Below are 113,089 nucleotides of genomic sequence, written 5' to 3'. Positions count from 1 at the left end.
GCCACCGGGCGACACTTGTCGAAAAGCTTCTCGACAGTGGCGGAGGCCTTGTCCGGTTTGCGGCCAGCGTTGCGCTCGGTGATCGAATCGGCGAGCTTGAGCTTGATGTCCTTAGACGTGAGATAGGGCGCGACCGTCTGGATACACCGCTCCCACGGACTGCTCACCACCCAGGACGGATGCCAGGCCTCGAGAAGCCGGCTCACCGCCACCGCCTGGCGGCGGCCGGTCGCGGCCAGGGGGCGTTCACCCTCGGCCCGGGTCCACGAGGACCGAGGCTTCGCCTTGGCATGGCGGACGACAATCAGGGGCCAGGTGGCCAGCTGATCGGCCTTGTACGCCGCTATCAGTGATTCGAGGGGTTCCCGGTCCGTGGGGTTGGTTAGGAGCTCGGACGCGCGGGCGGGGGAGACCCAGAGGAACTTGTCCACTTCCTTGCCATCCGGCCGCACCACCATGCGCTCGGTACGTGCTGCCCAGTAGTGCACCAGTTTCATGCCCGATCCGACGGGATAGCGGGTGGAGGCCAGAGGGATTCCCAGTGAAACCCTGATGCCAACCTCTTCCTCGACCTCTCTGATGGCGCACTCGGGGGTGGTCTCGCCGGGGTCGATCTTTCCCTTGGGCCAAGACCAGTCCGTGTAACGGGGGCGGTGGATGAGCAGCACCTCGAGCTGGCCCTGCTCCTTCCGCCAGCAGATGGCACCCGCGGCAACAACCGCGGGTTCCGTGTCCCGGGTTGCAGTGGAGACAACCTCGTCGGTCGTGGCCATCAGCGGCGAATCGCTGACCGGTTGCGCGCACGGGACGCCAGCAGGTAGCTCTGGACATCGCTCAGGGGGCCGCCCTCGGCGTCCTTGTGATGCCGGGTCCACCCGCCGTCGCGATCCAGGTGCCAGCTCGCGGTGCCCTCATCCATATAACGGTCGATCAGTGACATGAGGTAGCCAATGTCTTCCGGTGCGCTCAACTGGACGAGGGTTTCCACCCTGCGGTCGAGGTTCCGGTGCATCATGTCGGCCGAGCCGATGAAGACCGCCGGATCCCCGCCATTGGCGAAGGCAAAGACCCGGGAATGTTCGAGGAAGCGGCCCAGCACCGACCGGACGGTGATGTTCTCGCTGAGTCCCGGCACACCCGGCCTGACCGAGCAGATACCCCTGACGATCACGTCCACCTTCACACCAGCCTGTGATGCCCGGTAGAGAGCATCGATCACGGCTTCGTCGACGATCGAATTGACCTTCACCACCACGCGGGCCGCCAGGCCAGCCTTCTGGTTGGCAATCTCCCGTTCAACCCGGTCGATCAGGCCGGAGCGCACCGAACGCGGGGCAACCAGCAGGCGCTTGAACGTGGACTTCGGTGCGTACCCTGACAGCTGGTTGAACAACCGGGACAGGTCCTGGCCAACCTGCTCGTTGGCGGTCAGCAACCCGAAATCCTCGTAGTAGCGGGCGGTCCGCGGGTGGTAGTTTCCGGTGCCGATATGGCAGTACCGGCGGAGGCCGTCGATTTCTTGCCGGACCACGAGGGACAGCTTGCAGTGGGTTTTCAGTCCCACGATGCCGTACACCACGTGGACGCCCGCCTGTTCCAGCTTGCGGGCCCAGGAAATGTTGGCCTGCTCGTCGAAGCGTGCCTTGATCTCCACCAGGGCCAGCACCTGCTTGCCGGACTCGGCAGCGTCGATCAGTGCATCAACGATCGGTGAATCGCCGGACGTCCGGTACAGCGTCTGCTTGATTGCCTGCACCTTCGGGTCCGCGGCAGCCTGCTCGAGGAACGCCTGGACCGACGTGGAGAACGAGTCGTACGGGTGGTGCAGCAAAATGTCGCGGCGGCGCATGGCAGCGAAAACGTTGGCCGCCTTCGAGGTTTCGCTTTCCTTCAGGTCCCGGTTGGTGTGCGGGACGTGCTTGGGGTACCGGAGCTCGCCCCGGTCGATGCTGCCAATCACGCTGAGGCCCCGCAGGTCTAGAGGCGCGGGCAGTCCGTAGACCTCGTCCTCTTCCACACCAAGTTCGCGGGAAAGCAGGGCGCGGATGCTGGGATTGATGTCGGTGGTGACTTCCAGGCGGACAGGTGGGCCAAACCGGCGGCGCAGCAGTTCCTTCTCCAGGGCCTGCAGCAGGTTCTCGGCGTCGTCCTCCTCGACCTCCAGATCCTCGTTCCGGGTCACCCGGAAGGTGTGCTGCTCAAGTACTTCCATTCCCGGGAACAGCTGGTCCAGGTGCACCGCAATGACCTCTTCCAGCGGGATGAACCGGGCGGTCCGACCGGTGACATTCCCCGCGCGGGGCCCATCCACGGAGATCAGGCGGGGGAGCTGGTCGGGCACCTTGACGCGGGCGAAGAGCTCCTTCTCGCTGACCGGGTTGCGGACGACGACGGCGAGGTTCAGGGAGAGCCCCGAGATGTAGGGGAAGGGGTGCGCGGGATCCACCGCCAGGGGCGTCAGGATGGGGAAGACCTTCTCCGCGAACAGGGTCGTCAGTTCGGCGCGGGCGGTGTCGTCGAGTTCATCCCAGGTGGTCAGGTGAATGTTCTCTTCGGCCAGGGCTGGCCGGATGTTCTCGGCGAAGACCGCTGCGTGGCGCTGCTGCAGCTTGTAGCCGTCAGCCATGATCTGTTCGAGCTGCTCAATGGGGCTCAGCCCCGCAGCGGATGGGACGGCGAGCCCGGTCGCGATGCGGCGCTTCAGCCCGGCGACGCGCACCATGAAGAACTCGTCCAGGTTGGACGCGAAGATCGAGAGGAAGCTGACCCGTTCCAACAGGTACAGATCCGGGTCCTCGGCCAGTTCAAGGACACGGGCGTTGAAGTCGAGCCAGCTCGATTCCCGGTCAAGGAACCGGTCAGGGGTGATGGCACCCGAGGGAAGCAGGCTGGGTGCGAATTCCGGGATATCGATACGGTCCTGGGTGGCACGCGCTGGTGCCACCTCGGATGAGCCGTACCGCGCCGGAACGCGTGCTGCGATTTCGGATTCCATGGTGTCTCCTGACGGCGGGTGGGTTGCCGTTTTTCATCCCGGAAAGTGCGGGTATTACGGCATCAGGATCCACCTTACAAGCTTGCCCCGGCAACCTGCGGCGCGTACATGACGTCAACGTCCCACCGGGTGAAGCCCAACTTGCGGTAGAGGGCCACCGCGGCGGTATTGTCGGCGTCGACGTACAGCATGATTGCCTGCAATCCCAGGGCATGGAGGTGCTCGATGCCGGCGATGGTCAGAGCCTTCCCCAACCCCATGCCCTGTGCCTCGGGGGTCACGCCGACCACGTAGACCTCACCCATTGCGGGGTGGCTGCCTGACCGGGGATGCACCTTGGTCCAATGGAACCCGAGTAGTTGGCCGTCGGACTCCCGCACGGCCAGCAGGAACCCGGCGGGGTCGAACCAGTCCTCGGCCATCCTGGCCTGCAGGTCCTCGAGGGTGGTGGCTCCCTGCTCGGCGTGGTCGATGAACGCTGCCCGATTGGCGGCGAGCCAGGCCTGTTCGTCGACGCCCGGCTGGAAGGCACGCAGCACGACGCCGTCGGGCAGGGTGACCTGGTCGGACGCCGGAGCCAGCACGGAAGCCTCCAGTGCGGCACGGGTCTGACGCATCCGCCACAGTTCCCGGACCGGTTCAAAGCCGTTCTTCGCGGCCAGGCTGACCGCTGCCGCGTGGTTGCCGTGGGACCAGGCACGCAGGGCGGGGAGGCTGTGGGCGGTGACGGCACCGGCCAGCGCCGTCCCGACGCCCTGGCTGCGGTAGGTCGGCCGGACCACCAGTTCGAGGACCCCCGCATCGGATTCGCCCGCGGCTTCGTCGCGGGGCAGGCTGACCACCGCTACCCCCGCGAGCTCCTCGGCGTCGCCTGAGGCGCTAGCCGGGTCACCGGTGGACACAGCCGGGGAATCGCCGTCGACGGCGTAGGTCGCGAAGACCAGAAGAGAGTCCGGGTGGGCGTCGGCGGCCCTGAGGTTGACCAGGGTCTGCTCGGACAGGGGCGGGTTCCCGTCAGCCTCAGCGGCGGCTGCCGCCAGGTCGAGGATGTCCTGCAGGAGCCGGGGCTCGGGGGCGCCTGTGGTGCGGAGGATGGGCCAGGTGGGGACGTGGGCTGTGGTCATGGTGCCAGCCTAACCCTCCGGACCAGGCGAACGGGAGAAGATTCTGCCGGGCTCCGTTTTGGCACACTCCGGCGGGTGGGGTAGTGTAAAAGATCGTTCAGGGGGGATGCACCAGTGGGGTGCCCGCGATACGTTCGACCCGTATGTCCTCCACGAGTAAGACCCGAAAAGTCCCGAAACCACGACTGTGGCGGAGGGACTTTTCGCGGTTAACCGGAGGGTAGCCGACTACTGACGGACGGCAGGGTTACGCGTCGACCGCCGGGCGGTCCTCGGTGGCCCGGTTCAGTGTGAACCGGTAGCCCACGTTGCGCACCGTCCCGATCAGCTGCTCGTGGTCGGCGCCGAGCTTGGCCCGCAGGCGACGGACATGCACATCGACGGTGCGGGTTCCCCCGTAATAGTCGTAGCCCCAAACCTCGTGCAGCAACTGGTCCCGGGTGAACACCCTGCCCGGGTGCTGCGCCAGGTACTTCAGCAGCTCAAATTCCTTGTAAGTCAGGTTCAGGGGCTCCCCGCCGACCCGTGCCGTATAGCTGGTCTCGTCGATCACCACGCCCGACGCGCGGATCTCGTTGCTGGTTTCCGTTTCGGCGGCACTGGACCGCGCGATGACCAACCGCAACCGCGCTTCCACCTCGGCGGGCCCCGCCGAGTCGAGGACGACTTCGTCCGCCAGCCAGTTGGCAGCCACTGCAGCCATGCCGCCCTCGGTGAGCACCAGCATCAAAGGGGCGCTCAGGCCGGTGGCCTTGAGCAGCTGGGTCAGGGACCGTGCGCCGACCATATCCTTGCGCGCGTCCACCATCACCACGTCGCACGGTTCTGTCTCGAGGAGCGCCGTGGGCTCGGCGGGCAGAATATGGACCTTGTGGTTGAGCAATTCGAGCGCGGGAAGGACACCCACCGACGAACCGGGGCTATTGGTCAACATCAGGATGTGCGGCATGTGTCCTCCATAAATTTGGACGCGCATCATCGGGCGGCTGGGTCGGGCAACCAGGCCAGGTCAGAGGCCAGCTGATCCCGTCCGAAGCCCTTGCAGGTTTGATCCAGTATACCGGGTGTGATGCGCCGCACCCGGAGCGCCAAGTTTTCACATGCCGAACCGGTAGGGCAGTATTGCTGGGGTGAGAGTAAGGATTGTGGCCGTCGCGGCGGCAGCAGCCGTCAGCTCAGTAGTGGCCGCTTCCTACCTTTCTGTGACCGCCGTCGCGGCCGTTATCTCCGTCCTGATCCTGGTGGCCGCTATCGGCTGGCCCCACATGCTCGGTGTCCCCGCAAAGAAGAGTCAGTCCGCCGTGATCGCCCTCAGTGGCCTGGCCGCGACCGGCGCCGCTCTCACCGCGACCGATACCGATTTCATGACATGGATGCCGGTGACCACCGCCCTCGGCCTGGGCGCGGTGTTCCTCATCCAGCTGTTCCGGGGCACCGGCCAGAGCCACCGGCTGGAATCGACGCTCGGAGCGGGGGTGGGTGTGCTGCTGGCCTGTCTCGCGTCCGGCTGGGTGGCGGCCGACCGGCTGGCCATCAACGCGGGAAACACCTCGATGATGCTGGTCACCGGAATCAGCGTGCTGATCGCACTGGCGGCATCCCTGTTGCCCTGGCCAGACCGGTTCGTCGCGCCGCTGGGAATTGCACTCGCGACCACCGCCGGACCACTGGGCGCCATCCTCTTCACCGATGTCCCGGGGCTGGCGGCGGGCTTCATCGGCGCTGCAAGCGGCGCGGTGATCGTTGCCGCCCGGAGGTTGTTCCTGACCAGGGACGCACCCCTGAACGTGCCCGCTGCCCTATCCATCGGGGCAGCTCCCATCCTCGTCATCGGCTCACTCACCTACTTTCTGGGCAAACTGTTCACCGGTTAGCACGCCGGGTTGGCCGCGGCGGGGTTCAGAGCTACTGAGAGGTCGCGTTAGGATGGACGCATGTCGATTCTTGCGCTTGAAATCTTCTTCATCGGACTGCTGGTGCTCGCTTCGCTGGCCATGGCCGGAGTGGCGTGGCTGGTCATTAGCCGCCTCTACAAGGGCCAGCGGTAAGGCTTCACCTCACCATGTCTTTCGAAATTCCTACCGACCTCACGCCCGAGTTGGTCCCCCTGTCCTGGCTCCTCGGGGCCTGGAAGGGTTCCGGCAGACTGGGTGAGGGCTCAGCTGAGTCGGAACACTTCGAACAGCGAGTCACCTTCACCCAGAATGGGCTGCCTTACCTGCAGTACACGGCGGAGACCTGGCTGACCGACGAGCAGGGCACCCGGTTGCGCCCCCTCTCGGTCGAGACGGGCTTCTGGGCGCTGGACCGCAAACTTAACGACGCCGACGGCGGCCCGGGGCTTTCCCCAGCCGATATCGTGCCGGCGTTGAAGAGTGCCGACGAGGTGGAACAACTCCGCAACGCCGAGGACGGCTTCGATATCACCGCCACGATCGTGCACCCCGGGGGGATCGCAGAGCTGTATTACGGTGTCATCAAGGGGCCGCAGATACAGCTCAGCACCGACCTGGTGATGCGCGGGCAGAACTCGAAGGAGTACACCGCGGCCACGAGGCTGTACGGCCTGGTGGACGGCGACCTGTACTGGCGCTGGGACGTCGCCGCTGACGGCCGCTCGCTGGAGGCCCACGCGTCAGGGATTCTGAAGAAAGAGTCCTGACCCAAACCGGGGCCTGATCATAGGGTCAAGGAATACGCCTAGCCTCAGGAAGCGTTGATACCACCATGACCTATCTCAGCCCGCTGCTGTCCCTGCCCGGCGCCGTCGCCTCCGGTGCACCCGATTTGGGTACCGCTTCCCATTACGGTGACCCCTTCAAGGAACAGCGGGCCCTCGCGCGGGGAACCGCCGTCGTTGACCTGTCCCACCGGGGCGTGGTCACCGTGACCGGGCCCGACCGGTTGAGCTGGCTGAACACCCTTTCCTCCCAGCTGCTCCTCGGGCTGCAACCCGGCAGCAGCTCGGAAACCCTCCTGTTGACCGTGCAGGGCAGGATTGACTACAACGCCCGGGTGGTTGATGACGGAGTCACTACCTGGTTGATCGTTGAGGGCCGCGAAGCCGAAGGCTTGGCCGCCTGGCTGGACCGGATGAAGTTCATGCTCCGCGTGGAGGTCGCCGATGTATCCGATTCGTGGGCGGTCCTGGGCTCGGTCAAGCCCATCGAGTCTTTCGCCGACCGCACTGTGTGGGTCGATCCGTGGCCGCGGGTCGCCGAGGGGGGCTACGCCTATTCGGTGGTGACCGAGGACGATCACCCCGGGCTGGAGAGGCCCTGGTTCGAGTACCTGGTGCCGCAGGCTGACCTCGCCACCATCGTCGCTGACCTGGCGGAGCAGGGCCTCAGCCTTGCCGGTGCAATGGCCTCAGAAGCGCTGCGGGTGGCCGCGTGGCGCCCACGCTCCGGCGCGGAGACAGACGAGAAAACCATCCCCCACGAACTGGACCTCATGCGTACCGCGGTCCATCTGTCCAAGGGCTGCTACAAGGGCCAGGAAACCGTCGCGCGGGTCCACAACCTGGGCCATCCGCCACGTCGTCTCGTCTTTCTGCAGCTCGATGGCAGCCAGCACACCCTGCCTGCCGTGGGAAGCGCAGTCGTCGCCGGTGGACGCACGGTCGGCACTGTGACGTCAGTTGCGCAGCACTACGAAATGGGAGCGGTGGCGCTGGCCATCATCAAACGCTCCGTCGACCCGCTGGGTGAGCTGGTGGTGCAGGATGGCGACGAGATTTACGCCGCAGCCCAGGAAATCATTGTGGCGCCCGACGCGGGCCAGGTGGTGGGCCGGGCCACGGGCTTCCTGAAAGGACGCAGATAACCATGACCGACTCCACCGACGACAACCCGGGCATCACTGACGGGAAAGACGCCGAGCAGGCGGGCGCGGAGCAGGCTGTTGCGCTGGCGCACCAGCTGTTCGACGCAGCGCGTACCGGCGACGGCGCAACCCTGACCCGCTACCTCGATGCGGGAGTCCCCGCCACCCTGACCAACAGTGGTGGCGACAGCCTGCTGATGCTCGCCGCCTACCACGGGCACGCAGGCATCGTCGCTGACCTTGCAGGCCGTGGTGTCGACGTCAACGCCGTCAATGACAAGGGCCAGACGCCGCTGGCTGGCGTGGCCTTCAAGGGGTACGCCGAGGTGGCCGAGGTGCTGATCGGGGCCGGAGCCGATCCGGATCGGGGTCGGCCCACTGCGACGGAAACAGCTCAGATGTTCAAGCGCCAGGATCTGCTCGAGCTGTTCGGCGCGGCCTAGCCTCCACCCGCCGGAGGTTACTTCGACAGCAGGACGCTGGTCTGGCTCCCGCATTCAACGAAGCCGGCGCTGAGGGCCGTCCTGATGGACGCTGTGTTGTCGGTTCGTGCGCGCCACTGGGGAATCAGCCCCGCCGCCATCGCCTCCTCCACAGCCACTTTGGCAATGTAGGTGGCATGCCCCTGACCCCGGTGGTCCGGCGCTGTGAGGACTCCCATGTGCGCGAGGATACCGCTCCAGATGGCATAGCCGGCGCCGGCGAAGGGTGCTGGCGGAGCCTGTGCGTCGTCCACGAGGATGGCGCGGTGTTCGAGGTCGCTCAGCCCCACCTCGGCGGTATCGTCCGGTGGACAGAGCCGTTCCAGGGCGACGGCGAACGCGTGGTCATCGCTGACGGCCGCATCGTCACGCGGGTTGAGGGCGGGCAGGCTGTCGCAGAAGTACAGGTTCGCCGCGCCCAGACCGCGGCCGCCCTGGTCCCTGGTGAGCTGCAGCAGGGTCGAGTGGCGGGCAAGGTTGTCGCCGTCGAGCTCCGCTGCCGCGTCGAGGGCCCAGCCGGGACCCACAATCGCTTCCGCACCGAACAGCCGCACAAAGGTGACCAGCTCGGCGTCGTCGTCCCGGTGGTAAATCCGTTCGCCGGCAGCCTCGGCGAACGCGGTGTCGTCCAGCTTCAACAGCCGGGACCAGCCGAGTTGGATGATTGAGACGGTGCCTGAATCCAGTTCCATCCCGACAACGTTAGCCGAAGAGGATGGCCGCCTCGTCATACCGGTGCTGGGGGACCACCTTGAGATTGCCCAGGGCGGATTCAAAGCCGACCCGCGCAATTTCTGTTCCCTTGAGCGACACCATGGTGCCCCAGGCCTCGTCGATCGCCGAGTCCACGGCCGCCATGCCGAGGCGCGTCGCGAGGACCCGGTCAAAGGCCGAAGGAACTCCGCCACGCTGGATATGGCCCAGCACCGTGGCGCGGGTCTCGATGCCGGTGCGGGATTCAATCTCCGGTGCCAGCTGATCGGCGATCCCGCCGAGGCGTGGCCGTCCGAAGGTGTCGAGGCCCCGCTCGGAGTGGGCCTGGTCGAGATGGGCCGGGACGAAGCCCTCCGCCACCACCACGAGGGGGGCGCGGCCACGGTGATTGGCTTCGGTAACCCACTCGGAGATTTGTTCCAGGCTGGTCTGCTGTTCGGGGATGAGGATGGCGTGGGCGCCGGACGCCATCCCGGCGTGCAGGGCGATCCAGCCCACGTGGCGTCCCATCACCTCGGCGACCATGCAGCGGCTGTGGGATTCACCGGTGGTGCGGAGCCTGTCGATCGCTTCGGTGGCGATCTGGACGGCCGTGTCGAAGCCGAAGGTGTAGTCGGTGGCGTCGAGGTCATTGTCGACGGTCTTGGGGACGCCAACAATTTTCAGGCCAGCATCGGTGAGCCGCTTCGCCGCGGCGAGGGTTCCCTCGCCGCCGATCACGATCATCGCGTCGATGCCCAGCCGCTCCAGGACGGCCTTGATTGCATCGGGTCCGCCGTTGCCCTCGAACGGGTTGGTGCGCGAGGTGCCCAGAATGGTGCCACCCTGCTTGGAAATGCCGCGGACGGCACTGCGGGGAAGGTCGATGATGTCGCCGTCGACGACGCCGCGCCACCCGTCCCGGAAGCCCACGAATTCCAGGTCGTGGGTTTTGATGCCGTTGAGGACCGCTCCACGGATCACGGCGTTGAGCCCAGGGCAGTCGCCGCCGCTGGTGAGGATTCCGATTTTCATGTGGAACTGAGTCCTTGCATTGTGGGGAGTATTGATAGGTCAGAGCGCCCCATTGAGCCCAGCTATGATTCTAAACACACTTTTCCCGGGACTTCCTATCCTCAGCGACGGCCGTGACCAAACAGGTCCCCACTCCATGGCCACCACGACCGCCCGGGGGTTCGTGCTCATGCCAACACCCTACGGCTCCGGAGCTGCCGCGTCAGATGAGTCGTCACTTCCTTTTCCCCTATTTCTGGGGTGGCCACTTGAAGGTCAGCCGCGTCAGGATCAGGCCAGCGACCAGCCAGATCGCGATGACCATCGCCGACATTCCCAGTGCCCATGTTTGACCCGGTTCGGCCATTTCGAACTGTTCGGGCAGGAACACACTCCGCATGCCGCTGGCGGTCCAACGGAGGGGTGTCACGTTCGCGACCGACTGCAGCCATTCGGGCAGGCCGGTGAACTGGAAATAGACCCCTGAGATGAAGGAGAGGATGAGCACCGGAAGGACGGCCAGCGTCGTCGCACTTTCAGTCGATTTCGCGAGGCAGGCGAACGCGGTGCCGGCGACAGCCCAGGCCGCCGTCGCACCCAGCAACAGCCACGTGATGGTGAGCCAATCGCTCCAGGAAGTGGGAAGGTCGACGCCGAGGAACAGGGAACTACCCACCATCAGGATGGTGGTCTGTCCGACTATCAGGTACAGGGTGACGCCCATTTTGCCGATGAAGTAGGACAGCATGGGCAGCGGCGTACCGGCGAGCCGTTTGATGCCGCCATTGAACCGGTCAGCGGCGACGTAGCCGCTGAGATTCTGGAAACCGCTCAGGATGGTGCCCAGGGCCACCATGCCCGGGAAGTAGTACTGCGCCATGGTGACCTGGGAGCCCGGTGGTCCGACCGCCGGGTCGCTGCCAAACACCGTACCGAACAGGGCCATCATCACGATCGGGAAGAACAGAATGAGGATCAGGGAGAGCCCGTCCCGGTTGAACGCCTTGATCTCCGTGACCGCCCTGCGGGCTCCCAGGGCGAGGATGCTCGGACGCCAGGCAGCGTTCTGGGCTGGACCGGCCTGCCGGCCCGTCTCGATGGTGGTCATGCCTGGGCTCCTTCACGGGGTGTGACCGTGTCGGTCACGGGGTTCACTGTTGTGCCGTCGTCGTGACGTCGCAGGAGCTCGAGGTAGACGTCCTCGAGACTCGGCCGGATAACCTCCAGATTGACCGGCTCACGCGTGCCACCGTTTGTCAGCCTGTGGACGAGTGCGCCGGGGGACGTTGTTGCTTCCTCATGCCGACCGGCGTCGTCGGTCCACCGCACGCGGGGAATCCTCAGATCGGGCCCGCCGACGGTATCGGCTGTACCGGAGGCGATCAGCCGCCCGGACGCGATGATACCGAGCCGGTCCGACAGGTGCTGGGCCTCATCCAGGTAGTGGGTGGTCAGCACGATGGTGGTGCCGTCCTGCCCGAGGCCGCGGATCAGGTCCCAGAACCGGCGTCGGGCGGCCGGGTCGAAGCCCGTGGTGGGCTCGTCCAGGAAGAGGAGCTCCGGGTTACCGATCATTCCCAGGGCGACGTCGACCCGCCGGCGTTGCCCACCGGACAGCGACTTGATGAGCGATCCGGCCTTCTCCTCGATCCCCACAGCGCTCATGACCTCCTCGACGCTGCGCGGGTTGGGATAGAAAGCGGCGGCGTCCTTGAGTGCCTCGGAGACCTTGAGGGTGCCCATGTCGGTGGCTTCCTGCAGCACGATGCCGATGCGCGACCGGAAGTGGGCTGTCGCCTGGTACGGGTTCTGGCCCAGGACGGAAACGGTGCCCGAGCTTGGCTTGCGGTGTCCCTCCAGTATCTCGATGGTGGTGCTTTTCCCGGCACCGTTGGGACCCAGCAGGGCATAGGTTTCGCCGGCGCGGATGGTCAGGGACAAGTGGTCGACGGCGAGGAGGTCTTCCTTCTTCGGCTGCCGGTAGGACTTCGTCAGAGAATCGACGACGACGGCGTCCGGCCGTGGATCGCCCAGCGGCGACGCTGGTGCTGGAGCAGCGGATGCGGCGGGTGCTGCGGTGCTGTGGGTGGTGGCTGGCTGTTTCATACCCCTAGCGTGGCACCCATCGGGGCGGGGGAGAAGGTCCGGCAGATTGAGTGTGCCTGTACTGCTGAAGCAGGACAGGCACCCGAGGGTTTAACGAGCGCCGCCCCCGCCGAAGAATGACTCGGCGGGGGCGGGCGGTGGAACCACCGGCGCGGGTTAGTTGCTCGCGATCATTTTCTGCAGGGCGATGGTGCCATCGGTCTTGGGCAGGAGCAGCCACAGCACGAAGTACATGGGGATGCTGATGAACGGGAGGAGGAAGCTGAGGAGGATGCCAATCCGGACGTAGGCCACCGGCCAGTTGAACTGGGCGGCGATGCCCGAGGCAATCCCGCCGAGCCAGCCGCCCGGTGCGCGCTTGATAGGGGACTTGCGGAGGATTTCGAAGAATTTGTCCATGGTTTAGGTTAACCCGTTTCAGCGGTTGAGGAGTGAGAGGTTGAAAGCTGCTGGGGTGGTGCGGGGCTGGTATTCGGCCGGAGCTACTTACGGCCGGCCATCGAGACGAGGCCGCCGACCACCAGGGCGATGCCGGTGCCGACCAGGAGACCCATCAGCACCAGACCGGTGTCCAGGTTGATGTCGACGAGCTGCGCCAGCAGCACCAAGATGCCCACGGTGATCGCTATCAGCCCCCAGACCACGGTTCCGGCGCGGACTGGCCTGCCGCCGTCGTCGTTCTTTACGGTGTGCTCGGGTGTGCTCATCGCGAGATGCCTCCTACGTTTTCAAGTTCGGTCTGGCTGGCAGCAACGGTGGTGTGGCTCATCGCGCCGCGGATCTCGAGGATGATCGAGGGTCCTGAGGCGTTCTGGTTGAGGTCGATTTCAGCCGGGTGCCACATGCCGCCGGCCGTCGCCTCCTGGCCGTTGTCCACGGTGCTGAGGGCTCCCAGGGCGATCGAGGAGCGAACCTCGACCGGCACGTCGTCGGGAATCAGAATGCCGACGTTCCCCGCGAGCGAGTTCACCGGGACCACGATGTCCTCGTCGAGATCGGTGAGGTTGCTGAGATCGATCGTGCCCTGGCCAGCTACCACTGTGTACCCCTCGCTGGCCGGTCCCTGCGTGGCGGCGGTCCAGACGGCACTGCTGCCGATGGTGAGTGCTCCGGTAGCGAAGGTGGAACTGGTCACGACCGCCGCCACCACGCCAACCGCTGCCATGAACCCGAGGGAGCCCGAGGTGCGGCCACGCAGTCCCAGTACAACGATGCCTACCCCCAGGAGGATCAGGCCAGCGGCGATTGCCACGGGGATTGCGGCGTTGCCAAGGTTGAAGACTCCGGTGTAATCGAGGGCGAGGACCGCGCCAACGGCGATGAGCGCGCCACCCAGATAAAGGGCCAACTCGGCGCCGCTTGGTTTGGGGATGGGAGGTTTGCGCGGGACGGGTGGGCTGTTCCGTGGTGCAGGAAGCGGCGGAAGCTCGCTGTAGAGCGGAGGTGGGGTGAGTGTGCTCGCGCGAGGTACCTGTCCCGGTTTGTCGGTGGCTACTGTGTGAGCAGCGCCGGCGTGGGTGGCACTGGTGGGGGAGGAATCATCCGATTTCCTGTTCGACACCGCGACCACGACATAAATCCCGAAGACGATTGCTCCGACCCAGAAAAGGGTCCAGAAGAACGCGCCGTCGCCGACGAAGAACGGGAAGTTGGGGCGCCCGATCCCCGCAATGGTCAGGATCAGCGCGCCGGTCATTCCCGAGGTCCAGCTCCCCTGGGTCGCGGATTCAAGGTGGATCCGTCCGTCAGGTTCGGGGAGCAGCGCCCAGGCAAGGCCATACAGCAGGATCCCTACTCCGCCGAAAATGGCCAGCAGCACGAACCCGCCGCGGATCAGGACCGGGTCCAGTCCGGTCCTGGCGGCGACGCCGCTCGCGACCCCGCCGATCCAGCGGTCCTGGCCCCTGACCACGCCGAGGCCGCGGAGCCAGCCGAAGAAGTTGGTGCCAGCGGATGACGACGACGACGATGACTGCGCAGACGAAGACGACGGGGACGAGGATGAAGACGACGACGCACGGGCGCCCTGCGGTGGCAGTTGTTCGGTGGTCGGGGCCGGGGCCGGGGTCGGGGGCGGGGTCTGGTCAGCGGGGCGGGTCGGAGGAGCAGCGTCGTTCTCATTCCTCTCGGGCGAGGCCGGTGCTTCCCCGGAGGTGGACTCACCTGGGTCCTGCGGGGTTTCCGGCGCCGGCTCCGGCCGGGGGTCGTTCGGTTCCTGATGCGGGTTCATACCTCAATCCTGTCCACCGGGAAGGGAAGTCGCTATCGGGGCCTCCCCTGACCTACCCCTGAACGGTGCGGGTCTTTCCCTGAATCCCACCCCGACCCAGCCATGATCGTGTTTGGATGGGGGTATGCGACCAGCCCTGCTCCGTTCCAACGACGCGATGATCGCTGGTGTCTGCGCGGGCCTTGCCGCCCACCTCGGCATCACCGTGAACGTGGCACGGATCGGCATGGTGGGTCTGGCGCTCGCTGGCGGGGCCGGGATCTTCCTGTACGGGTGGTTGTGGGTGCTGGTTCCTACCCAGGAGGAACAGCTCCGCAAAGGGCCCACCCCGGTGGGTCCGCGCCTTGCCTTCCCCAAGTCCTCAGGACAGGCGGAAGGCATCAGCGGACGCCCGGACACCGGTGGGCGTTCCGCTGGCGGTCCGACGGCGGACCAGTGGGCTGGTCCCCGAAGCAGCGCCCAGTCCTGGATTGGCAAACGTGAGGTACTGCTGGGCACGGCGCTCCTGCTGGTGGCGGCGGTGGCGATTGCCCAGCAGCTGGGCGCCAACCTGCCACTGGATACGCTGCTCCCGGTCGGGGTGGTCGCGGCTGGCGCCGTCCTGGCCTGGACCCAGTTGGATGAGAGCCGCCGCGCCGGCCTGATGAACCGCGCCGGGGCCTCGCAGGCGGGTGGACTGGCCCGCCTCGTCGCGGGTCTGCTGCTGGTCACCGTTGGGGTGCTGATTCTGGTCTCCGGTTCCATTGCCTGGGAGATCACGTGGTCCACCTTGATTGCGACGGGGGCGGTCCTGGCCGGTGTCTTCCTGGTGCTGGCACCCTGGGGGCTGAAGTTCTGGCGGGATCTCGAAACCGAGCGGTCGGGGCGGGCCCGGGAGACCGAGCGGGCGGAGATAGCCGCCCATCTCCATGATTCGGTGCTGCAGACCCTCGCGCTGATCCAGAACCGGGCCGGCTCCGAACAGGACGTCATCCGGTTGGCCCGTGCTCAGGAGCGGGAGCTGCGGAGCTGGCTGTATGCCGACGCCACCCACCAGTCCGGGAACCTTGCCGCACGGATCCGTGCCCTGGCGGCCGAGATCGAGGACAGCTACGGTACCCCGATCAACGTGGTGGTGGTGGGTGATACGGAGTTGTCGGCGCAGCAGGAGGTTCTGGCCCAGGCGGCCCGGGAAGCCGTACTGAATGCCGCCAAGCACGCCGGCGGCAGCATTTCCGTCTACCTTGAGGCGAGCCCCACCGGTTCCACCATCTTCGTCAGGGACCGTGGACGTGGCTTCGACCCGGATGCGGTTCCTGCCGACCGGATGGGGATCCGCGTCTCCCTGTACAGCAGGATGCACCGTCACGGCGGCGACGTCTCCATCAGGAGCAACGCCGACGGCACCGAGGTTAAACTGTTCATGCCCGAAAGTCCCGCGGATGGAGCGCAGTGAATACTACTCAGGATCCAGTCACCGTGGTGGTGGTCGACGACCATGCCATCTTCCGTTCCGGGCTGCGTGCTGACCTGGACAGTCGAATCGCTGTGCTGGCCGAAGCCGCGGGGGTGGTCGAGGCGATAGCGATGATTCATGAGCACCGGCCACAGGTTGTCTTGCTCGACGTGCATCTACCCGGTGGCTCCGGCGGAGGTGGAGCCGAAGTGATCGCCGGGTGCACGGCGCTGCTGGCCGGAACGCAGTTCCTGGCGTTGAGCGTCTCGGACGCAGCCGAGGACGTGGTCACCGTGATCCGGGCTGGTGCCCGCGGTTATGTCACCAAGACCATCTCCGGCGCCGAAATCTCCGACGCCGTTCTCCGGGTTGCCTCAGGTGATGCTGTGTTCTCGCCACGCCTGGCCGGATTTGTGCTCGACGCCTTCGGCACCGCGGCGGTGGCGTCGGTCGACAGCGAACTCGACCGCCTCTCCGCCCGCGAGCTCGAGGTGATGCGCCTGATTGCCCGCGGGTACAGCTACAAGGAGGTGGCCAAGGAACTGTTCATCTCCATCAAGACGGTCGAGACCCATGTCTCGGCGGTGCTTCGCAAGCTGCAGCTGTCTTCCCGCCATGAGCTCACCCGGTGGGCGGCGGAACGGCGCCTGCTGTAACAGCGACGTTCGACAGCTGTCGCGAGCTACCGCGCCGTTGCCAGGAACTCCTGTAACCTGCCGACGCCGGTCGCAAGGTCGGCGTCGCCCAGCGCATAGGAGAGGCGCAGGTAGCCGCTGGGCCCGAAGGCCTCACCCGGAACCACCGCAACCTCGACCTTGTCCAGGATCAAAGCCGCGAGTTCCGCTGACGTCGCCGGGCGGACACCTGCGAGCTCCCGACCCAGCAGGGAGCGCACGTCGGCGTAGGCGTAGAAGGCGCCCTTCGGGACGGGGCACTCGATGCCGTCGATCGCGTTCAGGCCCTCGACCATCGCCTTGCGGCGCCGGTCGAACGCCACCTTCATCTCATGCACCGCGGTCAGCGGGCCGGCGACGGCGGCCAGCGCTGCCATCTGGGGCACGTTGGACACATTGGAGGTGGCGTGGGACTGCAGGTTGGTGGCCGCCTTGACCACGTCCTTCGGTCCGATCATCCAGCCCACCCGCCAGCCGGTCATGGCATACGTCTTGGCGACCCCGTTGAGGATCACCATCCGATCCCCGATTGCGGGGGAGGCGGTGGCAATCGAGGTGAAGGGGACGCCGTCGTACGTGAGGTGCTCGTAAATCTCGTCGGTCACCACCCACAGCCCACGTTCGGCAGCCCAGTCACCGATCTCCTTGACCTGCTCCGGGCTGTAAACCGCACCCGTGGGATTGGAGGGGGAGACGAACAGGAGAATTTTGGTGCGCGGGGTCAGTGCGGCCTCAAGCTGGTCGACGGTGACCAGGTAGGACTGCTCCGGTCCGGCGAAGACCTCTACCGGAACACCGCCTGCCAGCCGGATGGCCTCGGGGTAGGTGGTCCAGAAGGGGGTGGGCACCAGTACCTCATCATTCGGGTCGAGGAGGGTGGCAAACGATTCATACACGGCCTGCTTGCCACCGTTGGTCACCAGCACCTGGGACTGATCGATTGCGTAACCCGAGTCCCGGAGAGTCTTCTCGGCAATGGCTTGCTTCAGTTCCGGGAGGCCCCCGGCCGGGGAGTACCGATGGAAGCGTGGCTGCCGGGCGGCGTCGATCGCTGCCTGGACAATGTAGTCGGGGGTCGGGAAATCCGGTTCACCGGCACCGAACCCGATGACCGGTCGCCCCGCGGCCTTGAGTGCCTTGGCCTTGGCATCGACCGCCAGCGTGGCCGACTCCGCGATCGCAGCGATCCGCTGCGAGATTCGCCGCGAGGGAGGGGTGAAGGAGTCCGGTGAGGTGGCGTCGGAGGTGGCAGCCATAGTGTTCCCTTAGGGTCGATGTGCGGTGGACTGGGACGTCATCCCAGCTTAGGCCGTTGCCGCGATCTGGGCCCGCTCCGGAAGCCAGGGCACGCCGGTTCGACGTTGGGGCAGTGATTGCGTAGACTTGTTCCTCGGTGTTGAAATCGCCATGATGGTCCATGCCTGCGCCAGCGCAGCGGGATCGGCGGATTCTCTCCATAGGGTAGTGGCGCAATTGGTAGCGCAGCGGTCTCCAAAACCGCAGGTTGCAGGTTCGAGTCCTGTCTGCCCTGCGCATTAGGCGTAAACAAAAAGTCCTTGCGGACTTCAGAAACCGACACAGATGGAAGAGGTTGAAGGTGACCGAAACGGCTGCGGGCAGCTCACAGGGTAGCCCTTCCGACAAGAAGGCTCCCAAGCGGGGCTTCTTCGGCCGGATCTTCCTCTTCGTGCGGCAGGTTATCTCTGAACTCCAGAAGGTAGTTGTACCGACCCGCAAGGAACTCGTGCGGTACACCATCACCGTGATGGTCTTCGTGATCATCATGATGCTGATCGTGACCGCCCTGGACTTCCTGTTCGGGACGGCTGCGGTGTGGGTCTTCGGCGGCGCATAGCTGGACCCGCGCGGTAATGCAGTAAACGAAGCTGATGAATCTTAGAAAGCAGGCGGCTAGGTGTCCGAGCAAGAACTCGAACGGCAGATCACTTCTGTTGAGGATGATCTGGAGAACGAGGATCAGGTAGCTGATTCCGGTGTCGAAACGACCCCGGCTGACAGTGACGCCCCGGCAGATAGCGAGCCCGAGACTGCAGCAGAGCCCGAAACGGGCGATGTCGAGGTAGAGGCCAACGACCAGGTTTCCACGGATGACGAAATGTCCGAGGATGCCGAATCACCCGACAGCGACGACGCCGTTGAAGGCGCCGACGAGGATGCGGCTCCGGCTGAAGATCCCGTCGCCCTGTTCAAGGCAAAGCTCCGCCGCCAGGAGGGTGACTGGTATGTCATCCACTCCTACGCTGGCTATGAGAACCGGGTCAAGGCGAACCTCGAAACCCGTATCCAGACCCTGGACATGGAAGAGCACATCTTCGAGATCCAGGTGCCGATGGAAGAAGTGGTGGAGATCAAGAACACCACCCGGAAGATCGTCAACCGGGTCCGGATACCGGGCTATGTCCTGGTGCGTATGGACCTCACCGACGCATCGTGGGGCGCCGTCCGGCACACCCCGGGCGTCACCGGTTTTGTGGGCAACGCACACAACCCCGTCCCGCTGAGCCTGGGTGAAGTGTTCTCCATGCTTGAGCACACGGTTGTCCACACCGACCCAGAGTCCGGCAAGCCAGCGAAGAACCAGCTGACTCCAGCAACGGTCAATTTCGAGGTCGGCGAGCCGGTCACGGTGAACGAGGGCCCGTTCGAGACGCTGCAGGCCACCATCTCCGAGATCAAGCCGGAGTCCCAGCAGCTCGTTGTCCTGGTATCGATCTTCGAACGCGAAACTCCTGTGACGCTTTCGTTCAGCCAGGTCACCAAGCTGCAGTAATCAAGCTTCGTACCACCAGGGCCGGCTTAGCTCAGGTGGTGCGGTAGGTCATCACGCCATGGTGACCAACAACCCATGGGACGCTCCTGTCCTATGGACGTAATGTGAAAGAAGGACCCTTCATGGCCCCCAAGAAAAAGGTCTCCGGCCTGATCAAGCTGCAGATCAATGCAGGCGCTGCCAACCCAGCGCCCCCCATTGGTCCAGCACTTGGCCAGCACGGCGTCAACATCATGGAATTCTGCAAGGCGTACAACGCTGCGACAGAATCACAGCGCGGAAACGTCATCCCCGTTGAAATCACTGTGTATGAGGATCGCTCATTCACGTTCATCACCAAGACCCCTCCAGCTGCCGAGCTCATCAAGAAGGCTGCCGGAGTTGCCAAGGGTTCGGCCACGCCGCACACCGTCAAGGTTGCCAAGCTGACCAAGGACCAGGTCAACGAGATCGCCACCATGAAAATGGAAGACCTCAACGCCAACAACATCGAGGCTGCTGCCAAGATCATCGCTGGCACCGCCCGCTCAATGGGCATCACGGTAGAAAGCTAACCCTTTCCACCCACCGCACGGCTAAGCAATTCACCGTGCACCCCAAACAACAAAACGTAGACGTCAGGGCCGCCAATCAGGCGGGATCGGACGTCGGAGTGTGGCAGGGCCCGCGCGGTCCGCTGACCACAACTGCATAAGGAGAAAAAGCAGATGGCAAAGCGCAGCAAAGCATATAAGGCGGCCGAAGCCAAGATCGAGGCAGACAAGCAGTACGCCCCGCTCGAGGCAGTAGTTCTGGCCAAGGAAACCAACCCTTCCAGCTTCGACGCGACCGTCGAGGTAGCGTTCCGGTTGGGTGTTGACCCACGTAAGGCCGACCAGATGGTCCGCGGCACCGTCAACCTTCCTCACGGCACCGGCAAGACCAAGCGCGTCCTGGTCTTCGCAACCGGCGAAAAGGCTGAAGCGGCAATCGCTGCCGGCGCTGACTTCGTTGGCTCCGATGACATGATCGAAAAGGTTGCAGCCGGCTGGGTCGACTTCGACGCCGCCGTCGCCACCCCTGACCTCATGGGCAAGGTTGGCCGTCTGGGTAAGGTACTGGGTCCCCGTAACCTCATGCCGAACCCGAAGACCGGCACGGTTACCGCCGACGTCACCAAGGCTGTCACCGACATCAAGGGCGGAAAGATCGACTTCCGCGTGGACAAGCACTCCAACCTGCACTTCATCATCGGCAAGGTGTCGTTCGATGTGCAGAAGCTCGCCGAGAACTACGCGGTGGCACTGGAAGAGGTCCTGCGCCTGAAGCCTTCCGCTTCGAAGGGTCGCTACATCCAGAAGGCAACTGTCTCCACCACCTTCGGTCCCGGCATCACCGTGGACCCAAGCGTCACCAAGGTTCTTGCCGACGCATAGGGTTCTATCCGCCGTCGGGCACAGCATCATTGCTGAATAAGTGAAGGGTCGCAGCGCAGAGCTGCGGCCCTTCGCCGCTTAAGCGATGGGGGCGGGTAGGCGGCAGCAGCAGAAGAATTAGTGATTGGCAGTTACCAATCACTCGGTTAGACTTCAGCTATGAAAACCTCGGCCATCACCATCGACGTCCTGCCCCGCCCGTCATCCCTGGGCCTGCCGGGCGGTGCGGATTTCATCGCTGCCGCTGAACTGAGCAACCTCGTGGAACGGGACCTCTGGGGGAATGACGACCACTATTACAGCCCCCAGGCGCGGTACGAGTCCTCGCAGCCCAGCGACTACGAGGAGCGCGTGATGTTCGTGGCGCGGGACGGCGGCAGTGTCGTGGGGAAGGGCGTCGTCGATATTCCGCTGACCGACAATCTGGGCACCTGCTACGTGTTCGTTGCCGTGCATCCTGACTATCGCGGGCAGGAAATCGGTACCGGGTTGTACCGCGCACTTGAGGCTCACGCGGCGGGGATCGGCCGGTCGACCATTATGGCGTGGACCGACGAGCCCGCCGGGTTTGACCTGGGCCCGGGCAACGTCCTGGTCCCCGCTACGGGCGCCGGCGCATTCCCCCGGAACAGCGCGACGACGGCTCTGGCCCTGCGGAACGGATTTCAGCTTGCGCAGGTCGACAGGTGCAGTGTGCTGGATCTCACGACATCCCTGCCACAGGCTGGCACCCTGGCCCAGGCCGCCCGGGATGCAGCAGGCCCGGACTATGAACTGGTGCGATGGCAAAATCACTGCCCGGATGACCTCGTGGAGCAGTACGCGCTCCTGCGCCAGACGATGAGCACGGATGTGCCGATGGGGGACCTTGACTGGGAGGAAGAGGTCTGGGACGCCGCCCGAATCCGTGAGGGGGAGGAGCGGCTGCTGCGGACCGGTGGATTCTCTCTGGTCAGGGCGGTCCGCCATCGACCCACCGGGTTGCTTGCCGGCCACACCATCCTCGAATACCAGCCAGCGAGGCCTGAAGTGGTCTCACAGGACGACACTCTGGTCCTCCGGGCGCACCGTGGCCGGCGGCTGGGCATGTGGCTCAAGGCGGCGAACCTCCTGGATGTGCCGGCGGTGTGGCCCGAGGCCCTGCGGGTCTATACCTGGAACGCCGAGGAGAACGCCCACATGCTTGCCGTGAATGTGTCAATGGGATTTGTGCCAGCCGGATACACCGCCGCGTGGCAGAAGAAGGCCGACGACGACGGCGTGGCCCAGCACCAGGGTGACGACGGCGTTGGCCAGCACCAGGTGTAGTGCCCGTCCGGTCCCGTCTGGCCCGCTTCGGGTCACAGACGAGTGGTTCAGCTGCAGAATAGTGGTTGCCTGACCACTATTCTGCAGCAGAACCACTTTTCTTGTCTGCAGTCGCATCGGGGAGCCGTGCGGAAGGGGGATTTGGCTACCTTCCGGACCGTGACGTACCCTTGAAGAACCAAAGACCGTCGGTCGATGCGTATCCCACCCTTAGCTCGCAGGATTTCTCTGTGGTGTGAGGTTCGGGGTGTGCGTCTGAAGGTTCCCGTAACAGGGCGGCCAGCGCAGGTGAACGAAGCTTCTCGGAATAGACGGCCCAGCCGTAGTTTTGAATCAAGCCCCGTGCATCTGCGCGGGGCGTTTTTTATTGGGGCAGTCGCAGCCGGCATCAATTCCCCGGAAGGAGGGTTATGGCAACCGCAATCAAGGTAAGCGCAGTTGAGGAAATCGTCACCGATTTCAAAGACTCAAATGCTGCAGTCCTAACCGAATACCGCGGGCTCACCGTCGCACAGCTCAAGGAACTGCGCCGTTCACTCGGCCAGGACACCAAATACGCTGTCGTCAAGAACACCCTGACGGGCATTGCAGCCAAGGAAGCCGGCATCGACGCGTTCGAAAGCCAGCTTGCCGGACCAACTGCAATCGCCTTCATCAAGGGTGACGCCATCGCGGCGGCAAAGAGCCTCACGGATTTCGCGAAGTCCAACCCACAGCTCATCATCAAGACCGGCGTCTTCGAGGGTAAAGCCCTCGACGCAGCCGGTGTCAAGGCTCTCGCTGCTCTTGAGTCGCGCGAACTTCAGCTGGCCCGCGTTGCCGGAGTGCTGCAAGCACCCATGGCAGCACTTGCCCGCACCCTTGATGCACTGCGCATCAAGCAAGAGGAGGAAAGTGGAGCGCCTGCAGCAGCAGAGACGCCAGCCGCTGACGCTCCTGCTGCAGAGGAAGCAGCTGCACCCGCAGCCGCCGAGTCAGAGGCGGCTCCCGAAGCTGCTGCAGCGCCTGAAGAAAAGTAATTTTCTTCATCCACCAAACTCCGGTACCCAGCATCACATTCGATGCACGGCACCACTATAGGAAGGAAGGCTCTCGCCATGGCGAAGCTCACCAACGAAGAGCTCATTGAAGCTTTCAAGGAACTGACCATCATCGAACTCTCCGAGTTCGTCAAGCTGTTCGAAGAGACCTTCGACGTCACCGCTGCTGCAGTTGCAGTTGCACCCGCCGGCGGCGGCGCAGGCGAAGCTGCTGAAGAGGAGAAGGATTCCTTCGACGTTATCCTCGAAGCAGCAGGCGACAAGAAGATCGCAGTGATCAAGGAAGTTCGTGCCCTGACTTCACTGGGTCTGAAGGAAGCAAAGGACGTTGTCGACAGCGCCCCCAAGGCTGTGCTGGAAGGCGCAACCAAGGAAGCTGCCGAGAAGGCCAAGGAATCCCTCGAGGCCGCTGGCGCGACGGTAACCCTGAAGTAGGCTCTTTCAGCTATTCATAGAAGCCCCGGACTCCACGAGTCCGGGGCTTCTTTGTGTCCGGGGGCGGTCGATCACCCCGAGCTGATGGGCCCGGGGTGATTCCCCACGCCGCCTAGTTCCGGTAAAGCAGCAGCGCCTCGCCCTGACCGCCGCCACCGCACAGCGACACGGCAGCCCGGCCAGCGCCGCGCCGCCCCAACTCGTGCGCAGCGTGCAACGCGAGGCGTGCACCCGATGCGCCGATGGGATGGCCCAGGGCGATTGCCCCGCCATGGATGTTGCAGTTCTCCAGCGGGTAGTCCAGGTCCTGCAGTGACTGGCAAGCAACCGAGCCGAACGCCTCATTGATTTCGATGAAGTCCAGATCGGAGCTCTGCCAGCCGGCGCGGTCCAGCGCCTGTTCGATCGCGCGCGACGGCTGCGAGTGCAGGGAGTTGTCGGGCCCGGCCACCTGACCCGGCTGCCCCACCACCGCGAGGATGGTCAACGACTTTTCCTCGGCGTGGGCACGGGTGGTCAGCACGAGCGCTGCCGCTCCATCGGAGAGTGGCGACGAGTTGCCAGCGGTAATCGATCCTGCCTTATCAAACGCGGGCCGCAGCCCGGCCAGGGACTCCACGGTCGTCGTGGGGCGGACACCCTCGTCCTGGGTCAGCACCACCGGCTCTCCCTTCCACTGGGGGACTGTGACCGGGACGATTTCGACGTCGAATACGCCCGACTCCATGGCAGCGGCTGCCCGCTGATGCGAAGCCGCGGCCACGGCGTCCTGATCTTCGCGGCTGATCCCCAGCCCGGTGTTGCCCCGTTCGGTCGAGGCGCCCATCGATTCGTTGTCGAAGGCGTCGGTGAGGCCGTCGTTGGCTACCGAGTCGATTGCCTGGATGTTGCCGTACGTCCAACCCTGCCGCGATCCCGGCAGGAGGTGCGGTCCGCGGGTCATTGACTCCTGGCCGCCGGCGATGACCACCGTCGCCTCGCCGCTACGGATCAACCGGGCGGCATCGATGACAGCGGTGAGGCCTGAGAGGCAGACCTTGTTAAGGGTGACGGTGGGGACATCCCAGCCGATACCGGCCTTGAGCGCGGTTTGCCGTGCGGGGTTCTGGCCGCAGCCTGCCTGGATGACATGGCCCATGATCACTGCCTGTACCGAGCCGGCGTCAACCCCTGCCTTGTCCAGCGCGCCGGCGATTGCCATGGCACCCAGGTCGACAGCCGTGAAGGAGGACAGTTGCCCGTTGAGGCGGCCCTGCGGGGTTCGCGCACCCCCGACAATGACGACGTCGGTCGGGGACTTTTCTTCAGTGTTCATCGAGGGGAACGCTCACTTTCGTCTTTGAAGCAGTTGCGTCAAGGCTACTCTGTCCGGTCCAGCTCAGCTAGTGAGCATTAACTGAAATGGGTTGCCGACTCCGCGAGAGCGTGGCTGCCAGCAGCACCCCAGCCACCAATGAACCGACTCCACCGGCAGCTATATCGCTCAAGGTGTCTTCATAGCCCACATTGATTTCATGGGTGACGTACTTGCTCCCCGCCCACTCGGCAAACTCCCACACGACGCTCAGGCTCAGACCCAGGGCAAGGGTGATGATGGTGACCCCGGTTGCGGCCCGACGGCCGGGCGCAGGTCGAGGGAGATAGCGCATCCGCAGGAGCAGCAGGTAGGCGATGATGGCAATGGCCGCGGTGGCAAGCGTATGGACGGCTAGATCCCACCACGAGATGAGCTCGTACAGGTCGATGACTGCGCTCCACCCCGCAACAAGCAGGGTAGCTCCGTAGGCGGCATCGATCCGGGGATCAACGCGAACCATCCGAGACACAAGGACGCCACCGAGCACAAGGAACAGCACTGCGAATTCAACAGGCCCCCACCAGAGCAACACAGCGATGACGCTGAGCAAGGCAGCCGTTCGGATCACGTCGGCCGTCACCGCCCAGGGGGTTGACGCAGGTCGAAGTAGATCGTCAATCATGTAAAACACCCTAGTATCAATGGCATGCCCCCAACACTTTCAGTGGTCATCCCGTGCCGCAACGACGGTGACCTCCTGGCCCTTTGCCTGCAGGCTCTGGGCGCCCAGACCCGGCCCCCGCTGGAGGTGATAGTCGTCGACAATTGTTCGACCGATTCGACAGTTGCGATTGCCGAGGCGCACGGGGCTCGGGTGGTCACCGAACCGGTGATCGGGATCGGGGCAGCCGCAGCAGCTGGCTACAACGCTGCCCAGGGCACCATCATTGTCCGATGCGACGCCGACTCGGTGCCGTCCGGGGACTGGCTGGAGAAGATCGCCACCCGCTTCGCCGACGACGTCGGGCTCGCAGCGCTCACGGGACCCGGACAGTTCTACGATGTTTCCCGGTGGCGGGGCGCTGCCGCGGACCTGCTGTACATGCGGGCCTACCTTGTCCTCATGGGTGCGGCCATGGCGCACTGGCCACTGTTCGGCTCCAATATGGCCTTCCGCTCCGAGGTGTGGGAAGCGGTGCGTACCCGGGTGCATTCAACCGACCCCGAGGTGCACGATGACGTCGACCTCGCGTTTGCACTGGCCCCGGGGCATCGAACGGCGTGCGATTTCTCGCTTCGGGTCGGGATTTCGCCCCGGGCGCTCATCGGGGGAGCCGACCTGCGACGCCGCTTCGTCCGTGCGTTTCGCACGATTGCGCTGCACTGGAGGGTTTCGCCACCGTGGGAGCGGTGGGCGGGCCGTTACCGCCCGGCGGCCAGATAGCGCGACGACCGGCTGTGCCTCGGGGACTACCCGGCGGGGTAGAGCAGCGGAAGCTGGAGCGTCAGCCAGGGGCTGAACGCCCAGGGGGTGAGCCGGACCGATTCGACCAGCTGGTGGGGTTCTACCCACTCCCACTGGCTGACCTCCGAGTCCCGTGGGGATAGCTCGCCAACGCAACGGGCGGTGTAGACGGGGCAGATCTCGTTTTCGACCACCCCGGAGAAGTCCACGGCCCGGTACCTGAAATCGGGGAGCGCGAGGGAAAGGTCAGTCACGGCAATCCCCAGTTCGTAGCCGGCCCTCCGCGCAATCGCGTCGACGGTGGATTCGCCCGGTCCTGGGTGCCCGCAGAACGAGTTGGTCCAGACGCCCGGCCAGGTGCGCTTGGACAGCGCCCGGCGGGTGACGAGGATCCGCCCGTCGTCGTCGAACACGTGGGTGGAGAAGGCCAGGTGCAGCGGCGTCGAGGTGTGGTGCACCTCCGCCTTGTCCTGGGTGCCGGTGGGTGCCCCGGATTCGTCAACGAGGACCACCAGTTCAGTACCGGATCCCGAACCGCCGTCTGCTTCAAGCACTGTCTGACTGCTCCCTGACCTGAGTCGTTTAGCTAAAGAATGTGAGGTCAGTGTTTACTTTACCTATGGACATGGAAACCTTGCTGGTCGACTCCCGCGGCTTGGAGCAGGTGGAAAGTGTCCTCTCAAACAGTTTTGCCCGCTCGAAGGCCCGTGCGGCGACCCTTGGTCCTACGTACCACCACCTGTGGGAAACACTCGAGAACTGCGCCGCTGGCGGCAAGCGTTTTCGTCCGCGCATGGTCATGACCGCTTACGACTGCCTCGCCGGGACCGACCGGGACAACGCAGCTCTGGTGGCAGCGTCCTTCGAAATGCTCCACACGGCACTGATCGTTCACGACGACGTGATCGACCGGGATTTCGTCAGGCGGGGCATCCCCAACGTGTCGGGTACCTACCGGCTGCTGGCCGAAGACGCAGGCCTCGCACCCGACGACGCCGCGCACCGCGGACTGTCCATGGGACTCATTGCCGGGGACCTGGCCCTCTCCAGTGCCCACCGCCTGCTCGATGGCGTCCGCACCGACCCCGCCACGCGGGAACGGCTCGGTGAGCTCCTTGATGACGCAGTGTTCGCCTCCGCGGCGGGGGAACTGCTCGACGTCGACGCTTCAACCTCCGACGTGGCATCGTCCGAGGAAACCCTCCAGATGGCGCGGCTGAAAACGGCTGTGTACTCGTTCGAAAGCCCGCTCAAGGCCGGTGCCGTCCTGGCGGGTGCCGATGAAGCCATCATCGATTCCCTCGGTGATTTCGGCAGGGATGTGGGGATCGCCTACCAGCTGGCCGATGATATCCTCGGCGTTTTCGGGGACGAGAAGACTACCGGAAAGACCACCTGGGGGGACCTGCGGGAGGGCAAGCGGACCGCCCTGATCTCGTACGTCGCCCAGCGGGCCGAATGGGAGCAGATTTCAGCACTGGTCGGATCGCCGGAGCTCTCGGCCGCCGGGGCCGAGAAGATCCGCGGAGTCCTGAGGTCCAGCGGGGCACTGGATCACGTGGTGTCGCTGGCAGGAGACCATGCGCAGCGGGCACAGGAGCATCTGGGTGCCGCGCATATCCCGGCTGAACTGCGCGACGGGCTGGCCCACGTCGCCACGGCCGTCCTGGCGAGGGTGCGGTAGCCCATGCAGCCACACGACGCCCTTGCCTTCTACACCGATGTCACCCACCGCACCTCGGCCGTGGTGATCAAGTCCTACTCCACCTCGTTTGGGCTGGCCTCCCGGCTATTGGGTGGTGACGTCCGCCAGCACGTTGAGACGGTCTATGCCCTGGTCCGGGTTGCCGACGAGGTGGTCGACGGCGCGGCTGCCGCAGCGGGGCTCAACCCCGATCAGACGCGGGAGGTACTCGATGACCTGGAGAGCGAAACCGAGCGGGCCATGGCTACCGGGTACAGCGCCAACCCGGTGGTTCACGCCTTTGCCAACACCGCACGGGAAACCGGAATCACCGCCGAGCTGACCCGACCCTTCTTCGCCTCGATGCGTGCCGACCTGGAACGGACCGAGCACACGCAGGAGTCCTTCGACGAGTACGTCTACGGCTCGGCCGAGGTGGTGGGCCTGATGTGCCTGAAATGCTTCCTGTACCAAGAGGTAACCAAGCCAAGCGCCGCCCAGGAACAAAAGTTCGTCGACGGAGCCCGCCGACTGGGAGCTGCCTTCCAGAAAATCAATTTCCTGCGCGACCTTGCCGACGACTTCAAGTCGCTGGGGCGCAGCTACTTTCCCGGTATCAGGCCCGGAAACTTCGGCGAAGCCGACAAGCACCGGCTCCTCGATGACATTGCAGCTGACCTGGCCGTGTCTGCCGAGGCACTTCGGGAGCTGCCGGGTTCCAGCCGTCGCGCCGTCGCTCTGGCCCAGGGGCTCTTCGCCGAGCTTTCCGCGCGGCTACGCGACACCCCTGCTGAAGAACTCCTGACGTCGCGGGTCCGGGTGCCTAACCCGGTGAAACTCCGAATTGCCGCCCGGGCACTGGCGGGCCGTGTCCCGCAGCCTGATGAAACACCCTGATGACCACCGGAAGGCTGCCATGAACTCCCACGCACCCCTGAACAGCCCAGTGAACGGCCCACGTCGGAAGGTGATAGTCATCGGCGGCGGAATCGCTGGCCTCGCCTCGGCTGCCCTGCTCGCCGAGGAGGGCCACGAGGTCACCGTGCTGGAGAAGCAGGCAGCCACGGGCGGGCGGGCGGGCCTCTGGGAACAGGATGGGTTCAGGTTCGACACCGGCCCGTCCTGGTACCTGATGCCCGAGGTGATCGATCACTTCTTCAAGCTGCTCGGCACCAGCGCCACCGCGCAGCTGGACCTGGTCAAACTCGATCCGGGGTACCGGGTGTACTCGGAGGGGCACACCCAGCCCATCAACGTTCCCGCTGAGCGCGCCGACGTCGTGAAGTTGTTCAACGACATCGAACCAGGGGCGGGGGAGGCCCTGGAGAAGTATCTGGACTCGGCCGGCGAAACCTACACCATGGCTACCCGGCGTTTCCTCTACACCACCTTCCAGTCGTTCCTGCCGTTCCTACGCCCGGATGTCCTCAGCCGCGTCCCCAAGCTGGTTCGCCTGCTGCTGCAACCGCTGTCCAGGCTCGCCGCCGCAACGGTGACTGATAACCGGCTGCGCCAGATTCTGGGGTACCCGGCGGTCTTCCTCGGTACCTCCCCCTTCGAGGCACCCAGCATGTACCACCTGATGAGCCACCTGGACCTCGACGACGGTGTCCTGTACCCGATGGGTGGGTTTACCCGGCTGACCGAAGCCATCCACTCGCAGGCCCGGAGCCGGAACGTGGAGATCATCACCGGAGCGCGGGTGGAGCAAATCCTGACCCTGCCCGGCGATGGGCGGTCCCAGAAGGCGCGGGTGACCGGCGTCCGTTGGGTCGCGGCCGACGGCGCCGTGCACACTACCGCTGCGGACACGGTGATCGCAGCCAACGACCTGCACCACGCCGAAACGCAGCTCCTGCAACCCGCGGACCAGACCTACCCGGAGAAATACTGGTCCAGCCGGACGGCTGGCCCCAGTGCTCTGCTGCTGTACCTGGGCGTCAAGGGCGGACTGCCCGAACTGGAACACCACACCCTCTTGTTCACCGCTGATTGGGAAGACAATTTCTCGCGGATTTTCGGTAAGACCACCTCGGTGCCGACCCCCGCGTCGCTGTACGTGTGCCGGCCGAGTGCCACCGACCCCGGTGTGGCCCCTGAAGGCCATGAGAACGTGTTCGTGCTGGTGCCACTGCCTGCTGACCCCGGGCTGGGAGCTGGCGGGATCGACGGCGCGGGCGATCCCGGCATCGAGAGCCTCGCCGACACAGTGATCGACCAGATCAGCAAGTGGGCGGATATCCCCGATCTCGCGGACCGCATTGTTGTTCGCCGCACCTATGGGCCGCAGGACTTCGTCGGGGACTTCAACGCCTGGCAGGGCACCTCGTTGGGCCCGGCGCACGTGCTCAGGCAGAGCGCGTTCTTCAGGGGCCGCAACAAGAGCCGCAAGGTCGAGGGGCTCTACTATGCGGGCAGCTCAACCATTCCGGGCATCGGCATCCCCATGTGCCTGATCAGCGCCGAACTGCTGATCAAACGGCTGCGCTCCGACACCAGCACCGGTCCGCTGGCGGAGCCCCTGGTTGCCCGGGCGGCCGTTCCAGAGGCCGCCGTGGGCAAGGACGGGCAATGATTCCTGCCCCCTACCTGGTCATACTGTTGGCCGCTACGGCGCGGGCTGAACGGAACCGCACATGAGCGCCGACGCCAGGACCGGCCTGTCCGGGACCGCGAAGATGCTGCTGGTATCCTCCCGCCCCGTGTCCTGGGTGAACACGGCGTTCCCCTTCGCGGCCGCTTACTTCCTCACCACCGGGTCGATCGATCTGGCGTTTGTTCTCGGGACGCTGTACTTCCTGATCCCCTACAACCTGGCCATGTACGGCATCAACGACGTCTTCGACTACGAGTCGGATCTCCGGAATCCCCGCAAGGGCGGGGTGGAAGGTGCCGTCCTGGACCGCAGCTTCCACCGCGTCACCCTGTGGGCTGCAGTGCTGACGAATGTCCCGTTCCTGATGGCACTGCTGCTGCTGGGCAACCCGCTGTCTGCGCTGGTGCTCGCGGTGAGCGTGTTCGCGGTGATCGCCTACAGCGCTCCCGGACTCCGGTTCAAGGAGCGACCCTTCCTCGATTCGGTCACCTCCAGCACCCACTTCGTCAGTCCGGCCGTATTCGGGCTGGTGCTTGCAGGCGCCACCTTCGACGTCGGCCTCTGGGCGGTGCTGGGGGCGTTCTTCCTCTGGGGCGTCGCCAGCCAGGCCTTTGGTGCGGTGCAGGACATCCAGGCCGATCGTGAAGGTGGCATCGCCTCGATTGCGACGGTCCTCGGGGCACGCACCGTCGTGCGCTTCGCCGTCTTCGCCTACCTGCTGAGCGGACTGCTGATGCTGATGACGCCCTGGCCGGCAATGCTCGGTGGACTGCTGGCCCTGCCGTACATCCTGAGCATCCTGCCTTTCGCCGATCTCCGCGACGAGGACTGCGAAAGCGCCAACCAGGGGTGGCGGCGTTTCATCAGGCTGAACTTCCTCACCGGGTTCCTGGTGACCATGCTCCTGATCTGGGTGACCCAGGCAGGTTGACCGGGCCGGGCTGACCCGGATCACGTATACCACACCCCGGCTGGACAGGGCGGGCGCTCTGCAGTACAGTAGATATTTGCGTCTTTCCTCTTAACCTCGGCCTTCATATAGCGGTGGGCTTTGTTTTGCGTTAGTCATTTAACGGCAGATTCACTGTCCGGTATGACCGCAGGCAATTGGTTCGCACACACAATCCCCGCGTTGATACGCGGCGGCAGTGCAAAGAGGGCGGATATAGCTGAACAAGCCGAAGGTCTGTGGAAGGATCCCTCTTGGTCGCCTCGAGCACCTCTAATAATGCAACCGCTACCAGCCAGGTCGACGCCGACGGCGTCGCCCCCCGGCTTTCATTCGCAAAGATTCACGAACCGCTGGACGTTCCTAACCTCCTCGCGCTCCAAACCGACAGTTTCGACTGGCTGGTAGGAAACGATCGCTGGAAGGCGCGCGTGCAGGAAGCTCTGGAACAGAAGCTCCAGGGTGTGGCCTCCACATCCGGTCTCGCTGACATCTTCGAAGAGATCTCCCCGATCGAGGACTTCCAGGGCACCATGTCCCTGAGCTTCTCGGAGCCGGAGTTCGCCGATCCGAAGTACACCATGGCCGAGTGCAAGGACCGCGACGCTACGTACGCGGCCCCGCTGTACGTCAAGGCCGAGTTCATGAACAACAACACTGGCGAGATCAAGCAGCAGACAGTGTTCATGGGCGACTTCCCGTTGATGACGGAGAAGGGCACGTTTGTGATCAACGGCACCGAGCGTGTCGTCGTGTCACAGCTGGTTCGTTCGCCGGGCGCCTACTTCGAGCGCACCGCCGACAAGACCAGTGACAAGGACATCTTCAGCGCGAAGATCATCCCGTCACGTGGCGCCTGGTTCGAACTCGAAATCGACAAGCGTGATCAGGTCGGCGTTCGCCTTGACCGCAAGCGCAAGCAGTCGGTCACGGTCCTGTTGAAGGCACTGGGATGGACCGAGGGCCAGATCCTCGAGACCTTCGGTGAGTACGACTCCATCCGCGCCACCATGGAGAAGGACACCACCGAAACGCAGGAAGACGCGTTGCTGGACATCTACCGGAAGCTTCGCCCGGGAGAGCCACCCACGGTCGAGGCCGCCAAGACGCTGCTCGACAACCTGTATTTCAACCCCAAGCGCTACGACCTGGCCAAGGTTGGTCGTTACAAGATCAACCGCAAGCTCGGCATCGACAAAAACCTTGACGATAAGGACGCCTCGGTCCTGAACATCGACGACATCGTCGCGATGATCAAGTTCCTGGTTGCCCTGCACGCCAATGAGAAGACCCTCACCGGCAAGCGCGACGGCGGCGACGTCGAACTGCGCGTCGAGGTCGACGACATTGACCACTTCGGCAACCGTCGTATCCGTGCGGTTGGCGAGCTCATCGAGAACCAGGTCCGCACCGGCCTGTCCCGGATGGAGCGCGTGGTCCGGGAGCGGATGACCACCCAGGATGTTGAGGCCATCACGCCTCAGACCCTGATCAACATCCGCCCGGTCGTCGCTGCGATCAAGGAGTTCTTCGGAACGTCCCAGCTGTCGCAGTTTATGGACCAGAACAACCCACTGGCCGGTCTGACGCACAAACGTCGCCTGTCAGCGCTGGGCCCGGGCGGTTTGTCCCGTGACCGTGCAGGCATGGAAGTTCGAGACGTCCACCCGTCCCACTACGGCCGTATGTGCCCCATCGAAACCCCTGAAGGCCCGAACATTGGTCTGATCGGCTCGTTGGCATCCTACGGACGCATCAACACCTTCGGCTTCATCGAAACCCCCTACCGCAAGGTAGTTGGCGGCATCGTCACCGAGCAGATCGACTACCTCACCGCCGACGACGAGGTGGAGCGCCTGATTGCCCAGGCGAACGCCCCGCTCGACGACAAGGGCAACTTCATCGAACCTACGGTTCTGGTGCGTACCCGCGGTGGTTCAGGCGAGCCTGTTCTGGTCGAGGCCATCGAGGTCGAGTACATGGACGTCTCACCGCGCCAGATGGTGTCGGTCGCTACGGCCATGATTCCGTTCCTGGAACACGATGACGCGAACCGTGCGCTCATGGGTGCGAACATGCAGCGTCAGGCTGTCCCGCTGCTCCGCTCCGAGCGCCCCCTGGTGGGCACCGGTATGGAGAAGAATGCCGCTGTCGACGCCGGCGACGCAGTCACCGCTGTCAAGGCTGGCGTGGTCAAGGAAGTTTCAGCCGACATGGTGAGCATCCTCAACGACGACGGCACCGAAACGAACTACCCGATCATGAAGTTCGCCCGTTCCAACCAGGGCAACGCCTACAACCAGCGCGTGCTGGTTGCAGACGGTGACCGCGTTGAATACAACACGATCATCGCCGACGGTCCCTCAACCGACCAGGGCGAACTCGCGCTGGGCAAGAACATGCTCGTCGCGTTCATGTCCTGGGAAGGCCACAACTTCGAGGACGCGATCATCCTCTCCCAGCGCATCGTCTCCGACGATGTCCTGACCTCGATCCACATCGAGGAGCACGAGGTTGACGCCCGCGACACCAAGCTTGGTGCCGAGGAAATCACCCGCGACATCCCGAACGTCTCCGAAGAGGTCCTGGGGGCCCTGGACGAGCGCGGCATCATCCACATCGGTGCCGAGGTTGAAGCAGGCGACATCCTGGTTGGCCGTGTCACACCCAAGGGTGAGACCGAGCTGACCCCCGAGGAACGTCTCCTACGGGCCATCTTCGGTGAGAAGAGCCGCGAAGTCCGCGACACGTCACTGAAGGTTCCCCACGGTGAGTCCGGTACGGTCATCGGCGTTCGCATCTTCGACCGCGACAACGACGACGAACTGCCCCCCGGCGTGAACCAGCTGGTCCGCGTCTACGTGGCACAGAAGCGTAAGATCACCGACGGCGACAAGCTCGCAGGGCGTCACGGCAACAAGGGCGTCATCTCCAAGATCCTTCCGATCGAGGACATGCCGTTCATGGAAGACGGCACCCCCGTCGACATCGTGCTGAACCCGCTGGGTGTCCCAGGCCGCATGAACGTGGGCCAGGTTCTGGAAATCCACCTCGGTTGGGTGGCCAAGCAGGGCTGGAAGATCGATGGCGAGCCGGAATGGTTGAAGAACCTCCCGAACCTGCCCCGCGAAAGCGGTTCGACCACGGTTGCGACCCCCGTCTTCGACGGCGCAACCGAGGACGAAATCGTTGGTCTGATGAACTCCACCCGGGAAACCCGCGACGGAAAGCGCCTCATCGGCGGTTCCGGCAAGGCGTTGCTCTTTGACGGCCGCTCCGGCGAGCCGTTCCCGGACCCCATTTCGGTCGGCTACATGTACATCCTGAAGCTGCACCACCTGGTGGACGACAAGATCCACGCACGCTCCACCGGACCGTACTCCATGATTACCCAGCAGCCGCTGGGTGGTAAGGCACAGTTCGGCGGACAGCGCTTCGGTGAAATGGAAGTCTGGGCCCTCGAGGCTTACGGCGCGGCCTACACGCTGCAGGAACTTCTGACGATCAAGTCGGATGATATCCACGGCCGCGTGAAGGTCTACGAAGCGATCGTGAAGGGCGAGAACATCCCAGAGCCGGGTGTCCCCGAATCCTTCAAGGTGCTGATCAAGGAAATGCAGTCGCTGTGTCTGAACGTGGAAGTACTCTCCACCGACGGAACCACGATAGAGATGCGTGACTCGGATGAAGAAGTCTTCCGGGCCGCGGAGGAACTGGGCATCGACCTGTCACGGGCCGAGCCAAGTTCTGTCGAGGAAGTCTAAGGCGACCTTCGGATTTAGCCCACTCCGGTGCCTGGAGTAAGGCGGCTTTAATATTTCAGAGGCCGTCCGCGGCCGAAGAAATTTCGTTGCCGCCGTTCCAGGTACCGGAGCGGGCGCCGGAACCGCCCGCTCCCTCCCCGCCCCTTATGAAGACTTCAAGAATTTAGAGAACAAAGAGAGAACAGGGACCATATGTCCAGCGAATCCTCCTTCGGCCTCATGCGAATCGGCCTTGCCACTGCGGACGAAATCCGTGGTTGGTCTTTTGGCGAGGTCAAGAAGCCGGAAACCATCAATTACCGTACCCTCAAGCCTGAGAAGGACGGCCTCTTCTGCGAGAAGATCTTCGGACCTTCCCGCGACTGGGAATGCTATTGCGGCAAGTACAAGCGCGTCCGTTTCAAGGGCATCATCTGTGAGCGCTGTGGGGTAGAAGTTACCCGCGCCAAGGTACGCCGTGAGCGCATGGGACACATCGAGCTTGCTGCTCCCGTCACCCACATCTGGTACTTCAAGGGCGTTCCTTCGCGCTTGGGCTACCTGCTGGACCTGGCACCGAAGGACCTCGAGAAGGTCATCTACTTCGCTGCCTACATGATCACCGCCGTCGACGAGGAAAACCGTCACGCCGAACTGCCGAACCTCCAGGCCGAGCACGACCTCGAGAAGAAGCAGATGATCGACCAGCGCGACTCCGACATCGCCACGATCGCCAAGGACCTTGAGGATGAGGTTGCACGGCTTGAAGGCGAAGGCGCGAAGGCTGCCGAGAAGAAGAAGGCACGTGACTCGGCCGATCGCCAGATGGCGAACGTGCGTAAGCGCGCCGACATCGAGATCGAGCGCTTCGAGCAGGTCTGGGACCGGTTCAAGAGCCTCAAGGTTGCTGACCTTGAAGGTGACGAGGGCCTTTACCGCGAACTGCGCGACCGTTACGGACTGTACTTCGAGGGCTCAATGGGCGCCGAAGCGATCAAGAAGCGTCTTGAGAACTTCGACATGCCAGCCGAGGCCGAGATGCTCCGCGACATCATCCAGAACGGCAAGGGCCAGCGCAAGACGCGTGCCCTGAAGCGCCTGAAGGTTGTCAACGCGTTCCTCACCACCACCAACAGCCCCCTCGGCATGGTGCTTGACGCCGTTCCCGTGATTCCGCCGGAACTGCGCCCGATGGTCCAGCTGGACGGTGGCCGTTTCGCGACCTCCGACCTCAACGACCTGTACCGCCGCGTGATCAACCGCAACAACCGCCTGAAGCGCCTGCTCGATCTCGGTGCGCCCGAGATCATCGTGAACAACGAAAAGCGGATGCTCCAGGAAGCAGTTGACTCCCTGTTCGACAACGGTCGTCGTGGCCGCCCCGTCACCGGGCCGGGCAACCGTCCGTTGAAGTCGCTCTCCGACATGCTCAAGGGCAAGCAGGGTCGTTTCCGCCAGAACCTTCTGGGTAAGCGCGTTGACTACTCGGGTCGTTCGGTCATCGTCGTTGGTCCCCAGCTGAAGCTGCACCAGTGTGGTCTGCCCAAGCAGATGGCGCTGGAACTCTTCAAGCCGTTCGTGATGAAGCGTCTGGTTGATCTCAACCACGCGCAGAACATCAAGAGCGCCAAGCGGATGGTCGAACGTTACCGCCCGCAGGTCTGGGATGTTCTTGAAGAGATCATCACCGAGCACCCAGTGCTACTCAACCGTGCACCTACCCTGCACCGTTTGGGCATCCAGGCGTTCGAACCGCAGCTGGTTGAAGGTAAGGCCCTTCAGCTGCACCCACTGGTTTGTGGTGCGTTCAACGCCGACTTCGACGGCGACCAGATGGCAGTCCACCTGCCGCTGAGCCCTGAGGCCCAGGCCGAGGCGCGCATCCTGATGCTCTCCTCGAACAATATCCTGAAGCCTTCGGACGGCCGTCCGGTGACCCTGCCTTCGCAGGATATGATCATCGGCCTGCACCACCTCACCACCAAGCGTGAGGGCTCAGCAGGCGAAGGCCGCGTGTTCAGCACCCCGGCCGAAGCCATCATGGCCTTCGACATGGGTGTCCTGCACCTGAACTCGGTTGTCCGGATCCGCATCCCACACTTCGTGCCCAGCGCTGATATCGCTGCGCCCGAAGGCTGGGAAGAAGGAACGCCGGCGTTGATCGAAACCTCCCTTGGGCAGGTTCTGTTCAACGACACGCTGCCCGCCGACTACCCCTGGGTTGAGAAGGTTGCCGACAAGGGACAGCTGTCCACGATCGTCAACGACCTCGCCGAGCGGTACCCGAAGGTGGTCACCGCGGCAACGCTGGACAACCTGAAGGATGCTGGCTTCTACTGGGCAACCCGCTCAGGTGTCACCGTGGCGATCTCGGACATCTCCGCCCCGATCAACAAGGCCGGAATCATGGAGGTCTACGAAAAGCAGGCCGCCAAGGTTCAGTCCCAGTTCGACAAGGGCCTCATCGCTGATGAGGAACGTCGTCAGGAACTGATCGACATCTGGAACAAGGCCACCAACGAGGTAGCCGAGTCCATGCGCGGCGCGATGCCGAAGGACAACACCATCAACCGCATGGTGTCCTCCGGTGCACGTGGTAACTGGCTCCAGGTCCGTCAGATCGCGGGTATCCGTGGTCTGGTAGCGAACCCCAAGGGCGAGATCATCCCTCGGCCGATCAAGTCCTCGTACCGTGAAGGCTTGTCGGTGCTGGAGTACTTCATCGCAACCCACGGTGCCCGTAAGGGTCTGGCCGATACCGCGCTGCGTACCGCCAACTCGGGTTACCTGACCCGTCGTCTGGTGGACGTGTCGCAGGACGTCATCGTTCGCGAAGACGACTGTGGCACCGAGCGTGGACTGAACGTCACCATTGCGGTGCCGAACAGCGACGGCGAGTTGGTCCTGCACGAAGAGGTCGAGAACTCGGCCTACGCACGCACCCTGGCCAGCGAAGTTGTTGACGCCAAGGGTAAGGTGCTCGCTCCGGCGGGCTCCGACGTCGGCGATGTCCTGATCGGCGAGCTGTTCGCCGCAGGGGTCACCGACATCAAGGTGCGCTCCGTGCTGACCTGCGAGTCGAGCGTCGGCACCTGTGCCCTCTGCTACGGCCGCTCGCTGGCCACCGGCAAGACCGTCGACATCGGTGAGGCAGTTGGCATCATCGCTGCACAGTCGATCGGTGAGCCAGGCACGCAGCTGACCATGCGTACGTTCCACACCGGCGGTATCGCGTCGGCGGAGGACATCACCCAGGGTCTGCCCCGTATCCAGGAGCTCTTCGAAGCGCGTACCCCCAAGGGTGTCGCTCCGATCTCCGAGGTTGCGGGTCGCGTCAACATCGAGGACGGCGAGAAGCAGCTTCGGCTGGTTGTCACCCCTGACGATGGTTCCGAAGAGATCGCCTACCCTGTCCTGCGGCGTGCGCGCCTGCTGGTCACGGACGGCGAGCACGTTGAGGTGGGACAGCAGCTGGTCTTTGGTGCTGTCGATCCGAAGCAGATCCTCCGGATCCTCGGCCCCCGCAAGGCCCAGGAATTCCTGGTCGATGAGGTACAGACCGTGTACCGCAGCCAGGGTGTGGGTATCCACGACAAGCACGTCGAGGTTATCGTCCGCCAGATGCTTCGCCGCGTCACGGTGATCGAGTCCGGCGAGTCGAACCTCCTTCCCGGAGAGCTGGCAGAACGCCGCCGCTTCGAGGACGAGAACCGTCGCGTGGTGTCCGAGGGCAAGAAGCCGGCTTCAGGCCGTCCCGAGCTCATGGGTATCACCAAGGCGTCGCTCGCCACCGAGTCGTGGCTTTCGGCCGCATCGTTCCAGGAGACCACGCGTGTTCTTACGCAGGCCGCCATGGAAGGCAAGAGCGATCCTCTGTTGGGTCTGAAGGAAAACGTGATCATCGGCAAGCTGATCCCGGCCGGTACCGGCCTTGATCGCTACACGAAGATTACCGTGGAGCCGACTGAGGAAGCGAAGGCCAACCTGTTCACCGGCCCTAGCGCGTTCAGCGACTTCGACTACGCAGGTGTCGAGGGCTCGATGACTCCCGAGTTCCACGCCATCCCTCTGGATGACTACGACATGGGTTCCGAGTTCCGCTAAACGGACCTGGTGCTGGTCGGCCCCGCACACCTTCGGGTGTGCGGGGCCGACCGCGTTAAGCGCGTCCCCTCGACCGGACCAGGCAAGGGGTCCATGCAAGGGGGCCGCGCAAGGGTCCGGCATCGGGGGAGGGGCGGGGGTACCCGCACCGAATCGGGGCCCCGCCCGATCTCTGCTAGAGTAGAGGTAATTGTTTGTGTGGCAGAGGATCGGCGTCCTAGCGGACGTATCTCCGCGTTGTAGGGAACTTGTACAACGAATGCCACATTTTCGCACGCCTACGGTCAAGTCGTTTCGGCTTCCCCCTGTGGGTTCGGCGCAAACGACAGTCAATATCTCTAGACATTACGGAGAACGCAGAAGTGCCTACTATCAACCAGCTGGTCCGTAAGGGCCGGACACCTAAGGTCGTCAAGACCAAGGCGCCCGCATTGAAGGGCAGCCCCATGAAGCGCGGCGTTTGCACCCGCGTTTACACGACCACCCCCAAGAAGCCGAACTCGGCGCTCCGTAAGGTCGCACGTGTGCGCCTCAACGGCGGCATCGAAGTTACCGCTTACATCCCAGGCGTCGGTCACAACCTTCAGGAACACTCCATCGTGCTGGTGCGCGGTGGTCGTGTGAAGGATCTGCCCGGTGTCCGCTACAAGATCGTCCGTGGTGCGCTTGATACCCAGGGTGTCAAGAACCGCAAGCAGGCTCGCAGCCGCTACGGCGCGAAGATGGAGAAGAAGTAATGCCACGTAAGGGCCCGGCCCCGAAGCGGCCGCTCGTTGTAGATCCCGTTTACGGTTCACCCCTGGTCACTCAGCTGATCAACAAGGTGCTCGTCGACGGCAAGAAGTCCACAGCAGAACGCATTGTCTACGGCGCACTTGAGGGTGCCCGTGCCAAGAGTGGTGGCGACCCAGTCGCAGCACTTAAGAAGGCGATGGACAACGTCAAGCCTTCCCTCGAGGTTCGCTCCCGCCGTGTCGGCGGCGCGACCTACCAGGTACCCGTCGAGGTCAAGCCTGGCCGCTCCATGGCTCTTGCCCTGCGGTGGCTCGTTGGTTACTCGAAGGCTCGCCGCGAGAAGACCATGACCGAGCGTCTGATGAACGAGATCCTGGATGCCTCGAACGGTCTCGGAGCAGCGGTGAAGCGCCGCGAGGACACGCACAAGATGGCCGAGTCGAACAAGGCCTTCGCACACTACCGCTGGTAACCAGACTCCGACTTCTAGAAACCCAAGAATAAGGGAGACACCGTGGCACAGGACGTGCTTACCGACCTTAACAAGGTCCGCAATATCGGCATCATGGCCCACATTGACGCCGGCAAGACCACTACTACGGAGCGCATCCTTTTCTATACGGGTGTAAACCACAAGATTGGTGAGACGCACGACGGCGCCTCGACCACCGACTGGATGGAACAGGAAAAGGAACGCGGCATCACCATCACGAGCGCCGCCGTGACCTGCTTCTGGAACGACAACCAGATCAACATCATCGACACCCCCGGTCACGTCGACTTCACCGTTGAGGTTGAGCGCTCACTGCGCGTCCTCGACGGTGCCGTCGCAGTGTTTGACGGCAAGGAAGGCGTAGAGCCTCAGTCCGAGACCGTCTGGCGCCAGGCCGACAAGTACGAAGTTCCCCGCATCTGCTTCGTCAACAAGATGGACAAGCTGGGCGCTGACTTCTACTTCACCGTCGACACCATCATCAGCCGTCTCGGCGCCAAGCCTCTGGTTATCCAGCTGCCTATCGGTGCCGAGAACGACTTCGAAGGCGTCGTCGACCTCGTGGAAATGCGCGCGCTGACCTGGCGTGGCGACTCCAAGGGTGACGTCACCATGGGTGCCAAGTATGAGATCGAAGAGATCCCTGCTGACCTTGTGGATCGCGCGAACGAGTACCGGGCAAGCCTGCTCGAGGCCGTCGCCGAAGCTGACGATGAGCTCATGGAGAAGTACCTTGCTGGCGAAGAGCCTTCCACTGCGGAGATCAAGGCCGGTATCCGTAAGCTCACCATCGCTTCGGAGATCTACCCGGTCCTCTGCGGCTCGGCGTTCAAGAACCGCGGTGTCCAGCCGATGCTTGACGCTGTTGTCGATTACCTGCCGAACCCGCTTGATGTTCCCCCGATGATCGGTCACGATCCCCGGGACGAGGAGATCGAGCTGACTCGCAAGCCGAGCACCGACGAGCCTTTCTCGGCCCTGGCGTTCAAGGTTGCTACCCACCCGTTCTTCGGACAGCTGACGTTCATCCGCGTCTACTCCGGCCATATTTCGGCTGGCACGCAGGTGACCAACTCCACGAAGAACAAGAAGGAGCGGATCGGCAAGCTGTTCCAGATGCACGCCAACAAGGAAATTCCCGTTGAGGAAGCACGTGCTGGCCACATCTACGCAGCTATCGGTCTGAAGGACACCACCACCGGCGATACCCTCTCCGACAGTGCCAACCAGATCGTCCTCGAGTCGATGAGCTTCCCTGATCCCGTGATCTCGGTTGCTATTGAACCGAAGACCAAGGGTGACCAGGAGAAGCTGTCCACGGCTATCCAGAAACTCTCCGCTGAGGACCCGACCTTCCAGGTCTCCCTCAACGTTGACACCGGTCAGACCATCATCGCCGGCATGGGCGAGCTCCACCTGGACATCCTCGTGGACCGCATGCGTCGCGAGTTCCGCGTCGAGGCCAACGTGGGCAAGCCCCAGGTTGCTTACCGCGAAACCATCAAGCGCGCCGTGGCCAAGCACGATTACACCCACAAGAAGCAGACGGGTGGATCCGGTCAGTTCGCGAAGATCCAGATCGCCATCGAGCCGATGGAAGTTGAAGATGGCGTCCTGTACGCGTTCGACAACAAAGTCACCGGTGGACGTATCCCTCGCGAATACATCCCGAGCGTTGATGCGGGCATCCAGGATGCCCTCAACGACGGCGTGCTCGCAGGCTACCCGGTTGTCGGCATCAAGGCAGTTCTCCTTGACGGCGCCTACCACGACGTTGACTCATCCGAAATGGCGTTCAAGATTGCCGGCCGGATGGCGTTCAAGGAAGCCGCGCGGATGGCTAACCCTGTCCTGCTCGAACCGCTGATGGAAGTTGAAGTCCGCACCCCTGAGGAATACATGGGTGAAGTTATTGGTGACCTCAACTCCCGCCGTGGCCAGATGCAGTCCATGGAGGATGCCAGCGGCGTCAAGGTCATCAAGGCCATGGTGCCCCTGTCGGGGATGTTCGGATACATCGGTGACCTGCGGTCGAAGACCCAGGGCCGTGCGGTGTACTCGATGAAGTTCGACAGCTACTCGGAGGTTCCGAAGGCAGTTGCCGACGAGATCATCCAGAAGACCCGCGGCGAATAACTTTTCCGCAGACCAGCTGATGGAGCCATCCGGCTCCTGAAGCATGCAGTAATTTCATCAAAGTAAAAGCCCCCAGTAGACTTGCAACAGTTTCAGCCGCGAACAGCGCGGCTGGGAAGCAAATCTTCTCAAAACGTTCTAGGAGGAACCCGTGGCGAAGGCAAAGTTCGAGCGGACTAAGCCGCACGTTAACATCGGAACCATCGGTCACGTTGACCATGGAAAGACGACGTTGACGGCTGCCATTTCGAAGGTGCTGTACGACAAGTACCCTAATCTCAACGAGGCACGCGACTTCGCGTCCATCGACTCGGCCCCCGAGGAGAAGCAGCGCGGCATCACCATCAACATCTCGCATGTTGAGTACCAGACCGAGAAGCGCCACTACGCACACGTAGACGCCCCCGGTCACGCTGACTACATCAAGAACATGATCACCGGTGCTGCTCAGATGGACGGAGCAATCCTCGTGGTTGCTGCGACCGACGGCCCGATGGCTCAGACCCGCGAGCACGTTCTGCTTGCCCGCCAGGTTGGTGTTCCCTACCTGTTGGTCGCGCTGAACAAGTCCGACATGGTTGACGACGAGGAACTGCTTGACCTCGTCGAGATGGAGGTCCGCGAGCTCCTCAGCGCGCAGGGCTTCGACGGCGACGAGGCACCAGTGGTGCGCGTCTCCGGCCTGAAGGCACTTGAGGGCGACGCCGAGTGGGTCAAGTCCGTCGAGGACCTGATGGACGCAGTCGACAACAGCGTTCCGGACCCCGTGCGCGACAAGGACAAGCCGTTCCTGATGCCTGTTGAAGACGTCTTCACCATCACCGGCCGTGGCACCGTTGTAACGGGCCGCGCCGAGCGTGGAACTCTGAAGATCAACTCGGAAATCGAGATCGTCGGCATCCGTCCGGTCCAGAAGACCACGGTCACTGGTATCGAGATGTTCCACAAGCAGCTCGACGAAGCATGGGCAGGCGAGAACTGTGGTCTCCTGCTCCGCGGAATCAAGCGCGAAGATGTTGAGCGTGGACAGGTTATCGTCAAGCCGGGTTCAATCACCCCGCACACCGATTTCGATGCCAACGTCTACATCCTTGCAAAGGACGAAGGCGGGCGTCACAACCCGTTCTACTCCAACTACCGCCCGCAGTTCTACTTCCGCACCACTGACGTAACCGGTGTCATTACCCTCCCCGAGGGCACTGAAATGGTTATGCCTGGCGACAACACTGAGATGACCGTTGCGCTCATCCAGCCAATCGCTATGGAAGAGGGCCTCGGCTTCGCTATCCGCGAAGGCGGCCGGACCGTAGGTTCAGGACGCGTTACCAAGATCATCAAGTAACTCTTCACGAGTCACTGAGGAAAGGCCCCGCTGCACCGCAGCGGGGCCTTTCCTTTTGGGTCAATGTCAGCCAGGGTCGCTTGCAAAAAAGTGGGCTACCCGCAGAAGCGTGGTGGGGACACAGCGGTTCTGCGCCGGCGGCACTTTCTGGCGGCGGATGTCTGATCGCAGGGGAGTGGGCGGGGTAAGGTTCCTCACACCGAAGGCGTGTCGGGCCTCCAATTAGCCTTATGCCCTGATATCTGGCAAACTGGACAAGTTGTTCAAGCGCTTGCGCGCGCGGTTTGAGATACCGTCCCGATCAGGATAATGCCTGATGCAGGGTCAGTGTTCACCGGGCGGTTAGCCCAAATATAGCCACCCCCATTTCAGTTCGGCTGGAAACGTGGATGCAAACCGATGGACTAGTTTGTGAAGAATCCGCGACACGCCCGAGCGCGGGGGTCGGTACCTCCACAGGGTGAGGAACCCGGAACTATCCGGATTCAGTCTGTGGGAGGAGCGCCAGTGCAACGGGCGCAGCACGTGCAGGAACTGACAGATATTCAAGAATTCTTGAGAGAGAGAGTCGAGACGCCATGGCGGGACAAAAAATCCGCATCCGGCTGAAGTCGTATGACCACGAGGTCATCGACGTATCAGCACGGAAGATCGTTGAGACGGTGACGCGCGCAGGCGCTACGGTAGTTGGCCCAGTGCCCCTGCCGACGGAGAAGAACGTGTACTGCGTTATCCGCTCACCGCACAAGTACAAGGACAGCCGCGAGCACTTCGAAATGCGCACGCACAAGCGTCTGATCGACATCATTGACCCCACGCCCAAGGCCGTTGATTCGCTGATGCGTCTCGACCTGCCTGCGGACGTGAACATCGAAATCAAGCTGTAAGGGAGAGCGGATCATAATGTCTACTTCACTTACGCGTCAGGTAAAGGGTCTTCTGGGCACCAAGCTCGGCATGACCCAGGTCTGGGACGAGAACAACCTGCTGGTGCCGGTTACTGTCGTCCAGGCTGACTCCAACGTCATTACCCAGCTCCGCTCAGCGGACCAGGATGGCTACAGTGCCGTCCAGATCGGCTTCGGCCAGATCGATCCCCGCAAGGTGACCAAGCCTCTGGCCGGTCACTTCGAAAAGGCAGGCGTCACGCCTCGCCGTCACGTGGTTGAGCTGCGTACCTCCGATGCTGACACCTACTCGCTGGGCCAGGAGCTCTCTGTTGAGATCTTCGAAGCCGGCCAGAAGGTCGACGTCATCGGCACCACCAAGGGTAAGGGCTTCGCAGGTGTCATGAAGCGTCACGGCTTCCACGGCGTCGGCGCATCCCACGGTGCCCACAAGAACCACCGCAAGCCCGGCTCGATCGGTGGCGCGTCCACCCCTAGCCGCGTCTTCAAGGGTATGAAAATGGCAGGCCGTATGGGTGCCGTTCGTCAGACCACCCTGAACCTCACGGTTCACGGTATGGATGCCGAGAAGTCGCTGCTGCTGATCAAGGGTGCCGTCCCCGGCGCCCGCGGCCAGGTCGTACTTGTACGCACTGCCGTGAAGGGAGCATGACCAGAATGGTCACCAACTCAGCTGTCAACACCGTAAAGGTCGATCTCCCCGCAGAGATCTTCGACACGCAGACCAACGTGCCCCTGCTGCACCAGGTCGTCGTGGCGCAGCTTGCTGCTGCCCGCCAGGGTACGCACAAGACGAAGACCCGTGCCGAGGTATCCGGCGCAGGCCGCAAGCCGTTCAAGCAGAAGGGAACTGGTCGCGCCCGTCAGGGTTCGATCCGTGCTCCTCACATGACCGGTGGCGGCGTCGTCCACGGACCTACCCCCCGCGACTACAGCCAGCGCACCCCCAAGAAGATGAAGGCTGCCGCCCTGCGCGGTGCCCTCTCTGACCGGGCACGCAACGGCCGTATCCACGTCCTCGAGTCCCTGGTATCCGGCGACAAGCCGTCCACCAAGGGTGCAATCGAAGCGCTTCGCAGCATCTCGGAGCGTCCCAACTTGCTCATCGTTATCGAGCGCGCCAACGATCTCACGGCACTGTCCGTGCGGAACGTCCCGGAAGTACACGTCCTCTATGTTGACCAGCTCAACACCTATGACGTGCTGGTTTCGGACGACGTGATCTTCACGAAGGCCGCTTACGACACGTTTATCGGCTCAGCCGACACGACCGTAGATGCTGACGAGAGCACAACAGCTACGGAGGACGCCAAGTGAGCGCGACCATCTCCAAAGATCCCCGCGACGTCGTCCTTGCGCCGGTCGTCTCGGAAAAGAGCTATGGCCTGATCGACGAAGGTAAGTACACCTTCCTGGTCGACCCTCGCTCGAACAAGACAGAGATCAAGTTGGCGGTGGAGAAGATTTTCTCCGTCAAGGTCGACTCGATCAACACACTCAATCGTTCGGGTAAGCGCAAGCGCACCCGCTTCGGATGGGGTCAGCGGAAGGGCACCAAGCGTGCCATCGTGACCCTCAAAGAAGGAACGATCGACATCTTCGGCGGTCCGCTCGGTTAGGGCGGAGACCACTTTAACGAGGAAATGACACATGGCTATTCGTAAATACAAGCCAACAACGCCTGGCCGCCGCGGCTCCAGCGTTGCTGACTTCGCAGAAATCACTCGGTCGACACCGGAGAAGTCCCTGGTACGTCCCCTCCCTAAAAAGGGTGGTCGTAACAACACCGGTAAGATCACGACCCGTCACAAGGGTGGTGGCCACAAGCGCCAGTACCGCCTGATTGACTTCCGTCGCCACGACAAGGACGGCGTTGACGCCCGTGTAGCTGAGATCGAATACGATCCCAACCGCACGGCCCGCATCGCGCTGCTCCACTACGTTGACGGCACCAAGCGCTACATCGTTGCACCTAACCGCCTGAAGCAGGGCGACATGGTGGAAGCCGGAGCCGGCGCTGACATCAAGCCAGGCAACAACCTGCCACTGCGGAACATCCCGGTTGGTACCGTGATCCACGCTGTGGAACTTCGTCCAGGCGGCGGGGCCAAGATGGCCCGTTCAGCCGGTGCGTCGGTCCAGCTGGTTGCGAAAGAGGGCCGCTTCGCGCAGCTCCGCCTCCCCTCCGGTGAAATCCGCAACGTCGACGTACGCTGCCGGGCCACCATTGGTGAGGTTGGAAACGCAGAACAGTCCAACATCAACTGGGGCAAGGCCGGCCGTATGCGCTGGAAGGGCGTCCGCCCAACCGTTCGTGGCGTTGCCATGAACCCGGTTGACCACCCACACGGTGGTGGTGAAGGTAAGACCTCTGGTGGCCGTCACCCGGTGAACCCGAACGGTAAGGCCGAAGGCCGTACCCGCCGTCCAAACAAAGAGAGCGATTCACTGATTGTGCGTCGCCGTCGTTCCGGCAAGAACAAGCGATAGGAGCCTGGAGACATGCCACGCAGCCTGAAGAAAGGCCCCTTCGTCGATCAGCACCTTTTTGTTAAGGTAGCTCGTGAAAACGACAAGGGCACCAAGAACGTCATCAAGACGTGGTCCCGCCGCTCAATGATCATCCCCGACATGCTGGGGCACACGATCGCCGTGCACGACGGGCGCAAGCACATCCCGGTGTTTGTCACAGAGTCAATGGTCGGGCACAAGCTCGGCGAATTCGCTGCGACGCGGACCTTCCGCGGCCATGTAAAGGACGACCGCAAGGGCAAGCGCCGCTAGGCGCTGCTCGTAGCGGCAGAAGACGAGAGAAGGAAAGCAATGGAAGCCAAGGCAGTTGCGCGTTTTTCGCGTGTCACGCCTATGAAGGCCCGGCGCGTCGTCAACCTGGTTCGTGGCAAGCAGACGAATGAGGCTCTGGCAATACTGAAGTTCGCCCCACAGGCAGCTTCAGAGCCGGTATTCAAGGTAGTACAGTCGGCGGTCGCCAACGCCCGGGTCCTCGCGGACCGGGACGGCATCGCATTCGACGAAGATAACCTGATCATCAGCGAGGCATTTGTTGATGAAGGCCCCACGATGAAGCGGTTCCGGCCGCGCGCTCAGGGCCGTGCGTTCCGCATCTTGAAGCGGACCAGTCACATCACAGTTGTAGTAGCAACCCCTGAGAAAGCGCAGGTCCGCTAGTGGGACAGAAAGTAAACCCGCATGGGTTCAGGCTCGGTATCACCACGGACCACCGTTCGCACTGGTTTGCCGACAGCAACAAGCCCGGACAGCGGTACAAGGACTATGTCCGCGAGGACATCAAGATCCGCCAGCTCATGGCTACGGGCATGGACCGCGCCGGTATCGCCAAGGTAGAGATCGAGCGCACCCGTGACCGTGTTCGTGTGGATATCCACACCGCACGTCCCGGCATTGTGATCGGCCGCCGCGGCGCCGAAGCAGACCGCATCCGCGGCGAGCTGGAAAAACTGACGGGCAAGCAGGTTCAGCTGAACATCCTCGAGGTCAAGAACCCCGAGATGGAAGCTCAGCTTGTCGCTCAGGGCGTCGCTGAGCAGCTCTCCTCACGTGTGGCTTTCCGCCGCGCGATGAAGAAGGCAATGCAGTCGGCACAGCGCGCCGGTGCCAAGGGCATCCGTGTCCAGTGCTCCGGTCGTCTGGGTGGCGCTGAAATGAGCCGTTCCGAGTTCTACCGTGAAGGCCGTGTGCCCCTGCACACCCTTCGCGCGAACATCGATTACGGCTTCTTCGAAGCGAAGACCACCTTCGGTCGCATCGGCGTCAAGGTCTGGATCTACAAGGGCGACATCACCGCGAAGGAGCTCGCAGCCCAGGCTGCAGCAGCACCGTCGCGTGGACGTGGCGGCGGAAGCGACCGCCCGAGCCGTGGACCAGCAGGAGCTGACCGTGGCGGTGACCGCGGTGCAGACCGTCGTCGTCGTAACCCGGCCGGTTCCGCTCCCGCCGAGGCGCAGGCAACTGCCGCACCGGCTGAAGCTGCAGCTCCGGCAGCAGCGGAAGGAGGACAGGCTTAAATGCTTATCCCACGTCGAGTCAAGTTCCGTAAGCAGCACCACCCGGGTCGTTCCGGCGCTGCAACCGGTGGCACTGAGGTCAGCTTCGGTGAATGGGGTATCCAGGCGCTGAGCCCGGCATACGTCACCAACCGTCAGATTGAAGCTGCCCGTATTGCCATGACCCGCCACATCAAGCGTGGCGGCAAGGTCTGGATCAACATTTATCCTGACCGCCCACTGACCAAGAAGCCTGCCGAAACCCGTATGGGTTCCGGTAAGGGTTCCCCCGAGTGGTGGGTTTCGAACGTCAAGCCGGGCCGGGTTCTTTTCGAACTCTCCGGTGTATCAGAAGAGGTAGCCCGCGAAGCCCTGCGCCTAGCAATCCACAAGCTGCCGTTGAAGGCACGCATTGTGCGTCGTGAGGGTGGTGAATAGACATGGCTATAGGTTCAAAGGAACTGACATCCGAGCAGCTGGACGGCTTCGATCGTGATCGCCTGGTCGAGGAACTCCGGAAGGGCAAGGAAGAGTTGTTCAACCTCCGCTTCCAGTCCGCTACGGGTCAGTTGGAAAATCACGGGCGTCTGCGCTCAGTGAAGCGCGATATCGCACGCCTGTACACGGTGATGCGTGAGCGTGAGCTCGGCATTCGGCCTGACTACGTTGCTCCCGTTGAGGAAGCAAAGCCTGAAAAGGCCAAGAAGTCCAAGAAGGCCTCCACCAAAGACGCCCCGGATGCGGGCACCGAGGCATCTAAGGAGGACGCCAAGTGAGTGAACAGAAGAGTGAAGCAACGACGTCGGACGATCTTGCCCGCGGCTACCGCAAAACCCGTCGTGGGTATGTAGTTTCGGACAAGATGAACAAGACCATTACGGTGCAGGTTGAAGACCGCGTGAAGCACGCGCTTTACGGCAAGGTTCTTCGCCGCAGCACCAAGGTGAAGGTCCACGATGAGGAGAACACCGCCGGCATCGGCGATCACGTTCTCATCAGCGAGACCCGGCCTCTGTCCGCTACCAAGCGGTGGCGCCTGGTCGAGGTTATCGAGCGCGCCAAGTAGGCTGCAAGGATAACCAAGCATTTTACGAATTGCGCCCCGGACGTGATATCGCAGCAGCGATTTCGCGTCCGGGGCGCTTTCGCGATAAGATGAAAATCTTGTCTGTCCGGTGGGTTAGAGGTATTAGCTTCCACACCGGCGATTGAGACAAAAGCCCGATAATCTTGTTCAGCTTCTTTGTGCCGGCGTGTTCGAGTGCCTGCACAGGCTGAGGACCAGTATTACGGGGCCAACCCATATCCGTTCCGCAAGGCTCGCAGAGAGAACCAGCGCGACGACAGGAGTAATCAGTGATTCAGCAGGAGTCGCGGCTTAAGGTCGCCGACAACACGGGTGCCAAGGAAATCTTGACCATCCGCGTTCTCGGTGGATCTGGACGCCGCTACGCAGGCATCGGCGACGTGATCGTCGCCACCGTCAAGGACGCAATCCCCGGCGGTAACGTCAAGAAGGGCGACGTCGTCAAGGCGGTTATCGTCCGCACCAAGAAGGAACGCCGCCGTGCGGATGGTTCCTACATCAAGTTTGATGAGAACGCTGCGGTGATCTTGAAGACAGACGGCGACCCACGCGGTACGCGTATCTTCGGTCCCGTTGGTCGCGAACTCCGCGACAAGCGCTTCATGAAGATCATCTCGCTGGCGCCGGAGGTGCTCTAACCCATGGGAGCGAACAAAGCAGTGAAGTTCAAGATCAAGAAGGGTGACCTGGTTCAGGTCATCAGTGGAGCCAAGCAGGAGCGCGGCGGAGACCGCGGCAAGCAAGGCAAGGTTCTGAAGGTATTCCGGGAGAACAACCGGGTCCTCGTCGAAGGAATCAACCGCGTTACCCGCCACACCAAGGTTGGACAGTCGCAGCGCGGCTCCAAGACCGGCGGCATCGAGGTCATTGAAGCCCCCATCCATATCAGCAATGTTGCAGTGGTTGACCCCGAGACCAACAAGCCGACCCGCGTCGGCTATCGCATCGATACCGTCGAAAAAGACGGTAAAGAGCGCACAGTCCGGATCCGCGTCGCCAAGGCATCAGGGAAGGATCTCTCATGACTACCGAAGCCGTAGAGACTAAGATCTCCCCGCGCCTGAAGACGCGCTACGCCGCTGAAATCAAGTCGGGACTGCAGGAAGAATTTGGTTACACCAACGTCAACCAGGTTCCACGCCTGGTGAAGGTTGTTGTCAACATGGGTGTTGGAGATGCCGCCAAGGACTCCAAGCTCATCGACGGCGCTGTCCGGGACATGACTCAGATCACCGGTCAGAAGCCTCAGGTCACGAAGGCCCGCAAGTCCATCGCACAGTTCAAACTGCGCGAGGGAATGCCCATCGGCTGCCACACGACTCTGCGTGGAGACCGCATGTGGGAATTCGTTGACCGCCTGGTCTCGCTTGCCCTTCCCCGTATCCGCGACTTCCGCGGCCTCAGCGGCCGCCAGTTCGACGGGAACGGCAACTACACCTTCGGACTCACGGAACAGTCAATGTTCCACGAGATCGACCAGGACAAGATCGACCGCGTACGTGGCATGGACATCACCGTTGTCACCACCGCAAAGACCGACGACGAAGGCCGCGCGCTGCTCAAGGCGCTTGGCTTCCCGTTCAAATCCGAAGATTAATCTAACTACGTTCCAGGTCCGTACCGGGCAGGGCAGGGCGCAAGTCCAACACCCTAAACCGGGCCCCGGAAACCGTTACGAGGAAGGGCAAGAGCCCACATGACAATGACAGATCCTGTGGCAGACATGCTGACACGTCTGCGCAATGCAAACTCCGCATACCACGACACCGTGAGCATGCCATATAGCAAGCTCAAAGCTCGCGTCGCCGACATCCTGAAGGCTGAAGGCTACATCGCGGGCTGGAAGGAAGAGGAAGCGGAGGTCGGCAAGAAGCTGACCATCGACCTCAAGTTCGGTCCTGAGCGCCAGCGTTCAATCGCCGGCATCCGCCGCATCTCCAAGCCCGGACTGCGCGTTTACGCGAAGTCCACCAACCTGCCGCACGTACTGGGTGGACTTGGTATCGCAATCCTGTCCACGTCCTCCGGACTGCTGACAGACCGCCAGGCATCCAAGAAGGGCGTGGGTGGGGAAGTCCTCGCCTACGTCTGGTAGCCGGAACAGAGAAGGAGTAAACACATGTCACGTATTGGACGTCTCCCCATCTCCGTTCCCGCGGGTGTTGAGGTAAAAGTCACCGGTAACCTGGTGTCCGTCAAGGGAGCCAAGGGGGAGCTGAGCCACACCGTGCCCAGCCCAATCCTGGTTGATCTCGACGAGAACACCCTGACCGTCACCCGGCCGAACGACGAGCGCGAATCGCGTTCGCTCCACGGCCTGACGCGCACGCTGATCTCCAACATGATCATTGGTGTCACCGACGGTTACAAGAAGAACCTCGAAATTGTCGGCACCGGTTACCGTGTGCAGGCAAAGGGTTCCGATCTGGAGTTCGCACTGGGCTTCAGCCACCCGGTAGCCGTCAAGGCACCGGAGGGCATCACTCTGACCGTTGAGGGACCTACCAAGGTTTCCGTCTCCGGCATCAGCAAGCAGCAGGTCGGCGAAGTCGCCGCAAACATCCGCAAGCTGCGGAAGCCGGACCCCTATAAGGGCAAGGGCGTGCGCTACGCAGGCGAAGTTGTTCGCCGTAAAGTCGGAAAGTCTGGTAAATAATCATGGCTATCAGCATTAACAAGAAGCGAAGCTCCAAGAGCAAGTCCGCCCAGCGTGGACGCCGCCACCTCCGTGTGCGTAAGCGCATCACCGGAACAGCGGTCCGCCCGCGTCTGGTAGTCAACCGGTCCGCACGGCACATGTTCGTTCAGGTTGTCGACGACGGACTGGGCGTCACGGTTGCTTCGGCATCCACCCTCGAAGCGGATCTCCGAGCATTCGACGGTGACAAGACCGCCAAGGCCAAGCGCGTGGGCAACCTCGTTGCAGAGCGTGCCAAGGCCGCTGGTATCGAAGCAGTCGTCTTCGACCGCGGCGGCAACAAGTACCACGGCCGCATTGCCGCCATCGCAGATGGCGCCCGCGAAGGTGGGTTGGCACTGTGACCGAGGAAAACAACGCAAAGGAACCTGAATTGAGTACAGGTACTGAACAGCCTGCTGCTACAGCTCCGGCTGCAGAGGCACCCGCAACGGCAACTGCCGACGACCGCAAGGGTGGTGCCCGCGGAGAACGCGGTGGCCGCAACAGCGGCGCCGGTGGCCGCGACGGAGGCCGTGGCGGTCGCGACGGTGGCCGTGGTGGCCGTGACGGCGGTCGTGGAGACGACAAGGACAAGTTCGTCGAGCGCGTCGTCGCCATCAACCGTGTATCCAAGGTGGTCAAGGGTGGACGGCGCTTCAGCTTCACCGCCCTGGTTGTCGTTGGTGACGGTAACGGCATGGTCGGCGTCGGTTACGGCAAGGCTAAGGAAGTTCCATCAGCCATCGCCAAGGGCGTTGAAGAGGCCAAAAAGTCCTTCTTCAAGGTCCCCCGCATCGGCGGCACCGTTCCTCACCTGGTACAGGGTGAAGCGGCTGCAGGCGTAGTCCTGCTTCGCCCGGCCTCCCCAGGTACCGGTGTTATCGCCGGTGGCCCGGTGCGCGCCGTACTGGAGTGCGTCGGTATCCACGACGTGCTGTCGAAGTCACTCGGCTCCTCGAACGCCATCAACATTGTTCACGCAACCGTTGACGCCCTGAAGCGGTTGGAAGAGCCCCAGGCAGTAGCCGCCCGTCGCGGGTTGCCACTGGACCAGGTCGCTTCCTCGTCGATGCTGCGCGCAATGCAGGAACAAAAGGCAGGTGCGTAATGGCAACTCCCAAGCGCGTGTTAGTAAGCTCAGCGCAGCTTCAGATCACCCAAACCAAGTCCGCCATTGGCGGCAAGCAGAACCAGCGTGACACGCTGCGGTCCCTCGGCCTGAAGCGTATCGGACACACCGTTGTCCGTACCGCCGACGCCGTTACCGTTGGCATGGTCAACACGGTTCCGCACCTCGTGAAGGTTGAGGAGGCCAACTAATGGCAGAGAAGAATGTGGCAGCAGCCACGGTTACTGCGGACTCGGAGCGCGTTCACGCGCTCAAGGTCCACCATCTGCGTCCAGCTCCCGGAGCCAAGACCGCCAAGACCCGTGTGGGCCGTGGCGAAGGTTCCAAGGGTAAGACCGCCGGTCGCGGTATGAAGGGTACGAAGGCCCGCTACCAGGTCAAGGCAGGCTTCGCAGGTGGACAGCTTCCCCTGCACATGCGCCTTCCCAAGCTGCGCGGTTTCAAGAACCCCTTCCGGGTCGAATTCCAGGTTGTCAACCTGGACAAGATCTCGGAGCTGTACCCCAACGGTGGCGAGGTGTCAGTCGAGAGCCTGGTTGCCAACGGTGCGGTTCGCAAGAACCAGCCCGTGAAGGTACTGGGCACCGGAGAGATCACCGTCAAGGTTGATGTCACGGTGCACGCCTACTCAGCTAGCGCTGCAGAGAAGATCACTGCAGCTGGCGGTTCGGTCACCGGACTTTAGGTAGATCTGCTGTGATCTACCCGATCTAGCAACTAGACTCTTGGTGGGCCGGAAGATTCCGGCCCACCAAGAGTTTTTTTACGGCCATATTGCCGCACCGAGTTGCCCCCGGGTCCAATGCACCGGGTTTCAACCGTTAGACTCGGTTGTTGAGTATCTGTCCGCCATGGACACCAAGACCTTCAGGAGGACGCTTGCTTAGCGCTATTGGCCGGGCTTTCCGGACGCCAGACTTACGGCGCAAGCTGTTGTTCACGCTGGGAATCATCACAATTTTCCGCCTGGGTGCTTTCATCCCCGCGCCCGGTGTTGACTACGGCAACGTCCAGCAGTGTTTGCAACTGGGCAACACCGAGGGCGGGCTCTACGAGTTCGTGAACCTTTTCAGTGGTGGTGCACTCCTCCAGGTATCCATTTTTGCTCTGGGCATCATGCCCTACATCACCGCGAGCATCATCACCCAGCTGCTCCGCGTGGTGATCCCGCGTTTCCAGGAACTGCATCAGGAAGGCGCGCAGGGCCAGTCCACTCTGACCCAATACACGCGTTACCTGACGATTGCACTGGCCCTGTTGAATGCGACCACCCTGGTTTCCCTGGCCCGATCCGGTGCGCTGCTGGGCGACTGTCCGGTGCCGATCATTCCTGATGACAGCATCATTACCATCCTGCTGCTGATCCTCACCCTCACCGCTGGCACAGGCCTGATCATGTGGATGGGTGAACTGATCACCGAACGCGGCGTCGGCAACGGCATGTCCCTGCTGATCTTCACCGCCATCGCTGCAGGCTTCCCCACCTCGCTGGGCGAAATCCTCCGGACCCAGGGCTGGACCGTCTTTGTGGCAGTGATCGCCATCGGGTTGGTCGTCGTCGCCCTGGTGATCTTCGTCGAACAGTCGCAGCGGAGAATCCCGGTGCAGTACGCGAAGCGTATGGTCGGCCGGCGCACCCTCGGCGGCAGCAGTACTTACATTCCCATCAAGGTCAACATGGCCGGGGTTATCCCGGTCATCTTCGCTTCGTCGATGCTGTACCTGCCCAGCCTGATTGCGCAGTTCAATACGCCAACCGATGGGCAGACACCGCCACCGGAATGGGTCAACTTCATTACCACCTACCTGGCAAACGGGGACCACCCGCTTTACATGGCGCTGTACTTCGCCATGATCGTGTTCTTCACCTACTTCTACGTAGCGATCACGTTCAACCCGGACGAGGTCTCCGAGAACATGAAGAAGTACGGGGGGTTCATCCCGGGCATCCGGGCTGGCCGGCCGACGGCCGAGTACCTGCAGTATGTGCTGTCCCGGATCACTCTCCCCGGCGCCCTCTACCTCGGCCTGGTAGCACTGATCCCGTTGATCGCCCTGGTGCTGATCAACGCCAACCAGAACTTCCCGTTCGGCGGCGTCTCAATTCTCATCATGGTGGGCGTTGGACTCGAGACGGTGAAGCAGATCGACGCTCAGCTACAGCAGCGTCACTACGAAGGGTTGTTGCGATGACACGCATGCTCATAATCGGTCCTCCCGGATCCGGTAAAGGCACACAGGCGGCGCGGATCTCCGAACGGCTCGGGGTCGTAGCAATCTCCACGGGAGACATCTTCCGGGACAACGTCAAGCGCGAAACACCTCTGGGGCTGGAAGCCAAGAAGTTCATGGATGCCGGAGATTTCGTCCCCGACAGTGTCACCAACTCAATGGTCCGCGACCGGTTGAAACAGGCTGACGTCCGTGACGGGTTCCTGCTCGATGGCTACCCCCGGACTGCCGCGCAGGTGACCGAGCTCGACGACATCCTGCAGCAGAACGAAGTGGCCCTGGATGCGGTCCTGCAGTTGACAGCTCCTGACGAGGAACTGGTCCGCCGGCTTACCAATCGTGCGCAGCTCGATGGACGCAGCGACGACAACGAGGCCGTCATCCGTCACCGCCTGGACCTCTACCACGGGCAGACGGAGGGTGTGGTGTCGCAGTATGAAGGACGCGGCATCGTCAGGCGTGTCGACGGCATCGGGGAGATCGACACGGTTACCGAGCGCGTGGTCAGCGCACTGAACGGTTCGCGGTAACTTGTCGATGTTCCGCCAGCCTAAGGTTGAGTACAAGAGCAACCAGCAGATCCTCACCATGCGCAAGGCGGGACTGGTTCTTTCGGCGGCTCTGGACGAAGCTATCGGCGCGGCAGCGGTAGGTGTCACTACCGGTGAACTGAACGCAGTCTTCGCGGACGTTCTCAAGTCGGCTGGTGCCACCTCCAATTTTCTTGGCTACCACGGTTTCCCGGCGTCCATCTGCGCCTCCGTCAATCATGAAGTGGTCCACGGTATCCCCGGGGACTATGCGCTTCAGGATGGCGACATCCTCTCCATCGACGGTGGCGCAGTAGTGGACGGCTGGCATTCGGATTCCGCACGATCGGTTATCGTCGCTCAGCCCCGGCCCGAAGATCAGCGTCTCTCCGACGCCACTGAGTCCGCCATGTGGCACGGCATCGCTGCTCTGGCCAGTGGGCGCAACGTCGGCGACGTCGGCAATGCGATCGATGACTACGTGAGCGGGCTTGAGGGCGCACCACTGGGTATCCTGCAGGACTATGTGGGACACGGGATCGGCACCCAGATGCACCAGGCGCCTGACGTTCTGAACTACCGAAGCGGACACCGGGGCCCTAAAATCAGACCCGGGCTGTGCCTTGCGATTGAACCGATGCTGGTCCTCGGTAGCCTCGAGACAACCCTGCTCGACGACGATTGGACGGTCGTCACGACAGATGGCCGCCGCTCCTGCCAATGGGAGCACACGGTGGCGGTGCATGACCGTGGCATTTGGGTTCTCAGCGCAGCCGACGGTGGTGCTGCAAAGCTTGAGCCGCTGGGGGTCACACCCGTTCCGCTGTCCTAGTGGTTCAGCCGCCGGTCGCAGATTTAACATTTCCCCAGCGGTAGCGTAGAGTTGCCTGTTGGTTGTCTCTACTCGTGTGCCCATTTCGGGCGCCCACGCCTGCACAAATCGGGAAGTCCGGTTCTGGTGCTGAGGCGGAAGTAAGCCAACAATTACCATTCCATTCGTTCATCGTGCAAGCGGTGGGCATAGACGTTAGCGGAGGATATGGCCAAGAAAGACGGTGTCATTGAGATTGAAGGCACTGTGAACGAGGCTCTGCCCAACGCGATGTTCCGCGTTGAGCTGGCCAACGGTCACATTGTCCTTGCCCACATCTCGGGCAAGATGCGTCAGCACTATATCCGGATCCTCCCTGAGGACCGGGTGGTAGTGGAGCTTAGCCCCTACGACCTCACCCGAGGTCGTATTGTCTACCGCTACAAATAAGGAATTCTCCCATCCTGCCTCAGGGTAGGGAGTGTAGTTACAGCACAATCTGCAAACAACGCAAAGGAAAACCATGAAGGTCCAGCCGAGCGTCAAGCGGATCTGCGATAAGTGCCAGGTGGTTCGCCGCAAGGGCAACGTACTCGTGATCTGCGAAAACCCGCGCCACAAGCAGCGTCAGGGATAGTTCTTCTCCTTTCGAGAAGAGCCCCGCACGCAGCAGCAGTACATCCATAAAGGCAGAGCAGTTCCCCTCGCTTGAGGGGAGCACACCCCCGGGCACGGAGGCCGGGGAGCTGAAAACCTCAGCAGGCCGCTCTGTTTCAGACCTCCAGTATCACCAAAGGAGAACCGCCACTATGGCACGTCTCGCTGGCGTAGACATTCCCCGCGAAAAGCGGGTAGTGATAGCGCTTACCTATATCTATGGCGTGGGCAAGACCCGTGCAGACCAGACGCTCGCAGAAACCGGGATCAGCCCGAATACGCGTGTCAAGGACCTCACTGACGCGGAGCTGCTGCAGCTTCGTGACTACATCGAAGTCAACTACAAGGTCGAAGGTGACCTCCGCCGTGAGGTAGCTGCCGACATCCGCCGGAAGGTGGAAATCGGAAGCTATGAAGGCATCCGGCACCGCCGCGGTCTTCCAGTGCGCGGACAGCGCACGAAGACCAACGCGCGTACCCGTAAGGGCCCCAAGCGCACTGTAGCCGGCAAGAAGAAGGCCGCGCGCTAGTTCCCCACTGGCTCCCTAACCTGACTCGCTAGCGCTCGTCCGGCCAGGGAACCCTCGCCAGCGGAGGCCCCTGTTGTAGGGGCTTATGGTTCTAGCCAGCCGCTTGCTCGCCAGACCTTCAGGTCCCGGCACCTCACCCATCACCTTTCGTAGGAGAAGCAATGCCCCCCAAGACTCGTGGAGCGGTACGTAAGCCGCGTCGCAAGGACAAGAAGAATATCGCGCTTGGACAGGCGCACATCAAGAGCACCTTCAACAACACCATCGTGTCCATCACGGACCCGTCAGGAGCAGTCATTTCCTGGGCCTCCGCTGGTGAAGTTGGATTCAAGGGCTCTCGTAAGTCGACGCCGTTCGCCGCGCAGATGGCAGCCGAGGCTGCTGCAAAGCGTGCGCAGGAACACGGCGTCAAGAAGGTCGACGTTTTCGTCAAGGGCCCAGGCTCAGGTCGCGAAACGGCTATCCGCTCGCTGCAGGCCACCGGCCTGGAGGTTGGCTCCATCCAGGACGTCACCCCCAGCGCCCACAACGGTTGCCGGCCTCCGAAGCGTCGCCGCGTCTAATTAGCTTTTCCGGCGTCGAATGCCGCTCTGAGGGTGATCCCGGTCCCGGGATCATTCCGGGGCGGCGTTCGACACCGATCCTTAAGCTAATAAGCGTTGCTTGCTAGCTGTCCCTTTCCACCATTTGTGTTGCGTCATATAGCGGATGCTCCCTGAAAGGAAATGTAAGTGCTTATTGCACAGCGCCCCACCCTGACTGAAGAAGTCGTCGCCGACAACCGCTCGCGGTTCGTCATCGAGCCGCTTGAGCCCGGTTTCGGCTACACCCTCGGAAACTCACTCCGCCGCACCCTGCTCTCATCGATCCCGGGTGCAGCTGTCACCAGCATCCGCATCGACGGTGTGCTGCACGAGTTCACCACGGTTCCGGGTGTCAAGGAAGATGTCACTGAGATCATCCTGAACATCAAGAATCTGGCTGTGTCCTCCGAGCACGACGAGCCAGTCGTTGCCTACCTGCGCAAGCAGGGCCCCGGCGTCGTCACGGCAGCGGACATCGCGCCTCCAGCAGGTGTCGAATTCCACAACCCGGATCTGCACATTGCCACCCTGAACTCAAAGGGGAAGTTCGAGCTCGAACTGACCATTGAGCGTGGACGCGGTTATGTGTCGGCGTCCCAGAACAAGTCCGGTGACTCCGAGATCGGCCGCATCCCGGTCGATTCGATCTACTCACCAGTCCTGAAGGTCACCTTCCGGGTTGAAGCAACCCGTGTTGAGCAGCGCACCGACTTCGACCGCCTGATTGTCGACGTCGAAACCAAGGACGCCATCGCCCCCCGCGATGCCGTCGCTTCGGCCGGTACCACCCTGGTGGAACTGTTCGGTCTGGCCCGCGAGCTTAACACCGCCGCTGAAGGCATTGAGATCGGCCCGTCGCCTACTGACGCTGCCCTGGCAGCCGACATGGCGCTCCCGATCGAAGATCTTGAGCTGACTGTTCGTTCGTACAACTGCCTCAAGCGCGAGGGTATCCACACCGTGGGTGAGCTCGTTGCCCGCTCCGAGGCAGATCTGATGGATATCCGTAACTTCGGTGCGAAGTCCATCGACGAGGTCAAGGCCAAGCTCGTTGAGCTGGGCCTGTCCCTGAAGGATTCCCCTCCAGGGTTCGACCTCGCGGCTCGCGCAGCAGCCATTGAAGAGGACGACGCCGCGTACAGCGACGAAGAGCTCTAACAATTTAGAACGACCTGTCCGCCGCTCCTAGCGGCGGACAGGACCACTTAGAGGAGAAACAATCATGCCCACACCAACAAAGGGCCCACGTCTCGGAGGCGGTCCGGCGCACGAACGCCTGATGCTCGCCAACTTGGCCGCCTCACTGTTCGAGCACAAGCGCATCACCACCACGGTGACCAAGGCGAAGAGGCTTCGTCCCTACGCCGAGCGCCTGATCACCTTCGCGAAGAAGGGCGATCTCGCCTCACGTCGTCGCGTCCTTGGCGTCATCAGCAGCAAGAGCATCGTCCACGAGCTGTTCACGGACATCGCTCCGGCCGTTGCCGAGCGCGAAGGTGGCTACACCCGCATCACCAAGATCGGCAACCGCAAGGGCGACAACGCTCCGATGGCTGTCATCGAACTGGTTCTTGAGCCAATGTCAGCGAAGCAGTCAGTCGTTGCAGAAGCTGAGCAGTCCAAAGCCAACGCAGCTACTGCCGCACCGGTGAAGGCCGACTCGCCTGAGTCAGCCGACTCCCCGGATTCACCTGAGTCAGCCGACTCTCCGGATTCACCTGAGTCAGCCGACTCTCCGGATTCACCTGAGTCAGCCGAATCAGCACCGTCGGCCGAAGAGGTCGCCGCTGAAGACACGAACGTCAGCGCCGAGGCCGGCGCCGACGAGGTTGTCGTCGTTGAAGAAGGCACCACCGAGGACGACGGCAAGAAGTAATTCTTCCGCCGCTTGGTAAGTACCGTGATTGAGCAAAAGCCCGCTGTCCCTGCTGTGGATGGCGGGCTTTTGCGTGTCCGGCTAGACCTGGCCTACGACGGGGCGCACTTCTCTGGGTGGGCGGTACAGCCCGGGTTGCCCACCGTTCAGGGAGTGATCGAGGCTGGGCTTCAGACCCTGCTACGCAGACCCGGACGGCTGACCGTCGCGGGACGCACCGACACCGGCGTCCACGCCCGGGGCCAGGTGGCGCACGTGGATCTCACGCCTGAGGAGTGGCACGGACTCAGCAGGGGCAAGGAGATGACACCGGAAACCGCAATGCTGCGGCGGCTTGGCGCTACAATCAGCCGCGAACTGGAAAAATCGGACCGGCAGCGTCACCAGGTTCCGGCCGTCGTCGTCCGGAAGGTCTCCCTTGCCCCTCCCGGATTTGATGCCCGGTTCTCAGCGCTGTGGCGCCGCTACAGTTACCGGATCGCCGACCGGCCCGAGCTGCGGGACCCGTTGGTCCGCGGGGTCACCCTCTGGCACCCCGAAGAACAACAGGTTCAGAGACTGAACGACGGCGCACGGCAGCTTCTTGGGCTGCAGGACTTCCGGTCCTTTGTGAAACCCCGACCCGGGGCGACGACAGTCCGTGAACTGCAGCGATTCGATTTCGAACGAGTCGAGGACGGAATCATCACCGTTGCCATCCAGGCCGACGCGTTCTGTCACAACATGGTGCGTGGATTGATCGGATCGGCCTTGCGTGTGGGCGCCGGAGAGAAGGAGCCGTCCTGGCTCCTTGAACGGCTGAACGCACGCAGCAAGGAAGCCCGCTCGGTGCTTGCCGCTCCCCACCCGTTGATCCTCGAAGAGGTCCGCTATCCCGACGACGCCGTTATCGGGCTACGGGCCGAAGAGACCCGCGCCCGGCGTGCCGGCACAGTGGTCGTTTTTCCTGATCGCTGATGCACCGAGGGGCTCAGGAATGCGAGGCGGCGGCCGTCGCAGTGTTGGCGACAGTGGTGGGAAGGGTGACGGTGAAGGTGGTCCCGATGCCTGGGGCGCTGGAACACCTGATAGTCCCGCCGTGTCCCTCGACGATCGCCTTGGTCACCGCCAGCCCCAGCCCGACGCCGGGAATGGCTGCCTCGCGGGCGCTCCGGGCGCGGAAGAAGCGGCCGCAGACGAGGCCGGCCTCGCGCTGCGTCATTCCAATGCCGTTGTCCTGAACTTCAACCTGGATGGTGTCCTCACCTGCGTGGGCACGGATAACGATTTCGCCGCCACCGGGGGAGTATTTGATCGCGTTGGAGAGCAGGTTATCCATGACCTGGCCCAATCTCAGCGGGTCGGCGATGACCCACAGCCGGTCGGGGAGCTCAGTCACCAGAGTCACCCCAGCGACGTCGGCATGGGCGCGGGCGGAACGCAGCCTGGTGGAGATGAGCTCTGACAGTTCGGTGGATTGCGGATGGATACTCATGGCGGCGGTGGTGGATGAGAGGAGATCGGACACGAGCACCGACAACCTTTGTGCGTTCCTCCGGGCGACCACGAGTGACTGATGCGCCGACGGAGACAGGCACTCTTGGGATTCCAGGACCAGATCCAGGTGGCCGATGACCGAGGTTAGGGGGGTACTGAACTCGTGGGTCACATTCGCAACAAAGTCTTCCTTGACCGTGAGTAAGCCAACCAGTTCAGTCACATCGTTGAAGACGATGACGGATCCGACGAGATTACCGTTCGTATCGGTCATTGGTCGTGCAGCAGTCGAGACTGCCCGCTGGGCTTCCCCTTCGCCGAGCCAGAGCAGGTTGTTGGAGAACGACTCGCCGTTGACTGCGCGGCGGATCGGATGCCTGGAGCCGGGCAGCCGGGCAGCACCCTTGCTGCCCGAGAACGGGAGCACGTCCTCGTCCGTCGAGTCCGACGGGTCCGCTACCTGGTGGAATAGCTGTTGTTGCCGGTTCGAAAGGAGCGTCCTACCCTCCGCATCGACCGCGACCACCCCGACGCCAACCGTGTCCAGGATCGTGGCGAGCAGCCGTTCGCGATTCCCGCTCTCAGCCTCCAGAACACTGACCGCCTGGTTTTTCCGGTCCAGCTCCACCCTTTGCCGGATGACGCGCATGCTGAGGATGTGCATGGTGAGGAAGGTGGCCAACATCATTGTCGGAAGAAGCAGAGTCTCAACGGCGCGGGAACTTGTCATGGAAAAGGTGGCGAGCTGTGGGAAATGAATGATGAGATAAGGCGCAACGAAGCTCATGACAGCGGCGACAAAGGTAATACGTCCGGATGCGGCAAGCCAGATCACGGGAAAAACAGCCAGTGTGCCCAGGCCCGGCAGATCCTCGTAGGCGCCGTTCCTGCATAGTCCGATGGCGACAAAGTCTATAAACGGGACAGCGAGCACGGCCCCGGCTGGCAGGCGCTCCCAGGGCGTCACCAGGCATGCAGCGAAGAGCAGCACAATCATCACAAAGCCACCGAGAAAAAGTTCGCTTTGAAGAATTCCTGGATTCGATAGCGGTGCCGTGCCAGCGATCAAAACCACACATAACGTCAGCGGCAATTGGTAGAGCGCCGTCTTCCCGCGCAGGCTGAGATGGCGCTCGAACTTTCCGTCACCAAGGAGCCAAAAAGGCTCTGTCGTTTGAGGCTCGCTGAAAAGTTTCTGCTTAGGCGCAATTTCGGCGTCCCCGGGCCGTAGGCGATGCATAGGCCTATTATCCTCCCCGATAAGCAGAGCGATAGCCACCATGGGGGATTAGTTTCAAGTGTGAACGAGTGTGCTGGGAGGCAAAGATGAGTATTGTGACATGAAAGGTACGTCATGGATGACACGCCACCACCACAGGCCAGGTTCGAGTGAAGACGAGGGGATGACATATGAGCGATCCCGGAGTAGCAGTTGTCATCGAGGACGATGATGATGTGAGGAACCTGCTCGATGCGGTTCTTACGCAGTCAGGTTTCGAGGTTCACTCGGCCGGCCTCGGGCGCGACGGGGTTGAGCTTGTCTCACAACACGGCGCCACCATCGTCACTCTCGACGTAGGGCTTCCGGACATTGACGGGTACGAGGTGCTGCGGCGCATCCGGGCCACCAGCGACTGTTACGTGCTGATGCTCACCGCCCGCACCGACGAACTCGATACCCTCACGGCACTGCAATCCGGGGCCGACGATTTCATCACCAAACCGTTCCGCCCGCGGGAGTTGAGGGCCCGAATAGCCGCGATGCTTCGCCGGCCACGTGACCAGGGACCGGTCGGCATGGGAGCGGCGCCCCAGGAAACTCTCGACAGTGAATCGGGGCTCCTCAAACACAACGGGCTGACCCTCAACCATGAGACGCGGACGGCAAGCCTCCCCGGCACCACACTCAGCCTGACCCGAAGCGAATTCGATTTGTTGCACGACCTGCTGCGCAGTGGTGGAGCGGTTCGTACCAAGGCCAACCTGGTGAGGGTGGTACGCGGACACCACTACCGGGACGATGCCTTCATCAGTGACGCAGACGAGCGGGCGGTGGAAGTCCACATGGGAAATCTGCGCCGGAAACTTGGCGAGGATTCGCGGGAACCAAAGTGGTTGCTCACCGTGCGTGGCGTTGGCTACCGTCTCGCGCCCAGCCAGGACTGACTGACGGGAAGATCTTCAGGTGCGTCCCGGACCTAGCCGTTGGTTTCAGCCTCCCGGAGAAGAGCCTCGATGGTTTGGAGCGCGCAGGAATGTAGGCGAGGCAACAATGCGGCAGCCGCGGGGTACTCGTCGACTCTGATCAGGTTTTCCAGGTCAGCTGCGAGGTCGGCGAGCCGGGAGGCTCCCACCATGGTCGCCGTCGTCTTGATACTGAGGATGGCATCGACGGCGGCTACGCCACTGTGGTCCTCAAGATCGGTGGTCAGGCGCAGGTACCTGTCGTCCCAGGCGTTGACGAAGTCGAGTACAAACGATTTCAGAGCCGTGGGGTTGTCGATGTGATCTCCGAGGAGAGCGAGGATCTGGCGATCAACCAAGGGTAGTTCTTCACGCTCCGGGACGGTCACCACACGCATTTCGCGGAATCCGCCGCAGACGCAGCCACCGAAATTACCATGATCACCGCCTGACGCCCGGCGTATTCTGTCTTCAACATTTCATTAGAATACGTTCGAAGTGCCCGTTGGGGATGGCAGTGCCCAGACCCTGCGCAAAAGCTTCGCCATTCCTACAGATGGTGCGTATCCACCACCGCTCTTAGCGTGGGGACAGGTCCTGATCGCGAACCAGCACGCCGTCGTGAAGCTCCACCAGAGGACCTGCACGAGTGGTCAGGCGAATCCCACGACCCCGGCGAAGCAGGCCATGAGCATTGGTGGCCCGAACGGGAATACCGAGCGGCGGGACGCCTTCTGTGCAAGGAGCAGGAACACGCCGATCAGAGCCCCGAGCACAAAACCCCCCAGCACCGTCACCGTCCACGCGGTCATACCTGCATAGCCACCGTAGAGTCCCAGGACTGCGGCGAGTTTCACGTCGCCCATACCGAGGCCCCCGGGGGAGACCAGGGCCAGGACCAGATAGAGGGCGAACATGGCGGCACTGCCGACGATCGCCCCCGCTAACCGGTCCCATTCGCCTGACACGAGGCTGGCGAGCGTGAACAGGACCAGTGCGGTAACGCCGAAGGGCAGCAGAAGCGCGTTCGGCAAAAGACGGGTGCGGAGATCCACGACCCCCAGCACCACCGAGAAAACAGGGAGTGCCAGAAAGGCCGGGGTGGCGGGGGACCACCCGAGCCGCCAGAACACCGTCGCGCACAACACAGCGGTTATCAGACCAGTCCATTGCCTCACCGCAGGGGGAAGGTCCAGCACCGATCGCGGCAGGACCACGCGCCCCGATTTAGTGTCCCGTTGCCGCTTCATTCCCCCATTATCTACTGGTGCGGTGGCATAGGCTGTGATGATGAGCACGCACCGTCCCCCGGTCTCGCCCGGGGGCAAGCCGCTGACTCGGGCAGAGCCGAGGTTGAGCGAGACCCTGGATGCTCTGCCGGTGGCTGTGGCCCTCCTCTCGGCACACGGTGTGATCACCGAAGTCAATCGGGAGTGGGAAAGATTTCCTCAGCCCTTCGATGAGATCGGAGGGGCCCACGGAGCGGGTGAGTCCTACACCGCGGCGTGCGACGATGCCGCAGTACGCGGGGATGATGCGGCGATAGCGGTCTCCCGCGGCCTGCGCACGGTCTTAGCCGGGGACGAACAGAACCTGGCCCTGGAGTATCCAACGCGCGGCGGTGAACGCTGGATTCGGACCCGGATCTGCGGGATCGACGGCGGCGGACTGCTCGTCACCCATATCGACATTTCGCGGCAGATGCTTGGGCAGCAGGAAATATCCTTTCAGGCGTCGCTGCTGAACGCGGTCGGGCAGTCAGTGATTGCCATTGATCTGAATGGCAGGATTTCCTTCTGGAACGATGCCTCAGTGGGGATGCTGGGCTGGAATGCAGGGGAGGCGGTGGGCCGACACTTTGCCGATCTCGCCCTCTTTGAGAGCGGATCCAAGGCGGCAGCGATCATCTCCCAGGTCGCCGCCGGCGGGACTTGGTCAGGCGAGCACTGGACGAAGCACCGCAGCGGGCGCCGGTTGTCGGTTTACTCCACTGTCACGCCGCTGTATGGCTCCCGGGGCGAAGTGATCGCGGTGATCGATGTGTCCACTGACACCACCGAGTCCCAGCAAGCCGAGGCAGAAATGGGTCGCCTGTCCAGCCTCGTCGAATCGTCGAATGATGCAATCAACGGTGCCACTCTCGACGGTATCATCACCAGTTGGAACTCAGGGGCCGAGAAGATGTACGGCTACTCGTCGAAGGAGGCCATCGGGAAGAGCGTCGCGATGTTGTCCCCGGTGGAGCGTTCCAGAGCGGATGAGGAGCTGCGCGACCGGCTGCGCCGTGGCGAAGCGGTCATGGGCCAGTACGTCCGGGGAATGCGCAAGGACGGCACGCTGATGGATGTTTCCCTGACGTTGTCGCCCATGTATGACGCGTCGGGTCAGCTGATCGGATCGTCGGCGATTGCCCGTGATGTTACGGAGCTGAACAATCTGCGTGCGGCCTCCGAACTGGAGCGGGACAGGCTGGCCGCTGCCCAGGAGATGGCCCATGTGGGCTCGATCGAATGGGATGCAGGCTCGGGTCGTGTCTGGTGGTCCGACGAGTACTGCCGGATCCATGGGATCCCGGTAACGTCCGCAGGTGCGCGGGAACCACTGGTACAAGCCGTCCATCCTGCCGACCGCCGACGCGTGGTCCAGATCTGGGATGAATTGATTGCCTGCGGGGGGCCGGTCGACTTCACCTATCGGGTCAGGACGCCCGAAGGGGAAACGCGGTGGGTGTTCGCCCGCGGCACCCTGGAGAGGAACAGCGACGGCGGGCCGGTCAAAATGCTGGGAACCGCGATGGACATTACCGAGCGCAAGCTGAGCGAACAGGCGCTCGAGCGGCTGGCTTTCCGTGACCCGCTCACCGGGCTCGCGAACCGTGCGCTGCTCACTGAGAGCATCGACAGGGCGCTCTCCCACTGTGCCCTCCGGGGTACCCGGGTGGGATTGCTCTTCCTCGACGTCGACCGGTTCAAGGTGATCAATGACGGTCTGGGCCATGCGGCGGGCGACAGTCTTCTGGTCCAGCTGGCTGCCCGCTTACAGCACGCGGTGCGCCCCGACGACACCCTGGCCCGCTTTGCCGGTGACGAGTTTGTGATCGTGTGTACGGACCTGACCGAAGAAAGTGCGACGCAGCTCGCCCGCCGCATCCGGACCGCGGTGCAGCTGCCGTTCGAATTGCTGGAACGGGAGGTGTTTGTCGATGTGAGTATCGGGATCGCGATCTCGGACGCGGACGACACCCCTGGATCACTCCTGCGCAACTCGGACGCCGCGATGTACCGGGCGAAGGGGAGTGGCAGGAAGAAGGCAGTTCTCTTTGACGAGGCGATGCATCGGCGGGCTGAACTGCGCCTGGCGGTGGAATCGGAATTGCCCCGCGCCATTGAACGGGATCAACTGAAGATTCACTATCAGCCGGTGGTGGACGTTGCCGGCGGTGAGCCGATCGGATTTGAGGCGCTGCTGCGATGGCAGCACCCGGAGCATGGGCTGATTGGTCCTGACTCGTTCATTCCGGTGGCCGAGGAGACTGGCCAAATAGTGCCGATTGGCCTGTGGGTCCTGAACCAGACACTGAAGCAGGCGCAACTCTGGAAATCCGAAGTGCCCGGCGCAGCCAACTGGCGGATCTCGGTGAACCTGTCCGCGCGGCAACTCCAGGACCCAGGACTGCCCGCCGCAGTGGCTGAGGCGATCCGGACGGCAGGGATCGACGCGGCCGCCCTGGTACTGGAAATCACCGAGTCGGTGCTGATGGGCGACGCCGACCAATCGTTGAGGACCCTGACGAAACTGCGGGGCCTGGGCATCGGGATAGCCATTGACGACTTTGGAACCGGGTACTCGTCGCTGAGCTATCTCCGGCGCTTCCCCGTCACCTCGCTGAAGATTGACCGCTCCTTTACCGAGGGGCTTGGGGGAAGCGATGCGCACGCTGGCCCCATTGTGGAGGCCATAACCGCCATGGGGCGGGCGCTTGGGTTACGGGTGGTCGCCGAGGGGGTGGAAACCGTTGAGCAGCTCAGGGAACTGTCCCTCATGGAGGTCCAATTTGCCCAGGGTTACCTGTGGTCGCCAGCGTTGCCGGCCGACGAGGTGCCCGGATGGTTCGCGGCGCATCAGGTAGGCGCCGCTGAGCGGTCGTTACCCTAGCGTCTCCACAAGCTGGATTGCTGCTGGTCCCATCACCACAATGAATAACACCGGGAGGATGCAGACCATTAGTGGGAACAAGACCTTCACGGGAATCTGCATAGCTTTTTCTTCGGCCCGTTGCCTGCGTTTAAGTCTCATCTCACTTGCCTGCACTCGAAGAACACTGGAAATCGAGATGCCGTACCGGTCGGCCTGGACTATGGCGTTGACGAACTTACGCAGATCCGGCGCATTGGTGCGGGAAAGTAGGGCCGCATAGGCTTCACGGCGTGCCATCCCCAACTGCATGTCCTGGAGGGTCCGGACCAGCTCGGCCGAGAGTGGGCCCTTCCCATTTTGGCCGGCACGCGCCATGGCGGAGTCGAAGCCGAGCCCGGCTTCCACAGCGATGGTCATCTGGTCGAGGGTGTCTGGCAATTCGAGTGCAATGGCAGCCTGACGTTCGGTGCCCTTGCTGTAGACGAGAAGGTCAGGCACGAAATAGGCAATCCCGGTGAGGGCCAATGCGAGCAGGACGCTCCGGGCCCCCGGTGCGCCGCCGACGTAAAGAACTCCCAGAACCGCGGCTGCGATAGCCAGGAGGATTTTGGCGGTGACAAGTCGTTTCAGTGGCCATCCCGCTGGGCGTCCTGCCAGTGCGAGGCGCCGATCGAGCTTCGCGACCAGACGGTCAGGGGTGAAGCGGCTGGCGAAGGTTTCGAGCGAGGAGCCGTTACGCTGCTTCGCCTTTGTCTCATTGGGGAGACCGCGGGTCAGATTGTGCTGGATCTGGGTTCGTCCCGGCGCCCGATGCCCAACGATCGACCATGCAAAGAGCGGGATGGCAGCCACGATGGCCAGAATGCTGAGTGTTACCAATGGCGGCATGTGATCCTCCTTCCAGGAGGCCGACCCGATTGACAGTGGGCTAGAACTTGAACGAGACCACCTTCTTCATCCACACCCCACCCACCAGAAGTAGTATCAGTGAAACCCCGATCAGCAGGTAGCCGATGGGGTGCTGAAACATCGGATCCATATACCCGGGACTGACCACCATCAGAATTGCACCCATGGCGAACGGCAAACCCATCAGGATGTAGGCCGACAGCTTGCCTTCAGCGCTCAACGTGTCTACCTGCCGACGAATCTGGTTGCGTTCACGAATGGTTTGACCCACCTGATCGAGCACTGTGGCCAGGTTGCCACCCACTTCACGATGGATGGCAATAGCTTGCGCCACCCAGGAAAAGTCCTCGGATTGCATCCGATCGGCGGCGTCATCCAGTGCGTCACCCAGGTCACGACCGAGCCGGGTTTCGTTGATGATACGGGTGAACTCCTCGGTGGTCGGAGCTTCCGAATCGGCTGAAACGGCGTCGATTGCGCGCAGCAGGCTGTGCCCGGCACGCAAACCTCCTGCCAGCAATTGCAGGGTGTCGTCGAGTTGCTCTGCAAACTGTTTCTGACGGCGGGACGTCAGGATGCCGAGGGTCACCTTGACGAGAAGCGGGGCAGCAATAGCCAGAATGATGGCGAAGAACGGTCCGGCAAGGATCAGCCCCACACAGGCGGCGAGCACAGTGACGATGCCGGTCAGCACAACGAAGTCGGCTGGTCGGATCGTCACGCCAGCGCTTTCAAGTCTCGCAGCTGTTCCCGCCATCAGGTTGCGTCTCTTGAGGAGCCTGTCGACCAGGCTGATGGTCACGCTCGCCAATTGGGTCAGCTGGATAGGGGAGGGTGGGGCAGCCGACTTGGCGCGGTTTAGCGAATTCCGTTGGGGACGGGGGATGAGTACGAGCAAGATGGCGGCGCCCAGTGCGGCGAAACAGGCGACGATTCCAAGGAGGAGCTGGATAACCGGTGGTTCAGGCGTCATCGTTCACTCCTCCCGTTGACAGGGGACCCGAAAACGCTGGGGGAGAGTTCAATGCCGAGGTCCCGGAACCGGTCGGTGAACTTCGGGCGTACTCCGGTTGCCACCGGAACGCCAAGGAACCGGCCGTTGGAGTCGACGCCCGCGCTGTAGTCAAAGACGAAGGCATCCTGCAGGGTCACGATCTCGCCCTCCATGCCCTGGACCTCGGTCACATGGGTGACCCGACGGGTACCATCACGCAGACGGGTGAGCTGCACAATGACGTCCACTGCAGCAGCGAGCTGCTCACGGACCGCACGGAGCGGAAGGTCCATCCCAGCCATCAGAACGAGAGTTTCCAGCCGGGCAATTGCGTCGCGGGGTGAGTTGGAGTGGACGGTGGAGAGGGATCCGTCGTGGCCAGTGTTCATGGCCTGCAGCATGTCCAGGGTCTCGCCCCCGCGGACCTCCCCCACCACTATGCGGTCGGGCCGCATACGGAGGGAGTTGCGGACCAGATCCCGTATGGTGATCTCACCCTTGCCCTCGATGTTGCTGGGCCTGCTCTCCAACCGCACCACGTGGTCCTGCTGGAGCTGCAGTTCCACCGCATCCTCGATAGTAACGATCCTCTCGCCCTCCGGGATGAAGGAGGAGAGGACATTCAGGAGAGTGGTCTTCCCTGTGCCAGTGCCGCCGGACACGATGATATTCAACCGGGCCTTGACGCAGGCATCCAACAGCTCAGCCATGTCGGGGGATAGGGTCCCGAAGCCGATCAGGTCGTGAACCTGAAACGGGTCGGTGGCGAACTTTCGAATGGTCAAGGAGGATCCATTCACCGCCAAGGGCGGAATCACGGCGTTCACGCGGGAACCGTCGGCCAAACGAGCATCCACCAGCGGGGACGACTCGTCAATCCGTCGGCCCACCCGGGACACGATGCGTTCAATTACCTTCCGGAGGTGTTCCTCTGACGCAAACCGGACCCCGCTGCGGGTCAGCTTGCCGTGCTGCTCCACATAGATCATGTTCGGACCATTCACCATAATTTCGGTGACGCTTTCGTCGTCGAGCAGGTGCTGCAACGGACCGTAGCCCAAAACATCATCGCTGACACCACGGATCAGCCGCTGACGTTCATCTTTGGAAAGGGGCACCTCCTCTTCCTCGACCACCTGGGTGAGTTCTTCCTGTACCAGGGCGTGCAGCTGATCCTCGGTCAGGGCTGAATCGAGTAGCCGGTTTCCGAGCCGTTCGAAGAGAATGGTGCCGGCCCTGTCTTTCAGCTTGGCCAAGGCGTCGCGAGCTGGTGGCGGGGCTGACGCCGACGGCTTGGGAGTTCGCGGCGGCTGCCCTTCCCTCGTGCGCGGCTGTAATGACTGTTTCTGCTGAGGAGCGGCGGCCAGCACAGGCGCGTCCTGCGCTGCTGGTTGAGAGGACCCTGTTCCTGACGATCGACGGGCGGCTTCCAGACGCTCGGCAAGATTCACTGCTTTCCTCCCCGATGACGTCCATGACCCTTGGCTTTCACGGCGACGACGGGCGGTGCGAAGCGGAGCAACAGCTTCCGCAGCGCCTTGCTCGCGGGATCCCGTCGCTTGTTCTCGAGCAGGGGTGCCCCCTGGTTGGTGGAAAGCCGAACGGCGCGGGAGGACGGGATGACGATGTCGACCTTGACGCTGAGTGCCTTCTCGACGTCGGCGAGGGTCAGGCCGTCCCTTTGGTCAGCATTGTTGAGCACAATATGACGGGTGATCGGAATGAGTGCCAGCTCCCGCAGCACATCGAGTTCCTTGCGCAACCCCCGCACGCTGGGTACGTCCATGCCGCTGACAAAGACATAGTCGGTTGCCTTGTCCAGTGCGGCGAGGGTGTGCTCGGACAGCCCGGGGGAGGTGTCGACCACCACGTAGCGGTACTGGCTTGCCAGCTGGTCCAGTAGATGCGATACGTCTTCGCCGGAGACATGATCCACCGAATCGGGAAGATCGGGGGCGCACAGGGCAAATAGCCCGGTTGGATGGGCGCTGAGAAAAGATTTCAACACCATGGTGTCGCGGCGGGCTGGACCATGAACCGCATCGGTCACCGAGTGGTCCGGGGAAATTGTCAATGCACTCGCCACGTCCCCGAACTGCAGGTCGAGATCGACCAGTACCGTGGCGTGGGGAGCTGATGCAGCCAGTCCGACCGCCAGGTTGCTTGCAACAGTAGTTTTTCCGGCTCCCCCCTTGGGAGAAACCACTGCGATTACCCGACCGTTGGCAGTGCCAGCGGTATCGCCGGACGAGAGGCTGGCTGAGCGTCGTCGAATGGCCGCGCTGCGGGTGGCCCGATGAAGGAGCACGCTCAGGTCGGCAACCTCGGCCTCGGGTTCAACGACGTCCCGGATCCCGGCGCGCATGGCGCTGAGCACCACACTGGGGGTGGGGGTGGTGGCGAGAAGAACGCTGACTTCGGGGAACTGCACCTCAAACTCGTCGGCAAGCTGCAGTGCGTCATCGAGGGGAACCCCTGGCCCGAGCATCAGTACGTCGAGAAGCCGGGGATCTGGAAGCTGGGCAACCAGCTCCTGCGCACCCGTCGGAAAAGCCGAGCCCGGCCAGGAATGTATTTCTCCCTCGAGTACTCCCGACGCCGCTTCCGTGAGTCGCTGGAGAAAGTCAGGAGCTGCGGTGACTATCGCGTAGCGGCTCATTCGTAAATCTCATCTGCAGTGATCGGCCGGGTGCCGTCCTCGGTGGCTGTCGCCGGTTCTTTTGAAAGCCAGATCCTGCCAAATTCTTGCCCATAGACGACTTTCTCGGCGTCAGGTGCTGGGCGGGCTACCGTCACCAAGACGCTTCCGGCAGGAATTGGGGTGGAGCCTGGAACATTCGATTCCTCCACCTGCTCTGGCAAGCCCTGAACGTTTGTGACCAGTACTTTATGCAGGGTGAGGTGGCTTACAGCCAGCGGATTTTCTTCACCGCCGCCTTCCAGCGATATAAAGACGCCGACCGTGTCCCCGGGACGTATCTGGCCACCAACGGCACGCTGGGGCTCCAGAAGAATGGTGACTTCCTGCATGCCCTCGGGCACCTCGACCACTGAGTCTTCACTGAGCTCCGCCGGGTCAACAAACCGGCTGCTCAACACCTGCTCACCAGCTACCAACTCCACACTGGTTACCAGGCCGGCGACCTGATCAAGGCTCACGATTGCGTCTGCGGGTACCACTTTGGCGGGGACTGCCTCCTCGCTCACCAGCTCGACTATGCCCTCGGCAGTAGTGCCCTCGGGGATTGAGATTCCGTTCCGGACCACCAGGACTGTCTGGGTTTCGGTGCCAGCCAGAGCCCGCTGCTCGGAGGCGCTGACGTATTGCACCAGGAGCACGGCGCCGATCACTGCAAGGACGACGGCGGCTATCGCACCGATGATTCGGCTTTTCACTGGAAATTCCTTTACTGGCTTAGCGTGACAAAGAAGGCGTTTAACTCGTCTCCGCCGAGCTCTTCGACGCCGAAGGACTCGAGGTCTTCGAGGGAGACCAGGGTAATGAATTTGCCCTTGATTCCGGCGCAGTTGTTGCAGCCGGTCTCCTTGATGGATTCACCGGGCCAGCTGTGTTTTGTGGTGTAGAACGCAGCAAAACCGTCAATCACGTAGTTAACGTTATTGCCGTTGCCTGACTTCGCCACGTAAACAGGCAATAAGATGGTTTTCCCATCGATATCGCAATTCTGGGGGCCACTCTTTCCTGGATCCCCTGCAATGATCTCGTCGACATCGACTGTTGCGCTACAGCTCTTCTTGTCGAGCGTATCGAGCCAGCCGAAAGCTCCCGGTAGAGACTTGCCGTCCGTACCCGTGCAACTGGAGTCGACGGTTATCCAGATCTCTTCGTCAGTGGGGGTCTGATCGAAGAGACACTTCGGTGCGGTGAAAGGAAAGACAGTCGCTTTGGAGGGGCTGCCCCAAGACGCCCGTGCTTTGGCCTGTACAGCCGACGACTCGATGCCCAGCACCGGCGCAAACCAGAACTGGACCGCCGATTTGCCATCGATGGTGAGGGTATTGGTGGTGACGGTGACCGTGTTGGAAACTGACAAGTCGACGACTGCGCTCGCGCGGCCGTCATTGGCGTTGGCGCTGGCAAGAGTTGCTGCGGTCACAGCTGACACTCCTGGATCGCACAAGTCCTTATATGCGCACTCCTGGGCAATGGCGAGAGCCGCGGCGTCTGCACCGTTCTGCAACTGGGCGCGTTCGGCGAAGACAATTCCGACATCGATGACCAGCGCGGCCATTCCCAGTACCAGCACCATCAGGAGCGACGCCATGACCGCCACCGCGCCGTCCTCGTTCTTCATCAGCCGCCGCATCGCATCACTCCCCTTCCAGTGACGGATACTGCATCGGCGAATAGTCCGGACAGCAGATCGACCGAGTAGGTCACCGTAACCGTCGTTTCAGTAGCGCTTTCACACGGACTCACAGTGACCTGACTTGACGTCAAAGCGGGCTGGAGACCTGGTGCCGAAAGGATGGCGGCGGCTACTGCCACGCCGGAGTCCTTCTGGATCGCCATCACCCGGACCGCCTCGCGTGCAGCCGACGTCACCTGTAGCTGGGCGCTGTAGACCCGCCCAAATTCGACAATTCCGACCAAGACCAGCAGCAATATTGGCACCACAAGCGCGAATTCGACCGCAGCCGCTCCGGACTCGGACCGCAATCGTTTCATGTGCGTACTTTCGTGCTAATCAGATCGAAGCAACGGAGCTCTGCGCCGCTGCTTCGATCTGTTTCCCGACCTCCCCGGCGGGCCGGGACAACTGAGTATTTGCCGACAGAGATCTACGTAGTGGGGATGATATTGGTGAAGAGAGTCTGAAGCTGAGGGCCGAAGACAAGCATCAGCGTTGTGATCACTACCGCGAGCAGGCCGACCAGCAGGCCGTACTCAACTGCGGTGGCGCCGGTTTCTTCGCGGCGAAGGCGTTCGGTGGCCTTGAGGCCGAGGACGTGGAGGGTGGCAAAGAGAGAGACCATGGGATGCTCCTGGAAAATGTGAGTGAACGGAAGCGGAGGATCAATTCCGCCGCTGAATTGAAAGTAGCATTAGCAATCCGTGGATTATGGATGCTCTTCGTATCCTTCGCAAACACTGCGGGAGGCATGACTTTGCTGCGTTAACCCTTGGACAATCTGGTCTCTCAGTGACCTCGGCGTCGTCTTCTGATGCCCGATTCTCAGGTGTAATGGAAGCTGATCCGGTTCCCGTTGATGCTTTGCACATCAATCGGAGTCTCATAGATGGAGGACAGCACCTCGGGCTGCATGATGTCGTCGACCGGTCCCTGCCGGACGATCCGGCCGTTGCTCATCGCCACAATCTCGTCCGAATAGACCGAGGCGAAGTTGATGTCGTGCATGACGAGGACCACGCGTTTTCCCATCTCATCGGCGGCGCGGCGGAGGAGCCGCATAATCTCGACGGCATGCCGAAGATCGAGGTTGTTCAGCGGCTCATCGAGGAGGACATAGTCAGTGTCCTGCGCCAGCACCATCGCGATGAATGCCCGCTGTCTTTGCCCACCCGAAAGCTCATCAAGAAAACGGGTCTGGAGCTCCGTCAGGTCGAGGTACGCCAAGGCATTGGCTATCCGCGACTTGTCATCCACTGTCAGCCGGCCCCGGGAGTGGGGGTAGCGTCCGAAAGCTACCAATTCGCCGACCGTCAGCCGGGCCGTGAGGAAGTTGTCCTGATGCAGCAGGGCAACCTTCTTCGCCAGGATCCGGCCCGACGTCGTCCTGGTGTTCAGCCCGTCAATCTCGACAGCGCCCGCATCCATGGTGAGCAGCCGGCCGATGATTGAGAGCACCGTGGACTTGCCAGCCCCATTGGGTCCGATGATCGAGGTCACCCCGATTCGGCCGAGATCCAGATCGACACTGTCGACCACAGGGACCGACCCGTACGTTTTTGTTACCCCTCGCAGAGTGATCATCGGGGTCCCTTTCTGATCAGAAGAACGACAAACAGGATGCCACCGACAAATTCGATGATGATGCTCAAGGCGGTGTTGGACCCGAAGACCTGCTCAAGAACGAACTGTCCACCGACGAGAGCGATAATTCCCAGCAGGACAGTCGCAGGAAGCACCACCAGGTGGCGGCTGGTTCCGGTGAGGCCATAGGCCAGGTTGGCGACGATCAGGCCGAAGAAGGTGATTGGACCTACCAGGGCGGTCGATACCGACACCAGCACCGCAATGAGCACCAGAATGCCGAGAACTGTTCGGCGGTAATTGACCCCCAGTCCCACCGAGTGGTGCTCGCCTAGGCCCAGGACGTCGAACACGGACATCAACCGTGCGCCGACCAGCACGCAAACAAGTACGGCAATAGCCGAGATGACAATGAGGTCTTCGTTGACGGCGTTGAAGCTGGCGAAGAACGAGTCCTGCAGGACGGCGAAGGCGGCGGGGTCCAGCATGCGCTGGAGGAAACCGGAGATGCTGCGAAAGAGGACGCCGAGGATAATGCCCACCAGGATCATCAGGTGCAGGCTGCGCCGTGCACCGAAGAAGAGCCAGCTGAAGAGGAGGGTGGAGAAGAGCACCATTGCACCCACCTCGAGAAGCCATTTCAGGCGGTCGTCGAACGTCGACAGGGTCAGTGCTCCAAAGCCGAAAACGATTACCGTCTGAATCAGCACATAAAGGGCATCGAATCCCATGATGGACGGCGTCAGGATCCGGTTGTTGGTGATGGTCTGGAAAGGCACCGTCGATACTCCCACGGCAATGGCAACCAGGACCATCGCTGCTACCTTGCGGGCCCGGAACGGCACAGCGAAGTCCCAGCTCCCGGTAATGCCGACGGTGAGGAAGCAGATGATGCTGCCGAGTGCCACCGCGCAGAGGACCACGAGGACCATCGCAGGGCGGGTGAATCGCCGTCGTCGGGCAGTCACTAATGAGGATGTCGACAGATTAGTGGACACGGCTGGGGCTCCTGAGCAGGAGGTACAGGAAGATCGCGGCGCCCACTACACCGACCACGACACCCAGCGGGATTTCGTAGGGAAAGCGCACCAGGCGTCCGATCATGTCGCAGAGAAGCACGAATCCAGCTCCCAGCACAGCCACCCAGGGCATGGACTTCCGGACGTTGTCGCCCACCATGAGACTCACCACATTGGGGACGACGAGGCCCAGGAACGGGACGACGCCGGCCGTCACCACCACCACGGCGCTCACAACCGAAACGATCACCAGCCCGAACGCGAGGAGGCGTCCATAGTTAAGCCCCGCGTTCGCCGTGAACTGCTGGCCGAGCCCGGCAACGGTGAATCTGTTGGCTGCCAGGTAGGCGATGACCGTCATGGCGAACGCAACCCAGAGCAGCTCGTAGCGGCCCCTCAGGATGCCGGAAAAGTCGCCGGTCATCCACACCCCGAGTGTCTGGAGCAGGTCCAAGCCCAGGTACGGCCGGCGTCGTCCAATTTTCTGCCGGTTGACCCCGCTTTGACCTGAGGCACAGCTTCACGCTAATCTTGGTAGTCGTTGTGCGTATCCCTCCTCGATACGTCCATGCCCGCGTGGCGACTCGGTTGCAGAGTCACCTGGCCCGCGGGAATGGCCGAGATACCCGGGATCACTGGCTTTCAGCCCTCACCTGAAGTTCCGGTAGCGCATGCATAAGCTGAGCTTTCGCGTGGGAATTCACTTTCCTCTCGTGGAGGCGTCACCGAACAAGAAACGAAGGCAAAAACCGTGCGTACGTACACCCCGAAGCCAGGCGACATCAACCGCCAGTGGCACGTCATTGACGCCACCGACGTTGTCCTAGGCCGACTTGCCAGCCAGACCGCAACACTGCTGCGCGGAAAGCACAAGCCGACCTTTGCACCCCATATGGATATGGGCGATTTCGTCATCATCATCAACGCCGAGAAGGTAGCCCTCACCGGCGCCAAGCTCGAGCAGAAGCGTGCATACCGCCACTCCGGTTTCCCGGGTGGCCTCTCGTCGGTCAACTACGCAGAGCTGCTGGAACAGAATCCGGTCCGCGCTGTGGAGAAGGCCATCCGAGGCATGCTTCCCAAGACTTCCCTGGCTGCCCAGCAGATCGGGAAACTGAAGGTCTACCGCGGTGCCGAGCACCCTCACGCTGCCCAGCAGCCCAAGACCTTCGAAATTACCCAGGTCGCCCAGTAGTCCTGGCCACCACACACTAAGAAATTAATTCAAGGAGAACCGTGGCTCAGAACACTGAAGAGCTGAATGAACCAACTGAGGAGCTTACGAGCTACACCTCAGAAACCGGCGAGACCACCGAGGCAACTGCCAAGGAACGTCCCGCCCTGACCGTCGGCGGCGGAGCCGTCGGCCGTCGCAAGGAAGCAGTTGCACGGGTCCGGCTCGTCCCCGGTACCGGCAAGTGGGTTGTCAATGGCCGCGAACTGGCCGACTACTTCCCGAACAAGCTGCACCAGCAGGAAGTCAACGATCCGTTCAAGATCCTTGAACTCCTCGGCTCCTACGACGTCATCGCCCGTATCCACGGTGGTGGCCCATCCGGCCAGGCCGGTGCGCTTCGCCTCGGCGTCGCCCGTGCCCTGAACGAGATTGACCGCGAGAACAACCGTGCCATCCTCAAGAAGGCCGGCTTCCTGACCCGTGACGCACGAGTGATCGAGCGTAAGAAGGCTGGTCTGAAGAAGGCTCGCAAGGCACCTCAGTACTCCAAGCGCTAGAGCACCGCGTGGATCGGCCCGCTTGCTCAAGCGTGACTGGTCCAGTGTGCTTCCCAACGCCCGTCCGGGTTCCGGACGGGCGTTGGTTGTTTAAGATCGGGATCGTTTCCCCCTGAACTAGGATGTACATCGATGAGTAGATTATTTGGGACCGATGGGGTCCGCGGACTGGCAAATGAACTGATCACGCCCGAGCTGGCAATGCAGCTGGCACAGGCGGCGGCAGTGGTGCTGGGGCACCGCTTTACCGATGGCAGACGGCCCACCGCCGTCATCGCCCGTGACCCCCGCATCAGCGGCGACTTCATTGCCGCAGCAGTGGAGGCCGGCCTGGCCGGGGCAGGCGTTGACGTTTTCGACGCCGGAATCCTCCCCACGCCTGCCGCAGCGTTCCTCGTGGCAGACCTGGACGCCGATTTCGGTGTCATGATCTCCGCTTCCCACAATGCGGCGCCCGACAACGGCATCAAGTTCCTTGCCCGCGGAGGCAAGAAGCTCGATGACACCATCGAGGACGCCATCGAGCTGGAGCTGACCCGCCCGGCCCTTCGGCCCACCGGGGGCGATGTCGGCCGGATCCAGCGCTTCGCCGATGCCGAGGACCGCTATGTGGTCCATCTGCTGCAGACCCTCCCCAACCGGCTGGAGGGAGTCAAAGTGGTGCTCGACTGTGCCAACGGAGCCGCCAGCGGTTGCTCGCCGCAGGTCTTCGCTGATGCGGGCGCCGAGATCGTGGTGATTGGCGCCGACCCCGACGGGATCAACATCAATGACGGGTGCGGGTCCACCCACCTCGGCCCCCTGCAGGCGGCGGTGCTTGAGCACGGCGCGGATCTGGGTATCGCCCACGACGGCGACGCCGACCGGTGCCTCGCCGTTGACCACGAAGGAAACATCGTTGATGGCGACCAGATCATGGCGATCATGGCCGTGGCGATGAACGCTGCCGGCACACTCAAGGACAACACCCTGGTCGCCACGGTGATGAGCAACCTCGGTCTGAAGCTCGCTCTCCGCGAGGCTGGCATCAGCCTCAGGGAAACTGGTGTTGGCGACAGGTATGTGCTTGAGGGAATGCGCGACGGCGGTTACAGCCTGGGCGGCGAGCAGTCGGGTCACGTCATTTTTGCCGAGTACGCCACTACCGGTGATGGCGTCCTGACCGGTCTGCAACTGGCGGCCCAGGTCGCGCGGACCGGACGGACGCTCAAGGAGCTGTCCCAGATCATGAACAAGCTTCCCCAGGTGCTGATTAACGTGAAGGGCGTCGACAAGGGCGCCGTGACCACCAACGAGCATGTCCAGCAGGCAGTCCTCGAAGCGCAGGACGTGCTGGGGGAGACCGGTCGGGTGCTCCTGCGACCATCCGGCACCGAGCCCGTGGTGCGGGTCATGGTGGAGGCAGCCGACATGGCAACCGCCCAGCTGACCGCCGACCGCCTCGCCGAGACGGTCTCGCTCCGGCTGGCTCTGGCCTCAGCGTAGGTTCGGGCCCCAGGGTCCGCAGCAGACAGCGGCCAGCCTGGAATATCTGCCCCTTAGGGGCGGGTCGCCAGACTGTCCCGGATCTCCGTCAGCAGGGCGATCTGCGGGTCCACGGCAGGCTCCTCCTGCACGATGCCAAGGGTCCGATTGCGGCGCGCGATCATCTTGTTCATGGGCAGCACGACGACGAGGTAGATTGCTGCCGCTACGAGCAGGAAGTTGACGATTGCGGTCAGGAGTACCCCGAACATGATGTCGTTCCCATCGATGGTGACCTTCGCGAAATCATCGAAGTTCGGGGATCCCACCAATGCCGAGATCAGCGGCATGAGAACCGAATCGACGAGTGCGGTGACCACAGCGCCGAAGGCAGAGCCGAGAACGACGGCGACGGCCAGGTCGACGACGTTTCCCTTCATGATGAATGTCTTGAATCCGTTGAGCATCCGCCAAGGATATCTTCGCTAGCCGTAGTCGGGCGCATCGGGCAGCCCGAAGTACTCCTCGAGGGTCTGGACCCCGTCATCCCACATGGAGGTAGAGGTCTCCGCTCCAACGAACCGGTAGTGCCATGACTCGGCGAGGAACCCGGTGGTGTCCTGGCGACCCTCCGGGTACCGCAGGATGAAGCCGAACCTGTGGGCGTTCTCCGCTGCCCAGGCTGCTGCGGCAGTCTCCGCAAAACATGATCGGAGGGTACAGGCGCCGTCGTCCTGCCCGATGTCGAAGGCCAGCCCGGTCTGGTGTTCCGAGAAACCGGGGCGGGCCGAGTAGTTGTCGGCGTTCTCGGCACTGCCATTAAGGCTCACCCAGTAGTTATAGGTATCCACCTGCACCGGATAGGAGCGGTAACCGCTCACGAGGGTGAGTCCGACGTCGTCGGCGGCTGCCGCTGCGTACATCTCCTCCACCGCCTGCGCGGCGTCGGGGCGCAACGTGGCATTTGCCTGGTCGACGGCGAGGGCCACCGCGGGCAGGACCAGATCGTCGGGTACGTAGTCGATCGGGTCAAGGGGACGGCGCTTGTTGACGACGACGGTCACGGCGGCGGGGTCGGCGAACGCGTCCGCCACGACAGACGGGACGGAGTTGGTCGCGGGAGCGGAGGGGGCAGGGCCCGCAGACGACGGCGCCCGTTGGGCGGGCGCGGGGATCTCCCCGACGGTAAGGCTGGGGATCTCCGACGTTGCAGGGTCCGGGTCGGTTGCCCCGCAGCCGGACAGGACGGCGGCAAGGACGATGGCGGCTGCCAGGAGCCCTCGCACGGGCCGCCGGGACTGGCTCACGTCTTCCGCAGCAGCATTCGCCGCACCGAGTGGTCGGCTTCCTTGGTGAGGACCAGTTGCGCCCGCCCGCGGGTGGGGAGCACGTTGTCCATCAGGTTGGGCTCATTGATCCGCTTCCAGATCCCGAGGGCGGTTTCCTTCGCCTCATCGTCGGTCAGCGACGCGTACCGGTGGAAGTACGACTGCGGATTGGCGAACGCGCCGGTCCTCAGGGACTGGAACCGCTGCACATACCACTGCTCAATGTAGGAGGTCTTGGCGTCCACATAGATGGAAAAGTCGAAAAAGTCGCTGAGCGCCAGGCCGGACCGGCCATCCGCCCGGGTGCGGGCGGGGGCGAGCACGTTCAGGCCCTCGACGATCAGGACATCCGGCCGCCGGACCACCACCTCCCGGTCCGGGACAATGTCGTACGAAAGGTGGGAGTACCACGGTGCCCGCACCTCCTCGGCGCCGCTCTTGACCTCGCTGACGAACCTGAGCAGGCGCCGCCGGTCGTAGGACTCGGGGAAACCCTTCCGCTGCATCAAACCGCGTCGTTGCAGCTCGGCATTGGGGTACAGGAACCCGTCGGTGGTCACCAGCTCCACATTGGGGGTGTCCGGCCAGCGGCTGAGCAGCTCCCGGAGCACGCGGGCGGTGGTTGATTTGCCGACGGCGACCGAGCCGGCCACGCCGATGACAAAGGGGGTGCGGGTGCGTTGCTCGCCCAGGAAGGTGGTGGTCGCGGCATGCAGTTCCCCTGCGGCGGCGACGTACAGGTAGAGGAGCCGGGAGAGGGGAAGATAGACCTCACGTACCTCGTCGAGGTTGAGCTCATCGCCCAACCCCTTCAGCCGCAGGATGTCTTCCAGGCCCAGAGGCGAGGTGATTTCGTTGGAAAGCCGGGCCCAGGTCTGCCGGTCGAGTTCGACAAACGGTGTGAAGTTGCTCTCCGCACCATTGGTTGCGGCCACCCCGGCATTTGATTCGTTCACCATAGGAATTGTGCCTGTTGGTGCGGCCATAAGCGAACTTCCTCCTTACCCGGGTGCCCCGCGCGGGCCCGGCTGCAGCTGTTACCTCGCCGCTGACGGTACTCTTAAACCCATGTGTGGAATCGTAGGCTACGTAGGCCGGTCATCAGTGTCATCCGACGGAACAGCAGCGACCCATGGCGCGCTGGACGTTGTCATGGAGGGGCTGCGGCGTCTCGAATACCGGGGGTATGACTCGGCTGGGGTAGCTGTACTGACTCCTTCCGGTATCGCATCACGGAAGAAGGCAGGCAAGCTCAGCAACCTGATCGGCGAGCTGGAGGCCAGCCCCCTGCCAGCGTCGATGACCGGGATTGGGCATACCCGCTGGGCCACCCACGGGGCACCGAACGACCTCAATGCCCACCCGCACCTCGCCGACAACGGGCGACTGGCCGTCATCCACAACGGCATCATCGAGAACTTTGCTGAACTGAAGGCAACTCTGCTGGAGCAGGGCGAAACGTTCCTCTCGGAGACCGACACCGAAGTGGCGGCTACCCTGCTGGGCAGCATTTACCGGGAGCTCGCGCTCGCCGGTGACACCGACCCACTGAGCAATGCCATGCGTCAGGCCAGCCAGCGCCTGGAGGGTGCTTTCACCCTGCTCGCCGTGCACGAGGATTCCCCGGGCGTCGTCGTCGCCGCCCGGCGCAATTCGCCGCTCGTCGTCGGTCTCGGTGACGGAGAGAACTTCCTCGGCTCCGACGTGTCAGGCTTCATCGACTTCACCCGGCGCGCCGTCGAACTCGGGCAGGACCAGGTTGTCACCATCACCCCCGACGAGGTCATCATCACCGACTTCTTCGGGGCTCCCGCCGTCGGCAAGGAATTCCACGTCGACTGGGATGCGGCGGCAGCCGAGAAGGGCGGTTACCCGTCCTTCATGGAGAAGGAAATCAATGACCAGCCCGACGCCGTCGGCCAGACCCTGCTCGGGCGTTCCGACGCCCAGGGCCGCCTGGTGCTCGACGAGCTGCGCATCGACGAGTCGATCCTGCGCTCGGTCGACAAGATTGTGGTTCTCGCCTGTGGCACGTCGGCCTACGCGGGGCAGGTGGCCAAGTACGCCATCGAGCACTGGTGCAGGATCCCCACCGAGGTGGAGCTGTCCCACGAGTTCCGGTACCGGGATCCGATCGTCAACGAGAAGACCCTGGTGGTCGCCATCTCCCAGTCCGGGGAAACCATGGATACCCTGATGGCGGTGCGGTACGCCCGCGAGCAGGGCGCCAAGGTGGTCGCGATCTGTAACACCAACGGCTCCACCATCCCGCGCGAATCCGACGCCGTCCTCTACACCCACGCCGGCCCCGAAATCGCCGTCGCCTCGACGAAGGCGTTCCTGGCGCAGATCACCGCCGCCTACCTGCTGGGCCTGTACCTCGCCCAGCTGCGCGGCAACAAGTTCGGCGACGAAATCGCTGCGGTCCTCGCCGACCTGGCCGAAATGCCGGCGAAGATCCAGAACATCCTGGACAACGCTGACAAGGTCAAGAAGCTCGCCCGCGACATGTCCGACGCCAAGTCGGTGCTCTTCCTGGGCCGGCACGTCGGTTTCCCTGTCGCGATGGAGGGTGCGCTGAAGCTGAAGGAACTGGCCTACATCCACGCCGAAGGATTCGCGGCGGGAGAGCTCAAGCACGGCCCGATCGCGCTGATCGAGGACGGCCAGCCCGTCGTTGTCGTTGTCCCGTCACCGCACGGCAGGGATTCGCTGCACGCCAAGGTGGTCTCCAACATCCAGGAGATTCGCGCCCGCGGTGCCATCACCATCGTCATCGCCGAGGAGGGGGACACCTCGGTCGAGGCGTACGCCGAGCACGTCTTCTATGTGCCGCAGACCCCCACCCTGCTTGCGCCGCTGCTGACGACCGTCCCGCTCCAGATTTTCGCCTGCGAGCTGGCCTCTGCGAAGGGGTACGACGTCGATCAGCCCCGCAACCTGGCCAAGTCAGTCACCGTTGAGTAGTCGCCGGTGATCGTGGGTATCGGCGTCGACGTCGTCGACATCGAGCGGTTCGGCCGCCAGCTGGAGCGCACCCCCGGACTGCGGGACAGGTTGTTCGTGCCCGCCGAGCGGGTGCTCAACCTGCGCTCCCTGGCTGCTCGGTTTGCTGCCAAGGAGGCGGTAGCCAAGGTGCTGGGAGCACCCGCGGGGATGAACTGGCAGGACTGCTGGATCGGTGTCGACACTGCCGGTAGCCCGTCGATCGAGGTCAAGGGGACGGTCGCCGCTGCGGCGGATCTCAAGGGCGTGCGCCGCTGGCATTTGTCCCTCAGCCATGACGGCGGGGTAGCCACCGCCATGGTGGTGGGAGAGGGCGTAGCCAGCGAAGGTGCAACGGCATCGCTTTCTGGCGGGATAGACTCCTAAGTATGCTTAGCGCCTATTCGGGCAGTGCGATCCGTTCGGCTGAAGCCCCCCTCCTCACGGCCGGGCACAGCGACGCCCTGATGCAACACGCGGCCTATGGCCTCTACACCGCCGCGACCACCGAGCTCCTTGCCTCCCGGGGAGGCTGCTACGGGCGCAACGCTGTTGTCCTCGCGGGCAGCGGCAACAACGCCGGTGACGCCCTCTTCGCGGCGGCCCGCTTGGCCGGCAGGGGAGTACGCACCACCGCTGTGCTCACCACCGGGACCACCCACCCCGCCGCGCTGGCGGCGTTTGAACGCGCGGGCGGCCGCGTCGAGCGGCTTTCCGAGGAAACCCTCCATCGGCTCGGGCAACTGTGCGCAGCTGCGGACCTGATCATTGACGGCATCCTGGGTATCGGCGGATCCGGCGGATTGCGCGAACCGGCAGCGAGTCTCGTCCGCGAGCTCGCCACTGCCGCAACGGGAACGGTCATCGCCTGCGATCTGCCCAGCGGGCTGGATGCCACCACCGGGATGGTCCACGAACCGGTGCTCCCCGCCGATCTGACGGTGACGTTCGGCGCGCTGAAGGCCGGGCTCCTCACCGGTGCGGGTGCCCGCGCAGCAGGACGGGTCACGGTCATCGACATCGGGCTCGGCGCGACGCTCCCCGAACCGGCTATCCGCCGGCTGGAGCCGGCCGACCTCGCGGCACTCTACCGACAGCCGCGCGCCAGCGATCACAAGTACACCCGTGGAGTACTCGGGATCGCCGCCGGCTCCGTGAAGTACCCGGGGGCAGCGGTGCTGGCCACTGGCGCTGCCCTGGCTACCGGCCTGGGCATGGTGCGGTACCTGGGGCCGGAGCCCGTCGCCGGTCTGATCAACCAGAGCCACCCGGCAGCCGTCTGCTCCCAGGAATCCGTCAGGTCATCCCGAGTCCAGGCCTGGCTGGTCGGACCCGGCGCCGAAGACGACGCGGACCAGCGACGGCGGGCCCGCGACGCCATGTCCTCGGGTCTGCCCACGGTGGTCGACGCCGGAGCGCTGCCCCTGCTGCCGCGCAGGCTGGGACCTCATGTCATCCTGACCCCCCATGCCGGCGAGCTGCAGACGGTCCTGGCCAGCCGCAAGGTCCGGGTAACCCGGCAGGACATTGAGTCGGCTCCGGCCGACTACGCCCGCAAGGCCGCGGAGCTCACCGGTGCGACGGTGCTGCTCAAGGGTGCCGTCACGGTGGTCGCCTCGCCGTCGGGCGCGCTCTTCAGCCAGGCCGCCGCAACGCCGTGGCTCGCCACTGCCGGATCAGGTGACACCCTGGCCGGCATCCTTGGAGCCCTCGCGGCGACACTTGCCGAGGACGACGACGGTGCGGCCGCTGGCCGCCTCGGGGTGCCCGAGGCCGACACCTGGGCCGCCGTCGCGGCGGCGGCAGCCCTGCTGCATGGCCTCGCCGGGACGAGGGCGGCCGCCTTCGGGCCCGTGGTCGTCTCGGGCCTGCCGAAGCATGTCGGTGCGGTCCTCGCGGACCTGCTGACGGGACCGCCCGATAGGACACAATTCACCAAATAGTCACCTGGTTGCGCTATGAAGGTAGCTGGACCGTTTACTTTTCGACCCACGATTTACCCACTTTTCAGGAGAATACATGGAACTCTGGCCCGGCGAAGCGTACCCCTTGGGCGCCACCTATGATGGCACCGGCACCAACTTTGCGCTGTACAGCGAGATCGCTGACAAGGTAGAGCTCTGTCTGCTCGACGACGACGGCGTCGAGACCCGCATTGAACTCCACGAAGTCGATGGTTACGTCTGGCACGGGTACCTGCCGCAGATCGTGCCCGGCCAGAAGTACGGCTACCGCGTGCACGGCCCCAACGCACCGGAGGAGGGCCACCGCTGCAACCCGAACAAGCTGCTCCTGGATCCCTACGCCAAGGCAGTGCACGGGCAGATCGACTGGGATCCAGCCCTCTTCGGTTACAACTTCGGTGACGAAAACTCGATCAACAACGATGATTCGGCACCCCACATGATGCTCGGCGTCGTCGTGAACCCGTTCTTCGACTGGGACGGCGACCGCAAACCACGCATCCCGTACCACCAGTCAGTCATCTACGAAGCCCATGTGAAGGGTCTCACCCAGCTGCACCCCGAGGTCCCTGAGGACCAGCGCGGCACCTACGCCGGTGTCGCCCACCCCGCGGTCATCTCGCACCTGCAGAAGCTTGGCATCACCGCCATCGAACTGATGCCCGTGCACCAGTTCGTCAACGACAGCACTCTGCAGGAACAGGGCCTCACCAACTACTGGGGCTACAACACCATCGGGTTCTTCGCACCGCACAACACCTACGGCTCCGCCGGTGACACCGGCGAGCAGGTTCAGGAATTCAAGGCGATGGTGCGTGAACTCCACCTCGCCGGCATCGAAGTGATCCTCGACGTGGTCTACAACCACACCGCCGAGGGCAACCACATGGGCCCCACCCTGTCGATGCGTGGCATCGACAACTCGGCCTACTACCGGCTCGTCGAAGACGACAAGAAGTACTACATGGACTACACCGGTACCGGTAACTCCCTCAACGTCGGCAACCCGCACTCCCTGCAGCTGCTGATGGACTCGCTGCGCTACTGGGTCACTGAAATGCACGTTGACGGCTTCCGCTTTGACCTGGCGTCCACGCTGGCCCGCGAGTTCTACGACGTCGACCGCCTGTCGGCCTTCTTCGAACTGGTCCAGCAGGACCCCATAGTCTCCCAGGTCAAGCTCATCGCGGAGCCGTGGGACGTGGGTCCTGGCGGCTACCAGGTGGGCAACTTCCCGCCACAGTGGACCGAGTGGAACGGCAAGTACCGCGACACGGTGCGCGACTTCTGGCGTGGAGAAGCGTCGACCCTGGGCGAGTTTGCGTCTCGCCTGACCGGCTCAGCGGACCTGTACGAGCAGTCGGCCCGCCGTCCGGTCGCGTCGATCAACTTCGTCACCGCACACGATGGCTTCACCATCCGCGACCTCGTGTCCTACAACGAGAAGCACAACGATGCCAACGGTGAAGACAACAACGACGGCGAATCCCACAACCGGTCCTGGAACTGCGGCGAGGAAGGTCCCTCCGAGAACCCCGAGGTGAATACCCTCAGGGTCCGCCAGCAGCGGAACTTCATCGCGACGCTGCTGCTCTCGCAGGGCGTCCCGATGCTGCTGCACGGCGACGAGGTGGGCCGCACCCAGCAGGGCAACAACAACACCTACGCCCAGGACTCCGAACTGAGCTGGATTCACTGGGACCAGGTGGACCAGCCGCTGCTGGAGTTCACCGCCGCAGTGAACCGGCTGCGCTCCGAGCACCCCACGTTCCGGCGTCGCCGGTTCTTCGACGGACGGCCGGTCCGACGCGGCGAGGGCGAAGCCCTGCCGGACATCGTGTGGCTGGGCACCGACGGCACCGTCATGGCGCCGGAGGACTGGGACACCGGGTTCGGCCGCTCCATCGCCGTGTTCCTGAACGGGCAGGGCATCTCCGGCCGCGACGCCCGTGGGCAGCGGATCACCGACCAGAACTTCCTGCTGTTGTTCAACGCCAGCGACGAGCCGGTCGACTTCACCCTTCCACCGCGGGAGTACGCTCCGGCCTGGGACGAGGTGATCGACACCGCCGGCAAGTTCGCCGACTCGGATGCCATTCCGGCGGAAGCCACGATCACGCTGGAAGCCAAATCAATGGTGGTACTGCGCGCCCACACTGAAACCGAGGATCTCGATCACTCGGTCGCGGCATCATTGGCCGCTCTGGCGAACTCGCACCAGCCCGGCGGCGCCTAACCACTGCTGGCCCAAGGTTCCATCCGGCTGACCCCGGCCCCGCCGGGGTCAGCCGGCTCACCCCGCACAACCGCAGCATCCCAGTTCAGGAGTACATGCATGAGGACCCCGAAGTCGACCTACCGGTTGCAGATCCGATCCGAATTCGATCTCAGGGATGCCGCTGCGGTGGTTCCCTACCTGCGGGATCTTGGCGTGGACTGGGTGTACCTGTCGCCAGTGCTGACCGCTGAACAGGGATCCGGTCACGGCTACGACGTCACCAACCCCACCGCAGTCGACCCTGAGCGTGGTGGACGTGACGCGTTCGTGGCGCTCTCGGACGCCGCGCATGCCGCAGGCCTCGGCGTCCTGGTGGATATTGTGCCCAATCACCTGGGAGTGCAGACCCCCGCCCAGAACCCCTGGTGGTCTTCACTGCTCAAGGGCGGTCAGGATTCGCCCTACGCCGAGGCGTTCGACGTCGACTGGGAAGCCGCGGGCGGGAAGATCCGACTGCCGGTGCTCGGCGACGGCGAGGACGAGCTTGCCGCCCTGGAGCTCGACGGCGGGGAGCTGCGCTACTACGACCACAGGTTCCCCATCGCCGACGGCAGCTACGAAACCGGTGACACCGCCCAGGCGGTGCACGCCCGCCAGCACTATGAGCTGGTGAACTGGCGCCGGGCGGACAGCGAACTGAACTACCGCCGCTTCTTCGGCGTCAACACCCTGGCTGGCCTGCGTGTTGAAGTGCCACGGGTGTTCGACGAATCCCACAGCGAAATCCGGACCTGGTTCGAGGAATCCCTTGTGGACGGTCTCCGGATTGACCACCCGGACGGGCTCGCCGACCCCGCCGGCTACCTTGACCGGCTGCGCGAGCTCACCGGCGGGGCCTACGTGCTCGTGGAAAAGATCCTCGAGCCGGGGGAGACCCTCCCCGCCGACTGGGCCAGCGAAGGAACCACCGGCTACGACGCACTGGCCGACATCGACCGCCTGTTCGTGGACCCGGCAGGACAGGCCACCCTGGAACAGGTGGCACCGGCCGAGGACTTCCACTCGATGATCCACGGCACGAAACGCGGCATCGCCGATGGCATCCTCCGGTCCGAGGTGCTCCGCCTCACCCGGTTGGTACCTGCCGACGCTGGCCTTGACCCCGAGCGGGCCGCCGATGCCATCGCCGAACTGCTCGCGTGTTTCCCGGTCTACCGGAGCTACCTTCCCGGCGGGGCCGACTACCTCGACGACGGCGTCGTCGCCGCCCAGGTGCACCGGCCGGACCTCGCCGACACCCTGAAGGCACTGCACCCCCTGCTCAACCCCTACCTGGCTGATCCTGACGCTGCCGGCCCTGACACCCCCATGACCGAGCTGGCTACCCGGTTCCAGCAGACCTCGGGCATGGTGATGGCCAAGGGCGTCGAAGACACGGCGTTCTACCGGTACAACCGGCTGACCTCCCTCAACGAGGTGGGCGCCGACCCGTCGATCTTCGCCATCGACCGGGTGGAAATGCACAACCGCCTCCTGCGCCGCCAGCGCGACAACCCACTCTCGATGACGGCGCTCAGCACCCATGACACCAAACGCAGCGAGGACACCCGGGCCCGGATCAGCGTCCTGTCCGAAATGGCTGACGACTGGGCCATCGTGCTCGGCCAGCTCGACGACGCTGCGCCCCTCGGTGACCCGGCCTTCTCGTCGCTGCTGTGGCAGGCCATGATTGGTGCCTGGCCGTTGAGCCGCGAGCGGGCGCACGCCTACGTGGAAAAGGCGTCCCGCGAAGCGGACTCCAGCACCCACTGGACGGCACCCAACGAGGCCTTCGAGGAGCGGATGCACGCTGCAGTGGACGCCGCCTACGACACCCCGGCGGTCAACGCGCTGGCCACCGACCTGGTGGAAAAGATCAAGGGCTACGGCTGGTCCAACTCGCTCGGTGCCAAGCTTTTGCAGCTGACCATGCCCGGTGTCCCGGACGTGTACCAGGGCTCCGAATTCTGGGAAGACTCGCTGGTTGACCCGGACAACCGCCGCCCGGTGGACTTCGAGGCGCGGAAGCAGTCCCTGGTGGACCTCGCCTTCGGTGCGCTGCCCGCCGTCGACGACGGCGCGGTGGCCAAGCTGCTCGTCGTCTCCCGCGCACTGAAACTCCGCCGCGACCGGCCGGAACTCTTCGACGGCTACGCGGCCGTCCCGGCAACCGGTGCGGCGGCCGATCACGTCTTCGGCTTCGACCGCGGGGGAGCCGTCGCCCTTCTCACCCGGCTCCCGCTGGGGCTTCAGCGACGCGGCGGCTGGCAGGACACCGCCGTCGTCCTGCCGGAGGGCCAGTACAGCTGCGCCATCACCGGGGCAACCTTTTCCGGGGGCGCCGTGCCCGCCGGAACCATCTTCGAAACCTACCCCGTAGCACTGCTGATCCGGGAGGACGCATCATGAGGAAACCATTCGACGTCTGGGCACCCAAGGCCACCACCCTGTCGCTGACGGCGGCGGGCACCACCACCACGATGACCAGGGGCGACGACGGCTGGTGGACCGCCGACACCGCACCCACGGGTACCGGGGACATCGACTACGGCTATCTGGTGGACGGTGCCGAGTCGCCAATCCCGGATCCCCGCTCGCGTCGCCAGCCCGACGGCGTGCACGGGCTCTCCCGGACGTTCGATCCCGGCGCGCACACCTGGCAGGACAGCTCCTGGGTCTCACCCGGTCTGGCCGGCGGGGCCATCTATGAACTGCACATCGGGACCTTCACTCCCGAGGGCACCTTCGACGCGGCCATCGGGAAGCTGGACTACCTGGCGGATCTGGGTGTGCAGTATGTTGAGCTACTCCCGGTCAACGCCTTCAACGGCACCCACAACTGGGGTTACGACGGCGTCCTCTGGCACGCCGTGCAGGAAACCTACGGGGGACCCGCCGGATACCAGCGGTTCGTCGACGCGACCCACCAGCGCGGCCTCGGCGTTATCCAGGATGTGGTGCACAACCATCTGGGACCCAGCGGCAACTATCTGGGCCAGTTCGCGCCCTACCTCACGGAGGGCAAGGCCAACACCTGGGGGGACTCCCTCAACCTCGACGGACCCTTCTCGGACGAGGTCCGCCGGTATGTGCTCGACAACATCGCGATGTTCTTCAGGGACTTCCACATCGACGGCCTGCGCCTGGACGCGGTGCACGCACTGCACGACGAGCGGGCCGTCCACATTCTCGAAGAATTCGCGGCCGAAACGGACGCGTGCGCCGAGGAGCTGGGCAAGCCCCTGTTCCTGATCGCCGAATCCGACCTCAACAATCCGCGGCTGATCACGGCGCGGACCGCCGGTGGCTACGGGCTCGCTGGCCAGTGGAGCGACGACTTCCACCACGCGGTCCACGTCAACGTCACCGGTGAAACCGATGGCTACTACGAGGACTTCGGCTCCGTCGCCGCGCTGGCCAAAGTGCTCGAACACGGGTTCTTCCACAACGGAACCTACTCGTCGTTCAGGGAACGCGTTCACGGGCGACCCATCGATCCGGCCCAGGTGTCCACCCACCAGCTGGTGGTCTGCACCCAGAACCATGACCAGATCGGCAACCGTGCTGCCGGCGACCGGATGGGCGCCACGGTGGGTTACGCCCAGCTGGCGCAGGCGGCCGTCCTGAACCTGGCCGGTCCCTACACCCCGATGCTGTTCATGGGCGAGGAGTACGGTGCATCCACCCCCTGGCCGTTCTTCACCTCCCACCCCGAACCGGAACTGGGCAAGGCCACCGCCGAAGGCCGCCTCCGCGAGTTTGAACGGATGGGCTGGGACGCCGACACGGTGCCCAACCCCCAGGACGAGGCTACTTTCGCCTCGGCGAAGCTTGACTGGGCGGAGGTTCAGACGGGCGACCACACCCGCCTGCTGGACCTGTACCGCCGACTGATCCGGCTGCGCCGGGACACCCCCGACCTGATGAACCCGGATTTCACCGCCGTGTCGGTCGAATTCAGCGAGGCAGAGAAGTGGTTGGCCCTGCGCCGCGGAGGGACCGTCGTCGTCGTCAATCTTGCCGATGAGGAACGCACCCTCCCCGTCGACGCGGCGCAGGTGCTGCTGTCCACCGTCCCGGGCGAGAGGCTCGACGCCGGACGGCTGTCCCTGCCCGCCCGCGGGTCAGCGATCCTCAGCTGATTCCTCCAGTTCGCGCCCCCGCCCCCATTTCCCCAGACCCAGGAGCCATTCATGACGTATCACCCCGCCGATGACCGGTACGATTCCATGCCCTACCGCAGAGTGGGACGCAGCGGCCTGCAGCTGCCCGCGGTGTCTTTGGGCCTGTGGCACAACTTCGGGGATGACAAGCCGTTCGCTGACCAGCGTGCCATCCTGCGACGCGCCTTCGACCTGGGGGTGACCCACTTTGACCTGGCCAACAACTACGGGCCACCCGCGGGAAGCGCCGAAACCAACTTCGGTCGGCACCTCAAGGACGACTTCGCGCCGTTCCGCGACGAACTGGTCATCTCCAGCAAGGCCGGCTACGACATGTGGCCCGGCCCGTACGGCGAATGGGGTTCACGCAAGTACCTGCTCGCGAGTCTCGACCAGTCCCTGAACCGGATGGGCCTGGACTACGTGGACATCTTCTACAGCCACCGTCCCGATCCAAACACGCCGCTCGAGGAGACCATGGGCGCCCTCGACACCGCCGTACGCTCCGGGCGTGCCCTGTACGCGGGCATCTCCTCCTACTCACCCGAGAAGACGGCTGAGGCGGCAGCGATCCTGCGGGACCTCGGCACCCCGCTCCTGATCCACCAGCCCTCCTACTCAATGCTGAACCGCTGGGTGGAGAACGGTACCCCCAACCTCCCCGAGGTGCTGGAGCAGGAAGGCGTCGGCTCGATCGCCTTCTCGCCGCTGGCCCAGGGGCTCCTGACCGACCGCTACCTCGACGGCATCCCTGAGGGCTCCCGTGCGGCGTCCAACAAGTCGCTGTCGGAAGACCACCTGTCAGAGGACAACCTGCGCCGGGTTCGCGGCCTGAACGAAATTGCGAAGGGCCGCGGCCAGTCGCTCGCCCAGCTGGCGATCGCCTGGATTCTGCGGGAGCAGTCGAAGGGCAGTGCCATCACCTCGGCGCTGATCGGCGCGTCCAGCGTGAAGCAGCTGGAGAACAGCCTCGCCGCCGTGAAGAACCTCGAGTTCAGCCACGACGAGCTCACCAGCATCGACGAGTTCGCTGTCGAATCGGACATCAACCTGTGGGCCAAGGCCCTCGACGCCTAAGCAGCGCCGCTGATGTCCACCCCGGGTGCGCTGCACCTCCGCCCTGCCACCGAGGCGGACTGGCCCGATCTCTGGGCCATCATGGAACCGGTGGCGCGGGCGGGGGAAACCTACTGCTGGGACACCGGCCTGTCGGAAGCCCAGGCCCGGATCGAATGGCTGGCTCCCGCCGACCCGACGATGCGGGTCTACGTGGCCGAAGTGTTCACCGGGGCCTCCACCGTGACTGACCAGTCCACCCGAGGAGCCGACGGACACCGCGCCGTCGTCGGGACCGCGCAGCTGCACGCGAACCGGGGCGGAGGCGGGGCACACGTGGCCAACGCCAGTTTCCTGGTGGCCGGCGACGCCGGCGGCCTGGGGGTCGGCCGGGCACTTGCTGCACATGTCCTCGCGCAGGCCCGGGTGCAGGGGTACCGCGCCATGCAGTTCAACGCGGTCGTGGCGACCAACACCCGGGCGGTTCGCCTGTGGGAGTCCCTCGGCTTCAGGATCCTCACCACGGTGCCCGGGGCGTTCAGGCACCCGGTGGCGGGGTTCGTCGGCCTGCACATCATGTTCCGCGACCTCTGACCTCCCCGGGGTACTCCACGCCGGTGGCCGCCTACTTCCAGAAGGCGGCCAGTGCGGGGAATTCCCGCTCGTACCCCTTCAACAGCCGGGTGGCAGCGTGTGCCGAATCGATCAGTGGATGCAGCAGGAAGGCCCGCAGCGCCGCGTCGCGGTCCGCGTGCACCGCCGCTTCCACCACCGCTTCCTCGACGGCCAGCACCTGTGCCATCAGGCCCAGCTGATGCGGGGCCAGGGGTTTGGAAGGCAGCGGCGTCGCACCCGTCCGGTCCAGGCGTGCCGGGACCTCGACGACGGCGTCCGCCGGTAGCGTGGACAGCGCACCGTTATTGCGAACATTCACGATCAGCTCGGCGGGGTGTCCGGTGAGCAGGGCCCGCATCGCCGCGAGGGCAATCCGTTCGTAGCCTCCTCCGGCGAGGTCGGCTTCGTCCCGCACGGCTGTGTCCGGGCGGGCTTCCGCCAGATAACCCTCCTCCCGCGCGAGGCGCGCACCCTCCCACACCGCGTAGGGCTCAGGAGCGGACAACAGCTCGGTGTAGAGCCCCTCCTGCTGGCGGTGCAGGAACGCGCCCCGCGTTTCCGCCGAGCCGGCGAGCGAGCGTACGGCCTCGCGGTGGAAGTAGTAGTAGAACAGATACTCGTTCGGGATGGCACCCAGGAGCCCAGGCAGGTCCGGGCCGAAGACCCGGCCCTCCTCGAAGGACGCGAGACGCTGCGGGTCGGCCAGCAGGGCTGGCAGTCGGTCGGTGCCGTCAAGTGTCAGTCCCCTCAGCCAGCCCAGGTGGTTCAGCCCCACATAGTCCACCCCGGCGAGCGACCCCTCCGTCAGTGGCACCCCCGCGGCGTGGGCGACCCGCGACACCAGCCCGGAGGCCGAATCGCAGATCCCGATCACTGTGTCGCCAAGCACCCCCTGCACGGCCCGGGTCACCATGCCCGCCGGGTTGGTGAAGTTGATCAGCCACGCGTCCGGGCAGACCCGCCGCATGGACTGGGCAACAGTGAGCATCTGTGGCACTGACCGCAGCGCATAGGAAATCCCGCCCGCCCCGACCGTCTCCTGGCCCAGCAGCCCCTCAGCCAGCGCCACCCGCTCGTCGATCACGCGTCCCGCAGCACCACCGCTGCGGATGGCGGCGAACACGATGTCCGCCCCGGCCAGCGCCACGTCGAGCCGGGTCTCGGTCGCGAGGTGGGGGCGGGTGGAGCCGGCAGGCAACGGCATGGTGTGCAAAACCCGGACGATTGCGTCCAACCGGGTGGGCTCCGAATCGTGCAGCACCACCTGGTCGATGAGCCCGGCGAACCGCCCCGCGGACAAAGCCCGGTACACCAGGGGCACCCTGAACCCGCCGCCACCCACAATGACCAGTTTCATTCACCCTCCACGCTGTCGGTGTTCCCTTCGGTCAGGCCGGGTCCGCTCCGGTTGCCGGGTGCGGTGAGCCTAAGAGTATTGTGCCGTACATGGGCACCGCGCATCGTTTCGATCCACTGGCCGACAGCCGCACCGCGGCCGACCCGGAATTTGACCTGCTCCTGAGCGGGTCGGTGTTCCTCGACATTGTCTTCACGGGCCTCGAACACCTGCCGTCCCCCGGCACCGAGGTATGGGCGGACGGGATGGGATCCTGCCCAGGCGGCGTCGCAAACCAGGCGATCGCTGCGAGCCGGCTCGGGTTACGCACCACCCTGTCGGCCGCGTTCGGTGACGACGGCTACGGCGACTACAACAAGGGCATCCTCCGCGACCAGGAGCATGTTGACCTGTCCCGGTCGAGGACGTTCGAGAACTGGCACTCACCGGTCACCGTGTCCTTGTCCGTCCAGCGTGACCGCTCGATGGTGACCCACGGCCATCCGTCGCCAATGTCCGCCACCGACCTGATCGGTGACCCGCCCCCTCGCTGCCGTGCCGCCGTCGTGAGCGTTGAACCGGAGCTGGCCCCCTGGGCCCTGGCGGCCCAGTCCAGCGGGACCCGACTCTTCGGTGATGTGGGTTGGGATCCGACCGGCCAGTGGGCGGGCAGTGCCCTGGACACCCTGCAGTACTTTCACGCGTTCATGCCCAACGACCTTGAGGCGATGGCCTACACCCGCACCGACGACCCGTGGGCGGCGCTGTACGCGCTCGCCGACCGGGTGCCGGTGGCAGTGGTCACCGTGGGGCAGCAGGGCGCGATCGCCATCGACTCGATCACGGGGGAGGAGGAGTGGGTGCCCGCCCTGCCGGTGAAGGCGTACGACCCGACCGGTGCGGGTGACTGCTTCGGCGCGGCCTTCGTGATGGGGGACCTCGCCGGGTTCTCGCTGGCGGACCGGCTCCGGTTCGCGAACCTGTGCGCCGCGCTCTCCGTCCAGGAGGTCGGGGGATCCCTGGCCGCGCCCGGGTGGGGCGATATCGCCGACTGGTGGCACCGCATGAGCGCCTCCCGGGAGAAGGTGCGGAAACAGTGGCTTCGGCGCTACGAGTTCCTTGAGGAAATGATCGCAGGGGTCCCGCCGGGGGCCGTCCGGCGAGCCTCGGCGACCATCGCCCACCAATCTGACGCCTGACCTGCGCTCCCGGATCAGCGCGCGGGCCCGGCTGCGTCCCGTGTGCGGCGGGAATGACAGAATGGACCAGTGAGTTTCTCTACTGTTCCCCCGCCCGTTGAACGCCGGGTGGAGATCGATTTGTCCGCGGTGCGCCACAACGTCAGGCACATCGCCGACGTCGTCAGCCCCGCGAAGGTGATGGCGGTCGTCAAAGCCGACGGTTACGGGCACGGGGCGCTCCCCGTGGCCCGCGCGGCACTCCAGTCGGGCGCCACCTGGCTGGGGGTCGCCCACATCACCGAGGCGCTCCAGCTGCGGGAGGCGGGCATCGAGGCCCCCATCCTCGCCTGGCTGCACACCGTCGAGTCCGACTTCGGTGCAGCCATCCGGGACGGCATCGATATCGGCGTCTCCGGGTGGGAGTTGGGGCACGTGGCGGAAGCCGCCCGGCGCGAGGAGATGCCAGCCCGCGTCCACCTGAAGATCGACACCGGTCTGGGCCGCAACGGGTGCCCGCCCGAGCAGTGGGGGGCGCTCGTCAGCCTTGCCCTGCAGTACCAGGAAGAGGGCCTGCTGCGCGTGGTCGGAGTCTTCTCCCACCTGGCCGTCGCCGACGAACTGGACCGTCACGAAACCGATGAGCAGGTCCGCCGGTTCCGCGAGGCCGTCGCCGCCGCTGAGAACGCCGGCATCGACGTGGAACTTCGACATCTCGCCAACACGCCCGGCGCCCTGTCCCGCCCCGACACCCACTTCGACCTGGTGCGGGTGGGTCTCGGCATCTACGGACTGTCGCCGTTCCACGGTCAGAGCTCCGCCGGGCTCGGCTTGCGCCCCGCCATGCGGTTCGTGACGTCGGTGGCCAGCTGCAAGGAGGTTCCCGCCGGACAGGGGGTCTCCTACGGGCTCACCTACCGCACCACCCGGCCGACCACCCTCGCGCTGATCCCGGTGGGCTACGCCGACGGCGTCCCCCGGGTGGCGACCGGCGCCCCGGTCCTGGTGGGCGGTCGCACCTATCCGGTGGTGGGCAAGATCGCCATGGACCAACTGGTGATCGATCTGCAGGCCACCGGGATCGCCGGAACCGGGCAAAGCGTCCTCGGGCTTCCGGCAGTCCTGTTCGGCGGGGACGCCGGTGAACCGTCGGCCGATGACTGGGCCGACGCCAGCAGTTCCATCAACTACGAGATCGTGACCCGGATCAGCGCACGCGTCCAGCGCATCTATCTCAACGGAGCGGACGCCAGTGCAGGTCAGTAACGGAGTGGAAGGCCAGCAGTGGACCAGGACCCTTACCGTTCACTCGGCGGCCGAACTGCAGCGCTTCGCGGCCGATCTCGGCGGCGACCTCGCCTCGGGTGACCTGGTGATCCTGACCGGCGGACTGGGCGCAGGCAAGACCACCTTCACCCAGGGGCTTGGGCGGGGGTTGGGGGTCCGTCCCGGCATTATTTCGCCGACCTTCGTGCTGGTCCGGGTGCACCCGCCGCTCTCCGACGGACCGGCCCTGGTGCATGCAGATGCCTACCGGCTGGAATCCGCCGCCGATATTGACGACCTCGACCTGGAATCGACGATGGACACCAGCGTCACCGTGGTGGAATGGGGCGCCGGGCGGGTGGAGCACCTGGCCGCCAGCCGCCTGGAGATCCGTCTGGAGCGGCCGGTGGGGTCCGAGACCGTCCCCCATGAATCCCCCGGGACCGACAACGACGACGACGAACCCCGCCGGGTGCTCATCACGGCCTTCGGTCAGCGCTGGGCGAATACGCCGCCCGCCGCCAGCCGGCTCGATTAGGCTGGCAGGATGCTGATCTTGTCCCTCGATACCTCCGCCGCGGCGAGTGCCGCACTGGTGCGGGACGGCGTCGTGACCGGGAATTTTGCGACCGAGGACACCCGGAGCCACGCGGAAGTGCTGGCCCCCGCCGTCGCCGGGCTGTTGACCCGGGAGGGGATCGCCGGAACAGCCCTGGACGCGATCGTGGTGGGTGTGGGGCCCGGACCCTTCACCGGGCTGCGGGCAGGACTGGCCACGGCCCGGACCCTCGCCTACGTCTGGGATGTACCCCTGCACGGTGTGATGAGCCTCGACTCGATCGCCGAGGACGCTGCAGCCCACCTCGGGTCCGGCGAGTTCCTCGTCGCCACCGACGCCCGCCGGAAAGAGGTCTACTGGGCCCGCTACCGCGCCGCCGACGGCCTCCCGGAGCTGCTGGCCGGCCCCGCGGTGGGCGCGCCGTCGTCCCTGCCATCGCTCCCCGCCTACGGGAAGGGCGCCGGACTCTACCCCGAGGCGCTCGCCGGAGTGGACGGATTCACCGATGTCCACCCGTCGGCCGCCGCCCTCGGCCGCTCGGCCTACCGCCGGCTGACGGCCGGGCTGGACCTCCTCGACACCTCGCCGCTGTACCTCAGGGAGTCCGACGCACGGGTCCCCGGCCCCCGGAAGAGAGCCACCGCATGACCTTTTCACTGCGCGACCTGCTGCTGCAGGATGTGCCCGCCGTGGCCCAGCTCGAGCTGGAGCTGTTCCCCGTGGACGCCTGGCCGCTGGAGCTCTTCCTCGACGAGGTGTCACAGACGCAAACACGCCGCTACCTCGTGGCCGAGGTTGACGGCCGCATGGTCGGCTACGCCGGGGTCATGGTCGTGGCAACAACCGCCGACATTCAGACGATCGGCGTCCTCCCCGAGTGCGAGGGCCGGGGCATCGGCAGCGCCATGCTGACCGAACTGCTCGCCGAGGCACGACGGCGGGGCGCCGCTGAGGTCCTGCTGGAAGTGCGGGCCGACAACCCCCGGGCGCAGGAGCTGTACGTGCGCAACGGGTTTGAGCACATCCACACCCGCCGGAAGTACTACCGGGACGGCGTCGACGCCTGGGTAATGAGGCTGATCCTGTGAACCGGGACAATCCGCTGGTCCTGGGGATCGAGTCCTCCTGCGACGAAACCGGCGTCGGGATTGTGCGCGGCACGCAGCTGCTCGCCAACACCGTGTCCTCCTCGATGGACGAACACGTCAGGTTCGGGGGAGTGATCCCCGAGATCGCCTCCCGGGCACACCTCGACGCCTTCGTACCCACCCTGCGGCAGGCGCTCGCCGAAGCTGGCGTCACCCTCGCGGACCTGGATGCGATTGCTGTGACCTCTGGTCCGGGGCTCTCCGGCGCGCTGATGGTGGGTGTCTCCGCGGCGAAGGCCCTGGCCCTGGCCACCGGGAAACCCCTCTACGCGGTCAACCACCTGGTCGCCCACGTGGGTGTGGGGGTGCTTGACGCGGCATTCCCGGAGGGACTGCCACCGAACCTCGGTGCGCTGCTGGTCTCGGGAGGCCACACGGAAATCCTGCGGGTCAACAGTCTCGCCTCCGACGTCGAGCTGCTGGGCTGCACCATCGACGACGCCGCCGGAGAGGCGTACGACAAGGTGGCGCGCATCCTCGGTCTCGGTTACCCGGGTGGTCCGGCGATCGACCGGATCGCGGCCGACGGGAATCCCCAGGCGATCCGCTTCCCCCGCGGCCTGACCCAACCGAAGTACCTCGGCACGGCGGAGCAGCCCGGCCCGCACCGGTACGACTTTTCCTTCAGCGGTTTGAAGACCGCCGTCGCTCGCTGCGTCGAGCAGTACGAGGCCGAGGGCGTCGAGCCCCCCGTGGCGGATATTGCCGCGTCCTTCCAGGAGGCGGTGGTGGACGTCATCACGTCCAAGGCGGTGCTGGCGTGTCGCGAACACGGGATCACCAGTCTGCTGCTCGGCGGTGGGGTGGCCGCCAACTCCCGGCTGCGGACCCTGACCAATCAGCGTTGTGCCGCCGCCGGGATCACGCTCACCGTTCCGCCGCTGTCCCTCTGCACCGACAACGGCGCCATGGTGGCCGCCCTGGGCGCGCAGATCGTGATGGGCGGTGGGGAGCCCACCGGGCTGGGGTTCGCCACCGACTCCTCGCTCCCGGTGACCAACGTCTACGCCTGACCCCCGTTTTCCATGACCCGGGGGATAGGGGCTGGCTACTCCCGGAGCTGCGCCACCATGTCGAGGACGACGGCGCTCAGGTCGCCGTCGTTCTCGGCGGCAATCCGGCGCTGCCGCTGGTAGCCGGCGCCCCGGGCGAGGATCTTCTCCACGTCACCGAGCTCCTCGACGCAGCCCAGCTTCTTCGCCACCGGCTGCAGCCGGTCCAGCACCTCGACCAGGTGATCGGTGACCAGCTGCTCGTTGCCCTGCGCATCGAGGATGATGATGGCTTCCATCCCATACCGGGCGGCGCGCCACTTGTTTTCCTGCACGTGCCACGGCGGCATGGTGGGGATGGTCCCACCGTTGTCGAGGGTGGTGGAGAACTCGTCGACGAGGCACTGGGTCAGCGCTGCAATCGCCCCGACGTCCTGCAGGGTCGACAGGCCGTCGCACACCCGCATCTCGATGGTCCCCAGGTTGGCGACGGGTCGGATATCCCAGCGGATCTCGTTCACCGCGTCGATCACTCCGGTGGTGAACATGTCCTGCACGTAGGACTCGTACTCGGCCCAGGAGGGGAACTGGAAGGGAAGCCCGGCGGTGGGTAACTGCTGGAACATCAGGGAGCGCTGCGAGGCATAGCCCGTGTCGTCGCCACCCCAGAACGGCGACGACGCTGACAGCGCCTGGAAGTGCGGCACATAGTTGACGAGCCCGTCGAGCACCGGCATCGCCTTGTCCCGGCGGTCCAGTCCCACGTGAACGTGCACGCCGTAGATGACCATCTGCTGGCCCCACCACTGGGTGCGGTCGATGAGTTTGAAGTAGCGTTCCTTGTCGGTCACCGGCTGCGAACGGGGCACACTGAACGGGTGCGACCCGGCCGAGAACAGTTCCACACCCATCGGGTCGGTCACTTCACGGACCGCGGCCAGCGAGCGGGACAGGTCCGCCTTGGCATCGGCGACCGTATGGCAGATTCCGGTGACGAGCTCCACCGTGTTCAGGAGCAGCTCCTGCTTGATGTGCGGGTGCTCCTCATCCTCCTGGAGCTCCGGATGGTTGGCTGCCACCCCCCGCAACACCTGGTTGGCCACCGACACCAGGTCACCGTTGTAGCGGTCCACCAACGCCAGCTCCCACTCCACTCCGAGCGTGGACTGCGCTGACTGCGCGAATTCGATCTTCATCTAGCTGGCTCCTGACCGGTACCGGACTGTAAAGGGAAATGTGCCTCGGTAGCGCGGCATCCGCGGAAGAGAACTGTCCCAATATTAGTGCAGGAGTAGCATCGATAGGGTGAAAAGCGCAGCCCATCGGGCGAACACCGGGGATCAGCAACGCCGTCGGGGCTCACGCCACCTGGGATTGGCGGTCCTGACCCTCCTGCTCGTGTCGGCGTGCACCCCCGGTGGGGGTGGTGCCGGTGCCCCCTCCGCGACGCCCCCGGCGTCGTCGTCGGGCCCGTCCGCCTCCCAGCCTGCGACCGCCGAGCCCACGGCGACCGCCGGTGCCCGGCTGTCCTGGGGCCCCAGCACCCAGCAGTACGACGACGCCGTCGCGGCCGTCGCGGACATGACCACCGAGGAGCTGGCTGGCCAGGTGATGGTCGGCTTTTACGCGGGCACCGACCCTGCGTCACAGGAGCAGGCGATCCGTGATCTGCACCTTGCCGGCAGCATCGTGATGGGCGACAACGTGCCGCTCACCGCCGACGGTGCGGTTGACCCGGTGGCCATGACCGCAGTGACCCGGGGCTTCACGGACGCGGTGGCAGCGGATGGCAGGACCTGGCCGGCGGTGGTGTCGGTGGACCAGGAGGGCGGTCAGGTTGCACGGTTGGGCTCCCCGCTCACGTCCTGGCCCACCCCCATGACCTACGGTGCGGCAGCTGACCCAGCCCTGCTGGAAACCTCGATGACTGCGATGAATTCCGAGCTGGCAGGTCTCGGCTTCACCATGAACCACGCCCCGTCGGTGGATGTCACCACCGGTGCCGACGACCCCACCATCGGGGCCCGCGCCTACTCGGACGACCCGGAGCTGGTGGCCGAGTTGGGCCCCGCGGCCGTGACCGGGATGCTCGCCTCGGGAATCCTGCCCAGCGTCAAACATTTCCCCGGGCACGGTTCGGTCCCCGCCGACTCCCACCTGGAACTACCGGTGCAGACCGCTTCGCTCACGGAGCTTAAGGACCGTGACTGGGCACCGTTCGGGGCTGCGGCCGAGGCCGGGGTGCCGGTGATGATGATGGGCCACATCGCGGTGGAAGCCCTCGACCCCGGGGTGCCGTCCTCCGTGTCGGCAGCCAACTACGACGCGCTGCGCGATCTGGGCTTCGAGGGGGTGGTGGTCACCGACGCCCTGAACATGGCAGCGGTGGAGCAGCTCTACCCGGGTGGCCAGGCGGCGGCACGGGCGCTGGCGGCCGGCGCCGACCTGCTGCTGATGCCCACCGACGCCTACGCGGCCCACGCGGGGATCGTTGCCGCAATCCAGGACGGAACCTTGCCCAGCGAACGACTGGCCGAAGCCGCCACCCGGGTGGTCACCCTGATGATGTGGCAGGCCGAGCTCGCCGATGACGCCGAGACCGCTTCACCCGGGGAACATGGGCCGGCCAGTGAGGCTGCCTCCGCGGCGGGAATCACCGTCCTGACCGGAGCGTGCGAGGGGGATCTGCTGAACGGGACCGCGTCGATCATCGGAGGTACCGCCGCCGACGTCGAACGCTTCACCGCGGCCGCCGCCGATCGCGGGGTCACTGTGGGTGCCGGTGGCACCACCGTCGCCCTGGTGGGTCCGGACGGTGCGGGTGCTGCGGCGGACATCGCGGTTGCACTGGATGCGCCGTGGTCACTGGATGCGGTTGACGCTCCGGTGGAGATCGCCGCGTACTCCAACACGCCGGGGGCCTTCGCCGCGGTGCTGGATGTGCTCACGGGTGCGGCGGCCGCCCCCGGTCGGCTGCCCGTCGCGACGGCCGGGTATGACGCGGGCACCGGATGCTGAGCCGCTAGCCCGAAACCGTCGCGCGTACCCTTGGATCATGCCAGCCGATGCGCCGCCACCCGTGCGGAACCCGCCTGCGCGGAAGACGAAGTGGCGGCGAATCCGACGGGTACTGCTGGTGTTCTTTCTCCTGTTCCTGGCAGTGGTGGTCACCGCAGCGGCGGTGGTGCTCATCCCGTCGCCGGCCGAGGAGGACGCGGCGGCAGCGGTCCGGAACAACCCGGCGGTGCAGGTCCTCGATCGGGACGGGTACCTTGCGTTGCTGCCGGTCGGCACGACGGAGGGAACGGGGATCGTCTTCTACCCGGGCGCACGAACCACGCCTGAGGCGTATCTGGCGTCGTGGGCCCCGATCGTCGAGGCGACGGGGGTCGCGGTGTACCTCGCCGACATGCCGTTCGGCTTCGCTTCGCTGCGCGACGACGCGGCAGCGGGGATTCTCGCCGCCGAACCGGACGTCACGTCGTGGTGGATCGGTGGTCACTCGCTCGGCGGGATCACCGCGGCCCACTATTTCGACACCCATCCGGAGTTTGAGGGGCTGCTGCTGTGGGCCGCTTTTCCCGACGACGAGGTGGTTCTTACCGGTGCCGCCGGCCGTGAGGTGCTGGCGGTCACGGGCAGCAGGGACGGCATCGTTCCCACCCGGGTGGTCAGGGAGCGCCTCGCCGATGCCGGGATCAGCGCCGACCTGGTCGAGATCAACGGTATGGAACACAGCCAGTTCGGTGCCTACAGCTCCATCTTCGGCGACGGTGACCCAACCATTTCCGACGAGGCTGCCCGCCTCGCCCTCGCCCGTGTCACGACCGATTTCCTGCACCCTGCCGGTTAACAGCCTGCCGGTTAACGACGACGAGACCTGGCGGGGCGGCGATCATGCCCCTCCAGGTCTCGTTCTCAGCGGTCAGCCGGCGGGTGCTACTCGTTGACCGGGATTGACTGGGCCTTCAGGGCGTCGATGGTCTTCTGCTGGCCATCGGCGAGTGCATCCATCAGCGTGCCGGACCCGCCGATTGCTGCACCGAAACCGTCAGAGACGTCGGTGTAGGTCTGCGTCATGGTGGGGCCCCAGGTGAAGTTCGGGTCCACATTGGCCGACGCTTCAGCGAAGACATCGTAGATTTCCTGTCCACCGTAGAACTCCACTCCACCGGCGAAGGCGTCAAGATCGGCTGCCGACTTCGCTGCCGGGTACAGTCCGCCGAGCTCGTTGGCCAGTGCGAGGGCCTCCGGGTCGGTGTTCAGCCACAGGGCGAACTGGGCGGCCTCAGCCGGGTGCTCAGAGCCCTTCAGCACTGCGGTGGACGACCCACCCCAGTTGCCGGCGTTCTGAGTGTCGGCTTCCCACTGCGGCATCGGGGCGACAGCCCACTTGCCGGCGGTGTCGGGCGCACCATCGGAGAGGGTCGTGGCACCCCACACTGCTGAGACCCAGGTCCACTGCTCTCCCTCGTTGAAGGAGGCGTTCCACTCATCCGAGAAGGACGGCAGGGTGGAGACCAGGTCCTCGGAGAGCAGGTCCTGCCAGTAGGTGGCGACCTCTTCCGACTCGGGGGTGGTCAGGTTGACGTCCCAGCTCTCGCCGTCGTTGGCGAACCACTGGCCACCGTTCTGCCAGACCATTCCGGCAAACCAGTTGACGTCGGTCTTCGGGAAGTTGGTGATGTAGGCGCCCTCGGCCTTGATCTGCTCGGCGGCGGCAGCGTATTCCTCCCACGTGGTGGGGACCTCGATGCCTGCCTCCTCGAAGAGGTCGGCACGGTAGTACATGGCCATGGGGCCGCTGTCCTGCGGGATGGCATAGACGGAGCCTTCTTCACCGAAGGTCACCTGTCCCCACGTCCAGTCCACAAACTGGTCCGCGGACCCCGCGACGTTCTCGCACTCGGCGATGTTCTCCAGACCGTCCTGGACACGGAAGTTGGGCAGTGCGTCGTACTCGATCTGGCCCAAATCGGGGGCGTTGCCCGCCTGGATCTGGTTGAAGAAGTTCTGGTAGGTGCCGGAGTTGCCGTTGGGGCCGGTCTGCACCGTCACCTGGATGTCCGGGTTCTCCTCATTCCACAGCTCGACGACCTGGTCCATTCCCGGAACCCAGGTGGTGAAGGTCAGCTCGACCGGGCCTTCGGAGGCTTCGCAGGCTGCTGCCTCGGCTCCGGCGTCGGTGCTGTCCCCGCCGGCTGAGCAGCCGGTGAGAGCCAGCGCAGAGATGGCAAAGGCCGCGGTGACTTTTCCGTAATGCGCGCGCATTGTCTTTCCTATCGGTGGTAGTGCAGTGCGGAAGCGGACGCTCCCGCACCAGTGGTGCTGGTCATATGAATTTGTGGGTGTTACTTCACGCCGCCTGCGCCGAGCCCGCTGCTCCAGAAACGCTGGAGCGCGAGGAACGCGATGATGAGGGGCACGATGGAGACGAGTGCTCCAACGATCACCAGGATGCGGAGTTCGGGGATCTGGCTGATCTGGCTGTTCCAGGCGTAGAGCCCCAGCGTCACCGGGAAGAGCGCCTGGTCGCGGAGCATGATGAGCGGCAGGAAGAAGTTGTTCCAGATCGCCACGAACTGGAACAGGAAGATGGTCACCAGAGCGGGTGCCATCAGGCGGGTCGACACGGTGAAGAAGGTGCGGATCTCTCCCGAACCGTCAAGCCTCGCGGCTTCGAGGAGTTCACCGGGGACACTGGCCGCCGCGTAGATCCGCGCCAGGTAGACGCCGAACGGGCTCACCAGGCTGGGTAGAAACACCGCCCACATGGTGTTCGTCAGGTTGGCCTGGCTGAAGATCAGGAACAGCGGCAGGGCCAGTGCGGTGGCGGGAACGAGGACGCCGCTGAGCACGATGTTGAAGATCGCCTCGCGACCCTTGAACTCGTACTTGGCGAGTGCATACCCGCACATTGCGGCCACGATCGTGCCGATCAGCGCCCCGACGCCGGCGTAGATCGCCGAGTTGATGAGCCATCGTCCGAAGAGCCCGTCCCCGTAGGTGAACAGACGCGCCAGGTTGTCGAAGAACGTCCCGAAGGAATTGGCGGTGAACCACAGGGGCACGGTCGAGGTGATCTCGCCGCCCGTTTTCGTCGATGTGGTGAGGAGCCACCAGATGGGGGTCAGGAAGTAGAGGGTGAAGACGCCCATGACCAGCATTGCGGCGCTGCGCGACATGATGCTCTGGCGTGGCCCGCGACCGTGGTCCACGGCGCCATCCGGTTCGGTGGGACCCGCTCCGCGTGGGCGCCTGGGGGCGGTGGTGGGGGAAGACATCACTGGGTAACCTTCCGCTGGGTCGACTTCAGGAAGACGAAGGAGAGGATGAACGTGGCGAGTGCCAGGACCACCGAGAACGCAGCGGCGAGGTTGTAGTTCGGGACCGAAGCGGTGGTGTAGACGGCAAGGTTGGGGGTGAAGGTGCTGTTGATCGCCGAGCTGAAGCTGCGGAGGGTCTGCGGTTCGGCGAGCAACTGCAGGGTGCCGATGATCGAGAAGACGGCCGTGAGGATGATTGCCGGGACCACGAGGGGGATCTTGATGCGCCAGGCGATCTGGACGTTGTTAGCACCGTCGAGCCGTGCGGCCTCGTAGATCTCTGTCGGGATAGCGAGCAGCGAGGCGTAGATGATAAGCATGTTGTACCCGACGTAGACCCAGGTCACGATGTTGGCGATCGCCCAGAGCACGAGTTCGGCCGAAAGGAATTCAACGTTCGACGTTACGGCGCTGAAGGGGGACAGCGACGGTGAGTAGAGGAACCCCCACATGATGGCGGCGATGACACCGGGCACGGCATAGGGGGCGAAGAACGCCAGCCGGAAGAACTTCTTGCCTTTGAGCAGCGGCGAATCCAGGAGCAGCGCAAACAGAAGTGCGAGACCGAGCATAATCGGCACCTGTACCGCGCCGAAGAGCAGGACCCGGCCCACCGAGGCCCAGAATGCGTTGTCCTGGAAGACCTGCTCGTACTGCACCAGGCCACCGAAGACCTGGCGGGGGGCGCCGAACGTACCCTCACGCTCGACGGTGAGCAGCGACTGTACGACCGCGTAGACGATCGGGATGGCGTAAAAGGCGAGGAAAAGCACCGCGAACGGCGCGATGAACAGGGCCACAGCGCGGCGCTGCGCTCTCGCCGAACGGGTCTTCCTCGCGACCTGGGGCGCTTTCGGGGCCTCGGCCGACGTGCTAGGGACTGTCATTGCCTGCATCCTTTCGGCCCGGGGTGGGGCCGTCGGTGTCGGGGATCTCTGGGGTAGTGCGAATGACGCGGACCGCACCAGCGGGAACGACAACGACGCCGTTCACCGGCTCAGCGGTGAGAAGCTCGATGCCGGTGACCCGATGCTTGCGATCCTCGGCGGAGTGATTGATGAGGAAGAGGTACTCGTGACCGTTCCCGTGGCGGGTGACCGCTTCGAGGCCGGTCTGCGCATCGGGGAGGAGGATTCCCGCTCCCACAGCCGCGCGGAGCAGCAGGTCCTTCAGGACACCAGGGTCCAGCACGGTCGCTGCGTACCAGGCAACGCCAGCGCCGAACCGGTTGCGGGTCACCGCGGGCGTCCCCTCATGGGTGCCGGCCGCGTAGCTGAGGTACGCCTCGGCTGTGGTGAGGCGCAGCGCCTCTGACCACAGGGCGGCGGGGGAGCCGTTGTCCAGCGTGAGCGGGTGTGCCGGGTCGAGGGGGAAGAATTCCTCGGTGCGGACTCCCAGCAGGTCCTTGAACGCGCCCGGGTAGCCGCCGGGGCGTACCCTCTCGTTCTCGTCGACGATCCCGCTGAAGAAGGTGACGACGGCGGATCCGCCGCCGTCGACGTAGTCGCTGATGACCGCCGCGTGCTCATCGCGCACCAGGTACAGGTTGGGCACCACCACCATCCGGTAGCCAGCGAGGTCCGCGCCGGGGGCCACCACATCGACCGTGAGCCCCGACTCCCAGAGTGCCTGGTACACAGCATGGACCTGGCCCAGGTAGCTGATGTCACCGGAGGGGTGTGACTCCTGGTCGTGTGCCCACCATGCTTCCCAGCTGAAGATGATCGCGACCTCCGCCTGCACCGTGGTACCCGCGACCTCGCGCAGCTTCCGGAGGCATGCGCCGAGCTCGACGACGTTACGCCAGGTCTGTGAATCGGTGCCGGCGTGCGGCAGCATGGCCGAGTGAAACTTCTCGCTGCCCTGCAGCGATGCGCGCCACTGGAAGAAGCAGAGTCCGTCCGCCCCGCGGGCGAGGTGGGCGAGGGAGTTGCGGATCATCTCCCCGTGACCTTTCGCAATGTTCCGAGGCTGCCAGTTCACTGCGCCCGTGGAATGCTCCATCAGTAGCCACGGGTTCCCCTGGGCGAGACCCCGCGTGGTGTCGGCGGCAAAAGCCAGCTCGGCCAGCGGCGCATCGAGCCGGTGGTCAAGGTAGTGGTCGTTGGCGATGACGTCCATCTCGGGGGCCCAGGTCCAATAGTCCTGGTTGCGGATGTGGGCGGTGACCATGAAGTTGGTGGTCACGGGGATGGAGCTGTGGTTCCGGATCACAGCGGCCTCGGCCCGGTAGTACTCCAGCAGCTCATCGGAGCTGAACCGGTGGAAATCGAGTACCTGGGTGGGGTTGTGCGCCGAGATGGTGGCCCGTGGGGGGAGGATTTGGGACCAGTCGGAGTACCGCTGGCTCCAGAAGGAGGTGCCCCAGGCCTGGTTGAGCGCCTCCATGGTGGCGTAGCGGTCCTGCAGCCAGAGACGGAACGCAGCGGCGGACGCGTCGCAGTAGCACAGGGCGTTATGGCAGCCGAGTTCGTTCGACACATGCCAGAGCCTGACGGCCGGGTGGCTTCCGTACCGCCGTGCCACCTGTTCCACGAGCCGCAGTGCGCGCTCGCGGAACACCGGCGAACTGGGGCACCAGGCCTGGCGCCCGCCCGGCCACCGGCGGGTGCCGTCGGCCATCTGCGGAAGGATGTCCGGGTGCAGGGTGGTCAGCCAGGGCGGCGGGGACGAGGTGCCGGTGCCCAGGTTCACCGAGATGCCGTTGGCGTGCAGGAGGTTGATGACCTCATCGAGGCGGTCCACCTCGAAGCTCCCTTCAGAGGGTTCGAGCTCCGCCCAACCGAAAATATTGATGGCGACGAAGTTGACGCCCGCCTCTTTCATCAACCGGACGTCCTCGGTCCACACGGATGGGTCCCACTGCTCCGGATTGTAGTCACAGCCGAAGACCAGGTCTCCGGTGCCGGAGAGGTCAGTGACGGTCATCGTGCTCGGTTTCAACCCGGCTCCTCGTAGTCATGCATGGATGTTCATGCCGAGGGCAGGCAGCGTATCGGGAAGCATTCTGTGAACGCTCCCAGACCCGAGTGGAAAGCTCGCCATCGAGATAATCTGTGAACGTTCCCAGAGTAAGGCACGTCACATTTGGTTGTCAACGGAAAGGGACGCACTGCCACGGCGGGACGTACGGATCATCGCACCGCGGGCCAAGGGATTGCTCGGCTAAAGTACAGGTATGGAGTCAACTCGCACGCGCACCAGAAGGGCGACCATCAATGATGTCGCCTCGGCGGCGGGGCTGTCCCGTGGAACGGTCTCCCGGGTGGTCAACGGGGAACGCTACGTGTCCGAGGATGCGAAGCTCGCCGTGGAGGAAGCAATCTTGAGGGTGGGTTATGTCCGGAACTCGATGGCCCGGAACCTCGTTCGGCAGGAGTCGGGTGCCATCGGGTTGATCATCCACGAACCCCACTCGCTGCTGTTCGAGGACCCCAATATCGGGTCGATCCTGTTGGGTGCCAACGCGGTGCTCTCCGCCGCCGACTTCCAATTGGTCACCCTGATCATCGATTCCGCGCGGGACAGTCGGCGCGTTGCTGACTATCTTCAGGGCGGCCTGGTGGACGGCGCGGTGATCGTGTCAGCCAGGGAATCGGACCCGATTGCGTTGGCTGTCAGGAACCTGGGAGTTCCAGCGGCTTTTGTGGGCCACCCGCCGGGCATCCCGGATATCCCCTATGTGGCGATCGACAACGTGGCCGCGGCCGAGGCCATCACGTCCCGCCTCGTCGGCACGGGGCGAACCCGGGTGGGGATGATCGCGTGCGCGCTGGACCGAGACTCCGGCCAGGACCGGCTTGCGGGGTTCAAGGCGGCGATGGGTGAGCTGTTTGACCCGTCGCTGGTGGTGGAATATCCGCTATACACCTACGGGTTTGGCCTGGAAGGGATGCAGGAGCTGTTGCGGCGCCGCCCTGACCTGGATGGTGTGTTCGCCGCCTCGGACGCCGTGGCGGCGGGCGCAATGACGGCGTTACAGGAAACCGGCCGTCAGATCCCGGGGGACGTGGGGATCGTCGGTTTTGACGACAGCAGCTGGGCTTTGCGGTGCAGGCCTCAGCTCTCCACGGTCAGGCAGCCCGCCGACCTCCTCGGGGAGCGCGCGGCGGAGCTGGTGCTCGCCCAGATTCGGGGCCTGCCCAGCCCGGCACAAGTGCTTGAGACCTCAGTGATGTGGCGGGGTTCGGCCTAGCGAGGTGGCAGGGCACTATCTCCGCAGTCGCCGTCGGGCCTGCCTGATTGCCACGGTGCACTCGTGGATTCCGCTGGAGCAGTAGTAAAGGTCCCGTGGGTACCGGTGCCTGATCCACCGCAGCAACCGGTCCGTCAGGCTGACCTGGGTCCGTGCATCAGCCGGATCCTGCATCAGCCACCGGTTGTCGAGGAAGCCGGGTAGGCAGAACACCAGATCGTGGGCCGTGAACAGCCGGAGGAAGGCACCGCTTGGGTGGAACTCACGCTCCGCGGCGAGCAGGGTCCCAGCTGCAGTGCCCAGCACTGCGTCGGCGTCGACTGACTCCAGATAGCAGTACAGGTGCACCATTACCCGGTAATACCGCGCGCCGACTGAGTTGCTCCGACCCGCGCTGACGTCCTCGAGGAACGTTCGCAGAATGACATCGATACGGGGAATGTCCGTTTCCATGCCCAACTGTCCCATCCGGCACCGACAGTTTACGGAGGAGATGGGGCGGCGCCGACGACGGGACTGGGCCGTCGACGGGATTGGGCACCGCAGGAGCCCGTTTTGGTGAGCAACCTGGACCGGCGGGGTCAACCTGGGCATCCGTGGGCGAGATCTTGCCCACCGATGTCCAGATTGCTCACCAAATGGAGGGGAGTGGGGGCAGGTGCCGCCGTCAGCCGGTGACCGGGTCGA

116 protein-coding genes and 1 tRNA gene (2 of these 117 only partly in view) are annotated in these 113,089 nt (G+C 64.0%); 77 read left to right on the top strand and 40 right to left on the bottom strand.

Annotation, left to right across the window (positions count from 1 at the left end; all coding sequences use genetic code 11):
• From IWX64_RS00845 to IWX64_RS00830, 4 genes are all read right to left on the bottom strand, one after another.
• Positions 1–773: the 5' portion of an NUDIX hydrolase gene (locus tag IWX64_RS00845; RefSeq protein ID WP_196865266.1), read on the bottom strand. Its footprint begins 193 nt before the window's first position; only the first 773 of its 966 coding nucleotides appear in the window; the start codon lies at positions 771–773; its stop codon lies off the left edge, out of view.
• On the bottom strand, positions 773–2,995 hold the full coding sequence (locus tag IWX64_RS00840; RefSeq protein WP_196865265.1) for an RNA degradosome polyphosphate kinase: 2,223 nt from the start codon (positions 2,993–2,995) through the stop codon (positions 773–775). Before IWX64_RS00840 ends, IWX64_RS00845 begins: the two co-directional genes overlap by 1 nt.
• Positions 2,996–3,069: 74 nt before the next feature.
• Entirely contained in the window at positions 3,070–4,119 is a 1,050-nt protein-coding gene (mshD, locus tag IWX64_RS00835) for a mycothiol synthase (RefSeq protein WP_196865264.1), read from the bottom strand.
• A 247-nt stretch (positions 4,120–4,366) separates the two neighbouring features.
• Positions 4,367–5,068 (bottom strand): winged helix-turn-helix transcriptional regulator, encoded by a 702-nt coding sequence (locus IWX64_RS00830; protein ID WP_196865263.1) that lies wholly within the window; start codon positions 5,066–5,068, stop codon positions 4,367–4,369.
• Positions 5,069–5,249: 181 nt separating this feature from the next.
• Between IWX64_RS00830 and IWX64_RS00825 the strand changes: the two genes are divergently transcribed.
• The 4 genes from IWX64_RS00825 to IWX64_RS00810 all read left to right on the top strand — a co-directional run bounded on the left by IWX64_RS00825 (position 5,250) and on the right by IWX64_RS00810 (position 8,387).
• Positions 5,250–5,993 carry a hypothetical protein gene (locus tag IWX64_RS00825; protein ID WP_334683038.1) on the top strand — a complete coding sequence of 248 codons (744 nt, stop codon included), beginning with the start codon at positions 5,250–5,252 and terminating at the stop codon, positions 5,991–5,993.
• A 188-nt stretch (positions 5,994–6,181) separates the two neighbouring features.
• Entirely contained in the window at positions 6,182–6,781 is a 600-nt protein-coding gene (locus tag IWX64_RS00820; RefSeq protein ID WP_196865262.1) for an FABP family protein, read from the top strand.
• A 65-nt stretch (positions 6,782–6,846) separates the two neighbouring features.
• A complete protein-coding gene (gene ygfZ, locus IWX64_RS00815) occupies positions 6,847–7,944 on the top strand; it encodes a CAF17-like 4Fe-4S cluster assembly/insertion protein YgfZ (protein ID WP_196865261.1) in 1,098 nt (365 codons plus the stop codon).
• Between the two features lie 2 nt (positions 7,945–7,946).
• Positions 7,947–8,387: an ankyrin repeat domain-containing protein gene (locus IWX64_RS00810; RefSeq protein ID WP_196865260.1), complete on the top strand. Its 441-nt coding sequence runs from the start codon at positions 7,947–7,949 to the stop codon at positions 8,385–8,387.
• Between the two features lie 17 nt (positions 8,388–8,404).
• Here IWX64_RS00810 and IWX64_RS00805 read toward each other — a convergent pair whose 3' ends face one another.
• The 7 genes from IWX64_RS00805 to IWX64_RS00775 all read right to left on the bottom strand — a co-directional run bounded on the left by IWX64_RS00805 (position 8,405) and on the right by IWX64_RS00775 (position 14,469).
• Entirely contained in the window at positions 8,405–9,118 is a 714-nt protein-coding gene (locus tag IWX64_RS00805; protein ID WP_196865259.1) for a GNAT family N-acetyltransferase, read from the bottom strand.
• A 10-nt stretch (positions 9,119–9,128) separates the two neighbouring features.
• Positions 9,129–10,154 (bottom strand): 6-phosphofructokinase, encoded by a 1,026-nt coding sequence (locus tag IWX64_RS00800; protein ID WP_196865258.1) that lies wholly within the window; start codon positions 10,152–10,154, stop codon positions 9,129–9,131.
• A 229-nt stretch (positions 10,155–10,383) separates the two neighbouring features.
• Entirely contained in the window at positions 10,384–11,241 is an 858-nt protein-coding gene (locus tag IWX64_RS00795) for an ABC transporter permease (RefSeq protein ID WP_196865257.1), read from the bottom strand.
• Positions 11,238–12,239, bottom strand: a complete 1,002-nt coding sequence (locus IWX64_RS00790; RefSeq protein ID WP_196865256.1) for an ABC transporter ATP-binding protein — start codon at positions 12,237–12,239, stop codon at positions 11,238–11,240. The genes IWX64_RS00795 and IWX64_RS00790 overlap by 4 nt, the downstream gene beginning before the upstream one ends.
• A gap of 156 nt (positions 12,240–12,395) precedes the next feature.
• Positions 12,396–12,638, bottom strand: a complete 243-nt coding sequence (locus IWX64_RS00785) for a PspC domain-containing protein (protein WP_192476773.1) — start codon at positions 12,636–12,638, stop codon at positions 12,396–12,398.
• Between the two features lie 83 nt (positions 12,639–12,721).
• Entirely contained in the window at positions 12,722–12,946 is a 225-nt protein-coding gene (locus IWX64_RS00780; protein WP_196865255.1) for a hypothetical protein, read from the bottom strand.
• Entirely contained in the window at positions 12,943–14,469 is a 1,527-nt protein-coding gene (locus tag IWX64_RS00775) for a PspC domain-containing protein (protein WP_196865254.1), read from the bottom strand. Before IWX64_RS00775 ends, IWX64_RS00780 begins: the two co-directional genes overlap by 4 nt.
• Before the next feature lie 124 nt (positions 14,470–14,593).
• On the opposite strand from IWX64_RS00775, the gene IWX64_RS00770 reads away from it, so the two are divergent.
• Together IWX64_RS00770 and IWX64_RS00765 are read left to right on the top strand one after the other, a co-directional pair.
• Positions 14,594–15,904 carry an ATP-binding protein gene (locus IWX64_RS00770; protein ID WP_196865253.1) on the top strand — a complete coding sequence of 437 codons (1,311 nt, stop codon included), beginning with the start codon at positions 14,594–14,596 and terminating at the stop codon, positions 15,902–15,904.
• The gene (locus IWX64_RS00765) at positions 15,901–16,560 is read left to right on the top strand and encodes a response regulator transcription factor (protein ID WP_334683037.1); all 660 of its coding nucleotides are present in this window, start codon (positions 15,901–15,903) and stop codon (positions 16,558–16,560) included. The genes IWX64_RS00770 and IWX64_RS00765 overlap by 4 nt, the downstream gene beginning before the upstream one ends.
• Positions 16,561–16,586: 26 nt before the next feature.
• Here the strand turns inward: IWX64_RS00765 and IWX64_RS00760 are convergent, their stop codons facing one another.
• Positions 16,587–17,834 (bottom strand): pyridoxal phosphate-dependent aminotransferase, encoded by a 1,248-nt coding sequence (locus IWX64_RS00760; RefSeq protein ID WP_196865252.1) that lies wholly within the window; start codon positions 17,832–17,834, stop codon positions 16,587–16,589.
• A gap of 202 nt (positions 17,835–18,036) precedes the next feature.
• Here IWX64_RS00760 and IWX64_RS00755 point away from each other — a divergent pair.
• The 8 genes from IWX64_RS00755 (at position 18,037) to rplL (ending at position 23,567) form a co-directional block, all read left to right on the top strand.
• A tRNA-Trp gene (locus IWX64_RS00755) sits at positions 18,037–18,109 on the top strand.
• 66 nt (positions 18,110–18,175) lie between these two features.
• Positions 18,176–18,433 carry a preprotein translocase subunit SecE gene (secE, locus tag IWX64_RS00750; RefSeq protein WP_196865575.1) on the top strand — a complete coding sequence of 86 codons (258 nt, stop codon included), beginning with the start codon at positions 18,176–18,178 and terminating at the stop codon, positions 18,431–18,433.
• Positions 18,434–18,493: 60 nt separating this feature from the next.
• Entirely contained in the window at positions 18,494–19,369 is an 876-nt protein-coding gene (nusG, locus tag IWX64_RS00745; RefSeq protein WP_196865251.1) for a transcription termination/antitermination protein NusG, read from the top strand.
• A gap of 122 nt (positions 19,370–19,491) precedes the next feature.
• The gene (gene rplK, locus IWX64_RS00740) at positions 19,492–19,923 is read left to right on the top strand and encodes a 50S ribosomal protein L11 (RefSeq protein WP_171583883.1); all 432 of its coding nucleotides are present in this window, start codon (positions 19,492–19,494) and stop codon (positions 19,921–19,923) included.
• A gap of 153 nt (positions 19,924–20,076) precedes the next feature.
• A complete protein-coding gene (gene rplA / locus IWX64_RS00735) occupies positions 20,077–20,784 on the top strand; it encodes a 50S ribosomal protein L1 (RefSeq protein ID WP_171583884.1) in 708 nt (235 codons plus the stop codon).
• A gap of 159 nt (positions 20,785–20,943) precedes the next feature.
• Positions 20,944–22,092 (top strand): GNAT family N-acetyltransferase, encoded by a 1,149-nt coding sequence (locus tag IWX64_RS00730; RefSeq protein WP_196865250.1) that lies wholly within the window; start codon positions 20,944–20,946, stop codon positions 22,090–22,092.
• A gap of 410 nt (positions 22,093–22,502) precedes the next feature.
• On the top strand, positions 22,503–23,111 hold the full coding sequence (gene rplJ / locus IWX64_RS00725) for a 50S ribosomal protein L10 (RefSeq protein ID WP_196865249.1): 609 nt from the start codon (positions 22,503–22,505) through the stop codon (positions 23,109–23,111).
• Between the two features lie 78 nt (positions 23,112–23,189).
• Entirely contained in the window at positions 23,190–23,567 is a 378-nt protein-coding gene (gene rplL / locus IWX64_RS00720; protein WP_171583887.1) for a 50S ribosomal protein L7/L12, read from the top strand.
• Positions 23,568–23,679: 112 nt separating this feature from the next.
• On the opposite strand, the gene IWX64_RS00715 is transcribed toward rplL, so the two are convergent.
• Together IWX64_RS00715 and IWX64_RS00710 are read right to left on the bottom strand one after the other, a co-directional pair.
• Entirely contained in the window at positions 23,680–24,882 is a 1,203-nt protein-coding gene (locus tag IWX64_RS00715; RefSeq protein ID WP_196865248.1) for an acetyl-CoA C-acetyltransferase, read from the bottom strand.
• A 67-nt stretch (positions 24,883–24,949) separates the two neighbouring features.
• Positions 24,950–25,546 carry a hypothetical protein gene (locus tag IWX64_RS00710; protein ID WP_196865247.1) on the bottom strand — a complete coding sequence of 199 codons (597 nt, stop codon included), beginning with the start codon at positions 25,544–25,546 and terminating at the stop codon, positions 24,950–24,952.
• Positions 25,547–25,570: 24 nt separating this feature from the next.
• Between IWX64_RS00710 and IWX64_RS00705 the strand changes: the two genes are divergently transcribed.
• Positions 25,571–26,308, top strand: coding sequence for a glycosyltransferase family 2 protein (locus tag IWX64_RS00705; protein WP_334683036.1), 738 nt, complete (start codon positions 25,571–25,573; stop codon positions 26,306–26,308).
• Between the two features lie 26 nt (positions 26,309–26,334).
• Here the strand turns inward: IWX64_RS00705 and idi are convergent, their stop codons facing one another.
• Complete coding sequence (idi, locus tag IWX64_RS00700) at positions 26,335–26,883, bottom strand: isopentenyl-diphosphate Delta-isomerase (protein ID WP_312883941.1); 549 nt, start codon at positions 26,881–26,883, stop codon at positions 26,335–26,337.
• A gap of 65 nt (positions 26,884–26,948) precedes the next feature.
• On the opposite strand from idi, the gene IWX64_RS00695 reads away from it, so the two are divergent.
• From IWX64_RS00695 to IWX64_RS00500, 40 genes are all read left to right on the top strand, one after another.
• The gene (locus IWX64_RS00695; protein WP_196865246.1) at positions 26,949–28,013 is read left to right on the top strand and encodes a polyprenyl synthetase family protein; all 1,065 of its coding nucleotides are present in this window, start codon (positions 26,949–26,951) and stop codon (positions 28,011–28,013) included.
• A 3-nt stretch (positions 28,014–28,016) separates the two neighbouring features.
• A complete protein-coding gene (locus IWX64_RS00690; RefSeq protein ID WP_196865245.1) occupies positions 28,017–28,910 on the top strand; it encodes a phytoene/squalene synthase family protein in 894 nt (297 codons plus the stop codon).
• A 19-nt stretch (positions 28,911–28,929) separates the two neighbouring features.
• Positions 28,930–30,588 carry a phytoene desaturase family protein gene (gene crtI, locus IWX64_RS00685; RefSeq protein WP_196865572.1) on the top strand — a complete coding sequence of 553 codons (1,659 nt, stop codon included), beginning with the start codon at positions 28,930–28,932 and terminating at the stop codon, positions 30,586–30,588.
• Positions 30,589–30,649: 61 nt separating this feature from the next.
• Positions 30,650–31,540, top strand: a complete 891-nt coding sequence (locus tag IWX64_RS00680) for a prenyltransferase (protein WP_196865244.1) — start codon at positions 30,650–30,652, stop codon at positions 31,538–31,540.
• A gap of 272 nt (positions 31,541–31,812) precedes the next feature.
• A complete protein-coding gene (gene rpoB / locus IWX64_RS00675) occupies positions 31,813–35,322 on the top strand; it encodes a DNA-directed RNA polymerase subunit beta (protein ID WP_196865243.1) in 3,510 nt (1,169 codons plus the stop codon).
• A 192-nt stretch (positions 35,323–35,514) separates the two neighbouring features.
• Positions 35,515–39,405, top strand: a complete 3,891-nt coding sequence (locus tag IWX64_RS00670) for a DNA-directed RNA polymerase subunit beta' (RefSeq protein WP_196865242.1) — start codon at positions 35,515–35,517, stop codon at positions 39,403–39,405.
• A gap of 362 nt (positions 39,406–39,767) precedes the next feature.
• Positions 39,768–40,142 carry a 30S ribosomal protein S12 gene (gene rpsL / locus IWX64_RS00665; protein WP_019481488.1) on the top strand — a complete coding sequence of 125 codons (375 nt, stop codon included), beginning with the start codon at positions 39,768–39,770 and terminating at the stop codon, positions 40,140–40,142.
• The gene (gene rpsG / locus IWX64_RS00660; protein ID WP_019481489.1) at positions 40,142–40,612 is read left to right on the top strand and encodes a 30S ribosomal protein S7; all 471 of its coding nucleotides are present in this window, start codon (positions 40,142–40,144) and stop codon (positions 40,610–40,612) included. The genes rpsL and rpsG overlap by 1 nt, the downstream gene beginning before the upstream one ends.
• Positions 40,613–40,654: 42 nt before the next feature.
• Positions 40,655–42,769, top strand: coding sequence for an elongation factor G (gene fusA, locus IWX64_RS00655; protein ID WP_196865241.1), 2,115 nt, complete (start codon positions 40,655–40,657; stop codon positions 42,767–42,769).
• 151 nt (positions 42,770–42,920) lie between these two features.
• The gene (gene tuf, locus IWX64_RS00650) at positions 42,921–44,111 is read left to right on the top strand and encodes an elongation factor Tu (protein ID WP_171583900.1); all 1,191 of its coding nucleotides are present in this window, start codon (positions 42,921–42,923) and stop codon (positions 44,109–44,111) included.
• A gap of 578 nt (positions 44,112–44,689) precedes the next feature.
• On the top strand, positions 44,690–44,998 hold the full coding sequence (gene rpsJ / locus IWX64_RS00645) for a 30S ribosomal protein S10 (RefSeq protein ID WP_003803825.1): 309 nt from the start codon (positions 44,690–44,692) through the stop codon (positions 44,996–44,998).
• A 16-nt stretch (positions 44,999–45,014) separates the two neighbouring features.
• On the top strand, positions 45,015–45,671 hold the full coding sequence (rplC, locus tag IWX64_RS00640; protein WP_196865240.1) for a 50S ribosomal protein L3: 657 nt from the start codon (positions 45,015–45,017) through the stop codon (positions 45,669–45,671).
• Positions 45,668–46,336, top strand: a complete 669-nt coding sequence (gene rplD, locus IWX64_RS00635; RefSeq protein ID WP_196865239.1) for a 50S ribosomal protein L4 — start codon at positions 45,668–45,670, stop codon at positions 46,334–46,336. Before rplC ends, rplD begins: the two co-directional genes overlap by 4 nt.
• Positions 46,333–46,638: a 50S ribosomal protein L23 gene (rplW, locus tag IWX64_RS00630; RefSeq protein WP_019481495.1), complete on the top strand. Its 306-nt coding sequence runs from the start codon at positions 46,333–46,335 to the stop codon at positions 46,636–46,638. The genes rplD and rplW overlap by 4 nt, the downstream gene beginning before the upstream one ends.
• Positions 46,639–46,669: 31 nt before the next feature.
• Positions 46,670–47,509 carry a 50S ribosomal protein L2 gene (gene rplB / locus IWX64_RS00625; protein WP_171583903.1) on the top strand — a complete coding sequence of 280 codons (840 nt, stop codon included), beginning with the start codon at positions 46,670–46,672 and terminating at the stop codon, positions 47,507–47,509.
• A gap of 12 nt (positions 47,510–47,521) precedes the next feature.
• A complete protein-coding gene (rpsS, locus tag IWX64_RS00620) occupies positions 47,522–47,803 on the top strand; it encodes a 30S ribosomal protein S19 (RefSeq protein WP_019481497.1) in 282 nt (93 codons plus the stop codon).
• Positions 47,804–47,842: 39 nt separating this feature from the next.
• Positions 47,843–48,208, top strand: a complete 366-nt coding sequence (gene rplV / locus IWX64_RS00615) for a 50S ribosomal protein L22 (RefSeq protein ID WP_024475619.1) — start codon at positions 47,843–47,845, stop codon at positions 48,206–48,208.
• Positions 48,208–49,065 (top strand): 30S ribosomal protein S3, encoded by an 858-nt coding sequence (rpsC, locus tag IWX64_RS00610; RefSeq protein ID WP_026553529.1) that lies wholly within the window; start codon positions 48,208–48,210, stop codon positions 49,063–49,065. The genes rplV and rpsC overlap by 1 nt, the downstream gene beginning before the upstream one ends.
• Positions 49,066–49,482 carry a 50S ribosomal protein L16 gene (gene rplP, locus IWX64_RS00605; RefSeq protein ID WP_019481500.1) on the top strand — a complete coding sequence of 139 codons (417 nt, stop codon included), beginning with the start codon at positions 49,066–49,068 and terminating at the stop codon, positions 49,480–49,482.
• A gap of 2 nt (positions 49,483–49,484) precedes the next feature.
• Positions 49,485–49,820: a 50S ribosomal protein L29 gene (gene rpmC, locus IWX64_RS00600; protein WP_171618254.1), complete on the top strand. Its 336-nt coding sequence runs from the start codon at positions 49,485–49,487 to the stop codon at positions 49,818–49,820.
• Positions 49,817–50,110 carry a 30S ribosomal protein S17 gene (gene rpsQ / locus IWX64_RS00595; RefSeq protein ID WP_318779119.1) on the top strand — a complete coding sequence of 98 codons (294 nt, stop codon included), beginning with the start codon at positions 49,817–49,819 and terminating at the stop codon, positions 50,108–50,110. The genes rpmC and rpsQ overlap by 4 nt, the downstream gene beginning before the upstream one ends.
• 290 nt (positions 50,111–50,400) lie before the next feature.
• Complete coding sequence (gene rplN, locus IWX64_RS00590) at positions 50,401–50,769, top strand: 50S ribosomal protein L14 (protein WP_019481503.1); 369 nt, start codon at positions 50,401–50,403, stop codon at positions 50,767–50,769.
• A gap of 3 nt (positions 50,770–50,772) precedes the next feature.
• Positions 50,773–51,156, top strand: a complete 384-nt coding sequence (gene rplX, locus IWX64_RS00585) for a 50S ribosomal protein L24 (protein WP_196865238.1) — start codon at positions 50,773–50,775, stop codon at positions 51,154–51,156.
• Positions 51,153–51,728 carry a 50S ribosomal protein L5 gene (rplE, locus tag IWX64_RS00580; protein WP_196865237.1) on the top strand — a complete coding sequence of 192 codons (576 nt, stop codon included), beginning with the start codon at positions 51,153–51,155 and terminating at the stop codon, positions 51,726–51,728. Before rplX ends, rplE begins: the two co-directional genes overlap by 4 nt.
• Positions 51,729–51,827: 99 nt before the next feature.
• Positions 51,828–52,226 (top strand): 30S ribosomal protein S8, encoded by a 399-nt coding sequence (gene rpsH, locus IWX64_RS00575; RefSeq protein WP_019481506.1) that lies wholly within the window; start codon positions 51,828–51,830, stop codon positions 52,224–52,226.
• Positions 52,227–52,250: 24 nt separating this feature from the next.
• A complete protein-coding gene (gene rplF, locus IWX64_RS00570; protein WP_171583907.1) occupies positions 52,251–52,787 on the top strand; it encodes a 50S ribosomal protein L6 in 537 nt (178 codons plus the stop codon).
• Between the two features lie 2 nt (positions 52,788–52,789).
• The gene (gene rplR, locus IWX64_RS00565; protein WP_019481508.1) at positions 52,790–53,173 is read left to right on the top strand and encodes a 50S ribosomal protein L18; all 384 of its coding nucleotides are present in this window, start codon (positions 52,790–52,792) and stop codon (positions 53,171–53,173) included.
• 29 nt (positions 53,174–53,202) lie between these two features.
• Positions 53,203–53,919: a 30S ribosomal protein S5 gene (gene rpsE / locus IWX64_RS00560; protein ID WP_196865236.1), complete on the top strand. Its 717-nt coding sequence runs from the start codon at positions 53,203–53,205 to the stop codon at positions 53,917–53,919.
• Positions 53,919–54,131, top strand: a complete 213-nt coding sequence (gene rpmD / locus IWX64_RS00555; RefSeq protein WP_196865235.1) for a 50S ribosomal protein L30 — start codon at positions 53,919–53,921, stop codon at positions 54,129–54,131. Before rpsE ends, rpmD begins: the two co-directional genes overlap by 1 nt.
• Positions 54,131–54,625 (top strand): 50S ribosomal protein L15, encoded by a 495-nt coding sequence (gene rplO / locus IWX64_RS00550; RefSeq protein WP_196865234.1) that lies wholly within the window; start codon positions 54,131–54,133, stop codon positions 54,623–54,625. The genes rpmD and rplO overlap by 1 nt, the downstream gene beginning before the upstream one ends.
• A gap of 194 nt (positions 54,626–54,819) precedes the next feature.
• Positions 54,820–56,133 carry a preprotein translocase subunit SecY gene (gene secY, locus IWX64_RS00545; RefSeq protein WP_026040899.1) on the top strand — a complete coding sequence of 438 codons (1,314 nt, stop codon included), beginning with the start codon at positions 54,820–54,822 and terminating at the stop codon, positions 56,131–56,133.
• Entirely contained in the window at positions 56,130–56,702 is a 573-nt protein-coding gene (locus tag IWX64_RS00540; RefSeq protein ID WP_196865233.1) for an adenylate kinase, read from the top strand. Before secY ends, IWX64_RS00540 begins: the two co-directional genes overlap by 4 nt.
• Positions 56,703–56,709: 7 nt before the next feature.
• A complete protein-coding gene (gene map, locus IWX64_RS00535) occupies positions 56,710–57,534 on the top strand; it encodes a type I methionyl aminopeptidase (protein WP_196865232.1) in 825 nt (274 codons plus the stop codon).
• Between the two features lie 207 nt (positions 57,535–57,741).
• Positions 57,742–57,963 (top strand): translation initiation factor IF-1, encoded by a 222-nt coding sequence (gene infA / locus IWX64_RS00530; protein WP_019481515.1) that lies wholly within the window; start codon positions 57,742–57,744, stop codon positions 57,961–57,963.
• A gap of 73 nt (positions 57,964–58,036) precedes the next feature.
• A complete protein-coding gene (gene rpmJ, locus IWX64_RS00525) occupies positions 58,037–58,150 on the top strand; it encodes a 50S ribosomal protein L36 (RefSeq protein ID WP_024475611.1) in 114 nt (37 codons plus the stop codon).
• A 172-nt stretch (positions 58,151–58,322) separates the two neighbouring features.
• Positions 58,323–58,700 (top strand): 30S ribosomal protein S13, encoded by a 378-nt coding sequence (gene rpsM / locus IWX64_RS00520; RefSeq protein WP_171583914.1) that lies wholly within the window; start codon positions 58,323–58,325, stop codon positions 58,698–58,700.
• A 161-nt stretch (positions 58,701–58,861) separates the two neighbouring features.
• Complete coding sequence (gene rpsK / locus IWX64_RS00515; RefSeq protein ID WP_019481517.1) at positions 58,862–59,263, top strand: 30S ribosomal protein S11; 402 nt, start codon at positions 58,862–58,864, stop codon at positions 59,261–59,263.
• A 168-nt stretch (positions 59,264–59,431) separates the two neighbouring features.
• Positions 59,432–60,442: a DNA-directed RNA polymerase subunit alpha gene (locus IWX64_RS00510; protein ID WP_171583915.1), complete on the top strand. Its 1,011-nt coding sequence runs from the start codon at positions 59,432–59,434 to the stop codon at positions 60,440–60,442.
• 64 nt (positions 60,443–60,506) lie between these two features.
• Entirely contained in the window at positions 60,507–61,160 is a 654-nt protein-coding gene (gene rplQ, locus IWX64_RS00505; RefSeq protein WP_196865231.1) for a 50S ribosomal protein L17, read from the top strand.
• Between the two features lie 24 nt (positions 61,161–61,184).
• Complete coding sequence (locus IWX64_RS00500; RefSeq protein ID WP_196865230.1) at positions 61,185–62,117, top strand: tRNA pseudouridine synthase A; 933 nt, start codon at positions 61,185–61,187, stop codon at positions 62,115–62,117.
• A 13-nt stretch (positions 62,118–62,130) separates the two neighbouring features.
• On the opposite strand, the gene IWX64_RS00495 is transcribed toward IWX64_RS00500, so the two are convergent.
• Positions 62,131–63,876 (bottom strand): sensor histidine kinase, encoded by a 1,746-nt coding sequence (locus IWX64_RS00495; RefSeq protein ID WP_334683034.1) that lies wholly within the window; start codon positions 63,874–63,876, stop codon positions 62,131–62,133.
• A 170-nt stretch (positions 63,877–64,046) separates the two neighbouring features.
• Between IWX64_RS00495 and IWX64_RS00490 the strand changes: the two genes are divergently transcribed.
• On the top strand, positions 64,047–64,802 hold the full coding sequence (locus IWX64_RS00490; protein WP_196865229.1) for a response regulator transcription factor: 756 nt from the start codon (positions 64,047–64,049) through the stop codon (positions 64,800–64,802).
• A 32-nt stretch (positions 64,803–64,834) separates the two neighbouring features.
• Here IWX64_RS00490 and IWX64_RS00485 read toward each other — a convergent pair whose 3' ends face one another.
• On the bottom strand, positions 64,835–65,218 hold the full coding sequence (locus tag IWX64_RS00485; RefSeq protein ID WP_196865228.1) for an Hpt domain-containing protein: 384 nt from the start codon (positions 65,216–65,218) through the stop codon (positions 64,835–64,837).
• Positions 65,219–65,473: 255 nt separating this feature from the next.
• On the bottom strand, positions 65,474–66,118 hold the full coding sequence (locus IWX64_RS00480; RefSeq protein WP_312883943.1) for a prepilin peptidase: 645 nt from the start codon (positions 66,116–66,118) through the stop codon (positions 65,474–65,476).
• Here IWX64_RS00480 and IWX64_RS00475 point away from each other — a divergent pair.
• Entirely contained in the window at positions 66,111–68,975 is a 2,865-nt protein-coding gene (locus IWX64_RS00475) for a bifunctional diguanylate cyclase/phosphodiesterase (protein WP_196865227.1), read from the top strand. The two genes, IWX64_RS00480 and IWX64_RS00475, sit on opposite strands and share 8 nt — an antisense overlap.
• Here the strand turns inward: IWX64_RS00475 and IWX64_RS00470 are convergent.
• The 11 genes from IWX64_RS00470 to IWX64_RS00420 form a co-directional block, all read right to left on the bottom strand.
• Positions 68,967–69,845: a type II secretion system F family protein gene (locus IWX64_RS00470; RefSeq protein WP_196865226.1), complete on the bottom strand. Its 879-nt coding sequence runs from the start codon at positions 69,843–69,845 to the stop codon at positions 68,967–68,969. The genes IWX64_RS00475 and IWX64_RS00470 overlap by 9 nt on opposite strands.
• 40 nt (positions 69,846–69,885) lie before the next feature.
• On the bottom strand, positions 69,886–70,839 hold the full coding sequence (locus tag IWX64_RS00465) for a type II secretion system F family protein (protein ID WP_334683033.1): 954 nt from the start codon (positions 70,837–70,839) through the stop codon (positions 69,886–69,888).
• Positions 70,836–72,311 (bottom strand): CpaF family protein, encoded by a 1,476-nt coding sequence (locus IWX64_RS00460; protein ID WP_312883944.1) that lies wholly within the window; start codon positions 72,309–72,311, stop codon positions 70,836–70,838. The genes IWX64_RS00465 and IWX64_RS00460 overlap by 4 nt, the downstream gene beginning before the upstream one ends.
• Complete coding sequence (locus IWX64_RS00455) at positions 72,308–73,519, bottom strand: AAA family ATPase (protein WP_196865225.1); 1,212 nt, start codon at positions 73,517–73,519, stop codon at positions 72,308–72,310. Before IWX64_RS00455 ends, IWX64_RS00460 begins: the two co-directional genes overlap by 4 nt.
• Positions 73,516–74,256 (bottom strand): Flp pilus assembly protein CpaB, encoded by a 741-nt coding sequence (cpaB, locus tag IWX64_RS00450; protein WP_196865224.1) that lies wholly within the window; start codon positions 74,254–74,256, stop codon positions 73,516–73,518. Before cpaB ends, IWX64_RS00455 begins: the two co-directional genes overlap by 4 nt.
• 11 nt (positions 74,257–74,267) lie before the next feature.
• Complete coding sequence (locus IWX64_RS00445; protein ID WP_196865223.1) at positions 74,268–75,176, bottom strand: pilus assembly protein TadG-related protein; 909 nt, start codon at positions 75,174–75,176, stop codon at positions 74,268–74,270.
• The gene (locus IWX64_RS00440; RefSeq protein WP_196865222.1) at positions 75,176–75,550 is read right to left on the bottom strand and encodes a TadE/TadG family type IV pilus assembly protein; all 375 of its coding nucleotides are present in this window, start codon (positions 75,548–75,550) and stop codon (positions 75,176–75,178) included. The genes IWX64_RS00445 and IWX64_RS00440 overlap by 1 nt, the downstream gene beginning before the upstream one ends.
• 113 nt (positions 75,551–75,663) lie before the next feature.
• Entirely contained in the window at positions 75,664–75,858 is a 195-nt protein-coding gene (locus IWX64_RS00435) for a Flp family type IVb pilin (protein ID WP_196865221.1), read from the bottom strand.
• Positions 75,859–76,058: 200 nt separating this feature from the next.
• The gene (locus IWX64_RS00430) at positions 76,059–76,817 is read right to left on the bottom strand and encodes an iron ABC transporter ATP-binding protein (RefSeq protein WP_196865220.1); all 759 of its coding nucleotides are present in this window, start codon (positions 76,815–76,817) and stop codon (positions 76,059–76,061) included.
• Positions 76,814–77,815 carry an iron chelate uptake ABC transporter family permease subunit gene (locus IWX64_RS00425; RefSeq protein WP_334683032.1) on the bottom strand — a complete coding sequence of 334 codons (1,002 nt, stop codon included), beginning with the start codon at positions 77,813–77,815 and terminating at the stop codon, positions 76,814–76,816. The genes IWX64_RS00430 and IWX64_RS00425 overlap by 4 nt, the downstream gene beginning before the upstream one ends.
• A complete protein-coding gene (locus tag IWX64_RS00420; protein WP_334683031.1) occupies positions 77,805–78,290 on the bottom strand; it encodes an iron chelate uptake ABC transporter family permease subunit in 486 nt (161 codons plus the stop codon). Before IWX64_RS00420 ends, IWX64_RS00425 begins: the two co-directional genes overlap by 11 nt.
• Positions 78,291–78,587: 297 nt before the next feature.
• Here IWX64_RS00420 and rplM point away from each other — a divergent pair, with 297 nt between their 5' ends.
• The 3 genes from rplM to glmM all read left to right on the top strand — a co-directional run bounded on the left by rplM (position 78,588) and on the right by glmM (position 81,055).
• Positions 78,588–79,031 (top strand): 50S ribosomal protein L13, encoded by a 444-nt coding sequence (gene rplM / locus IWX64_RS00415; protein WP_019481538.1) that lies wholly within the window; start codon positions 78,588–78,590, stop codon positions 79,029–79,031.
• A gap of 41 nt (positions 79,032–79,072) precedes the next feature.
• A complete protein-coding gene (gene rpsI / locus IWX64_RS00410; protein ID WP_196865219.1) occupies positions 79,073–79,570 on the top strand; it encodes a 30S ribosomal protein S9 in 498 nt (165 codons plus the stop codon).
• 132 nt (positions 79,571–79,702) lie between these two features.
• Positions 79,703–81,055, top strand: a complete 1,353-nt coding sequence (gene glmM / locus IWX64_RS00405; protein ID WP_196865218.1) for a phosphoglucosamine mutase — start codon at positions 79,703–79,705, stop codon at positions 81,053–81,055.
• 53 nt (positions 81,056–81,108) lie between these two features.
• Here the strand turns inward: glmM and mscL are convergent, their stop codons facing one another.
• From mscL to coaA, 3 genes are read right to left on the bottom strand one after another with little or no spacing between them, the layout of a single operon-like run.
• Positions 81,109–81,501 (bottom strand): large conductance mechanosensitive channel protein MscL, encoded by a 393-nt coding sequence (mscL, locus tag IWX64_RS00400; protein ID WP_196865217.1) that lies wholly within the window; start codon positions 81,499–81,501, stop codon positions 81,109–81,111.
• Between the two features lie 18 nt (positions 81,502–81,519).
• Positions 81,520–82,341 carry a M15 family metallopeptidase gene (locus IWX64_RS00395; RefSeq protein ID WP_312883947.1) on the bottom strand — a complete coding sequence of 274 codons (822 nt, stop codon included), beginning with the start codon at positions 82,339–82,341 and terminating at the stop codon, positions 81,520–81,522.
• Complete coding sequence (coaA, locus tag IWX64_RS00390; RefSeq protein WP_196865216.1) at positions 82,338–83,321, bottom strand: type I pantothenate kinase; 984 nt, start codon at positions 83,319–83,321, stop codon at positions 82,338–82,340. Before coaA ends, IWX64_RS00395 begins: the two co-directional genes overlap by 4 nt.
• Positions 83,322–83,430: 109 nt before the next feature.
• Between coaA and glmS the strand changes: the two genes are divergently transcribed.
• The 8 genes from glmS (at position 83,431) to IWX64_RS00350 (ending at position 95,381) form a co-directional block, all read left to right on the top strand.
• Entirely contained in the window at positions 83,431–85,329 is a 1,899-nt protein-coding gene (gene glmS, locus IWX64_RS00385) for a glutamine--fructose-6-phosphate transaminase (isomerizing) (protein WP_196865215.1), read from the top strand.
• Positions 85,330–85,335: 6 nt separating this feature from the next.
• On the top strand, positions 85,336–85,734 hold the full coding sequence (locus IWX64_RS00380) for a holo-ACP synthase (protein WP_196865214.1): 399 nt from the start codon (positions 85,336–85,338) through the stop codon (positions 85,732–85,734).
• Between the two features lie 2 nt (positions 85,735–85,736).
• Positions 85,737–87,290, top strand: coding sequence for an NAD(P)H-hydrate epimerase (locus IWX64_RS00375; protein WP_196865213.1), 1,554 nt, complete (start codon positions 85,737–85,739; stop codon positions 87,288–87,290).
• Positions 87,291–87,366: 76 nt separating this feature from the next.
• On the top strand, positions 87,367–89,547 hold the full coding sequence (gene glgX / locus IWX64_RS00370) for a glycogen debranching protein GlgX (RefSeq protein WP_196865212.1): 2,181 nt from the start codon (positions 87,367–87,369) through the stop codon (positions 89,545–89,547).
• A gap of 99 nt (positions 89,548–89,646) precedes the next feature.
• Positions 89,647–91,977 carry a malto-oligosyltrehalose synthase gene (treY, locus tag IWX64_RS00365; protein WP_196865211.1) on the top strand — a complete coding sequence of 777 codons (2,331 nt, stop codon included), beginning with the start codon at positions 89,647–89,649 and terminating at the stop codon, positions 91,975–91,977.
• Positions 91,974–93,710, top strand: a complete 1,737-nt coding sequence (gene treZ / locus IWX64_RS00360) for a malto-oligosyltrehalose trehalohydrolase (protein WP_196865210.1) — start codon at positions 91,974–91,976, stop codon at positions 93,708–93,710. Before treY ends, treZ begins: the two co-directional genes overlap by 4 nt.
• A 51-nt stretch (positions 93,711–93,761) precedes the next feature.
• Positions 93,762–94,808: an L-glyceraldehyde 3-phosphate reductase gene (gene mgrA, locus IWX64_RS00355; RefSeq protein ID WP_196865209.1), complete on the top strand. Its 1,047-nt coding sequence runs from the start codon at positions 93,762–93,764 to the stop codon at positions 94,806–94,808.
• 12 nt (positions 94,809–94,820) lie between these two features.
• Positions 94,821–95,381: a GNAT family N-acetyltransferase gene (locus tag IWX64_RS00350; RefSeq protein ID WP_196865208.1), complete on the top strand. Its 561-nt coding sequence runs from the start codon at positions 94,821–94,823 to the stop codon at positions 95,379–95,381.
• 31 nt (positions 95,382–95,412) lie between these two features.
• Here IWX64_RS00350 and IWX64_RS00345 read toward each other — a convergent pair whose 3' ends face one another.
• A complete protein-coding gene (locus tag IWX64_RS00345) occupies positions 95,413–96,759 on the bottom strand; it encodes a family 4 glycosyl hydrolase (protein ID WP_196865207.1) in 1,347 nt (448 codons plus the stop codon).
• Positions 96,760–96,848: 89 nt separating this feature from the next.
• Here IWX64_RS00345 and IWX64_RS00340 point away from each other — a divergent pair, with 89 nt between their 5' ends.
• The 6 genes from IWX64_RS00340 to tsaD all read left to right on the top strand — a co-directional run bounded on the left by IWX64_RS00340 (position 96,849) and on the right by tsaD (position 101,902).
• Positions 96,849–97,937 (top strand): carbohydrate kinase family protein, encoded by a 1,089-nt coding sequence (locus IWX64_RS00340; protein ID WP_196865206.1) that lies wholly within the window; start codon positions 96,849–96,851, stop codon positions 97,935–97,937.
• A 69-nt stretch (positions 97,938–98,006) separates the two neighbouring features.
• A complete protein-coding gene (gene alr, locus IWX64_RS00335) occupies positions 98,007–99,182 on the top strand; it encodes an alanine racemase (RefSeq protein WP_196865205.1) in 1,176 nt (391 codons plus the stop codon).
• Positions 99,183–99,186: 4 nt separating this feature from the next.
• Positions 99,187–99,720, top strand: a complete 534-nt coding sequence (gene tsaE, locus IWX64_RS00330) for a tRNA (adenosine(37)-N6)-threonylcarbamoyltransferase complex ATPase subunit type 1 TsaE (protein WP_196865565.1) — start codon at positions 99,187–99,189, stop codon at positions 99,718–99,720.
• A gap of 9 nt (positions 99,721–99,729) precedes the next feature.
• A complete protein-coding gene (tsaB, locus tag IWX64_RS00325; RefSeq protein ID WP_196865204.1) occupies positions 99,730–100,389 on the top strand; it encodes a tRNA (adenosine(37)-N6)-threonylcarbamoyltransferase complex dimerization subunit type 1 TsaB in 660 nt (219 codons plus the stop codon).
• Entirely contained in the window at positions 100,386–100,829 is a 444-nt protein-coding gene (gene rimI / locus IWX64_RS00320; RefSeq protein WP_196865203.1) for a ribosomal protein S18-alanine N-acetyltransferase, read from the top strand. Before tsaB ends, rimI begins: the two co-directional genes overlap by 4 nt.
• Positions 100,826–101,902: a tRNA (adenosine(37)-N6)-threonylcarbamoyltransferase complex transferase subunit TsaD gene (gene tsaD, locus IWX64_RS00315; protein WP_196865202.1), complete on the top strand. Its 1,077-nt coding sequence runs from the start codon at positions 100,826–100,828 to the stop codon at positions 101,900–101,902. The genes rimI and tsaD overlap by 4 nt, the downstream gene beginning before the upstream one ends.
• A gap of 35 nt (positions 101,903–101,937) precedes the next feature.
• On the opposite strand, the gene IWX64_RS00310 is transcribed toward tsaD, so the two are convergent.
• Positions 101,938–103,077 (bottom strand): glutamate--cysteine ligase, encoded by a 1,140-nt coding sequence (locus IWX64_RS00310; protein WP_196865201.1) that lies wholly within the window; start codon positions 103,075–103,077, stop codon positions 101,938–101,940.
• A 109-nt stretch (positions 103,078–103,186) separates the two neighbouring features.
• Here IWX64_RS00310 and IWX64_RS00305 point away from each other — a divergent pair, with 109 nt between their 5' ends.
• Entirely contained in the window at positions 103,187–104,899 is a 1,713-nt protein-coding gene (locus tag IWX64_RS00305; RefSeq protein WP_334683030.1) for a glycoside hydrolase family 3 N-terminal domain-containing protein, read from the top strand.
• 37 nt (positions 104,900–104,936) lie between these two features.
• Positions 104,937–105,734, top strand: coding sequence for an alpha/beta hydrolase (locus IWX64_RS00300; RefSeq protein WP_196865200.1), 798 nt, complete (start codon positions 104,937–104,939; stop codon positions 105,732–105,734).
• Positions 105,735–105,820: 86 nt separating this feature from the next.
• Here the strand turns inward: IWX64_RS00300 and IWX64_RS00295 are convergent, their stop codons facing one another.
• From IWX64_RS00295 to IWX64_RS00280, 4 genes are all read right to left on the bottom strand, one after another.
• Positions 105,821–107,152 carry an ABC transporter substrate-binding protein gene (locus IWX64_RS00295; protein ID WP_196865199.1) on the bottom strand — a complete coding sequence of 444 codons (1,332 nt, stop codon included), beginning with the start codon at positions 107,150–107,152 and terminating at the stop codon, positions 105,821–105,823.
• 80 nt (positions 107,153–107,232) lie between these two features.
• Positions 107,233–108,066: a carbohydrate ABC transporter permease gene (locus IWX64_RS00290; protein WP_196865563.1), complete on the bottom strand. Its 834-nt coding sequence runs from the start codon at positions 108,064–108,066 to the stop codon at positions 107,233–107,235.
• A gap of 98 nt (positions 108,067–108,164) precedes the next feature.
• Positions 108,165–109,103: a carbohydrate ABC transporter permease gene (locus tag IWX64_RS00285; RefSeq protein ID WP_196865198.1), complete on the bottom strand. Its 939-nt coding sequence runs from the start codon at positions 109,101–109,103 to the stop codon at positions 108,165–108,167.
• On the bottom strand, positions 109,081–111,135 hold the full coding sequence (locus IWX64_RS00280; RefSeq protein WP_196865562.1) for a beta-galactosidase: 2,055 nt from the start codon (positions 111,133–111,135) through the stop codon (positions 109,081–109,083). Before IWX64_RS00280 ends, IWX64_RS00285 begins: the two co-directional genes overlap by 23 nt.
• 250 nt (positions 111,136–111,385) lie before the next feature.
• Here IWX64_RS00280 and IWX64_RS00275 point away from each other — a divergent pair, with 250 nt between their 5' ends.
• On the top strand, positions 111,386–112,402 hold the full coding sequence (locus IWX64_RS00275) for a LacI family DNA-binding transcriptional regulator (protein ID WP_196865197.1): 1,017 nt from the start codon (positions 111,386–111,388) through the stop codon (positions 112,400–112,402).
• 15 nt (positions 112,403–112,417) lie between these two features.
• Here the strand turns inward: IWX64_RS00275 and IWX64_RS00270 are convergent, their stop codons facing one another.
• Both IWX64_RS00270 and IWX64_RS00265 read right to left on the bottom strand, forming a co-directional pair.
• Complete coding sequence (locus tag IWX64_RS00270) at positions 112,418–112,855, bottom strand: hypothetical protein (protein ID WP_196865196.1); 438 nt, start codon at positions 112,853–112,855, stop codon at positions 112,418–112,420.
• A gap of 214 nt (positions 112,856–113,069) precedes the next feature.
• Positions 113,070–113,089 carry the final stretch of a class I SAM-dependent methyltransferase gene (locus IWX64_RS00265; RefSeq protein WP_196865195.1) on the bottom strand. 1,234 nt of this gene lie beyond the right edge of the window, so 20 of the gene's 1,254 nt are visible here — the last part of the coding sequence; the start codon falls outside the window, past its right edge; the stop codon is at positions 113,070–113,072.

Source organism: Arthrobacter sp. CAN_A212 (assembly GCF_015752345.1).
GTDB lineage: Bacteria > Actinomycetota > Actinomycetes > Actinomycetales > Micrococcaceae > Arthrobacter_D.
Note: the sequence above shows the minus strand (reverse complement) of the source record. Positions and strands in the feature narration are given on the sequence as shown.

Coding starts and splice junctions, on each gene's coding strand:
- glmM (WP_196865218.1), top strand. CDS start 79,703: ATGAGTAGATTATTTGGGACCGATGGGGTCCGCGGACTGGCAAATGAA.
- IWX64_RS00310 (WP_196865201.1), bottom strand. CDS start 103,077: ATGAAGATCGAATTCGCGCAGTCAGCGCAGTCCACGCTCGGAGTGGAG.
- IWX64_RS00780 (WP_196865255.1), bottom strand. CDS start 12,946: ATGAGCACACCCGAGCACACCGTAAAGAACGACGACGGCGGCAGGCCA.
- tsaB (WP_196865204.1), top strand. CDS start 99,730: ATGCTGATCTTGTCCCTCGATACCTCCGCCGCGGCGAGTGCCGCACTG.
- IWX64_RS00800 (WP_196865258.1), bottom strand. CDS start 10,154: ATGAAAATCGGAATCCTCACCAGCGGCGGCGACTGCCCTGGGCTCAAC.
- rpmJ (WP_024475611.1), top strand. CDS start 58,037: ATGAAGGTCCAGCCGAGCGTCAAGCGGATCTGCGATAAGTGCCAGGTG.
- IWX64_RS00705 (WP_334683036.1), top strand. CDS start 25,571: ATGCCCCCAACACTTTCAGTGGTCATCCCGTGCCGCAACGACGGTGAC.
- rplO (WP_196865234.1), top strand. CDS start 54,131: ATGGCAGAGAAGAATGTGGCAGCAGCCACGGTTACTGCGGACTCGGAG.
- IWX64_RS00435 (WP_196865221.1), bottom strand. CDS start 75,858: ATGGTCTCTCTCTTTGCCACCCTCCACGTCCTCGGCCTCAAGGCCACC.
- IWX64_RS00375 (WP_196865213.1), top strand. CDS start 85,737: ATGCTTAGCGCCTATTCGGGCAGTGCGATCCGTTCGGCTGAAGCCCCC.
- crtI (WP_196865572.1), top strand. CDS start 28,930: ATGAACTCCCACGCACCCCTGAACAGCCCAGTGAACGGCCCACGTCGG.
- rpmC (WP_171618254.1), top strand. CDS start 49,485: ATGGCTATAGGTTCAAAGGAACTGACATCCGAGCAGCTGGACGGCTTC.
- IWX64_RS00470 (WP_196865226.1), bottom strand. CDS start 69,845: ATGCCGCCATTGGTAACACTCAGCATTCTGGCCATCGTGGCTGCCATC.
- rplD (WP_196865239.1), top strand. CDS start 45,668: ATGACCAGAATGGTCACCAACTCAGCTGTCAACACCGTAAAGGTCGAT.
- IWX64_RS00805 (WP_196865259.1), bottom strand. CDS start 9,118: ATGGAACTGGATTCAGGCACCGTCTCAATCATCCAACTCGGCTGGTCC.
- IWX64_RS00275 (WP_196865197.1), top strand. CDS start 111,386: ATGGAGTCAACTCGCACGCGCACCAGAAGGGCGACCATCAATGATGTC.
- IWX64_RS00490 (WP_196865229.1), top strand. CDS start 64,047: ATGAGCGATCCCGGAGTAGCAGTTGTCATCGAGGACGATGATGATGTG.
- IWX64_RS00785 (WP_192476773.1), bottom strand. CDS start 12,638: ATGGACAAATTCTTCGAAATCCTCCGCAAGTCCCCTATCAAGCGCGCA.
- IWX64_RS00285 (WP_196865198.1), bottom strand. CDS start 109,103: ATGCAGGCAATGACAGTCCCTAGCACGTCGGCCGAGGCCCCGAAAGCG.
- coaA (WP_196865216.1), bottom strand. CDS start 83,321: ATGGTGAACGAATCAAATGCCGGGGTGGCCGCAACCAATGGTGCGGAG.
- rplE (WP_196865237.1), top strand. CDS start 51,153: ATGACTACCGAAGCCGTAGAGACTAAGATCTCCCCGCGCCTGAAGACG.
- IWX64_RS00345 (WP_196865207.1), bottom strand. CDS start 96,759: ATGAAACTGGTCATTGTGGGTGGCGGCGGGTTCAGGGTGCCCCTGGTG.
- IWX64_RS00790 (WP_196865256.1), bottom strand. CDS start 12,239: ATGAAACAGCCAGCCACCACCCACAGCACCGCAGCACCCGCCGCATCC.
- rpsK (WP_019481517.1), top strand. CDS start 58,862: ATGCCCCCCAAGACTCGTGGAGCGGTACGTAAGCCGCGTCGCAAGGAC.
- IWX64_RS00465 (WP_334683033.1), bottom strand. CDS start 70,839: ATGACGCCTGAACCACCGGTTATCCAGCTCCTCCTTGGAATCGTCGCC.
- rplR (WP_019481508.1), top strand. CDS start 52,790: ATGGCTATCAGCATTAACAAGAAGCGAAGCTCCAAGAGCAAGTCCGCC.
- rpsG (WP_019481489.1), top strand. CDS start 40,142: ATGCCACGTAAGGGCCCGGCCCCGAAGCGGCCGCTCGTTGTAGATCCC.
- ygfZ (WP_196865261.1), top strand. CDS start 6,847: ATGACCTATCTCAGCCCGCTGCTGTCCCTGCCCGGCGCCGTCGCCTCC.
- rimI (WP_196865203.1), top strand. CDS start 100,386: ATGACCTTTTCACTGCGCGACCTGCTGCTGCAGGATGTGCCCGCCGTG.
- mscL (WP_196865217.1), bottom strand. CDS start 81,501: ATGCTCAACGGATTCAAGACATTCATCATGAAGGGAAACGTCGTCGAC.
- rpmD (WP_196865235.1), top strand. CDS start 53,919: ATGGCAACTCCCAAGCGCGTGTTAGTAAGCTCAGCGCAGCTTCAGATC.
- IWX64_RS00840 (WP_196865265.1), bottom strand. CDS start 2,995: ATGGAATCCGAAATCGCAGCACGCGTTCCGGCGCGGTACGGCTCATCC.
- IWX64_RS00795 (WP_196865257.1), bottom strand. CDS start 11,241: ATGACCACCATCGAGACGGGCCGGCAGGCCGGTCCAGCCCAGAACGCT.
- rplA (WP_171583884.1), top strand. CDS start 20,077: ATGGCAAAGCGCAGCAAAGCATATAAGGCGGCCGAAGCCAAGATCGAG.
- rplL (WP_171583887.1), top strand. CDS start 23,190: ATGGCGAAGCTCACCAACGAAGAGCTCATTGAAGCTTTCAAGGAACTG.
- IWX64_RS00810 (WP_196865260.1), top strand. CDS start 7,947: ATGACCGACTCCACCGACGACAACCCGGGCATCACTGACGGGAAAGAC.
- rplB (WP_171583903.1), top strand. CDS start 46,670: ATGGCTATTCGTAAATACAAGCCAACAACGCCTGGCCGCCGCGGCTCC.
- IWX64_RS00695 (WP_196865246.1), top strand. CDS start 26,949: ATGGACATGGAAACCTTGCTGGTCGACTCCCGCGGCTTGGAGCAGGTG.
- IWX64_RS00440 (WP_196865222.1), bottom strand. CDS start 75,550: ATGAAACGATTGCGGTCCGAGTCCGGAGCGGCTGCGGTCGAATTCGCG.
- infA (WP_019481515.1), top strand. CDS start 57,742: ATGGCCAAGAAAGACGGTGTCATTGAGATTGAAGGCACTGTGAACGAG.
- IWX64_RS00300 (WP_196865200.1), top strand. CDS start 104,937: ATGCCAGCCGATGCGCCGCCACCCGTGCGGAACCCGCCTGCGCGGAAG.
- rplJ (WP_196865249.1), top strand. CDS start 22,503: ATGGCAACCGCAATCAAGGTAAGCGCAGTTGAGGAAATCGTCACCGAT.
- glmS (WP_196865215.1), top strand. CDS start 83,431: ATGTGTGGAATCGTAGGCTACGTAGGCCGGTCATCAGTGTCATCCGAC.
- IWX64_RS00760 (WP_196865252.1), bottom strand. CDS start 17,834: ATGGCTGCCACCTCCGACGCCACCTCACCGGACTCCTTCACCCCTCCC.
- IWX64_RS00690 (WP_196865245.1), top strand. CDS start 28,017: ATGCAGCCACACGACGCCCTTGCCTTCTACACCGATGTCACCCACCGC.
- IWX64_RS00445 (WP_196865223.1), bottom strand. CDS start 75,176: ATGAAGAACGAGGACGGCGCGGTGGCGGTCATGGCGTCGCTCCTGATG.
- rplK (WP_171583883.1), top strand. CDS start 19,492: ATGGCCCCCAAGAAAAAGGTCTCCGGCCTGATCAAGCTGCAGATCAAT.
- rpsM (WP_171583914.1), top strand. CDS start 58,323: ATGGCACGTCTCGCTGGCGTAGACATTCCCCGCGAAAAGCGGGTAGTG.
- IWX64_RS00710 (WP_196865247.1), bottom strand. CDS start 25,546: ATGATTGACGATCTACTTCGACCTGCGTCAACCCCCTGGGCGGTGACG.
- IWX64_RS00475 (WP_196865227.1), top strand. CDS start 66,111: ATGAGCACGCACCGTCCCCCGGTCTCGCCCGGGGGCAAGCCGCTGACT.
- glgX (WP_196865212.1), top strand. CDS start 87,367: ATGGAACTCTGGCCCGGCGAAGCGTACCCCTTGGGCGCCACCTATGAT.
- IWX64_RS00270 (WP_196865196.1), bottom strand. CDS start 112,855: ATGGAAACGGACATTCCCCGTATCGATGTCATTCTGCGAACGTTCCTC.
- mgrA (WP_196865209.1), top strand. CDS start 93,762: ATGACGTATCACCCCGCCGATGACCGGTACGATTCCATGCCCTACCGC.
- IWX64_RS00830 (WP_196865263.1), bottom strand. CDS start 5,068: ATGCCGCACATCCTGATGTTGACCAATAGCCCCGGTTCGTCGGTGGGT.
- IWX64_RS00770 (WP_196865253.1), top strand. CDS start 14,594: ATGCGACCAGCCCTGCTCCGTTCCAACGACGCGATGATCGCTGGTGTC.
- rpsS (WP_019481497.1), top strand. CDS start 47,522: ATGCCACGCAGCCTGAAGAAAGGCCCCTTCGTCGATCAGCACCTTTTT.
- IWX64_RS00290 (WP_196865563.1), bottom strand. CDS start 108,066: ATGTCGCGCAGCGCCGCAATGCTGGTCATGGGCGTCTTCACCCTCTAC.
- IWX64_RS00775 (WP_196865254.1), bottom strand. CDS start 14,469: ATGAACCCGCATCAGGAACCGAACGACCCCCGGCCGGAGCCGGCGCCG.
- IWX64_RS00350 (WP_196865208.1), top strand. CDS start 94,821: ATGTCCACCCCGGGTGCGCTGCACCTCCGCCCTGCCACCGAGGCGGAC.
- IWX64_RS00455 (WP_196865225.1), bottom strand. CDS start 73,519: ATGAGCCGCTACGCGATAGTCACCGCAGCTCCTGACTTTCTCCAGCGA.
- rplF (WP_171583907.1), top strand. CDS start 52,251: ATGTCACGTATTGGACGTCTCCCCATCTCCGTTCCCGCGGGTGTTGAG.
- IWX64_RS00280 (WP_196865562.1), bottom strand. CDS start 111,135: ATGACCGTCACTGACCTCTCCGGCACCGGAGACCTGGTCTTCGGCTGT.
- IWX64_RS00670 (WP_196865242.1), top strand. CDS start 35,515: ATGTCCAGCGAATCCTCCTTCGGCCTCATGCGAATCGGCCTTGCCACT.
- IWX64_RS00820 (WP_196865262.1), top strand. CDS start 6,182: ATGTCTTTCGAAATTCCTACCGACCTCACGCCCGAGTTGGTCCCCCTG.
- mshD (WP_196865264.1), bottom strand. CDS start 4,119: ATGACCACAGCCCACGTCCCCACCTGGCCCATCCTCCGCACCACAGGC.
- rpsJ (WP_003803825.1), top strand. CDS start 44,690: ATGGCGGGACAAAAAATCCGCATCCGGCTGAAGTCGTATGACCACGAG.
- IWX64_RS00295 (WP_196865199.1), bottom strand. CDS start 107,152: ATGCGCGCGCATTACGGAAAAGTCACCGCGGCCTTTGCCATCTCTGCG.
- IWX64_RS00485 (WP_196865228.1), bottom strand. CDS start 65,218: ATGCGTGTGGTGACCGTCCCGGAGCGTGAAGAACTACCCTTGGTTGAT.
- IWX64_RS00495 (WP_334683034.1), bottom strand. CDS start 63,876: ATGCATCGCCTACGGCCCGGGGACGCCGAAATTGCGCCTAAGCAGAAA.
- treZ (WP_196865210.1), top strand. CDS start 91,974: ATGAGGAAACCATTCGACGTCTGGGCACCCAAGGCCACCACCCTGTCG.
- IWX64_RS00540 (WP_196865233.1), top strand. CDS start 56,130: ATGACACGCATGCTCATAATCGGTCCTCCCGGATCCGGTAAAGGCACA.
- rpsH (WP_019481506.1), top strand. CDS start 51,828: ATGACAATGACAGATCCTGTGGCAGACATGCTGACACGTCTGCGCAAT.
- IWX64_RS00680 (WP_196865244.1), top strand. CDS start 30,650: ATGAGCGCCGACGCCAGGACCGGCCTGTCCGGGACCGCGAAGATGCTG.
- IWX64_RS00430 (WP_196865220.1), bottom strand. CDS start 76,817: ATGATCACTCTGCGAGGGGTAACAAAAACGTACGGGTCGGTCCCTGTG.
- IWX64_RS00715 (WP_196865248.1), bottom strand. CDS start 24,882: ATGAACACTGAAGAAAAGTCCCCGACCGACGTCGTCATTGTCGGGGGT.
- map (WP_196865232.1), top strand. CDS start 56,710: ATGTTCCGCCAGCCTAAGGTTGAGTACAAGAGCAACCAGCAGATCCTC.
- IWX64_RS00340 (WP_196865206.1), top strand. CDS start 96,849: ATGGGCACCGCGCATCGTTTCGATCCACTGGCCGACAGCCGCACCGCG.
- rplP (WP_019481500.1), top strand. CDS start 49,066: ATGCTTATCCCACGTCGAGTCAAGTTCCGTAAGCAGCACCACCCGGGT.
- rplQ (WP_196865231.1), top strand. CDS start 60,507: ATGCCCACACCAACAAAGGGCCCACGTCTCGGAGGCGGTCCGGCGCAC.
- IWX64_RS00730 (WP_196865250.1), top strand. CDS start 20,944: ATGAAAACCTCGGCCATCACCATCGACGTCCTGCCCCGCCCGTCATCC.
- rplC (WP_196865240.1), top strand. CDS start 45,015: ATGTCTACTTCACTTACGCGTCAGGTAAAGGGTCTTCTGGGCACCAAG.
- rplX (WP_196865238.1), top strand. CDS start 50,773: ATGGGAGCGAACAAAGCAGTGAAGTTCAAGATCAAGAAGGGTGACCTG.
- treY (WP_196865211.1), top strand. CDS start 89,647: ATGAGGACCCCGAAGTCGACCTACCGGTTGCAGATCCGATCCGAATTC.
- rplV (WP_024475619.1), top strand. CDS start 47,843: ATGGAAGCCAAGGCAGTTGCGCGTTTTTCGCGTGTCACGCCTATGAAG.